Genomic DNA, 81,378 nt, shown 5'->3' with positions numbered 1-81,378 from the left:
GGGCGGGCCACCGCGACCGCGCGCTCCGTCCCGGCGGGCGTCCCGGCGGCGAACAGCGGGATCAGCCGGGGGCGGACGCGGCGGGTGCCCGGCTCGACCCAGGCCGCCAGCAGCCCCACCTCGTGGCGCGCGGGCAGCGCCGCGACCAGCTCGTCCAGCAGGTCGCGGACGGTCGCGCGCCCGGCGGGCACCACCTCGGCGGACGGGTGGCGCTTGCGCAGGATCCGGACCACGCGGTCCGGGACGGGCCAGCCGACCTCCCGGTTCACCAGCACGACCGCGTCGCCGCGCTCGCCCAGCCGCTGCGGGAGGCCGTCGCGCAGCGCCCGCCACAGCGTGTCCCGGTCGAGCTCGGCGATCCCGCCCGCGAGCTGGAACCGCCGCTCGCCCGGGTCGCGGGACAGCATCGGCAGCGCCGCGTCCCACCCGACGGTCTCAGATGTCTCGGATCCGCGCGGGACGCCCAGCTCGTCCAGCCGGACGCGGGTCACCGCGAGCGCGTGATCGGCGGAGGTCTCGGCGATGACGAGACCGCTGTCCGGGCCGAGCCCGTGCAGGGCCCGGGCGAGCACCGCCCGGAGCACGGCGTCCGTCACCGGAGGCGCGGCCACGGCCCGCCGCGCCAGCTCCCATTCCGCCGGGCTCGGCGTGCCGCCGCGCACGTACACGGCGTCGGCGAGCCCGGCGCGGACCACCGCGAGCAGGTCCCGGGCGCGGCGCGCGGCGGCGAGCTCCGCCTCGAACGCGCGCACCGCCTCCGGGCCGGGCGCGCCGAGCCGCCACTCGCCGTGCAGCGGCCACCGGCACTCGGCGCACCGCTCCTCCAGATGCGCGATCGGGCACCCGCACACCGGGCATCCCGGCCGCACCCTCCCGATCGGGGGCGCCCCCTGGGCCCGCTCGGCTCCGGCTTCGTCAACGACGGGCATCGGGCACGTCCTCGGGCAGGAAGGTGTCGACGTCGGCGTCCGGGCTGTCCGCCGTGCGGGCCGCGAGCCGCGTCTCCATCGCGGGCAGCAGCTGCTCCCGGACGGCCCGCGCGTTGCCGAAGTCGTCTGGACGGGCGCGCCGCTCGGCCGCCAGCCACGCCAGCGCCCGCGCCCGCGTCTCGGCCGGGACGCGGTAGCCCTCGGCCGCCGCCATCGCCTCCAGGATCTGCGCCAGCTCCTCCGGCGCGTAGCCGGGGAACTCCACCTGGACGGTGAACCGCGACCGCAGGCCGGTGTTCGCGTCCAGGAACGACCGCATCTCCTCCGGGTATCCGGCGGCGACGACCGTGAGGCGGCCCCGCAGGTTCTCCATCTCCTGCGTCAGCGTGTCGAGCGCCTCCCGCCCGAAGTCGCGCCCGTCGTCGCCGCGGGCCAGCGCGTACGCCTCGTCGACGAACAGCACCCCGTCCAGCGCCTCCCGGATCCTCTCCCGCGTCCGCGGCGCCGTCTGCCCGATGTACTCGCCGACCAGGTCGGCGCGGCCCACGTCCACCACATGGCCCTTCGCGAGCAGCCCGAGGTCGCGGAACACCCGGCCGATGATCCGGGCCACCGTCGTCTTGCCCGTCCCCGGCGGGCCGAGGAACAGCAGGTGCGGCGCGACGACCTCGCCGCGCCCGCGCCGCTGCTTCAGCCGGACCTGCGCCACCAGCGCCCGGATCGCCTCCTTCACCGGCGCGAGCCCGATCATCGCGTCCAGCTCCCCCAGCAGGACGGGCAGCTCCGGCACCCGCGGCCGCAGATGCGCGCGCAGCCGCTCGGGCAGGTCGTCCGGCTCCAGCGGACGGTCCACGGCGGCGCGCGTCCGCACCGCCCAGCGGCGCTTCACGTCGTCGGCGAGGTCGCGCATCGCCCCCGCGTTGCCGAACCCCGGGCCGCGGGTGCGGTGCATGCCCGCCACGACGCGCCGCAGCCCGTCCTCCAGCTCCGCCGTCCAGGTGAGGCCCTGCTCGCGGAGCCGTCCGAGCGCGATGCCCGCGAGGGTGCCCGCGTCGTAATCCGGGAACGCGATCACGTTGGCCTCGGGGAAGCGGCGGCGGAGCCCCGGATCGGCGTTCAGGAACGCCTCCATCCGGTCCGGATAGCCCGCGGCGATCACGACGAGCCGGTCCCGGTCGTTCTCCATCCGGGTCAGCAGCGTGCCGATCGCCTCGCCGCCGAACCCGTCCGGCCGGTCCGCGAGCGCGTGCGCCTCGTCGACGAACAGCACCCCGTCGAGCGCGCTGTCGACCACCGCCGACGTCTTCTGCGCGGTCTCGCCCACGTACTGCCCGACCAGCGTCGCCGCGGTCGCCTCCACCAGGTGCCCGCGGCGCAGCACGCCGAGCTCCCGGTACATCTCCCCGACGAGCCGCGCCACCGTCGTCTTGCCCGTGCCCGGATTGCCGGTGAACACCAGGTGGTGCGCGGCGGGCTCGGCGGCGCCGCGGCCCTCGGCCCGCATCCGCGCCTCCGCCTCGATCAGCAGCCGCACGCCCGCGAGGTGCTCCTTCACCGCGTCCAGCCCGGCCAGCCGGTCGAGCCGCCGCCACACGTCCTCCCGCCCGGCCGCCGCCGCGACCGCCCAGCCGCGCTCGCGGAGCACCGCCGCGTCGAGCGGCACGCCTTCCGCGGCCAGCCGCCGGAGCCGTTGCTCCCACGCCCGCGCGGGCTCCGCCGTCGCCGCCATCGCCCGGACCGCCCGCCACAGCCCCGCCCAGTCCCCGACCCGCAGCCGCGGCCGTCCCGTCAGCCGCAGGACGTGCACGAGCCGCTCCAGCTCCGCCTCGTCCGGCTCGCCCACCCGTCCGGGACGGCCCGGACGCCCGCTCAGCCGCCGCACCCACTCCTCCAGCGCCGGGAAGCCCCGCAGGTCGTGGACGAACTCGCGCACATCGGCCAGCGACGCCTTCCGCGACACCAGCACGCACGTGTTGCGGGCGCTGCCCCCGTAGGCGACCCACTCGGCGAACACCGTCGCGAGCGCCCGTCCCGCGACCGTGTGGCTGAGGACCTCCTCCGCGTGCGGGAGCACCACGGCCGTGCGCGTCCCGTCCTGCCGCATCAGGTGGTCGAGCGTCATCACGGCGTGCGCGTCGCTCATCCCGGACGCGGAGGCGCCCCGGGCGTCCGCCGGAGGCGGCGCGTCGAAGACGGCGGTCCCGGTCCCGGTCGCCGCGTTCATGACCACACGGTCACCGAGCGGGCCGGCGAAACCTGACCGCATCCGCCGCGCCTTCGCCTGGTGCTGCCCTGCCTCCGCGGGACGTGTCAGGCGGCGCGACTCGGCGTCCCGGAAGTACAGCTTGCGGTGCAGCGAGTAGAAGACGATGCGCTCGTACCCGGCCGCGTGCAGCGCCTCCCATAGCGCGGTCTCGATCCCGTATGTCCGGTAGCCGTCGTCCACGAACGCGTCGTCGGCGCCGGGTCCGTGCACGACCAGCACGGGATCGCCGTCCGCGGCCACCTGATGCAGCCCGGCGAGCCGCTCGGCGGGCGCCGGGGTCACCACCGGGGTCACCGCCGCTCGTCCGCCCCGTCGATCCCGGACGCAGGGTCTAGGCGAGGCGACGACCTGGCTGTCACTGCCTGGGCCTCGCGTGCGGTGGTGCGGAGCGAGTCGAAGTCGGCCAAGGCCGGATCCGGACCGGATGCGTCGGCCACCGGTTCGCCCACGGGCAGCCCCCGCTCGCGCAAGCCGGTGGTGATTTCCCGCGCGCGCTCTGCCAACTCCTCCTCCGACGCGGTGTCGCGGTCGTAGGAGAGGATGCGCACCGCGAGGGCCCCTGGCCCGTCCTCGCCGTCCTCGTGGGCGACCTCGATGACGATCTCGTTGTCGTTCAGGTGCCGCAGCTTGCTGTAGAACGCGGCGCGCTGGTCGCCGCCCTCGTACGCGTTCTCCGCCCAGGCGAAGCCGGTGGCGTCCTCCACCGCGTCCACGACCTGCTCGGCCACGTTCACCCGCGCCTGCGAGGCCAGCAGCGCGGCGGTCGCCCGCGTCACGGCGTCGTCCAGGCGCCGCTCCAGCTCGGGCGCGTCCCGCCGGACGACCTCGCGCAGCTCCTCGGTGCTCAGCGCGTCGCCGTCCCGGATCCGGCCCGTCCGGGACTCCAGGTCGGTGCGGAGTTCCGCCAGCGCGCCGCCGGACCAGTGGTCCACGTCGAAGGCCAGCCCGTCGATCGGCTCGCCGCGCTCGTCCGGCGCGGGCAGCTCCGCGGCGAACCGGACCCGCTCGGCGACCATGGTCAGCGCGTCCAGCGCCGCCACCCGGGCCGTCCGCCACTCCTGGTCGAGCAGCACCAGGTCGGCGCGCAGATCGGCGAGGTCGAGGAAGGTGTCCTGGAGCAGGCCGAGCGACTCGGCCGCCAGCCCGCCCGCGAGGTTCGCCTCGGCCGTCGCGAGCCGCCGCTCCAGCCGGTCGAGCCGCCCCGGGGCGAAGCGCTCGTGCGGCAGCTCGGCGGCGATCGCGTCCCGCAGCAGCCGCGCGTCGGCGAGGACCCGTTCCGCGGCGGACGCGGCGCGGTCCCGGCCCTCGCGCAGCCCGTCCAGATCGCGGGCGAGGACCTCCAGCTCGGCGCGCCGCTCGGCACGCTCCCGCTCCAGCGCCGCGCGGATCCGCTCGTCCTGCTCGGCGCCCGCCCTCTCCAGCGCCGAACCGAGCTGGCCGCGCAACCGGTCGGCCTGGTCGCGGAGCCGCTGCGCGGTCCGCAGCTCCGACCGCTTCGCCTCGTCGCTGAGCCCGGTGAGCATCCGCTCGAAGCGCCGCTGCCGCTCCTCCGCCTCGCCGAACGTCCGGTCCAGCTCCTCGCGCTGCTGCCGCCGCACGGCCTCCACCAGCGCGGGCACGTCCCGGCGGACGTCGCGGAGCCGCGCCGCGGCCGCCTGGGCCTCCTGCCACGCCCCGGCGTCCACCGTGATGCGCTTCGCACCGCTCACCGCGTGCTCCTCTCCGCCGCGCGACCGCCGGCCGGGCCGGCGCCCCCCGGTTGGACGTCCGGAACCGCGCCCGCGTTCGCCCCATCGCGCGCGGTGACCGGACCAACTTCAGTAGGCGGGAGCGCGGGTGGCGGGTAGGCGGCGGCGATGGCGCGGCTCGGGACGCCCACGAACAGCGCGGCACCGGCGTCCCGGACGCGGATCTCCACCTTGCGCGGACCGCCCGCGAGTTCCGCGTCGGCGTCGCGGAGCCGATCGGTCAGGTGGTGGACGCGCTGGTTGGAGCTGCCGCGCAGCCCCCGGTCGTCATCGCGCGCCGCGACGTACTGGCCGTCGATGAGGACGTCTACCTCGCCGAGCAGGGCGGCCACGCCGTCGCCGTCGCCACCGCCGCCCGGCGGACGCGAGCGCAGTCGCTCCAGCCGGTACCCGGTGAAGCAGATCAGCGTCAGGCCGGGACGGTCGCGGCGCGCCAGCCGGGCGGTCTCCGCGAGCCCGGCGGCCTGCTCCATCGGCTCGCCGCCGGAGAACGTCAGGCCCGTCACGGCGGGGTCGGCGAGCAGCTCGGCGGCCAGGACGGCCGGTTCGACCCGGCGGGCGGGACGGTCCGGTATCCATTCCGGCGCGAGGCAGCCCGGGCACCGGAAAGGGCAGCCCTGCACCCACACGGCCGACCGCCGGCCGGGTCCGAGGGCGCGGGTACCCACGCATGTTTCCGCCACGTTGAGCATTCGACCGTTCAAGGTGATTCGGAGGGTTTTTCAGGGGGATTTCGGGCGAGAGGGCAACCGTGTCGCACCTGCCGGTGGGCCGGATTGTACGGGAGTGCCCTTCTTCGACTCATGGCATGCGACACAAAGTTCCCGGCGAAAGTCGGGTATTTTCGACGCCTGTGACCGTATCCGGTCAGCTTCTTCGGGTGCCTCCATCGCGGCTCGGAGTTGCCCCGGTTCGCACGCTATCCTGCACCTCTCGGCCCCCGCAGCCGGTCAACACCGAGTTTCCTCATCGCCCCGTTCGTCCGAATGAACAGGAATGGCCACCGACATGGTCCCTGCCCATGAGGATCCTCTGCGCATGCCGCCACGGCCGCCGCGGGTCACCGACCTCCGCATTCCCGAAACCGCCCTCGACCGGGCCCCGCTCGTCCGCTACCGGCCGCTTCTCCGCGGCCTCCATTCCCGCGCGGACCGCCTCGCGTCCGGGCCGCTGTCGCGCCGACTGACGGCTCCGCGCACCCCGGCCGCGCCGCTCGTCCCGAGGCTGCGCTGGCAGATGCCCGCCGTCCCGTTCCTGCGGCTCCCCGGACTGCGCTCCACCAGGCGTCCCGCGTCCGCGCCCGGCCGCTTTCCGGTTCACATTTCCGGCCACGCCCATGCCCGCGCTTCCGCTCCCGGCTCCGCCTCCGTTCCCGCCCCCGGTCGAAAGCAGCGTCCATGACGAGCCCCATCGGCCGGATGGCCGGATTCCGTCCGCTGATCTGGCTGTCGGGAGCACGGCCCGACATCCTCGACCAGTGCCCGAGCGAGCGGGGCAAATACCAGGGCATCGGCGCCGCGGTGCTGATCACGGCCGGAATGGCCGCGATCTCGATGGCGTTCGCGCTGTCCATGGCGGTCAAGGCGCCGATCGCCTTCGCGGTCGTCTTCGCGGTCCTGTGGGGCCTCGCCATCATGATGCTGGACCGCTGGCTCGTCACCACGATCCAGCGCCAGGACCGCCGCCGCCACGCCTTCTACCTCGCCGCGCCGCGGCTGGCGTTCGCGCTGCTCATCGGCATCGTCATCTCCACCCCGCTCGTCCTGCAGATCTTCAAGCCGGAGATCGACGTGCAGCTCGAACGGATGAAGGCCGCCGCGGCCAACGAGAACGCGACCGACGCCCAGTCGGGGGCGCTCGGCCAGCGGATCGCCCGGCTGGACGCGGAGGCCAAGCGGCTCGAAGGCGTCATCGGCAGCAACGGCGACACCGGCGCCGACCTCAACGCCGACCCGACGATCGCCGGGCTGCGCAAGCAGGAGGGCGAGGCGCTCAAGCGCGTGTCGGACGCCCGGGAGAACCTCGTCTGCGAGCTCGGCGGCCAGCGCGGCAGGTGCAAGCCCGGCGACGGGCCGATCGCGCGGCAGCGCAAGCAGCAGCTCGACGACGCCGAGGCCGACCTGAAGCGGATCCGCGACCAGATCGCCGCCCGCCAGAAGGTCCTGCAGAGCGAGGGCGCCACCTCCCGGCAGCGCAACGTCGAGACCGCCCGGCAGCGGCTCCCGCGGGTCCGCGAGGACCTCGCGGCCGCCCAGCGGGAGCGCGCCCGCCTCGACGCGGGCTTCGCGTCCAGCAACGCCGACTCCGACGGCCTGCTGCTCCGCCTGAAGGCGCTGAACGAGCTCACGGGCGAGCAGAGCACCCTCTTCTGGGCGCACCTGCTGCTCATCCTGCTCTTCACGTCGATCGAATGCCTGCCGATCTTCGTGAAGCTGCTGCTCACCCTCGTCCCGAAGAAGAGCCTCTACGAGGAGATCCTGGAGATCGAGGAGCACCGGCGGCGGCGCGTCGCCGAGGAGCGCGCCCGGCGCGAGCAGAACGCCGAGATCCTGGAGGCCGAGGACATCATCACCCAGGCCCGGCTGCTCCGCGAGGCCCGCGACGCCGCCATCCCGCAGATGGTCGAGCGGACCGTCCGCGCCGAGATGGACATCGCCCAGGCCGTCCTGGACGAGTGGCGCGACCGCGAGCTGCGCGACGTCCCGCGCAACCTCGACCGCTACCTGTCCTCGGACGGCTACCCGCGCGTGGACCCGAACCCGTACCCGGCACCGTCCGGCCCCGCGCCCGCCGGGCGCCCCGCCGAACCGGCGCCCGCCGGGTACCCCGGCGGCAGGCCGGGCCCCGTCGCGGGCCCCGTCGCGGGGCCTGGCAGGGGACCGCTGCCGCCGTCCGCGCCGTCACCGAACGGCAACGGCGGGCCGCCCGCCCCGCCGCCGGGACCCAGTACGCCGTGGACGAGCCCGCCGCCCCCGCCGTTCTCCTGAGCAACCCCGCTTCAAGACGGCCGCGTCAGCGGAACGCGTCGAGCCCGGTGATCGCCTTGCCGAGCGTCAGCAGGTGCACCTCCTGGGTGCCCTCGTAGGTGAGGACGCTCTCCAGGTTGTTCATGTGCCGGATCACCGGATACTCCAGCGTGATCCCGTTGGCGCCGAGCACCGTCCGCGCCTCGCGGGCCACGTCCAGCGCGGCGCGGACGTTGGCGAGCTTGCCGAACGACACCTGCTGCGGCGTGACCTCGCCCGCGTCCTTCAGCCGGCCGATCCGGAGGGCCACCAGCCCGGCCTGGCCGAGGGCGACCTCCATCCAGGCGAGCTTCTCCTGCGTGAGCTGGAACGACCCGATCGGCTTGCCGAACTGCTCGCGCGTCTTCGCGTAGTCCACGGCCGCCTCATAGCAGGACCGTCCCGCACCGACGGCGCCCCACAGGATCCCGTAACGGGCCTCGGACAGGCAGCCGAGCGGCCCCTTCAAGCCCTGCACGCCGGGCAGGACGGCGTCCTCGGGGAGGCGCACGTCGTCCAGCACCAGCTCGGACGTGACGGACGCGCGCAGCGACAGCTTCTGATGGATGTCGCTCGCCGTGAAACCCGGGGTGCCCTTGGGGACGAGGAAGCCGCGGATGACGCCGTCCGCCTTCGCCCAGACGACCGCGACGTCCGCGACCGACCCGTTCGTGATCCACATCTTGGCGCCGTTCAGCACCCAGTCCGACCCGTCCCGCCGGGCACGGGTCAGCATGTCGCCGGGGTCGGAGCCGCGGTCGGGCTCGGTGAGGCCGAAGCAGCCGATCGCCTCGCCCGCCGCCATCCGCGGCAGCCACTCCCGCCTCTGCTCCTCCGACCCGTACTTGCGGATCGCCGCCATCGCCAGCGACCCCTGGACGGACACGAAGCTGCGCAGCCCCGAGTCGGCCGCCTCCAGCTCCCGGCACGCCACCCCGTACGCGACCGCGCTCGTCCCCGCGCAGCCGTACCCCTCCAGGTGCATCCCGAGCAGGCCCAGCTTCCCGAGCTCCGGCGCCAGCTCCCGCGCCGGGAACGTCCCCTCCTCGAACCATCCGGCCAGCCGGGGCGCGACCCGCTCGGCCACGAACGCCCGCACCGTGTCGCGGACCATCCGTTCCTCGTCGGTGAGCTGGTCGTCGACGCGCAGCACGTCCATGCGAGTCCTTCCTCCCGGGGCGCGGATGTCGACGTCAGGGTACGTCCAGCGCCGCACCCGACCCGGACAAGGGTCGCCTCAGGGACATGTCAGGGCGATTCCGGATGTCGGATCGCGCGCGCAGTGGGCATGCTCGGACCATGGACCTGAACAAGAACACCGGCACGACCAAGCAGCTCCGGCGCACCCGCGACGGCCGCATGATCGCCGGAGTGTGCTCCGGCGCGGCCGAGTTCCTCGGCGTGGACGCCAACATCGTCCGGCTCGGAATCGCCGTCTTCACCCTCTTCGGCGGCGCCGGCATCGCGCTCTACGCGATCGGCTGGCTGATCATCCCGGAGGAGGGCGCGGCCACGTCCGTCGGCGAGGACCTCTTCAAGAAGGCGAGCGACGACCCCCGCGTCCAGGACGCCGTCCAGCGGACCAAGGACGCCGTCAACAAGAACCGCACCCGCGCGTGACCGGCTAGGGCGCCGGCGCGGACCGGGGCACGCCCGCCGGCCGCTCGTCCCCCGGGTACGGGACGTCATCCTGATCCGGGACGTCGGCCTGATCCGGGGCCTCACCCTGCTCCGGGAGATCGGCCCGGCCCGGAACGTCGGTCGGCGCCGCCTCCGGCTGCGCGGCCTCGGCGGACTCCGCCGGCTCGTCGCCGCCGCGCGTCGCCGCGATCGCACCGCCGCGGATCTGGTTCCACACCAGCGTCAGCATCGCGGCGGCCGACAGCCCGAGGACGCCCGCGAGCGCCACGACCGTCTCCGGCCCGAGGACCTGCGCCGCGGCCCCGCCCGCGAGGATGCCGATCCCCTGCCCCGCGAGGATGCCCGACTGGGCGAGCCCGAACGCCTGGCCGCGGCCGGACGGCGGGACCGCCGCGACGAACGCCGCGTTCGCCGCGAGCTGGTAGGCGCTGCCCGCGCCCGACACCGCCCACAGCGCCACCACGCCCCACAGCGGCGGATGCGTCCCGGCCCCGATGAGCGGCAGGCACGCCAGCATCGACATCCAGCCCATGGCCCGCAGCCGGTTCGTCGGGCGGACGAACCGGCTGAACAGGAACGCCCCGGCGACCATCCCCGTCGGCATCGCCGACATCAGCAGCCCCACCGTGACCGCGCTGTCGTCGAACGTCGCCGCGTACGGCGCCGCCAGCCCCTCCGGGACGACGTAGAACGCGCACAGCCACGCGTACGAGACCAGCGACCGCAGCGCCGGATCGCCGAACACGAGCCGCGCGCCGTCCCGCGTGCCGCGCCACAGGCCGAGCGACTCGCGCTCCCGCCGCTTGGGCGCCGCCCGCGGCCGGAGCCCGCCGATCAGCACCAGGGCCGACAGCCCGAACGTCAGCGCGTCCACCGCCAGCGCCTCGTACGTGCCGACCACGGCGACCACCGCGCCGCCCGCGAGGAACCCGAGCATCTGCGCGCCCTGGTGCGTGATGTTGTTGATGGCCGACCCGGCGACGTACCTGTCCCCTTCCAGCACGTCCGGGAGGACGGCCGCGCGCGCCGCCGTGAACGGCGCGCCCAGCAGCACGGTCAGGAACACGAGCGCGCACAGCCCCCAGAACGGGAGCGCCGTGATCGCCATGACCGCCACCAGCGCCGCCCGCAGCACGTCGCAGACGACCATCACCGTCCGGCGCGGGAACAGGTCGGCCAGGCCCGACAGCACGGGCCCGCCCACGATCGGCGGGATGTAGGTCAGCGCGTACGTCAGCGCCGTCAGCAGCGCCGAACGCGTGTGCTCGAACACGAGGACGGCCAGCGCGACCTGCGCGAGCTGGTCGCCCACGAACGAGAGCGCCTGGGCCAGCCAGAGGGCACGGAACTCTCCCACCGCGAACACCTCGCGGTAGGTCGCCTGCTCCTCCGGCGGACGTCGATGCCGGCCGGTCTGCCTTCCCGCCACGCACGCTCCCTGGGTTGGGCGTCCCCTCATTAACTCACGCTGCGTGGCAGTTATGTGACCTACAGTGCCCGATTCGCGAAAGCCTTTTGCATACGGTTCGGTACCTTCTCCCGCGGACCCCGCGAAGGTCCGTGTCCCTCATAGCGGACGACTCCGAGACCCCATCCGGCACAACCGGAACCACCCTCACCCGCGGGTGACGGTCCCCCCGCCCGCGCGGCTCAGTATCCGAGCTCGTGCAGCCGGTCGTCATCGATCCCGAAATGGTGCGCGATCTCGTGCACCACGGTGATCCGGACCTCCGCGACCACGTCGTCGGGGGTGTCGCAGATCCGCAGGATCTCCCGGCGGTAGATCGAAATGTGATCGGGCAGGACCCCGCCGTACCAGTCGCCGCGTTCGGTGAGGGGTACGCCCTGATAGAGACCGAGCAGCCCCCGCTCGGGCGCGTCGTCCTCCACGACGATGACGACGTTGCGCATGCGGGCGGTCAGCTCGGGCGGGATGGTGTCGAGGGCCTCGCCGACCAGGTCCTCGAACGCCTCGCGCGACATGTCGATCACAACGCCATTCTGAAGGAGGCCACGTGCCGCGGACCACCGAGGCCCGCACCGCCCCCGCCGGCAGGCTCACCCCCCTGCGCCGCCGGCTCGCCCCCCTGGCCCGCCGCCTCGCCCCGGCGGCGCACCGGCTCACCGCCGCCCGCCGCGCCCTGGAACCGGCGGGCCGGCGCACCCGGGCCGTCCTCCGCAGCCGCTGGTCCCGGACGCTCCTCGTCGTCGCCGTCGGCCTCGCGGGCGGCTACGCCGGACTCCTCCTCGGCGGCCAGACGACCACCCCCGTCGGCCCCACCGACGTCCAGCTCGCCCTGCACCCGTCCTGGACGGGCGGCACCACCCTCCAGCTGCCGCCCGTCGGCGCCCTCCACCTCGACACCCACTGGGGACCGGTGTCCCTGGAGGCCCGCGTCATCGACCTCCGCCCGGACGAGGCCCGCAAGCTCATCGAGAACGACGCCGAGCTGGACCGCGTCACCGACCAGATCACCGGCCAGATCCGGCACGGCATGACGATCCTGCTCGTCCGCGCCACCCTCCTCGCCCTCGCCGTCGCCTTCGCCACGTCCCTCATCGTCTTCCGCTCGTGGCGCCGCGCCCTGGCCGGCCTCGGCGCCTCCGCGGGCGGCCTCGTCGCCGTCACCCTCGTCGCGCTCCTGACCTTCAACCCGCAGTCCGTCGCGGAACCCCGCTACACGGGCCTGCTCGCCAACGCCCCGCAGGTCGTCGGCGACGCCCGCAGCGTCGCCGCCCGCTTCTCGGTGTACCGCGCGCAGCTCGCCCACCTGGTCGGCAACGTCTCCAAGCTGTACTCCGCCGCGTCCACCCTCCCGACCTACGAACCCGACCCGTCCACGCTCCGCGTCCTGCACGTGTCCGACATCCACCTCAACCCCGCCGCCTGGAACGTCATCAAGTCCGTCGCCACCCAGTTCCAGGCCAACCTGATCATCGACAGCGGCGACCTCATGGACCACGGCAGCAAGGCCGAGGACAAGTTCGCCGACGAGATCTCCGGCCTCAAGGTCCCCTACGTCTACGTCCGCGGGAACCACGACTCCAAGGGCACCCAGCGCGCGGTCGCCCGCCAGAAGAACGCCACCGTCCTGGACGGCGTCACCCGCGAGATCGCCGGCCTGCGCGTCTACGGCGTCGGCGACCCCCGCTTCACCCCCGACAAGAGCACCCGCGACGACTACGTCGGCGCCGACCAGATGCGCGCCACCGGCCTCAACCTCGCCGCGAAGCTCCAGGCCACCGGCCCCGTCCCGGACCTCGTCATCGTCCACGACCCGAGCGAGGGCGAGGCCTTCTCCGGCCTGACGCCGCTCATCCTGTCCGGCCACGCCCACAGCCGCTCCACCAAGCTCCTCCCCACCGGCACGCGCCTGTTCGTCCAGGGCTCCACCGGCGGCGCCGGCCTCCGCGGCCTCGAACACGAGGAGCCGACCCCCATCGAGCTCTCCGTCCTCTACTTCAGCCGCGCCACCCACCGCCTTCAGGGCTGGGACGACCTCCGCCTCGGCGGCCTCGGCCTCACCTCCGCGCAGATCGAGCGCCACCTCGAACCGAAACCCGACCGGAAGATCGAACCGACGCCCCCGTCCACACCGCCGTCCCCGACGTCCCCCTTCCCGTCCCGATGGCCCTCGACCAGCGCGTCCCCCACCCGCACCCCCGAACGCCGGTAACCGTTTACCCGTGCCCGCCCGTTGTCCCCTACACTTGACCGGGTCGAGCGGCCGTCACCACGGCCACCATGGGCCCCCTTCGTCTAGCGGCCTAGGACGCCGCCCTTTCAAGGCGGTAGCGCCGGTTCGAATCCGGTAGGGGGTACATCTCAGGCGGGCGCGAGTCGCCGCCGGATGGGGATGACCAGCCCGGCGGTGGGCTCGGTTCACCGGCCCCGGTTCCCCGTTGAAGGCCCTGGATAAGGCCTGCTGAAGTCGCCATCACGACCAGGGGCGGGGGAAGTTCTCGCCGTCCAGGCGGTCGCCCGCGGCGAGTCCGAGAGCGTCGGTCACGACGTGCGGCGTACCGCTGTAGCGGGTCCGCGCGTCCATGTAGATGGTGACGTGGGCGAGGCGGGCCTGGTCGGTGCGGTTGGGCAGCGCCATGTGCCCGGTGTAGCCGCTGTGGAACGTGCAGTCGCCTGCTCGGAGCGGCACGGTGACCCGGGGGATCCAGCGCAGGGACGGGTCGGTCATGAACAGGTCCTCCTCGTGGTGGAGATCCTGCGGACGGAGGCCGGTGCGGTCCTGGGTGCCGGGCAGGAAGGTCATGCATCCGCGTTCCGGAGGGACGTCCACCAACGCGATCCATGCCGACAGCGGAAGCCGGTCGCCGGCATGCGGCCAGTACGGGCGGTCCTGATGGAACTGCGTGGCGGCGTTGTTGTGCGGCTCCTTGACCAGCATCTGGTCGTGCCAGAGCCGCAGCGGGAATCCGGCGAGTTGCTCGGCGATGCGGCCGAGGCGCCGGTCGAGGGTGAGGTCCCTGAGCGTCCGGTCGCGCTGCCAGACGTTGACCAGTTGGCTGAAGACAGCCTGACGCTCCAGGCTCTCCGCGCGATGCGCGGCCAGGAACGCTTCGGCGGCGGTCCGGAAGCGCTCGACCTGGCCGGGCGTGAGGACTCCTCGCACTCGGACGAAACCGGACTCGCGGTAGGCCGTCACGAGGTCGTCCGGCACCTGGCCGTCGGCGTCAACATCGCGGGCGGGCATGGTCGCATCCATTGATGGCCTCCGAAAGAGCTGAGGATCGGGCTACCGCAAGCTTCGTCGTGGCGGGATGCCGCGGGCTAGTCCGATCTCGTCGAGTGGTCGTACGATCCCGACATGTCTGCCACGCTCCACGAGGTCGCGGTCTTCCCATGGGGTCCGGTCTCGGGCGGCGTCCATCGCCTGGACGCCGACGGCGTCGAGCCGCATGCGCACGACTTCCTGGAGATCGCGGTGATCGGCGCCGGCCGCGGCAGGCACGTGACCAGCCAGGGCGAGCAGCCGCTGCGGCGCGGCCAGGTCATCGTGCTCCGCCCCGGCGCCTGGCACGGCTTCCGGGGGTGCGCGGGACTGACCGTCGCCAACTGCTGCCTGTCCGCGCAGGCGCTGCGGGGCGAACTGGCGGCGCTCCGCGACATCCCGATGCTGCGCCGGATGCTGTGGACCGAACCGGTGGCCTCCGGAACGCACGGCGTGGCGGTCACGACCGTCGATCCGGCCGCCGCCGAGGAGGCCATCGAGGAGATCGGCCTGCTCCAACGGGACCTGGAAACCGAGAAGCGCCGGCCGGGCCGCGTGCTGGGCCGGCTGGTCACCGTGCTCGGCGTCCTGGCCGACGGCCGCGAACCCGAACCGGAGGCACCCACGCTCCACCCGGCGGTCGCGGCCACCACCGCCAGGCTGGAGGCAGAACCCGCCCACCCATGGCGGCTCGATGAGCTCGCCGGCGCGGTCAACCTGGATCCCGCCTACCTCGGCAGGCTCTTCAAACAGCACGCCGGGGTGGGACCGCTGGGTTTCCTGGCCCGCCTCCGGGCCGAACGGGCGGCCACGTTGCTGGCGCACTCGGCGCTGCCGGTCGCTCGGGTCGGCGCCGCTGTCGGCTGGGACGATCCGACGTACTTCGCCCGCCGTTTCCGGACGCTGGTCGGGCTCACCCCCACCGATTACCGGCGACGCAGCCGATCAACCCAGTCGGCGGCCGATGAGAGAGCTCCACACGAAGCGGGTTGCGGGTGACGTGGCGGTAGGTCTTAGCGTCGCTTGCGTGGACGAGGACGCGCGGCGATGGCCTATCGGGGAACTGGCCCGCCGGACCGGGCTGAGCGTGCGGGCATTGCGGTACTTCGAGGAGATCGGGCTGCTGCGGCCGTCCGGACGATCGGACGCGGGGCACCGCTGGTACTCGGCGAGCGACGTGCGGCGGCTGTACCGGATCGTCGCGCTGCGCGAGCTGGAGATGCCGCTGGAGAAGATCGGCCAGGCCCTCGACGGGACCGGCGGCCTCCAGGACGTGGTCGCCGATCATCTGGCGCACGTGGAGGCACGGCTCGCCGCCTACCAGCGGTTGAGGCGACGGCTGGCCGGTCTGCTGGACGCCGCCGGGACGTCCGCGACCCCGTCCATCGACGAACTGATCGAGGTCATGGAGGCGACGGTGGCATCCGGATACTTCAGCGATGAGCAGCTCACCCGGATGAGGGGACGGCATCCCGCCGTCGAGGGATGGCAGGAGCGCTGGGCCGGACTCGCCGGCGAGGTGCGGCGGCTCATCGCGGCGGACGTCGATGCGGCCGACCCCGCCGCGCAGGACGTCGCGCGGCGGTGGAGCGCCTTCATGGACGAGCTGACCGGCGGCGACCGCGGCGTCCTGTCGGCCATGTACGCCAAGCTGGACGGCCAAGGCCCTGAGGCCGCCACCAAGGGCGTCATCGACACGGCCGTCTGGGAGTACATACGGCGCGCCTTCGCCCTCGCCGCGTGGCCCACCTCCCCCTGAGCCTCCCAGCCCTCACCGCCACTTCGCGGGTTGTATCAGCCCGACGCGAGTGGCGGGTGGTGGCGTCGTATGCACGCCCTGGCCGGGGCTATACAACGGTCACTGTTGGTGGGGGTGAGTAGCGGTCGGTGGGTTCGGCTGGGGTCGGGGACGGGGCCGGGGGTGTCCAGCGGGCGGCCTTGGAGGGGGGTACGTCGTATTCACTCTTCAGGTGTTCGGGGATCGCGTAGTGCATGACGCGGCCATGGGTCAGGGCCGTGAGTTCGAGGCGGGCTACCAGGGCGCCGATGCGGTCGGTGATCTGCTCCGTCCACGGGCCGGCGTCCTCCAGCCGTTCCAGGGCGTTCAGGGCGGCGGGCGCGAACTTGGCGATCGTGTCCCAGGGGGCGGACCGGGGGACCTCCAGCCAGTCGGCGCAGGTGTCGCCGATGAGCAGGCGGATCGTGGCGGCGACGACCGGGTCCAGCAGGCGGCCGGGGACGACCTCCTCGTACAGGGCGATGAGCTGCTGGGTGAGGCGCACCCCCTCGGGTGAGGGGCCCAGGCCGCGGACCATGTAGGAGTCCAGGTACGCGCGCGCCTCGGTCAGGTCGGCGGGGGCGCTGTCGACGTCGCAGCCGAGCATGGCGCCCACGACCCGCCAGGCGTAGTAGTAGGCCTCGGCGCCCCGGGTGGACATGTGGACGCCGAGCCGGTCCAGCGCGTCCAGGACGGCGAGCGAGAAGGTCACCTGGCCGCCGATCATGTCCTCCTGGCTGAGCGGGACGCCGTCGGCCACCTCGTCCCACCGGTCGCCGGCGCGGAGGTGGTGCCGGATGCCCGCGTGGAGCAGCCGGACCTTCTGCGCGGCGGGCACGAAACGGCCGCCGGCCTCGAACGCGTCGGGCTGCATGAGGTAGACGGTGAACTGGCCCGTCTCCGCCATGCGCCGCGACGGGTACTCCAGGGAGTGCGTCAGGGTCAGCAGGCGGGCGACGCGGGGGATCGCGTAGGACAGCGGCATCGAGGCGAAGGCCAGCGCGGTCGAGATGTGGACGTTGTTGTCGATGAAGAAGAGCCGCGCGTCCTCGATGGTCCCCCAGTCGACCCATTTCGGAGGCCTGGCGGTGGCCTCCAGGTAGTCGCGGGCGGCGGGCGGCAGGCCTTCCGGGAGCGCCTGCCCGGACTGCTGGAACCACCGCATCATGCCGTTGAAGCCCGCCATCTCCCCGCGTTCGAGGAGGGTGGCGACCGTCTCGTCCGCGAAGGGGTCGCCTTGCAGGCTCAGCCGGTCCATCACCGCGTCGGTGTAGCGCATCGGGATCCCTCCGGTCGTCATCCTTGGCGGCGGGCCGCCGCGACTGCCAGTTGCTCCAGCGCCCAGGTCGCGTCCCGGGGCAGGCGGACGCCGGCGAGGGCGTCGCGGGCCGCCGCCACGCGTTGTTCGATCATGGCTTCGACCCGGTCGCGCGCCCCCACCCGGCGGACGATCTCGCGGACGTCCCGGAGGCCGTCCTCGGTCAGGACGGGGTCCCCGACGAGCCGGTCGAGGCGCGCGAGGTCGGCGGGTCCGGCGGCGTCGCGGGCGGCGGCCATCAGCACGGTCGGCTTGGCGCCCCGGATGTCGTCCAGGCTGGACTTGCCCGTGTCGGCGGCGTCGCCGAAGAGGCCGAGGACGTCGTCGCGGAGCTGGTACGCCTCGCCGATCGGGACGCCGTAGCCGGTGAACGCGGCCATGACCTCGGGACGGGCCCCGGCGAGCACGCCGCCGATGTGCAGCGGACGCTCGACCGTGTACTTGGCCGTCTTCAGCCGGATGATCTGGAGCGATCCGTCGACCCGCGGCGGGCGCCCGGTGCTGAGGATCTCCAGGCACTCGCCGGCGATCAGCTCGCGCGCCAGCGTCGCCCAGAGGGCGGCCGCGCGGCCCAGGTAGGCGGCGGGCAGGCCGGACGAGGTGAACAGCCGCCCGGCCCAGGCCATCAGCATGTCGCCCACCAGGATGGCCAGCGCCCTGCCCTGGTCGACGGGGCCGGGCACCACCGGGCGCAGCGCGACGTGCGCGGCGGGCGCCCCGCGGCGGACCGCGCTCTCGTCGATGATGTCGTCGTGCACCATCGCCGCCGCGTGCACGAGTTCGAGCGCGCCGGCGGCGCGGATCATCGCGTCGTCGTCGGGCTGGCCGGTGGCCCGCCAGCCCCAGTAGCAGAAGGCGGCCCGCAGCCGCTTGCCGTTGGCGAGGGTGCCGCGGAGCTGGCGCACGACCGGAGCGAGGCCCTCGCTGATGCCGAGGAGGAGATCGGCCTCCTCGTCCACGAACGCGTCGAGGGCGCGGTCGACGCGGGCTCTGAACACCTCCTGCTCATGCATCACCGCCTCCCCGGCGCGCGATCGCCCGGCGGGCCAGCGACTCGATGTACGGCTCGGGCGGCTCGGTATGGCGGCGCAGCGCGAGCCGGCCGCGCGCGGCGAGCTCCGCGTAGCCGTCCCGCAGGAGCCCGGACCGGTCACCGCGGCGCAGCACGCTCCCGGTGCGCTGCAACGCCTCGCCGACCTGGCCGAGCAGGACGTCCGCCAGCCCGGCGACCGCGTAGACGGCCTCTTCCCGCCGGCCCGCGGCCGACCGGTCGCTGCTCTGGTCCATGACTGCCCTCGCCCTCGTCGCACCACCCCGACGAACGCAACGTAACATCTCGACCACGCAACGCAACCGAAACCACAAAAGGCTCATCCAAAGGACACCAAGAACTTCCGCCACGGCGGTACCGGTCCGCGCCCACTAGCGTGAGCGGGGTGAGCGAACCTCAGGCCATCGAGCCCAACACCTGGACGCCCCTCCTCGGCACCGACGTCGAGGTCCTGGTCGACGGGGTGGAGGGCCACGTGACCGTCGAGCCCGAGCACTACCGCAACCACCGGGGCGAGGAGCTCGTCCAGTTCCGGTGGACCATGCCGGCCGGCGGGCATGTCGCGATCAGGGCCCCGAAGGCCCCGATGGTCTGGTTCGACCCCGACGGCTCCTAACGGTCCGCGCGCACCCGCCGGGTCAGCCCCAGACCTCCTCGCTCGTCTCCACGATCAGGCGCAGCTTGGCGAACTGCTGCTCCGCGTCGAGCGCGTTGCCCTCCACGGTGGACGAGAAGCCGCACTGCGGAGACAGGCAGATCTGGTCCAGCGGGACGAACCGGGACGCCTCCTCGATGCGGCGCTTCAGGTCGTCCTTCGACTCCAGTTCGCCGCGCTTCGTCGTCACCAGGCCGAGCACGACCATCTTGCCGGGCGGGACGAACCGGAGCGGCTCGAAGCCCCCTGAGCGGGTGTCGTCGTACTCCAGGAAGAACCCGTCCACATCGAGTTCGCTGAAGAGCGCCTCGGCGACGAAGTCGTAGCCGCCCTCGGCCGTCCAGGACGAGCGGAAGTTGCCCCGGCACATGTGCGTGGTCACGGCGAGGCCGGCCGGACGTCCCGCCAGCGCGGCGTTGATCTGCCGGATGTAGCGCAGGTGCAGGTGGTCGGGGTCGTCACCGCGGTCGGCGATCATCGCCCGCTGCGCCGGGTCGTTCAGGTAGGCCAGGCTGGTGTCGTCCAGTTGCAGGTAGCGGCACCCGAGGCCAGCGATGGCCCGCACCTGCTCGGCGTAGGCGGCGGCGAGGTCGGACCAGAACTCCTCAACGTCCGGGTACACCTTCGGGTCGATCGACGCCGGGCCGCCCCGGTAGTGGACCATGTTCGGCGACGGGATCGTCAGCTTCGCCGTGGCGTCCCCCGCGACGTCCTGGAGGAACCGGAAGTGGTCGGCGAAGATCGTCTCTTGCAGGCGGATCCTGTCGTGGACCCGCAGCGCCGCCGTGCTGAACTCGATGTCGCCGGACTCGCTGTGGAACCGGACCTTGATCTTCTCGTCCGCGGGGCTGATGCCACCGAGCCGGTAGATGAAGTCCATGTGCCAGGACGTCCGGCGGAACTCCCCGTCGGTGACACCTCGCAGGCCCGCCCGCCGCTGCATCGCCACCACGTCGCGGATGGCGGCGTCCTCCACCGCGGCGAGGCCGGCGTCGTCCAGCCGGCCCTGGGCATGGTCGTCGCGCGCGGCCAGCAGGTCGGCCGGACGCAGCAGGCTGCCGACATGGTCGGCTCGGAACGGCGGCTCTGTTCGCGGAGACACGCTGGTCACCTCTCGCCGGGCACGGTCTGACCCCGCCAATCTAGGCACATCCCTGACCACGATCAAGATTCTGCCCAAACCAAACTCCGACCCAAGATCGCTCGGCACGTATCAGCGCTGGTCAAGCGGGGTACGCACCGGATCAGGCGGTGCGCTCGCACCGCCGCTCGGCCGTACTCGGGGGCGACATGGGCGAGGTTGTTGGGGGATTGCTGCCGCTTGCGGTGGGGTTGGCGCTGAGTCCCGTCCCGATCGTCGCGGTGGTCCTCATGCTGGCGGCGCGCCGGGGCCGCGACACCGGGCTCGCCTTCCTGGGCGGCTGGATCGCCGGGATCGTCGTCGCCACCGTCCTGCTGCTCCTGATCGCGGACGCGATCGGCATGACCGGGGTGACTGGCGAGCCGAAGACGTCGGTGTCGTGGATCAAGCTGCTGCTGGGGGTGCTTCTGCTGACGCTGGCCGCCAAGCAGTGGACGGCGCGTCCGGGAAGCATCGCCTCGGCCGAACTGCCGGGCTGGACGCGGGACATCGACGGCGTCCCTCCCGCCAGAGCGGCGACACTCGGCCTGATGTCGTCGGCGGCGAGCCCCAAGAACCTCATCCTGTGCGTCGCCACGGCGATCACCATCTCAGAAGGGGAGCTCAGCATCGGCGGCCAGATCGTCTCCGTGATCGTCTTCACCGTCATCGCCGCGTGCAGCGTCGCCGCCCCCGTGATCGCCCACCTGGCCGACGCCCGAACACACACTCCCCTGAGAGCCGTCAGGGCCTGGCTGGAGGCCAACAGCGCCCCGGTGACCTTCGCGGCACTCCTGCTCCTCGGCGCCCTCCTCCTAGGCCGAGGCCTATCCGGCCTCATCTGACCCGAGACGTCCCATAGAGCCGATTGACCGGTTCTGCTGTGCTGGGGATCGGTGGGGCGCCAGACTGGGGGCCGGAATGCCGGGCGTGAGCTGTCCGGCAGCCGGGAGGCAGGTGGTTGGTGTGACTCAGCCTGGGGTCGGGTCGGCTCAGGACGTGCGGGTGACCGAGAACTCGTGGTTGGGGCGAGGGGTGGCCTTGTTCACTCCGGTGTTCGCGGTGGCCGCCGGATGGCTTGCGGGTGTCGTCGCGTCGCATGTGCCGGGGGCGCATCTGGACGAGGCCCAGGTGACGGCGTTCATGGTCGCGACGATGACGTCGGTGCTGGGGGCCGCCTGGAAGTGGCTCCAGGGATGGCAGCAGCATGAGCGCCTGGTGGCCGAAGGGCAGGCCGCTCCCATCAAGGCGACCAGGAAGAAGAGAGGTCGATCGGCTTAAGGCTGGTCGGAAGCCGGATTCCTGAGCGTCCCGCGTCTCTCTATCCTTGGTCGCTGGTAGGGAGGTGGCGCGGTGCTTTCCACTGACGAGTTGCGGCGCTTGCCGGCCGCGGAGCGCGCGGCGATGCTGCGGACGCTCATCGCGCTGAGCGACGAGGACCCGCTGGACGAGCCGCGCAACCGGCGGCGGCGCGGTGTCGCGATCGCGGCGATGGTGGCCTGCTGCGTCTGGCTCGTGCCGTGGACGGTCGTGCTGGCGTTCACGCTGCCGGACAACTTCACGGCCGGACGGTGGGGCGCGGCCTGGATCGGGTTCGACATCGCGCTGACCGTCGCGATCGGGTTCACCGCGTTCGCGGTGTGGCGGCGGTTGCAGATCGCCATTCTCGGGCAGCTCGTCAGCGGGACGCTGCTGGTCTGCGACGCGTGGTTCGACGTCATGCTCTCGTGGGGGTCGGACGAGCGCTACATCAGCCTCGCCACGGCTTTTCTGGCCGAGCTCCCCTTGGCCGCCTTCTTCTTCGGGGGCGCCTATCGGCTGATTCGGATGACGATTCACGCATTGTGGGTACGTGAAGGGCGCACGGATCCGGAGCCACGCCTCTATCAGGTTCGCCTATTCACGATCGCTCCTGAGAAGCACACTAAGTGAAAGTAGGCCCGCTTCTTGGATGCGGGCAGGGCGCCGCCGGTTCCGGGTAGGCCTCATCAGGCCAGACGGGGCATCAGGTGGACGGGCTTCGTCTGCCGTTCACCTTCTGGTCGAATCCGGGCGATAGCTGTGGATCGTGAACAGCAGGCTCTCGATATTGATCGCCACGGCCGGTCTGGGAATGACGGGGTGTACCGCCGTGGCCACCGCGTCGGTCTCCGGCAAGGACACGATCGCGATCGGCGTGAAGGCCGACCAGCCCGGACTCGGGCTCAAGGGGCGGGACGGGACCTATAGCGGCTTCGAGGTCGATATGGGGAGGGACATCGCGCGCCGCGTGGGGGCTTCCCGGGTCAGATTCGTGACCGTGACCTCGGACAACCGTGAGCGGCTGCTGAACGACCATTCCGTGGACCTGGTCTTGGCGTCGTACTCGATCACGCCGGACCGCGCGAGGCTCGTCACGTTCGGCGGGCCTTACTACGTGACGCACCAGGACATCATGGTCCGCCGCGAGGAGAACGGGGTGAAGGGCGTCCGCAGCCTTGCGGGGCGGAGGATGTGCCAGGCGAGCGGGTCCGTTTCCACGGAGCGTGTGACGAAGGGGCTGGGGATCCCGGTGCGGCTCGTCCCGGCGCCGTCTTACAGCGCGTGCGTCCAGAAGCTCATCAACGGTGACGTCGACGTGGTCTCGACGGGCGACCTGGTGCTGGCCGGGTTCGCGGCGAAGTACGGGTCGCGGGTGAAGATCCTGAACGTTCCGTTCACGGACGAGCGGTACGGGGTCGGCCTGCGGCGGGGCGACATCGACGGCTGCGAGAACGTCAACCGGGCGCTGACCGCGATGTACCAGGACGGGACGGCCCAGCGGTTGCTGCGCAAGTGGTTCGGGTCCACGAGCGGGTTCACGCCTACGCTGTCCGTCCCGGAGTACGAGGGCTGCTCGTAGTGTCGGTGGGGGCGGTTAGCGTTGGGGGGTGGCTGAGGAGAGTGTGGTCTGGGGTGAGCTGCTGGCGGCGGGGTTCCTGCATGCGCTGCGGGAGGCGCACCGCGAGGCCACGCTGGCGGTCTTCGGCGGGCTGAGCAGGGCCGCCGGGTTCAAGGAGCGGTCGTTCGGGGTCGGGGCGTTCGACGTGCTGGAGTCGCAGCTCGACCGGGTCTTCGAGCGGGACGAGCACGTCGTCCGGGACGATCTGAACGGGTCGCCGGGGTGGCGGTACGGGCCGTACCGGGTGCTGACGAAGCGGCACGAGTTCGGGGCGGTGCGGGCGATCCGGTGGGACCGGGAACGTCCGACGAAGCAGGCCGTGGCGCGGCAGGGGTACATCGAGGATCCGCAGCTGTCGCTGGACCTGGGGGTCGGGCCGCGCGACACGCCCGGGGTCGTGACGCTGGTCCTGGCGCACAGCGCCAGCGAAGAGCCCCTGGAGATGGAGCTGTTCCTGGGCCGGCCCAGGTGGAACGCCGATGGAGGGACGGCGTGGCATTGGGTCAAGGAACTCACGGATGAGGCGCTCGGGCGTGATCCACGCCGTAAGCTCGTCGAGCGGACGATGCCGCTGTGGGGCGGGGACGAGGACGACGTCCCGATGCGGCTTCGCGAGGAGACGAGCACTGAAACGGCCTAGTGAACGATGATCGGACGGTCCGGCGGGCCGCCGAGGCGCTGCTGCTGTTCGACTGCGAGCGGCTGACGCTGGCCCGGCGGCTCCGGGGGCTGCGCAAGAACCAGCTCGCGCAGAGCGTGGGGACGACGCCGAAGGCGATCGGGCAGTTCGAGGCGGGGGTGCAGCGGCCCGCGGAGACGATGCTGGCGAAGCTCGCGTTCGCGCTGGGCGTGCCGGTGGAGTTCTTCCAGGGCGGGCGGAGCCCCGTGTCGATGGACGGGGCGCACTTCCGGTCGCTGCGGTCGACGTCGCAGATCGAGCGGGACCAGGCCCTCGCGTACGGGCGCATCGCGACGGACGTGGTCGCGGCGCTGGAGGACCTGGTCGACTTCCCGGCGGTCGATCTGCCGGAGTACTCGGTGCCGCCGGAGGAGATCGCGGGGAGCGGTCCGGTGGAGGCGGCGCGGCTGGCGAGGAAGGCCCTCGTGGGGAGGCCGGGGCCGGTGGCGCACGTGGTGCGGCTGCTGGAGGCGCGCGGCGTGATCGTCCTGGTGCTGCCGGCGGCGACGCGGCGGGTCGACGCGTTCAGCGTGGGCGTGCATCCGCGTCCGATGGTGCTGTTCAACCCGGCGAAGGGCGACTACTGGCGCAACCGGTTCGACGCGGCGCACGAGCTCGGGCATCTCGTGATGCACGCGGACGCCGAGCCGGGCGAGAAGATCGTCGAGGATCAGGCGCACCGGTTCGCGGCGGAATTCCTGATGCCGGAAGCGGATATCGCGGGAGAATTGCCGTCCACCGCGGATTGGGATCGCCTTTCCGCGCTGAAGGGCGTGTGGGGCGTCAGCATGGCGGCGCTGCTCTATCGCGCCCGCACCCTGAAGATCATGGACGAGGGCGTGTACCGGGCGGCGATGGGCACGCTGAGCGCGCGCGGGTGGCGGCGGCAGGAGCCGGGGCCGGCGCGGGCGCTGGAGCAGCCGACCATGCTGATCAAGGCGGTGGAGCTGGCGGGCATGGCCGGTATCGGCCGGGACCTGCTCGCCGAACGGGCGCGCGTCACGCGGGCCGATCTGGATCTGCTGGTCCCGCGGCGGTGAACGCCCGGCTGGAACGATCCTGAAAAGGCTTTCCCGGGGACCGAACGCCATTCGTGAAGTGAGTGGGAAGTTACATATCTCTGACCGGCGGTTCCCTGCGTCCCGCCAATGTTTGTGAGAGGCTGCGAGGCTGTCGGGACGGACGAGACCGGGGAGATCTTGTGCTGGACCATCGGCCGGCCGGGCCGACCGCGCTGCGCCTGCAGATCGGCGCGCGGCTGCGGCGGTTGCGCGAGGAGAAGGGCATCGGACGGGCGCAGGCCGGAGCGGCGATCCGCGGGTCGGCGTCCAAGATGAGCCGGCTCGAACTCGGCCGGCACGGGTTCAAGACCCGCGACGTCCGCGACCTGCTCGACCTCTACGGCGTGGACGACGCCAAGGAGCGCGAGACCCTGCTGAACCTCGTCCGGGACGCGAAGAAGCCGGGCTGGTGGCAGGCCTACGGCGACGTCGTCCCCGGCTGGTTCGAGCAGTACCTGGGCCTGGAGCAGTCCGCGACGTCGATCCGCTCGTACGAGGTGCAGTACATCCCGGGCTTACTCCAGACGCCCGACTATGCGCGAGCCGTCATCGCGCTGGAGCACGGCACGGGGGACGATCTCGACCGGCGGCTCGCGGTGCGGATGATCCGGCAGGAGCTGCTGGCCCGGCCGGTCGCCCCGGCGACGCTGTGGGCGGTGATCGACGAGGCGGCGGTGCGCCGCCCGATCGGCGGCCCGGTCACGATGCGCGGCCAGCTGGAGCACCTGATCGCGATGGCGACCGAGCGGGCGAACGTCAAGGTGCAGGTCCTGCCGTACGAGGAGGCCGCGCGGCTGCCGCTGAGCGGCCCGGTCACGATCGTCCGGCTCGCGGAGCACGACCTCGACGACGTGGTGTACCTGGAGCACCTCACCGGCGCCCGGTACGCGGAGAAGCGGGAGACCGCGCAGTACCAGCACATCATGGACCTGCTCGGCATCCGCGCGTACCAGCCGGCCCGCACGATCGACTTCCTCAAGGACCTTCTCGCCGAGTACTGACCCGGTCCCCGCCCTCCCGAACGGTCACCCCGCTTCGTGATGCGGCTGCTTCACACCCAAGGTTGCTGACACGGGCAGTGCCTCAAGAACCTCCGGCAGCGAAGTGACGCCCTCGGACGCGAGGAAGTGACCCGCTCCGCGGACGATCTGAGCGGAAGTCCCGAGCAACGTGGCGAGACGATCCGTGTGGCCGGTCGGGACGTAGGGGTCGGCGTCCGATCGGATGACCGTGAGCCGTCCGACATGGTCACCGAGCCGCTCCACGTCGCAGCCGTTACCGATGTAGGAGTCCAGCTCCGGCAGCGCGGGCAGGCGGTCGACGAACCCGGCGACCAGGACGAGCGCACCAAGGTGCCATGAATCCGGCAGCGAGCGCAGGTAGCGCAGGACGGTCAGGCACCCCAGACTGTGCGCGATGATCATCGAGTTCTCGTCGGGCGTTCCCACGGCGGCGCGCAGGGCGTCCGCCCACCGCGCGGGATCCGGATCCTGCGAGTCCGGGAGGGCCGGGACCGTGGCGTGGACGCCCTCCGCTTCGAGCCGTCCGGCCAGCCACCCGAACCAGTGATCCTGGGGAGAGGCGCCGTAGCCGTGGATGATCGAGGCCCGCCGCCGGGTCGTTTCAGTCGTCATGGCGTAGGAGGGTAAAGGTTCACACCGGTGTCAGAGTCAAGCGCCGGTTCGGGCGGGTCGCGGCGGTGGAAGCCGAGGGCGAGCGGGACGAGCAGGAACGCGGCGGCTCCGGTCAGGAGCGCGGCGGCGGCCGTCCCGCCGGCGAGGGCGGCGAGGGCCGGGACGGCGGGCTGGGCCACGCCCCAGGACGAGCCGTGGACCGCGAACCAGCGGGGACGGTCGGGTTCCGGCGCCAGCCCGGCGATCATCGCGGGCCAGCGTCCCTGGAGGACGCTGTCGACGGCGGCCCAGGTGAGGTAGGCCGCGATCGTCAGCGGGAGGGACCGGACGGCGTACATGGCGAAGGCCGATCCGCCGAGCACGACCGTCCCGACGGCGAGGATGCGGGTGTGGCCGAGGCCGTCCGGGATGCGGCGGCCGATGTGGCCGGTGAGCGGAGCGAGGAGCGCGGCGGCGGTCAGCGTGAGGCCAGGGAGCCACGGCGGCGCTCCGCGTTGCAGCAGGACGAGCGGGATGAACATCAGCACGGCCAGGGAGCCGTAGGCGAAGGCGGTCGCGGCCGCGGTGAGGCGGAGGAGCGTGCGTGGTGGCCGCCAGCGTCCGGGCGGGACGGGTCGGCGGGCCCGCGTTCCGTCCAGGAGCGTGATGGCCACGGCCGCCGCCAGGAAGCAGGTCAGCGCGTCGGCGACGATCAGCCCGCGGACGCCCAGCGGGAGAAGCACGGCGGCGAGCAGGCCGGCGAGGGCTCCGGCGGCTACCAGGGACGTTCCGAGCAGGTTGTAGACGCGGCCGTGGGCGGCGGAGGGAGTCGTGGCGGCCAGAGCCTCCTGCGTCGCGGGTTCGTAGATCTCGAAGGCCAACCCGACGAGCACGACGGCGCAGAGCAGCGGGACGGAGCCTTCGGCCGCGGACAGGAGGAGCAGGGACGTCCCCGTCGCCGCCAGGCCGAGGACGATCACGGTGCGGGGCGGGAGTCCGTCGAGGAGGAGGGCGCCCGCGAAGCGGGATGCGAGGGCCGCGAGGCCGAACGTCGCGAGCGTCAGAGGCACCTGGCCGGGCGGCGCGAGGACGGCTAGGAACGGCAGTGTGTAGGCGCCGAGCTGGTTGAGTGCGCGTACACAGATCAGAGCCTTGGCCTGACGCGGAAGGGCGTCCGTCATTGGGGAACGGTAGGGGGTGCCTCGGACGGTACGGTCGCGTCCATGCCTTCGAGAACCGTCCAGAAAGCTCCCAAGAAGCCGAGGCTGCCCGCCGATCTGGGGCCGGCCGAGCTGCCCGAGCACGACCTGGTCGATGACGCGATGTACCGCGAGTTGCGTTTCGGGGCGCTCGACCTTCAAGGGCGGGACGCGCAGGACGTCGACTTCGAGCGGTGCGTCCTCGACGGGACGCGGCTGGCCGCGGCGGCGCTGGAGCGGGCGGGCTTCGCCGACTGCGCCTTCAGCCGCTGCGACCTGGCGAATGTGAGGCTCGCCAACGGGCGGACGTTCACAACGACCTTCAGCGGGTCGCGCATGACCGGGGCCGCGTTCACCGACTGCGCGTTCCAGGACATGGTGTTCGAGGGGTGCCGAGCGGATCTGGCGGGGTTCCGGTTCAGCACGTTGAAGCGGGTCGTCTTCCGCGACTGCAATCTGGAGGGCGCGTCGTTCCAGAGCGCGGACCTGCGCGGCGTCCGGTTCGAGAACTGTCGGCTCAGCGGGGTGCAGTTCAGCGGGGCGGCAATGGAGGGGGCTCGGTTCTCTGGGTGCGATCTTCGAGGGGTGGGCGGGGTGCGGAGCCTTCGCGGTGTCATCGTGGCCGCCGGGGACGCGCCAGGTCTGTTGGCCAGTCTGGCTGCTGAGCTGGACATCACCATCGAGGAGCCATTTCGGGATTCGTGAGGTTCTCGTGACAGCGGGGCCCTAGGGTCGCCGTCGTGAACGAGGGACGAGGGTTCGGCGCGCTCGCGGTGGCCGGGTTCGTGGCGCTCGCGGTCGCGGGGTGCGGCGGCGACGGCGGGACGGGCGGCGGCGGCGACGGCGGTGGTTCGGGCAAGACCGTGGCGGCACCCGCCGGGGGCTGGCCGCAGCCCGAGAACGGCCGGCTGACGGAGAAGATGTGCGGTCTGCTCACCGAGGCCGACTACGCGGAGTTCGGCCACAACCGGATGTCCGCGTCGACGCTCAAGCGCGCCGACGACGGGAGCAACGCCGTTTCCTGCCTGTACACGCTCGGGGACGAGCTGGCGATGGACCTCCAGACGACGGCCGAGGCCGCGAAGATCGCTTTCGAGCGGGACGCCGAGGACCACAAGCGGCGGCTGGCGAGCGACGAGAAGCGGTCGGTGTTCACCGCCGACGTCGTCCAGGGGGCGGACGAGAGCTGGTTCGACTTCTCCACGATCGGGTCGGACGAGTCGGAGTTCGAGCTCCAGGCGCGGCGCGGGGCGCTGACGGTCAAGCTGGTGCTGAACCGGGGCGAGAAGGACAAGGATCCGCGGCAGATGCTGCCCGCCCTCGCCGGGCGCGTGTTCCAGCGCGTCGGGAACCTGGGCAAGGCCGATACCGGCATCACCCATCGGATCCGGTACGAGCTGACCGGGACGGGCAAGGCGCAGGGGTCCTACATCGACCCGGCGACGGTCAAGGCGGTGCAGTTCAAGGACGCGAAGCTGCCCTGGCACAAGGAGTTCCCGGTGCCCGCGCCCACGGGAAACCCGGTCCCGCTGACCCTGAACGCCTACACCAAGACGTTCGGCGCGCCGCTCGGGTGCCGGATCCTCGTGGACAACAAGCCGGTGGTCGAGAAGAACTCGACGGTCAGCGTCTTCTGCTCGGCGACCTACTCGCGGTGATCGAACACGTGTTTGACTCCGGCGGTACATTGGGGGCATGACTGGCGCGTTCCAAGGCTCGCTGCTCGACTTCGGCGACGGGACAGGTCCCCGTCCGCTCGACGCCGTGCGGCGGACGCGGCTGGCCCACGGCGCGTGGATCGACGTCCTGCCGGGCTGGCTTCCGGGGGCGGACGAGCTGTTCGAGCGGCTCCTCACCGCGGTGCCGTGGCGGGCGGAGAGCCGGCGCATGTACGACAGGGTCGTGGACGTGCCGCGCCTGCTGGCGTTCTACCGGGAGGGCGACGCGCTGCCCGACCCCGTCCTGGACGAGGCGAGGGCGGCGCTGAACGAGCACTACGCCGGGGAGCTGGGCGAGCCGTTCGTCACCGCCGGGCTGTGCCTGTACCGGGACGGCCGCGACAGCGTGGCGTGGCACGGCGACCGGATCGGGCGGGGCGCCACGGAGGACACGATGGTCGCGATCCTGTCCGTCGGGTCGCCGCGCTCGCTGCTCCTGCGGCCGAACGGCGGCGGGAGCGGCGAGACGATCCGGCACGAGCTCGGCCACGGCGATCTCATCGTGATGGGCGGGAGCTGCCAGCGGACCTGGGAGCACGCGATCCCGAAGAGCACCCGTGCGGCCGGTCCGCGCGTCAGCGTCCAGTTCCGGCCGCGGAACGTCCGGTAGCGTCCGCCGTCAGGTCGCGTCGCGGCCGTCCGCCGTCAGGTGGTGGCGGGCTCGCAGCGCGGGTCGGGCAGCAGCGTGCAGAGCAGGTCGCGGATCGCGGTGCGGTGGTCGCCGGCGCGCCACGCGAGCGCGAGGCGGCTCGGCGGCAGCCCGGTGACGGGGACGGCGGCGATGCCCGGACGCCGGTAGATGGCGGCGTTGCCCGAGGCCATCAGCACGATGCCGCTGCCGTTCTCCAGGGCGGCGAACGTCTCGTCGGCGTTCGCGACCGTGGCGCCGATGTTCACCGGGTGCCCGCCGCGCTGGTCCAGGGCGAGCCAGAAGTCGCGGAGCGGTCCGGCGGCCTCGGGGAGAGCGAGGAACGGCTCGTCCAGCAGCTCGCGGAACGCGACGGTCTCGCGTCCGGCGAGGGGGTGGTCGTCGCGGAGCGCCACGCTGCGCGGCTCCTCGGCGACGACCTGGACGGTGAACGCGTCCTGCCGCGGGATCGGCAGCCAGACGAAGGCGACGTCGACCGCGCGGTCGGCGAGCCCGGCGGTCGGGTCGTCCCAGTCGACCTGGCGGAACCGGATGCTCCAGGCGGGGCGGCGTTCGGCGAACCGGGCGCGCATGTCCGCGAGCAGCCCGCGCCCGACGCTCGTGGACAGGCCGACCGTCAGGACGGACGCCTCGGTCGCGGCGGCGTCGCTGACGGCGCGCTGCGCCTCGTCCCACGCGCAGAGGATCTCCCGGGCGGCGGGGAGCAGGGCCCGGCCCGCGGCGGTGAGCGCGACGGCGCGGCGGTCGCGGTCGACGAGGCGGACGCGGAGCTGCTCCTCCAGCTGCTTGAGCTGCTTGCTGAGCGCGGGCTGGGACACGAAGAGCCGCGCGGCGGCGCGGGTGAAGCTGAGCTCCTCGGCGATCGCGACGAAGTACCGCAGGTCCCGCAGATGTGCATCCACCTGGCGAAGCGTAACTTCTCCCCCGCCTTGTCAGCACCGGACAAAACGGGCGCGCTGCTTGCGCCGCGGAGCTCATTGGAATAAGTGTCTAATTACTTTAGGGTCGGGGAGCCGTCACCGGGACGGTACGGGGGACGACCGAAGGGTTTCCGGGCCGATGCACACCAGAGTCCGCCGGATCCTGCGCACCGCGCTGGCCTCCTGCCTCGGGGCCGCCATGACCGCGACCGCCCTGCAAGGGACCGCGCACGCCGCGCCGCAGGCCGCTCCGCACGCCGCCGCGCCTCCCGCCGAGGATCCGTTCTACACGCCGCCCTCGCCGCTCCCCGCGGGCAGCCCAGGGGACGTCATCCGGTCGCGGGAGGCGGTCTTCACCGTCGACCCGTTCAGCAAGGCGCCCTACGGCGGCGTCAAGTCGTGGCAGGTCCTCTACCGGTCGGAATCCGTCAAGGGCGCGCCGATCGCGGTGTCGGGCACGGTGCTCGTCCCGACCGCGGCGTGGACGGGCCCCGGCAGGCGGCCGCTCGTCTCCTACGCCGTCGGGACGCGCGGGCTCGGCGACTCGTGCGCCCCGTCCTACACGCTGACGCAGGGATACGACTACGAGGAGCTGTTCATCGCCGACGCGCTCAGCCGGGGCTGGGCCGTCACGATCACCGACATGGAGGGGCTCGGGACGCCGGGCCAGCACACCTACGAGGTCGGCAGGTCGCAGGGCAAGGCCGTCCTCGACATGGCACGGGCCGCGCAGCGGCTACCCGCCGCCGGGCTCGGCGACGGGCCGGTCGCGGTCTGGGGCTACTCGCAGGGCGGGACGTCGGCGGGCTGGGCGGCGGAGCTGGCGAAGTCCTACGCGCCCGAGCTCCAGCTCAAGGGCGCCGTCGCGGGCGGCGTCCCGGCGGACCTCCGCGCCGTCGCCGCCGGCCTGGACGGCTCGCCGTTCGTCGCGCTGATGTTCATGGCCGCGGTCGGCTACGACACCGCCTACCCGGAGCTGGACCTCGCCAAATACCTCAACGACCGGGGCCGCGAGCTGCTCAAGAAGGCGCAGAACGTCTGCCTGCTGAGCTTCGACGGCGTCTCAACGCTGATCGACACCGCGTTCAAGAGGATCGGCGACTACACGACGAGCAACCCGCTGGAGACGGCGGCGTGGCAGTCCGCGCTGGACGCCAACAAGCTCGGCTCCACGGCGCCGAGCGTCCCCGTGTTCCAGGGGCAGGGGCTGCTCGACGAGATCATCCCGTTCCAGCAGGCCGACGCCCTCCACAAGGCGTGGTGCGCCAAGGGCGCGAACGTGACCTGGAAGCAGTACACGCTCGCTGAACACGTCCTCGCCGCCTTGCAGAGCGAGCCGGACGCGGTCGCCTTCCTTACCGACCGGTTCGCCGGGAAGCCCGTCCAGGGAAACTGCGCCGCCTGAGCCATCCACCGCCTCCCGCACGATGACGGCGGCGTGTCGCCCTACTGGACCTCGTTTGAGGGCGACACGCCGCCGTTCGGCTTTTCCGCCGGAGGTGGGGCCGGTCATTAGCCGATAACGGGCGGCTATCACGGCCGGTATTGGACGGGCGCGGCGAGCGGGCGCGATCATTCTGGTGGCCGGGCGGAGGACGGGCTCCCCGTCCGGAGCGGGCGACGGGGAGGAGCGCGACGTGACGGTCACGCTGGTGACGGGGGCCAACCGGGGCATCGGGCTGGAGGTGTGCCGGCAGCTCGCGGCGCGCGGCCACGAGGTGCTCCTCGGCGCCCGCCGGCCGGAGGCCGCCGAGGAGGCGGCACGGCGCGTCGGCGCGCGGCCGGTCCGGCTGGACGTGACGTCCGAGGCGGACATCGAGCGCGCCGCCGCCGGCATCGAGCGGCTGGACGTCCTGGTCAACAACGCCGCGATCACCTACGACACCTGGCAGCGCGCGGTGACGGCGGACCTCGGCGTCGTCCGCGAGGCGGCCGAGACCAACCTCTACGGCGCGTGGCGCCTGACCCAGGCGCTGCTGCCCGCGCTCCGCCGCAGCGACCACCCCCGCGTCGTCAACGTCTCCAGCGAGGCCGCGTCGCTGACGAACCTGGGCGGCGGCACCCCCGCCTACACGGTCTCCAAGGTCGCGCTCAACGCGCTGACGCGGATGCTCGCCGCCGAGCTGCGCGCCGAGGGCGTCCTCGTCAACGCGGTCTGCCCCGGCTGGGTCGCGACCGACATGGGCGGTCCCGGCGGCCGTCCGGTGGCCGACGGCGCGGCCAGCGTGGTCTGGGCCGCGACCCTGCCCGACGACGGCCCGACCGGAGGATTCTTCCGGGACGGCCGCCCCCTCCCCTGGTAAGCCGCACGCCCCCTGCAAGCCCCCCGACTCGTCCGGAAGGACATCGCATGCTCCTGGTCACCGGCGCCACCGGCAACATCGGCTCAGAACTGGTCCGCATCCTGGCCACGGCGGACGAACCGGTGCGGGCCCTCGTCCGCAAGCCGCCCGCGACGGAGGTCCCGGGGGTCGAGTACGTGACCGGCGACCTGGACGATCCCGCGTCACTGGCCCCGGCGCTCGTGGGCGTCCGCGGGGTCTTCCTGCTGCCCGGCTACCGCGACATGCCGGGCGTCCTGGACGAGGCCCGGCGCGCGGGCGTGGAGCGCGTCGTCCAGGTCACGGGCGGGTCGGCGGGGAGCGGTGACCTCGGCAACGCGGTGAGCCGGTACATGATCCTCACCGAGCGCGCGGTCCACGACTCGGGGCTGCCCTGGACGATCCTGCGCCCCACCGCGTTCTTCTCCAACGCGCTGCGCTGGCTGCCGAAGCTCCGCGCCGGGAACACGCTGCGGCTGCCCTTCGCCGGCGTCCGCGCCGCGGCGGTCGACCCGTTCGACATCGCGGCCGTCGCGGCGGTGGCCCTGCGGGAGGACGACCACGAGGGCAAGGTGTACTACCCGACCGGGCCTGAGTCGCTGCTGCCCGCCGACCAGGTCCGCGTCCTCGGCGAGGTGCTGGGCCGCGACCTGCGCTTCGAGGTCCAGCCGGACGACGAGGCCCGCGCGGAGATGACCGCGTCCATGCCCGCCGAGTACGTCGACGCGTTCTTCGACTTCTACGTCGGCGGCTCGCTCGACGAGTCGGTCGTCCGCTCCACGGTGCGGGACGTGACCGGGCGCTCGCCTCGCACGTTCCGCGAATGGGCCGTGGCCCACGCCGACGAGTTCAGGACGTCCTGAATCTGCCGGAAGGGAAGGCCGATGTCCGGGCCCCGGTCCGGGCATCGGCCTTCCCCGCCGCCGCGCGGGGCGGGAACGGCGACCGGTCAGGTGGCGGGGCAGGTGGTGCCGCGCGCCGGGACTTCGAGCGAGATCAGGTAGGCGTCGATCGTGTCCCGCATGCAGGACCCGCTGTTGTAGGAGCCGTGGCCCGCGCCCGCGTAGGTGAGGAGCGTGCCCGTCCGGCCGAGCTGCCGGGCAACGCTGCGCGCCCACACGTACGGCGTGGCGGGGTCGTGCACCGAGTTCGCGAGCAGGATCGGCGCGCTGCCGCGCACGTCCAGCCGGTGCTGCGGGTTGCGGACGGGCCGCGGCCAGCCCAGGCACACGGACACGGCCATCAGCGGACGGGCGTGCGCCATGTCCGGCGCGATCCTCTCAAGGCGCCGCATGTGCGCGGCGAACTCCGCGTAGTTCCGCACCGGGAGGCTCCAGTCGGAGCAGAACTGCGCGGTGAAGTTGTCCTTGCCCGTGACTTCCGCCGGTGGGGTGGGCGTGACCGGTGCCGTCCGGGACGAGGTGCGCTTCAGCGGCTTGCTCGCCGCGAGGGCCGCGAGCTTCTGCGCGAGGCCCGCCCAGTCCGGGTCATAGAAGGCCTTGTAGGCCATCAGGACCAGGCCGAACTCCGGGATCGCCGCGCCGGGCGCGCTCGGGTCGGCCAGCTCGCCGCGGGCGGCGCGGGCGCGCAGGTCGCTCCAGACGGCGTGCACGTCCCTGCCGTGCAGGGCGCAGGACGCCGTGCGGTCGCACCAGGCCGCGAATTGCTCGAACGAGTCCTGCGCCGCGCCGATCTCGGTGTCGAGGAACCGCCCGGTCCGGCGGACGCTGTGGTCGGTGACGCTCTCCAGCACCATGGCGCGGATCCGCCTCGGGTACGTCTCGGCGTACATCTGGCCGAGCAGCGTGCCGTACGAGCTGCCGTGGAAGGTCAGCTTCGGCTCGCCGAGCGCGGCGCGGATCGCGTCCACGTCCCGGACGGTGCTGAGCGTGTCGGCGTGGTCGTAGACCGGGCCGGTGCGCGCGCGGCAGTCGTCCCGCAGCCGCGCGTTGTAGGCGAGGGTGGCGTCGAACTCCGCCGCGCTGGTGATCACCGGTGACGGGCGCGCGTCGAGCAGGGCCGCGGAGCACGTGACCGGGTTGCTCTCGCCGACCCCGCGCGGATCGAAGCTGACGATGTCGAAGCGCTGCCGGAGCCGGTCGCTGAACCGGTCGATGCCGCCCTTGAGCTCGGTCACCCGCTTCACACCCGAGTCGCCGGGGCCGCCGGGCCCGAACACGAGCGTGCCGACGCGGGCCTTGCGGTCGAGGGCCTTGCGGCGGGCGATGGCGAGCCCGAACGTCTCCCCCTCCGGATGCGCCCAGTCGACGGGGAGCCGCAGTGTGGCGCACTCGGCCTTGCGGTCCGGGCCGCAGGCCGTCCACGCGATCGGCCCGCGGGCGCCGACCGACATGGACGTTCGGCCGGACGCCGGGTCGGGCGCCGCCTCCGCGGATCCCGGAGTGGACGGGACGGCCACGGCACCGAGCGCGAGGCCCGCCGCGACGGTCGCGCCCCAGGCGGCCTGCCTGTGCTTTCGCAGCATGATGAGCTGTCCTTCCGGCGGAGGATCGTGATCATCACGCTAGGACGGCGATACATCCCGCGACAGGGTGATCAGGGATGGTTCAGGGTCCGCTCAGGGTCGGCTCAGGGTTCGTCCGCCCGCCCCGAACGGACCGCCACCGCGGTCGCGGCGCGTCAGGCCTTCGGGAGCGCCTTCCGGAGGACCTCCGCGAGGTGGAGGGCGCGGCGGCCGGTGCCCTGCGCGACCTGCGTCCGGCAGGAGAAGCCGTCGGCGAGGACCATCGCGCCGTCCGCCGCGCGCACCTTCGGGTACAGCTCGCGCTCGGCGCACGCCTGCGAGACGTCCCAGTGGCCGGGCTCGAAGCCGAAGTTCCCGGCGAGGCCGCAGCAGCCGGCGCCGACGACATCGGTGTCCACGCCGAGCCTGCGCAGGACGGCGAGATCGGGCGCGTAGGAGCCCTTGGCCTCCTGGTGGCAATGCACCTGCGCGACGGCGGCGGAGTCCAGCCGCTCGAACGGCCACGCGCCGTCGTGCCGGTCGACCAGCTCGGCGAGGGTGACGGTGGCGTCCGCGAGCCGCTTCGCGCGCGGATCGTCCGGGAGCAGCTCGGGCGCCTCGTCGCGCAGCATCACCGTGCAGGACGGTTCCAGCCCGACGACCGGCAGGCCCGCGTCGAGGGCCGGCGCGAGCACGCCGAGCGTGTGCTCCAGGACGCGCCGGGTGACACCGAGCTGGCCGGTGGAGTGCCAGGTCAGCCCGCAGCAGACGCGGCCCGGCGGGATCAGGACGCGGTAGCCGAGGGCCTCCAGCACCTCGACCGCCGCCCGCCCGGCCTCGGGCTCGTGGTGCTCGGTGAACGTGTCGGGCCAGAGCACCACCGTGCCCGCGGGCCCCGCCGCCTTCGGGCCGCCGTGCGCCGTCCGGAACCATCCGCGCAGCGTCTGCTCCGCGAACCGGACCATCGCGCGGCGCGGCTCGACGCCCGCCGCCCGCTTCACCGCCGCGGCGACCGGACGGCGGGCCAGCGCGGCGTTCACCAGGCGGGACGTCCCCGGCACGGCCGTCACGAGCCGCGACCACAGCGGCAGCCAGCCCATCGAGTAGTGCGCCATCGGACGGCGGCGCCCGGCGTAGTGGCGGTACAGGAACTCCGCCTTGTAGGTCGCCATGTCGACGTTCACCGGGCAGTCGCTCGCGCACGCCTTGCAGGACAGGCACAGGTCCAGCGCCTCCGCGGCCTCCCGCGAGCGCCAGCCGTCCGGGATCGACTCGCCGCGCAGCATCTCCGCCAGCACGCGGGCCCGGCCGCGGGTCGAGTGCACCTCGTCCCGCGTCACCTTGAACGACGGGCACATCGACCCGGTGTCCAGGTTGCGGCACGCGCCGACGCCGACGCAGCGGTGGACGGCCGCCGCGAACGACCCGCCGTCCCTGGTCAGCGCATGGACAGCCGTCACCGGCAGCGCGTCGCGGCCGGGCGTCGCGGGGCGGGCGCGACCGTCCGAGCGAAGCAGCGCGTGGCGGCCGGGGGTCGCGCGGCGGGCGCCACCGTCCGAGTGGAGGAGGGCGTCGCGGCCGGGCGTCGCGGGGCGGGCGCCGCCGTCCGAGCGGAGGAAGGCGTCGCGGCCGGGGGTCGCGGGTTGGGCGCCGCCGTCTGAGCGGAGCAGCGCGTCGCGGCCGGGGCCCGGGCGGAGATCGGCGTCCAGCGGGGCCGGGTCCACGATGACGCCGGGGTTGAGGCGGCGTTCCGGGTCGAACACGGCCTTGAACGCGGCGAACGCCCGCAGCAGCTCCGGCGAGTACATCGCGGCGAGCAGCTCCGAACGGGCGCGGCCGTCGCCGTGCTCGCCGGACACCGTCCCGCCGTGGGACACGACGAGGCGGGCGGCGTCCTCGACGAAGGCCCGGTACCCGGCGACGCCGCGCGGCTCGTCCAGCCCGAAGTCGAGGCGGAGGTGCAGGCAGCCCTCCCCGAAGTGCCCGTACGGGACGCCGCGCAGGCCGTGCTCGCGCATCAGCCCGTACAGCTCCCGCAGGTATCCGGCGAGCCGCGCGGGCGGGACCGCCGAGTCCTCCCAGCCCGCCCACGCCTCGCCGCCGTCGGGCAGCCGCGTGACGATGCCCGCGCCGGCCTCGCGGATCCACCACAGCGCCCGCGTCCGCGCCGGGTCGGCGACGACAACGGACGCCGTCCCCGGGACCCGCTCGCGGACGATCTCGGCGAGCGCGTGCGCCGCGCCGCGCGCCTCGGCGACGGTGTCCCCGCCGACCTCGCAGTACAGCCAGCCGCCGCCGGGCGGCAGATCGGCGCCCGCATCGGCCCGGCCCGGCTGGCTCCGCAGCGCGGTGAGCAGGTCGGACGCCATTCCCTCGACCGTCAGCGCACCCGCACGCGCGGCGAACGGCGCGACCTCCGCGGCGACGAAGACGTCCGGGAAGCCGAGCACGGCGAGCGCGCGCGCCTTCGGAACCGGGACGAGCCGGACGGTCGCCTCCGTGACGACGCCGCACGTCCCCTCCGCGCCGACGAGCGCCTTCGCCACGTCGAAACCGTTCTCGGGCAGCAGATGGTGCAGGCCGTAGCCCGACACCTGGCGGCTGAACCGGCCCAGCTCCGTCCGCAGCGGCGCCAGGTGCGCGTCGCGGAGCCTCGCCAGCTCGGCGTTGACGACCGCGTCGCCGGACGTCCCCGCGCGGGCGGCGAGCTCGCGGCCGCCGGGCAGCAGCAGCCGCAGGCCCTCGACGTTCGCGGACGTGATCCCCCAGGCCACGCTGTGCGACCCGCACGCGTTGTTGCCGATCATCCCGCCGAGGGTGCAGCGCGAGTGGCTGGACGGGTCGGGGCCGAACGTCAGGCCGTGCGGGGCCGCGGCGGCGCGCAGGTCGTCCAGCACCACGCCCGGCTCGACCACCGCGGTGCGCGCCACGGGATCGATCGAGCGGATGCGGTCCATGTGCCGCGAGGTGTCGACGACGATCCCGGCGCCGATCGAGTTGCCCGCGATGGACGTCCCGCCGCCGCGCATCGTGACCGGGAGGCCCTCCTCCCCCGCGACCTCCAGGATCCGCGCGACGTCCTCCGCCGAGCGCGGCTCCGCGACGGCGACCGGGACCTTCCGGTAGATGGAGGCGTCCGAGGAGTAGGCCGTCCGCGCGGTGAGGCCGGTGCGGAACATCCCGGGTAGCGCGGCGTCCAGCCGGCGAGCGTGATCGACCACGTCACCAGGCTAGGACGTGGGCCGGGATACCGCAGCGGGCACGGCCCCCCGACCACGCACGGGGCCTGGTGCAGGCCCGGTGCGGCCCGCCGCGGGCCGGCGGGGACCGCGGCGGGCTTGACGGGGCTCCTGTCGCGCCCTTGTCAGAAGTCGCCGGAAAATGCCGCCCACCACTGTGGCATTCGACAATTCCCGGACGGATGGGAAAGCTGAGCCGGAAGACTCAGCGGCCGTCCAGCTCGCCGTTCCGGATGGCGTTCACGAGCGTCCGCCATTGGACGCCGTCGAGGGCCAGCATGCCCCCCGACCTGTCGTGCGAGTCCCGGACCAGCACCGACGGGCCGGTCGCCGCGACCTCCACGCAGTCATCCCCCGGCTCGCTCGCACTTGCCTTGCGCCACTTCAGCGCGGACCCCCGATTCGACCGATGAACCATCCGGCAACCCTCCATCCATTGCCGGCGGGTGCCGTCTTGCCAGCCGATCGGGCAAGAACACCCGCCGGACGAGAGCCAAGCAGGGCACAACAAACCACGACCTTGTGGATGAATTCCCGATCACGAGTGTAAACGGTTCCAGCAATTCCGCCTACACGGGAACACAAGATCACGTTGCGTGCTATGAAGGCCACGCGCCTTAGGGATGCCCGATACGGCTGTCACCTCCGGTCGGATACGGGTTCGGGCGGGAGCCGGCACGGCTCCCGGGGACGACCCGCGGGCCCCGGGGCTCCCGCCCGGGGGAGCGGGTCAGGCCATCAGGTCCTCGGCGGCCTGCCGGATCAGCGCGAGCGACTCCTCCGCGGGCAGCGCCTCGTCCAGGAGGATCTCGAAGCTGTCGCGGTACTCGGCGGTCCGCTCGTCGTCACCGGTGATCAGGATGTTGGCGCCGGGACGTCCCTCCAGGTAGAGGACGTCGTTCAGGCCGCCCTCGAACTCCAGCACCGTGAACGGGCCGTGGATGCCGAGGTGCGCGCCCACGCTGAACGGGATGACGCGGACGGTCAGCGAGTCGCTCTGCTCGACGGTGTCGGCGATGTGCCGGAGCTGGTTGGGCATGATCGCCGGGTCGACCTTGATGCCCACGTGGCGGCGGACCACGGCCTCGTCGATGATGTAGTACTGGCGCGGCGGGTTCTCCCGCTTGGCGAGCTCCTTCTGCCGCTGGAGGCGGAGCTTCACCCCGAACGCCTGCTGCTGCGGCGACACCATGCCCGTGGACAGGACCTGCGCGTACTCGGCCGTCTGGAGGAGGCCTGGGACGACCGTCCCGTGGAAGTGGCGGATGAACGCGGCGCCCGCGGCGTACCCGACGAAGGTGAGGAACGAGTCGTCGAACTCGCCCCGGTAGGCGTTCCACCAGGCGGGCTCGCGCGCGCCCCTGGCCAGGGCCTGCAACCGCTCCTGCCGGCTCTCGGACGTGACGCCATAGATCGAGAGCAGCGCCTGGAGGTCGACGCGGGTGATCGAGTTCTTGCCGCCCTCCACCCGGATGAGCTTCGACGGCGACCATTCGAGCTTCCTGACCACCTGTTCCTGCGTCATCCCCTTCTCCTTGCGGAGGCGGACGAGCTCGGCGCGCAGCAGGGCGCTCTGGACGATGGGACCCTGGTCGTTCGTCATGACGATCGCTCACCCTGTGCGGTCGGTGCCATCAGCAGATCTGCCACCTGGCAGTCGGCGACCTGACGGGATACATGACGCCACTTCGTCATGCTTCTCGCGTCCCGGACCTCGGCCATCGGGCCGGACCCCCCGTCACGTCGCCGGAAATCACATCCAGAGCTGGCAGCGTGCTGCATGTCGGCAAACTATGTTGTAGCGTGCTTGGTAGCAGATTAGCAGGCTCCACGATGCAATAGGACGTCCTGCTAGCTCGTAAGCGAAAGTTCTCCGAACGGAGGGTGACCGGGGGAAGGCGAGCACCGCATCCGCCGCCTGCGAGGCACCGGCCGACGGGGAGCGCACGGGAGGGCACACCGCAGAAGGACGATTTCGGCAGTACCGAAAATGAAATAGAGTCGCCCCCACCTTCCGCCGGTCACCGGTTGCGAGCCATGCGGATCAGCGAAAAGCGGAGAGCGACTCCCAGAGGCCCGTGGGGCGCGCGCGCCAGGCTTTTCGTCGAACTCTCCTGCGAAAACGCAGAGAAACCGGGATTGACCTGGTGAAACGTACCCTGCGGACTCACCCAGTCTAACCGCGATCACGCGGTGCGGGCTATAGGTGATGCGGCTTTCGGCCGCCGGTGGACGCGGCCGTCGCGAAGGCGCGGCGGCCCGTCGCCGGGCATCCCGGAGCCGCGATCGGAAGCATGGGGTCCCGACATGATGCCAGCAGCGCAGTACCGTCCCCCGACCTTCGACGTCCACCCCGCGACCCCGGCCACCGCCGCCCTCGCCCTCCCGAGGGAGGTGCGGCGATGACCGACCGCGAGCACCGGCACGACCCTGACCTGCTCGTTCCGGCCGCACTGGCCTCCGGGAGCCCGGCGGCCCTCACGCCGGGCGCCTCCGGCGCGCTGTCCGAGCGGGGCTTCTGGCAGGCGCTCACCTCCGTCGAGCAGGACGCGCTCGTCGCGTCCGCCGACGAGGTCGAGTACCCCATCGGCGACGTGCTGTGGCGGGAGGGCCAGACCGCCGACCACGTCCTCGTCATCCTGTCCGGCTGGATCCGGGTCTGCGTCGAGCGGGACGGGTCCGAGCGGATCATCGCCTTCCGCGGTCCCGGCGACATCATCGGCGAGCGCGCCGCCCTGCTCCTGCGGCAGCGGTCGGCCACCATCGTCGCCATGGACACCGTCCGCGCGCTGCGGATGAGCACGCAGGAGTTCGCCGCCTACCTCTCCGACCAGCCGCGCGTCCTCGCCGTGCTCGAACGCGAGATGTACGACCGGCTGACCGAGCAGGCGAACGGCGCACCGCCCGCGCAGACCTACGGCGTGCCGTCCGCGCGGCTGTCCGGGCGGGCGTACGGCGCACCGCTGGCCGGGCAGGCGTACGGGGCTTCGTCCGCACCGCTGAGCGAGCAGGCGTACGGGGCTTCGTCCGCACCGCTGAGCGAGCAGGCGTACGGCGCACCGCTATCCGGGCAGGCGTACGGCTCTTCGTCCGCGCCGCTGAGCGAGCAGGCGTACGGCGTGCCGTCCGTGTCCGAAAACCCTCCGGGGCAGGCGCCCGTGGCTCCGGGGTTTCCGTCCCCCGCGGCACCGCCGCACACGCCGCCGGGCCAGTCGGCGACAGTACTGCCCGCGACGCCATACGAGCCTTCCCCGTATGTCATGCCTTCATATCCCGTGATGCACCCTTACGGGCCCGCCGCGCAGTACGGACCGCCGCAGCGGTACGCGGGCGCGCCCCCGCACACGACGAACCCGCACACGACGAACCCATACGCAACCAACCCGTACAACCCGTACACGGCTCAGCCGTACACATGGCACCCGTCCAACCCGTACGCCGGGCTTCCTCCCTACTCGACCGAGTTGTCCTCGGACGCGACCTGGCCTCCGCACCCGGCGGCGTCCCCGTACCACGCGGTCGTCCCGCAGCACACCGTCCCGATGGCGTCCGGAGCGGAGCCGTTCCAGCAGGACGGCACGATGCGGCACGGGTCCGCGGCCGTGGGCGCGGGGCCGTCCTGGGCGGGGCAGAACTGCTCGATCCTGTTCACCGACATCGCCGGGTTCAGCGACGCGGTGCACCGCGACGACACCGACCGCCTCGCGGTGCGCAGCGCCATGTACGGGTTCCTGCGCGACGCCTTCCGCGCGTCGCGGGTGCCGTGGGACGCCTGCCACCGCGAGGACCGCGGCGACGGCGCGCTCATCGTCGTCCCGCCCGGGGTGCCGACCGCCGCCGTCATCGACCCGATGATCGCGCGGCTCGCGGCGCTGCTGCGCCGCCACAACCGCCGCTCCAGCAGGGCCGTCCGCATCCAGCTGAGGGTCGCGCTGCACGTCGGCCCCGTCATGCCGGACGCCGAGGGCGTCGCCGGCTGGCCCGTCATCCACACCGCCCGGCTGCTGGAGGCCCGCCCCCTGAAGGAGCGGCTCGCCGCGACCGGCGCCGACCTCGGCTTCATCGCCTCGTCCTTCGTGTACGACTCCGTCATCGCCCACAGCCCCGGCTACGTCGACGCCGCCGACTACGAGCCGGTGCGCTGCCGGGTGAAGGAGTCCGACGTCCGCGGATGGATGCACCTGCTGGGCGCGCCCGTCCACCCCGCCTGCTGATCCCGGTCCACCAGGCACCACGGCCCGCTCCCCGCACGGGCCCGTGCGGGCCTCCGGCCCGCCGCCCCCACCCCGCGCGCTCGTCCACGCGGGGTTCTCCTTTTCCCCGGCCAGGCCGTCACCTCCGCTCGCGGGGGATGCGGAGGACGAAGCGGGCGCCCCGGTCGCTGTCCTCGATGGTCAGGTCACCGCCGTGCGCCTTGGCGATCTCCCGGGCGATCGGCAGCCCGAGCCCCGTCCCGCCGGCGTCCCGCGCCTGCGCGTCCCTGAGCCGGGCGAACCGCTGGAACACGACCTCCCGGTCGCCCACCGCGATGCCGCCGCCGTCGTCGAGCACCTCCAGGACGGCGTCGCCGCCCTCCTCCCGCACGGTCACGTCGATCCGCGACTCGGCGTGCCGCTCGGCGTTGTCCAGCAGGTTCGTCAGCAGCCGGATGAGGCGCAGCCGCTCGCCCCGCACCGTCACGGCCTCCCGGAGGTGCGTGACGATCCGCTTGCTCCGGGCCGACCTCGCCAGCTCGATCGTGACCAGCGCGGCGAGGTCGACGATCTCGGGCTCCTTCCACTTCCCGGCGTCCAGGCGGGCCAGCTCCAGCAGGTCGGTCACGATCGCCTGGAGCCGGTCGAGGCTCTGGAGGACCGCGCGGCCGGTGGCGGGCCAGTCCACCTCGTCCGGGTACATGAGCGCCTCCTCCAGGTGCGCCCGCGCGGCCGCGATCGGGCTGCGCAGGTCGTGGGAGGCGTCGGAGGTGAACGCCCGCTGCCGCTCCAGCGCCGCATCGAGGCGGTCGAGCGTCGCGTTCGCCGCCTCGGCGAGCAGCCGGATCTCGTCGCGCGTGTCCGGCACCGGGACGCGGTGCCCCGACCGGCGCTCGGTGATCTCCATCAGCTCGGCGCGAATCGCGTCCACCGGCGCGAGCGTCTGGTCCACCCGCCGCCACGTCCGCAGCGCCACGAGCATCACCACCAGCAGCGACAGGCTGACGAGGAACGTGCAGAGGCTGGCGCCGACGTACCAGGGGACGGCCTCGGCGGCGGCGTAGACCACCCTGTCGCCGCCCGGTTCGTACACCCGGAACGCGAGCACGTACATGCATCCGCGCAGCCCGGCGGGCGGACACAGCACCTTGCTCTCGTACACGCGGTGCGCGTCCGGGACGAACGAGGCGATCCGCGCCCGGTCCCGCACGCCGGGCGTCCCCGCGATCACGTCGCCCCGCGCGTCGAGGACCTGGAGCACGATCGAGTGCGGCGCGGTCAGCTCCCGCGGCGCCTGCCCGCTCAGCATCAGGTAGGCGAGGTGCAGCGCCGCCGAGACGGCCCGCTCGCGGCGCTGCTCGGCGGTCCGGCCGTGCACACCGGCGACGACCAGCACGGTCAGGACGGCACAGATCAGGGCGGTGACCGCCCCGGCTCTGACGGTCATCCGCACCCGTATCGACCATGCGCGCCGTCCGTACACCCGACCTCCCGCAGGCGAGGTAATCACCCGGCGCACCGCGCCCGGACATGGCAACGGGAACCGGCCGCCCAAGGAAGCCCAAAGGAATGGTGGAACGGCCGGTCCCCGCCCGCCGGCGCGGGCGTGGCCGACCGTGGCCGTCCCAGTCTTACCAGAAGTCGAAGCGCTGGAGGCCCGCGCTGTTAGCATCGGTCGTTATGGAGCTGCGCCAGCTTGAGTACTTCGTGGCGGTGACGGAGGAGGCCAGTTTCACCCGGGCCGCCGCCCGGCTGCACGTGGCCCAGCCCGGCGTCAGCGCGCAGATCCGGCAGCTCGAACGCGAGCTCGGCCAGCCCCTGCTCGACCGCTCCGGGCGGACCGTCCGGCTCACCGAGGTCGGCGCCGCCGTCCTGCCCTACGCGCGGGCGGCGCTCGCGGCCGTCCAGGGCGCGCGGCTCACCGTGGACGAGCTGACGGGGCTGCTGCGCGGGCGCGTCACGATCGGCACCATCGACTGGAGCCGCGCCCTGGACCTGCCCGGCATCCTGGCCGGGTTCCACCGCGACCACCCCAACGTGGAGATCACCGTCACCCAGGACGACTCCGCGTCCCTGGCGGCGTCGCTGCGCGCCGGCGCCATCGACCTCGCGTTCCTCAGCCTCGGCGGCGCCGAGCCCGAGGGGCTCGACACGCAGGTCGTCGTCGAGCACCCCCTGCACGCCGCCGTCGGACTGGACCACGAGCTGGCCGGGCGCCCGGCCGTCGCCCTCGCGTCGCTCGGCGGCCGCGACCTGATCAGCCTGCCGAGGGGCACCGGCCTGCGCACCGTCCTGGACGAGGCGTGCGCCGCCGCCGGCGTCCGCCCGCGCATCGCCTTCGAGGCGGGCGACCCGACCGTGCTGGCGCAGCTCGCCGCGCTCGGCCTCGGCGTGGCGATCCTGCCGGAGTCGGCGGCCGAGCCCTACGCGGACCGGCTGCACACGATGCCGGTCGTCCGGCCGAAGCTGTACGGCCGCATCGCGCTCGCCTGGCGCGCGGAAGGCCCCCGCAACCCGGCGGCGCGCGCGCTCATCACCCGCGCCCGCGACTGGCTACGGAACGCGCCGCCCGCCCCGGTTCCCTGAGGCGCGGCGCCCGGGTCCCCTGAGCGCGGCGCCCGGGTCCCGGCCGGTCGCCTCCGGCCGGGCCTGGGAGCTCACGCGTCCGACCTCGCAGGGTCAGACCGCCTCGCGCGACCTCACGACGCCGTACACGATGTCGGGCTTGTTGGAGATGATGCCGTCCACACCGAGCTTGACGGCCTTCTGCACGGAGGCCCGGTCGTTCAGCGTCCACGTGAGCACGTCCATGTGCGCCGCGTGGACCTTCTTCACATAGGACGCCGTCAGCCCCTTGTACGGCGGGTTGACCTGGTCTGCGTACTTGGCGACCTTGGGCAGGTCGGCGACCGCGGGAGTGCCGAGCACCGCGGTCGGCACCGCGGGCAGCAGCGCGTGGAACCGGTTGACCGACGTCCAGTCGAACGACTGCACGGCGAGCCGCCGCTCGTTCGGGTCGGCGCGCAGCCAGGACGGCGAGCGCTTCAGCTCGGCGGCGATCCGCCCCTCGATGCCGGGGTAGCTCGCCGGGTTCTTGATCTCCAGCAGCAGCCCGAGGCCGCTGCCGCGCATCGCGCTCAGCGTCTCGGCCAGCGTGGGCACGCGCTGGCCCTTGTACTTGGCGGAGTACCACGACCCCGCGTCGAGCTTCTTGACCTGGGCGAGCGTCAGGCTGGAGACCTTCCACGGCTTCTTGCCCGGGTAGACGGTCTCGACGTTGGTCGTCCTCGCCAGCGTGGAGTCGTGCAGGATGACGAGCTTGTGGTCCTTGGTCTCCTGCACGTCCAGCTCGAAAACGTCCGCGTGCTTGGTCTTCGCTAGGCGGAACGCGGCGAGCGTGTTCTCCGGCGCGTACGCCGACGCGCCGCGGTGCGCGACGGTGGCGACCTTGGCGTTCAGTGCGGCGGCGGCATGGGCAACGGTTCGGGGACGCGGTTCGGGAGCGCCGGGCGGCGACCAGACGACGGGGTGCGGGTCCGCGGCGGCGTCCGTCACGGATCCGGTGATCGTCGTCGTGGTCGCGACCGCGGCGAGCGCGAGACCGTACCGTCGTGGCATCTTCACCTCACGAGTGCTGGGCGGTGTCACTCCCACCATTGGTCGGTTCGATGACAGGGAAGTGACTAGCCGGTAGCAGGTTATGTACGCACAGTGACAATACGCACCCGTGATCGGCCGCGAAGGGAGAAACGCGGTATTGACGGCGGCTAGGTCGACTTTCCGGCGCCGCCGTCCGGTGGCGCGCACCCGCCCGGTGGACGCGCCGCCTTCGCGATCCGCGCCAGGATCAGCGCCCCCAGCAGCACCTTCCGCCCCAACCGGAACGCGGGATGGCGCGGCAACCTCCTACGCCGGACGGGCGGCACGTCCTGGCCCACCTCGGGCTCCGTCTGTTTGGCCGACTCCGCCTCCTCGGACGGCTTCGGAGCCACCAGACGCGTCGGACGGCTGCGCCCACGCAACGTCACCGACTTGCCGCGATCCCACGCGGCGGCCTCCGCCAGGTGGGCCGCGTCCAGGACGGCCGCGGACCCCAGCACCCGTCCGGGCGACAGCTTCGCCAGGTCACTGAGCCGCGCGGCCTCGTTCACCGGATCACCGACGACCGTGTACTCGAAACGCTCCTTCGCGCCGATGTACCCGGCGACGACCGGGCCCGCCGACACGCCGATCCCCGCGTCCAGCATCGGGACCTCCGCGCGCAGCCGCACCGCGAGCTCCCGCGCCGCGCCGAGCGCGCAGCCCGCCGCGTCGTCCAGCGCGGCCGGCGCACCGAAGATCGCGAGCGCCGCGTCCCCCTCGAACTTGTTGATCCAACCGCCGTGCCCGGCGACCACCGCCACCACGACGCCGAAGAACGTGTTGAGGAGCTCCACCACCTCGTCCGGGCTGCGCGTCTCCGCGAGCCGCGTGGACCCGGCGAGGTCGACGAACAGCACCGCCACCTCGCGCGTCTCACCGCCGAGCCTGATGTCGCCGCGCTCCAGCGCCAGCCCGGCGACCTCCTCCCCGACATGCCGTCCGAACAGATCGCGCAGCCGCTCGTGCTCCCGCAGGCCCGCGACCATGTGGTTGAACCCCGCCTGGAGCTGCCCGACCTCGCTCGCGTCGTACACGTCCACCTCGGCGAGCAGGTCGCCCCGCTCGACCCGCGCCATGCCCGTCCGCACCGACTTGATCGGATCGGCGATCGCCCGGGTCGCCATATAGGTGACATAGACGCCCACGACAAGCGCGGCTCCGCCCAACCCGAGGATCGTGACGGCGAGCTGGGTGGCGCCGATGTCCGGTGCGGCCAGCGCGGCCACGGCGACGCAGATCAGCCCGAACACGGGGATCGCCGTCCCGAGCGCCCACGCCAGCATGACCCGCGTCGTGACCCCCGGCAGCCGGAACCGGCGCGGCCGCTCCGCCGCCAGCACCAGCGCCGCCGCCGGCCGCAGCAGCCGCTCCGACAGCAGGTAGACGATCGTGCACGTGGTCGCCGCGCCGAGCAGGCACGTCAGCCCCGTCTTCACCGCGAGCCGTCCGGTGAACAGCACGAGGTCCAGCGCGGCCCATCCGACCGCGCCGAACCCCCACAGGGCGCCCACGAGCAGCGTCAACGTCAGCGGCCCGAGGAGCACAGCACGCCCCTGCCGCCGGTCGGGCACCCCGCCCTCCCGGACGAGACTGATCACCGGCCGCCACAGCCACAGCCCCGCCACCAGCGCCACCGGCCCGGCGACCACCGGATAGCTGAAGAACGCGACCGCGTTGACGAAATGCACGTGATCCCGGTCCCGCAACGGCGGATCGGGCACCACGAACGTCGCGAACAGCAGCACCACCAGCGCGCCGACCGCGTTCGCCACCCCGACCACGACCAGCAGCACCCAGCGGACCCGGACCTCCAGCATCGTGCGCGGCACGCCGGGCAGGAGGTTCCGGGTCACAGGCACCTCCAGGGTCGCGACCACCATCATCGCACCCTGTGGCGCCGGGCACTCAGGCGTTCGCGCTCTCCCCGGCCGGCACCGCCCGCGCGTCCGCGCTCTCACGCGACCGCCGCCGCACGACCGGCCAGCCCGCCACCAGCAGAACCAGCCACCCTGTCATGACGTACAGCGCGATCCGCGTGTCCGCCTCCCACGCGATGGTCACCGTGACGAACACGAAGAACGCCAGCACCAGCCAGTTCGTATACGGCGCCCACGGCATCCGGTAGGACGCCCGCGGCAGCGCCCCCGCCGCCGCCTTCCGCCGGTACACCATGTGCGCGACCAGGATGACCGTCCACACCAGGATGGCCCCGCCCGTCGACACCGACGTGATGTACTCGAACGCCTTGTCCGGCACCACCGCGTTGACCACCACGCCGATCCCCATGACCAGCGCCGAGATCACCACGGTCAGCACCGGGACACCGCGCCCGTTCAACCCGGCCAGCGCCCTCGGCCCGTCCCCGTTCACCCCGGCCGTCCGCAGCATCCGGGACGTCGAGTACAGCCCGCCCGCGTTGCACGACGACAGCGCCGCCGTCAGCACCACGACGTTGACGATGTCGCCCCCGCCCGGGATGCCGATCTCGTCGAAGGCCAGCACGAACGGGCTCGCGCCGCCCTTGAACGCCGTCCACGGCACCACGGACAGGATCACCAGCAGCGACCCCAGGTAGAACAGCGCGAACCGCAGTGGCAGCGCGTTGATCGCCCGCGGGATGTTCTTCTCCGGATCCTTCGCCTCGCTCGCCGTCACACCGACCAGCTCGACGCCCAGGTAGGCGAACATGACCATCTGCAGCGTCATCAGCGCCGGGCTGACCCCCTCAGGGAAGAACCCGCCATGCGACCACAGGTTCGACACCGCAGCGGTGTCGCCCGCGTCGCTGAACCCGAAGACCAGCACCCCGATCCCCACCAGGATCATCATCACGATCGCCGCGACCTTGATCATCGCGAACCAGAACTCCAGCTCGCCGAACAGCTTCACCGAGATCAGGTTCACCGCGAACAGGACCACCAGCGCCACCAGCGCCGTCTGCCACTGCTCGACCCCCGGCCACCACTTCTGCACGTACTTCCCGGCCGCGGTCAGCTCCGCCATGCCCGTCGTGACCCAGATGATCCAGTACGTCCACGTCGTCGCGTAGCCCCAGAACGGCCCGAGGAACTCCCGCGCGTACCCGGCGAACCCCCCTTCCGCCCGCCGGTACATGAGCAGCTCACCGAGCGCCCGCACCACGAAGAACACCATCAGCCCCGCGACCGCGTACGCCAGGATCAGGCTGGGCCCGGCCTTGGCGATGTTCTCCCCGGCCCCGAGGAACAACCCCGTACCGATCGTCCCGCCGATCGCCAGCATCTGGATCTGCCGGGTACCGAGCCCTCGCTGATACCCCTCCGCCTCCGCGCCCTGCTCCGGGAGCTTCGCGACCATGCGTTTCCGGCCTTTCACCTCTCGGCCGTCCCCCGAGGACGGCCCCGACCCCACCACATTAGGAACCCCGGCCACATGAGGCACAAAAACGGTCACCAACGGGCGACTTCCGGCGCCCCTCCGTCACCGCCCATCCTCCCCGTCCCCCCTGCCGCCAACCCCGCTTAACGAGTTGGCGCCGTCCACAGCCATCGCGTATGCTCTCGGACGTCGCCAAGAACCGGGCCGCCCGCCCGGGACGAGACACCCCTCCGAAGCCACTAAGCTCGGAGACGCAAGGTCCTGTGGAGCAGTTAGGAGTGCTCGCCACCCTGTCAAGGTGGAGGCCGCGGGTTCAAATCCCGTCAGGACCGCCAGACGCGCCGACGCGCGTCCTGGGCAGGTAGCTCAGTCGGTACGAGCGTCCGCCTGAAAAGCGGAAGGTCGGCGGTTCGACCCCGCCCCTGCCCACCTTGGTTCTCTGACCAGCGAAAACACCGGTAACGGATTGATCACTTCCGGTGTACACCGCTCGAACAGAGGAAAACTCTCACTCCAATGGGTACCGCGCGTACGCGGCGTCCGAAGGACCTCCGAGCAGGCGCCTTCCAACCCGCGATCAACTCGTTCACCCTGCATCTCAACGCCGAGGGGAAGTCCCCGAAGACCGTCCGCACCTACGCCGAAGCGGCGCAGTGGTTCGCGGCCGGACATCTTCGACGCAACACCACTCACACCGACTGGGACGACGTCACCGCCGACGACGTCCGCGCCTGGACGGTCTGGCTCCTCAACACCTACTCCGACAGCTACGCAAACAACCAATACCGGGCACTGCAGCAGTTCTTCAAGTGGTGGCCCACCGACGAAGAACTGCCCAACCCGATGGCGAAGCTCCGCCCACCCGCCGTCGGCGAAAAGGTCGTCCCCGTCTTCACCGACGACGAACTCGCCAAGCTCCTTAAGCACTGCGAAGGGAAAGCCTTCACCCAACGCCGCGATTTCGCCATCCTGGCGCTGTTCAAGGCGACCGGCCTGCGACTGTCCGAACTCGCCGGCATCACCTACGACGCCGACGACCCCGACCGCAGCGACCTGGACCTGATGCGCCGCGAACTCCTCGTCACAGGTAAGGGCAACAAGCAGCGCATCGTCCGCTTCGGGCACCCGTCCGCCCGAGCCATCGACCGCTACATCCGGGTCCGCGCCAAGCACACCCATGCCTCCAGCCGGCATCTTTGGCTGGGCACCAACAATCGTCCACCTATGACGGCCAACGGCATCTACCAGATGGGCGTCCGCCGCGGCGAGGAATGCGGCGTCGCCGTCCACCCGCACAAGTTCCGCCACCACTTCTCCCACACTTGGCTCGACAAGGGCGGCGCCGAAGGCGACCTCATGGAACTCAACGGCTGGTCATCACCCCAGATGCTCCGCCGCTACGGCCGCAGCGCCGCCAGCACCCGAGCCCGCCGCACCTATGACCGCATCATGGAGGACTGACCATCGGACGAAGCCCCGGCGCATCCCGCGCCGGGGCTTCGCTATAGGTCAGCCCTTCTTCCTCACCTGCGCCGACCGCTTGGCCAGCCGCAGCATGTAGGCCCGCTTGGCCAACTCGGCCCGCCGCCGTCGCTCCTCCACCGGAAGCACGCCTTCCGGGTCAACCTCTCGCTCGAACCGCGCCAGGAAGGCGTCCCGTCCCGGCTTCGTGCGCTGCTTCCGGTCCCCGGTCTTGCTCCAGGACACGAGCACAGCGATCCGCTTGTCGATCCCCGCCACAGTTCCCCTGTTCGACGTCGGATACTCAGATCGTTGCCCTCTCTGCCGAGTATCGTCTTCCTTCGCCAGCCAAGTGACATCTTTGTGCCGTTTCGAGCTAGTCTGACGATTATGTCGTCACTTTTAGGCGACCCTTTCGACGATGCATTGCACAGCAGCAATAGTCAACTGCTGTAGCGGCAAGGCGTGTCGCAGCGCCACGAATTGGCACCTATACGACATGCCTTCTATCGCGCCGTCTGCCTTGGCTTGGCGGGGGCACCCAGCAGACCCCTTCACACCTGGGATCGCGCTCGATCCCCACCTCGCAGCACTGGACCGCGCTCGGTCCAACTCCAGAAGTGAACGATATGCATTTCTTGCCCCGCGGCTCCGAGCCGCGGACGGACCCACAGCCGACATTCGAGTTGGGCCCTTGAGTTCAGCAGCGGGAACGCACGCTGATGTTGGTCGACGCTGGGCCGCCAAGGATTGCGGTCACCTCGTCGAGTTGGTCGTTCGGGAAGTGAATCTGAGCCCAAGCGGAGAGTTGGACGTCGGTATCACCCGCGAGCAGGTACACGTAGTTCTCCCAGGCGTCCGGGCGGGTCCAGCGATTGAAGCGCTCGCGGAAGCGGGGATGTTCGGCGAGGCGTGCGAGCATGATTCGTGTGTCTTCGACGGGCATCTTCAGCCACGCTTGGCCTCGGTAGTACTGACCGAAGCGCTCGCGCCCTGCTTCGTTCCCGGTAAAGGCCGAAGATTCGCCGAGGTCCTGGCAGCAACCCGCCGTACGCAGCCCCATCGCCCAGAGCGCCTGGACGAGCGGAACCATCTTCAGGTCGACGTCTGCAAAGCCTCCCTCGGGAAGAGCCAGACGAGCAGCCGGGTGAACGTTGGTCACTGCGTCAGGCATTGCGCTGCCTCCTTCAGGTGCCTCGCGACCGTCCGCTGAGTCGCCGCGTCGTTCGCGGGATCGGGCATCCAGCGGACGCATTGCTGGAGGTACCACTCGCAGATCCAGACGCGGTGCCAGCCGCCGGCCCACTCCTCAGCGGGCAGTCCCCCGCGCTCCGACGCAGCGTGCTCGTTCCCACCCGCCGCGATGTAGGCGCGGATCATCCGTGCCACGGCCTCAGTGTTGAGCGGCTTCGGGGTGTCCTCCCAGGACGCCAAGTCCAGCAGACCAGGCCCGTTGAAGGCTCTCGCCCAGTCGAGGATCTTCACGCCGGTTGCGCTGACGTGCAGTGAGGTGGGATGGAACTCGCTGTGGCACAGCCTGTACGGCGGGATATCCACACCCTGTGCACGACGTTCGCTGACTGCGTCGAGCCGCTCCAGGAGGTCCTCGATCTCGACGGTGTCCGTCCACCGTCCTTCCAAGCGCAGCGTTTCCAGCCAGCGCAGGGCACGGTGCGGTAGACCGGCCAGAGCGGCGGCGTCGAGTTCAGCAAGGCCACTCATGGGCGGACACTGGTGTACCTGGACGGCCATCTGCGCTCCGACACTCATTGGCGCGTCTTCGTCCGGCGCCGGCCCGAGGTCTTCGAGCAGCATGGCGAGATGCCCGTCAGCGGTATGAGTCGAGGCGAGCACCGCAGGCACAGGCACGCCGTGGACCTCCGCATACCGCAGCACCTCGGCCTCTTCGGTGAACGGCTCGCGCGCCGTCTTGCAGATGACCGAACTGCCGTCCGCAAGGTGGACCCGCTCCACGGCGGACATATCCCAGACATGCAATGGGTCCCGGCGAACCGGACGAGTCGGCAGACCCGCCGATGTGATCAGTGCGTGCAGGACCCCCGAGGGGGCGGACAGCGCGTCCGCCCCCTCGGGCCCGTAGTCGTCACCGGCCAAAGGACTCCACCCGCTCGATCCAGTCATCTCCGAACTGTGCCAGCTCCCGTTGGAACTCGGCGAGGTCCGCGCCGAACGGTACGACGCACCCGCCCCGCATGTCCTGCTGGGACTGGCACCCGTGGACGAGCTTGCCGCCCAGCGAGGCGTTGGCCTTGACCGCCTCGACGCGCCGGGCCTCGTCGAACCAGGTGCCGTGGTACAGCTCGTCGAGAAGTTGGGCGCCCTCCTGGTCCAGGTCGTAGACGACCTTGCAGGCGATGGGGAACATCCACGCCGGTCCGACGTTGGTGATCGTGCCGTCCTTCTCGACCCGGTTGAGGGCCATGAGCGTGCAGCACTCGCGCAGCATGCGCAGGTCCTCGCTGCGGACGCCGAGCGCCGCCAGGCCCCGGTCGTTCAGGTGCTCGTCGCGGAACTGCCAGGCGTTGACCTTCCACGCCACCTGGAGCACTTCGGCCGCGTCGTCGGTGAGCCTGCCGTGCGCCTTGACGTACTCCAGCGCGATCTGCTCGATGGTCGTGTCGTGCGTCTCGACCGCCGGGAGCAGCTCGGCCTCGACGCCGGCCCAGTCGCAGACGAGCCAGGTGGGGTTCTCGTACCGGAAGAAGTAGGTCGCCGGGTCGATGGTGAGGCGGGTGTCGTCCACGGTGATTCCGTCGATCTTGTTCCAGCCGGAGTGGAACGGCTCGGGCATCGTGACGTCGATGATCGGGACGGGTTGGGCCAGGATGGTGCTCACGACTTCTCCTTTGTGGCTAGTGGCACTGATGGCGAGCGAGGTCGGCCCGTGTCTGCTGGGAGCTTCTAGCAGTGCCCCGCCATCCGGGCCGCCGTTCGGCGGGGCACTGCTCCGCGTCAACACCGATGGGCGGACGCCCTGCGAGCGATGAACCACCTTCCTTCCTGCATGGCGAAGCCCAGGAGCGGCTGCAAAGCCGCGGGGGCTTGGTGATGAACCTCCGGGCGGAGTGCTTCCTCGGGGGCTGGGAGCTCCGCCCGGAGGAGATCGATTCGCCGGATGGTGGCGAGGCCGCGGGAGCCCCTAACCGCCGTCTGGAGGGTGTCGCCTCCGGCACCGCCGCTCGCCGTTGGGCAGTATCAGGAGGCGAGAGACTTGTTAGGGGTCACCCGGTGGGCTCTAGCATGGGGAGGGCCCTCTCCAGAAGACCTGCTGGAGTTGCTGCCTGGAGGTCATCATGAGGCGACCTCCAGCAGAGCCCATACGCGCTTCCAGCCGCATGTGTGGCTATAGCCCCATTTCGCAGACAATTGCGCCACGATGTTCAGCCCTCGCCCGCCTTCTTCGCCGATATCCGGCAGCCGCGGTCGCGGGATCTTGTCCGGCAGCTCGTCCCACACCTCAACGACGATTCGACCGCTGTCGGCGTAGAGCCTGAGCTTGATGCGGCTGGTTGTCAGGAAATCGCGCGCCAGGAAGATAAGCCGCTTCTCGGTCTCCACGATCGCATTGGTGACCAACTCGCTGACGATGACGCACGCGTCATCAACGAGACCCGCGTGTCCCAGATCGCACAAAGCCCTGGTGACAGCCTGCCTGGCTCGACTGCCCTCAGAGCGGTCCACGGTGAGGGCCAGCTCCAGGTAAGGCGGTCTGATCGCTGTCACGGTTGTCATCGCCTGTCCTCGTCACGCGTCGTTGCGTATTGGGTGTCCGGTTTGGTCGCGTGACAGCAAGAAACCACTGCACAAGGCTCACTTGCTAGGGAAGACTGTTTGACGTGGGCGGTCGCCGACGGACGTGAGCGGATGTCGCCCAGGTGAGGCGTTCGGGCAGAGTCAAACCGATGCGCGAGGATGAAGGTCAAATGGAACTGGCCGACAAGATCCGGTTGATCTCGGAACGGAAGATTTGGTCTCAGAACCACCTCGCAAAAGAGATGCGAGATCTCGCCTCACCCAAAGAACGCGCCCAACTTCCGGGCCTCGACTCGATGGCCCGCCGGATCCGCGCCCACCAGCGCGGCGAACCGGTCGGCCCCGTCTACGCCGAGCTGTACCGACGCCTCTTCGCTCGCCACGCCGACCTGTTCACCCCCACGACCGTCTCCATGTCTGAAGATCATGTTGACCCACTCGTACTCGCCTGGACAGTAGGAAGGCTCAACCAGCGCGTGGACCGCAGAACCCTGCTTCAGCTCGCCGCAGTCACCGCGGCAGGCACCTCCGCACTCGAACCAGCCGAGCGCCTACTGAGAGCGCTCACCGGCCAGAAGCGTCCCGATGACGAGACCGTCGAGCACCTCGAAGGCCGCACCAGAGGTCTTCACCGCCTCGAGGAACACTGGCCAGCACGCAAGCTCTACCCCGCTCTCCTGACCCACATCAGCGAGATCGGCTCACTCCTCGAGACCACCCGGTCCGACGACCTGCGCCACCGTCTCGCCGTCACCGCCGGCGAATCAGCAGTACTCGCAGCCTGGTTCGCGTGGGAACTCGGCGACCGTCAGCACGCCGAACGACAAGCCCGCCTCGCCGGAGTTGCCGCCAAACAGACCGACGACGTCGCAACCGCCGCCTGCATGAGCGGCTACCAGACCTACATGACCGGCGGAAACCACAGCGCAGCCGTCACACTCGCCACCAACGCCCTCCAACGCCTGGGCGACGCCGACCCCGCCACCCGTGCCTGGCTCCTCGGCCGCAAAGCCGAGGAATCGGCCCTCCTCGGCGATCACCAAACGGCCCTCGAAGCCATCCGCGAAGCCGAAGACGTCTACGCCACCGCCGACATCAACGCCCGCCCCTGGACCTGCTTTGTCGACCCGACCCGCTTCGCCTCTATGACGCTCTCGGTCTACTCGCGCATCGCGCAAGAAGACCGCGCCATGGGAGCAAGCCGTCAGGTCGCCGCTTCCGTCGGCCCGTCCACAGAGATCAAGAAGCTGTGCGTCGTCCAGGCCGACATGGCCTTGGCGCACTACCGCCTCGGAGACGTCACCGAGGCCGTCCGCTACGCCCGCTCATCTCTCGAAGCGACTACGGCCATGGCGGCCCCGCTCGGCTGGGACCGCCTCGACCAGGTCGTGGGCGAGCTCGCCGACTCCCGCGTCCCAGCAGCCGGCCAGTTCCGTACCGAGTACGCGGCTACCCGTCCGAAGACGGCGCCGCCGTCTCTTCTTTGATCCACGTCAGGTAGTCCCCGAGCCCCCCAACGATCGCCACCGCCACGATCTCCGGAGTCTCGTAGGAGTGCGCAGCCTTCACGCTGGCCACCAACGCGTCGAGCCGCTCCTCGGTCGTCTTCATCACGACCGAGTACTCCTCATCCCTCTCTAGCTTCCCCTTCCACCAGTACGCCGACGTCACCGGCCCACTGATCTGCGCACACGCCGCCAGCCGCCCCTCGACCGCCGCCTGCACGACCTTCTCCGCTTCCTCGCGACTGCCCGTCGTCACATGCACTTCAAGGTTCTGCGCCATACCCGGACCCTAACCATCCACCCCTACCATCACACCGCCTACTGCACATCCGGCCGCCTGTCCGCCACAGCCACGCCTCGAACCATCTCGCCGCTGCCCTGCAGTTCACAGGCACGCGGTCAAACCGCACGACGCAACAAGATGACCAGTCGCTCGTCCGAGGCGAGCACCAAAGCCCGGCCTCACTCAAGACACCACTACTGCCGCCAGCAGCCACCAAGGCGTGCCCCTGCCATCCATCAGGACCCGACCTTCAAGAGCCCGCGGCAAGCACACCTACACCTTTGGCTAATGAGACTCGAGCAAGCCGCCACGCGGCTAAGTGGCATATCGAGCGCAACTTGAAATTGCAAATTTAACCAATGGACAATCACATAACACTGCAGTTCCACTTCCTTGGTTAATGAGCGATTGTTGTGACTACTCAGTCCAGAGAAGATGATTGCATGCAGACATCGATGCGGCTGGCAACTCTGATCACCCAAGCGGGGACAGAACGGAAGTTCGCCAGCAAAAGAACTATTCTTCGACAGGGTGACGAACCCACTCACGTCGTACTCCTGCGCTACGGCCAGGTCAAGGTAAAGATCATCCGCCCTGAGGGGGCAGTTCTTCTAGCAGCAGTGAGAAGGCCTGTCGAAACCCTCGGCGCACTGGGCGTCATAACCGGAGCACTGCGCACGGCCACCGTCATCACGATGTCCCCATGCACGGCCACGGTGCTCAGCGCCGCCCGGTTCCGCGAGCTCCTGACCAAGAACCGGCTAGAGGCCGAGGTGTACCAGCAGACAACGTCCCGGTTCATCGAGGCGGAGCAGTGGCGGATCGAACAGGCGACTCTCCCCGCCCGAGCACAGCTCATCCATGCGCTGCTGCGGCTGTCGTTTGCCGGGCCCAGTGGTCGGTCAACCCTCGATCTCACCCAGCTCGAACTCAGCCAGTCGATCGGCCGGGACCTCAGTGTCATCTCCGCCGCACTGCGTGAACTGCGCGAGAGCGGGTTGATCACGACCGCGCACGGACTTGTAACGATCAGGGACGCGGCGTCGCTCCGCAAGCTCGTGCAGTGAAATTGGCGCGGTACCGGATTTCCGGTACCGCGCCTTCCTCACCCATCCCACAGTGGAACCGTTCGCTTCCGACCTCACAGGAGGTAGCAATGGAGTCCTACTGTGCCTTCGTCACCTATGACACCGAGCGATTTAGCGGCCACCCCGCGGCCCAGCTCCCCACCCTTCAGCGGACCCTGCACCAGGCGGTCGAAACTGCGTTCGCGCTTTCCGGCCTCACCAGCCTCTGGGCATCGGCGGCAAGGGAGGAAAGTGGTGATGGCGCCCTCGTGGTCATGTCCCACGAAGCGCTCCCCCGGCTCATCGACACTTTCCCGGCCCAGCTCCAGCGGATCCTCCACGACCTGGATCCGGATCTGCGAGCCCAGCGCGCCCAAATCCGGATCAGGGTGGCCATCGACGCGGGGCTGGTGGACGACGTCCACGCCACCTCCGCACCTAAGATCAACGTCAGTCGTCTGGTGGAGAGTGCCGCTCTTCGTGAGGCGCTGGCCCGAAGCCATCCGGATGTTACGTTCCTCGCGCTCCTGCTATCGGCTGAGGTCTTCACACACTATGTCGCCGGCGGTCGAACGAGGCTCCACTCAGCCCAGTTCACCCCCTGCCACGTCCGTGTGAAGACCTTCGAGCACACGGGCTATCTCCACGTGCCGGTTCCATCGCTGGCGAATACCGAGCATTGCGGCCGTGCCGGAATCTGACGGCCCAGGCCTGCAAGTTCCCATTCACTGCTGGCTCGCCCAGCCGTATCCGCCCGAGGTTCGATATGCACGAATGTCCGCAAGGTCCATCCATGGCCGTCGTACACGGCCACGGTTCCGCGGCCGACCACCGCGATGAACGAAGTCCCGAAGCCGTTCTCGTCATGCCGGGGCGCATGCGCGAGGCCCGCAGGAAGGCTAGGCGCGGCCTTGTCGTCCTCACGGGCGCCCACGGCATTCAGACCATGGCCGAACATCTGCTGGCAGAGACCTGCACGCCGGGCAGCACACCGATCCAGCTCCCCGACAGGTTCGACGTTCAGGGCTGGTTCCCTGACCATGACGGCAGCTATCTCCTGCGGGAAACGACCGCTCGACTCCTGGAGTTTCCGGCGTCGCTCTCGAGCCTGGCCGCTCGACTGCGAGAGGCTCAAGCCACCCTGGTGATCGTTGTTCCTTCCGGAGTACGGCTCACAGATCGAGCGACGACAGCGGCTGCCGATTATCTGGTCCAGTGCCTGTCGCCGGACTCGAGGCAGGTCTTCAGTATGAGGATCGAGACTGGGGCCAACGATCCTCGAGCCCTCCCGAGTAGCCTCCCGGACGGATTCCTCGCCCATTTCCTGCCTCCATGGTCTTCTCCGCAGGACGCCGTGGACGTCGCCGAGGCGCTCATACTCCACGAGAGTCCGACAGGCCTGACGAGGAAGGAAGCGCACAACGTCCGCGCGCACCTCGATCACCAGGCAGACCTGGAGATCAGCGAGTTCCTCCGGCATGTGAAAGACCTGGACGTCATGGACGTCCTGCTTTCGGCGGCCACATTCCGCGGGCGCCCCCTTCGGATCGTCCTCGAAGAGGCCGAGCGTTTGGCCTCGCTGTACGAAGTGTCCGGTGACAGGTGTTTCGACGGGGCACGCGCACTGACTGTAGCGGCGCAACTCGAAGGAATCCGGGTGGAGCCAGCGCATCACCGTCGATCGCGGATCGTCTTCTCGCGTGCCGGCTGGGCGGACGCGCTTCTGCGGTACGCCTGGTGCAGTCGCCCGGCGATGCTCCTCCCGCGATGGCTGGCCGGCGTTCCTGAATCAACGCTGGTCGAGCAGGCCGGTTGGGCGCTGGCACTCTCGGTCCCCATGCGTTCGCGTCCACTTCGTCTCAGCGAGGTCCAGGGCTGTGCGCTGCGGAAGGAGCCCTTGGCCATACAGGTCGCGGCGGCGGCACTTCGCGCGCTCATGAACGGAAGCTCTCATTCGGACGAGGCAGCCAAAATCATCGCTGGCTGGACCTGCGGCGACAGCGAACATCTCCACCACCTCGCGGCCCTGACCTGTGGCTCAGGTTCGGCGACCGCGCCGTTTAGACCTGCACTGACAATCATCCGTCGACTGGCCCGCCGCCTCGAGACCGACTACCACCCGCTAACGGACGGCGCCGCTCGCGAGGCCCTCCTCGCACACTTTCGCAGCGGAGACCGACGCATGTTCCTGAGCGAGCTGGTCGCGTGGACTTCGCATGGCGAAGCGGAGGCCGTCTACGCCACCAGGCTGTTCTCCGACCTTCTGAAAGTCGATCTCCGCTGGTTCCACGACTGCGTTCGACCCCGAAGCGAATGGGCGTCCACGGTCGTGCTCATCCAGCGCACGATCCGCCTCCATGGACCCAGCGGAAGGCTTCTGGACGCCTTGACGATCTGGCAACGTCTCGCCTCCCGGCACCCGGCCGACACCGAGAGCTTCGGTGATCTTCTGAAGGCAGTAAGCGCCGATGGAAACCCCCAGATCCGCCGATTCCTCCGTGACCTCCACCGCAGAAGCTGAGGAGAACCCATGTCCACTTCGTCCCACCACGTCCTATCACGCAAGCTCGAAGAGCACGTTGCCCCGGACCACCATCCCGGTCTCCAGGTCATCACCGATTCGGGACCTCTTCTGCTTACCGCGCACGAAGCGCGGAACGCGACCCGCGCGCACGACGGTGACATCGCCTTGCGCGCCGCCGTCTGGCAGGCCGCAGTCCGGGATGCCAGGAACGAGTACGCGAACGACCGCACGCGCCTGTTCGCGCTTTGGCTCGCCGACCCATGGCTGCGCAGGACCTTGACTCTGGTCCACGCCCTACTCGGCGTCACCCACGAGGACTTCGAAGCCGAATTCACTGCAGCATTCCTCGAAGCGCTGTCCGTGATCGATGAGGAGCTGCCCGACCTCGGTGACCGACTACTCAAGGCTGCCTCCGCTCCCGTCTGGCGCGCTGCCCGACGGCTGTCGAAGCGGATCGAGTTCCCCAGCGATCCGCTCCTCATCAACGACCTAGACGTTCCTTCAACCGACCTGTGGGAATTGGAGATCCAACCACCCATCGACGGAGACCATCTTTCCGCTCCACTTCGGATCGTGGGTCCGGCAACTGCGATCGAAGGCGCGCGGATCGGCGCGCTCGCCAGGCGCATCGGTCTGTCGGACTTCGTCCACAGAGCACGCAGACCCGCGGAAGGCGTGCGAGTGGGCACCCTGCGACTTCGCCCGGCCGGAGCCGCCCGATGATCAGCTCGCCACTGACGTTCCCCGAACTCTTCCGGCTGCCGCTGGTCCTCGACCTGCGGACCGCCGCCCAGGCCTTCGGCTTCTGCCAGGCCACCGCCTACCGGCTTATCCAGGACGAGAAGTTCCCCTGCCCGGTGCTCCGCGTCGGCCGCCACTACCGGGTCCCGACCGCCGGCGTCCTCAAAGCCCTGGGCATCGGAGAAATGCCCGTCTATACCGACGACATCACCCGAGGCATCGAATACACAGAGGAAAGGATCACGGACTGATGACCGTTACCACCCCGCCCTGCACCGGCGAGCCCGACGACGTACCCAGCCAGCCTTGGACCTGCTTTGCCATCGGCCCCCTCGGCGACGCACTGGCCGAACTCGGAACTCCGGACCGCGACATCTACGAAAGCAGTCTCTACGTCTACGCGAACATCACCCAGGCTGCCTGCCAGCCCTTCGGTATAACTCCATTCAGGGCCGACGATCTGCCCGGAACCGGAGAGATCTTCGATCAGATCTGCCAGCAGGTGAAGGATGCCGACCTGGTCATCGCCGACCTCAGCGGTCTCAACCCCAACGTGGTTTTCGAACTAGCGTTGCGGCAGGGCACCGGCAAGCCCACGATCCAACTGTCGGACGGCGGCGAACTGCCCTACTACCTCTCGAAGGTGCGGACGATCCGCTTCCAGCGCACCCCGAACGGCATGGTCCAGGCCCGCCAAGAACTTCAGCGAACCCTTGAGGCTGGCCTACGCGAAGGATTCGGCCTCCTCACCCCGGCTCGGATCCTCAACGGCGTCATCGTCGCAAAGCCAGGCGATCCGCCCGACAGTCCCGATGATGAGGACCGTCTCGGGCTCTTCGATGCCATGGTCCGTATCGAAGAGGAACTCGAGGCGATCCCCGAGGACACTGCAGAGATGGAGGCCGCGTTCGAAGCGTTCGGTTCCGTCAACGAGGCTTTCGGAGCGGACTTCGCCCGGATGGGGGATGGAGGCTCGGTCAAGGCTGGCAGGGCGGTGACCGTCCGCTATGCCGCCGCAATCAGCGGGCCGGCAGACTCCCTGGACGGGGCCGCGTCTCGCTTCCTCGAGCGGGTGCGAAGTCTGGACACAGGAATCCGGGGACTCCTGGACTTCGTAAGCTCTACTCCTCGCGCCGAGTGGCCGGACGAGTTCGAGAGCCTCCTGCGCCAGATCGCCTCCCTCGCCGTGACCTACGATGAACCACTTCCCGAACTCGGGGAGTTCGTCGCCTTCTTGAACTGGGCGGGAAACATCTCAACGGCAGTTCGCAAGCCGTTCAAGCGGATGTCCGACGCGATCACCAGGGTCGAGAAGGCGTTCCCCTTCCTCCAGGAGTGGGCCAAGCTCGCCCAGAACTTCTTGGATAGACCCGATTCGGATGAAGCGTCACCATGGACTCGTGTGGGGTCGAGCACGTCCGACATCGTCTGACCTCGGTGGACCGGGCAGCCGTGGGGTAGCTACTGCGAACCTCTGGGCCCCGACCGAGAGTCCTGGATAGTCGCCCAATGACGCAGCGTGATAGGTTGGCGGGGAACGCAATCCGCTTATTGGATTTTCGCTCGTGAGCGACCTGGGTTTTCGCAGGTCAGTACAGCGCTTGGACGCTGAGACCTGAAAAGCGGAAGGTCGGCGGTTCGACCCCGCCCCTGCCCACCTCAAAACCAGCCAGAAGGCCCGGAACTACACACGGTTCCGGGTCTTCTGATGGCAACCCTGACGGCAACGTCCTCAGCCGATGCCTCCCCCAGTTTCCGCAGCGCCGCGCGCTTGTCGTCGAGGGACGTGTGCGCGTAGATCGTCATGGTCACCTCAATGTCGCTGTGCCCGACGATGTTCCGGACGACGTGGGCGGGATGCCAGGTGCAGCAGCAGCGAGAACGCAGGTGTGGCGGCATCCGCCCGTTCTGCCGCCCGCCTCACCTTGTGCTCGCACAGGGGCGTGATGCAGATGGGTGACAAGCAATGGCACTCTCGACCCCGCTACCGGCGCAGGTCTGGCACTCGGCGCCATCCACTTCGCCGCCCTCTCCGTCACAGGTGCGGCAGCCGACGAGGGTCACGTCCTCCCAGCGGAGGCCGAGCAGTTCGCCGCGCCGTAGGCCGAGGCGGAGCGCCAGACGTACATGAAGACGTTCGTCGCGGGTCGCCTTCAGGACGTCGCGCGCCTGGTCGACTGTGAGGCCGCGGTTCACCTTGTGCTTCGGTGCACCTACCTTGTTAAGCTTGGCCACATTGCACGGGATGGCCTCTTCTCTGACGGCCACCTCCAGCACGTTGCACAGCACTGCGTGAATGGACTGCACCATGCGCACGGACGGATGCGACTTGCAACCTGGCCGGCCCTAAGGGCACAGCACCGGGGCATGTCGACACCGTACTTGCTGGCGGCCACCCGCCCCGGCGCGCCGGGCGTGTGGCCTTCTCCGTCCAGTCCCGCCGCGGGTCACCCGCCCGCCCGGTCTCATTGCGCACCGTCTGGCGGAGAGGGAGTTACGAGCTTGAGGTGACAGACTCTTCCGGCCGACCTATCAACTCCGCCATGCGGATCAAACGGCGAACGTGTTGCGCCCCCTCATCACGCAAGCGGGGAAGGATCTTTTGAAGGTCGCGGGCGCAGACCTGGAGGATGCGGGACCGCTTCGGATCGAGCCTCCCGCATCCCTGCAGATAGGCCGAGATGCATCCAGCTATCGCGCCATCAATTTCGACCACATCGCCGTTACGGTCATCCACCCGGTACAGCTCGTCAGGCCACGGCGCACCGAGGTGTTCGGCCCACAGCACCGTGACCTCGTCAAGGACTGCCTCATTCATTCGAATGAGGCTATGTGGTGGGCGGGAAGTGTCAGATGTAGGGGCTCAGGGGCCGGTTTGACTCAGTCGGTTTGACGTGCCCGAAGCGGGGGATTCGCGGCCCCCAGCCCTCAGGATGGCGGCCAGGTGCCGCGTCGGATCAATCGGTCGATGTGATCGATGAGCTTGGTCTCGCTGTTCAGCAGGCGCTCCTGGGCAGATTCGTCCAAGGGGGCCAGAGCATCGCGGAGATCCTCTTCACGGGGCACATAGACCATCATTCCGGAGTAGGTCCGACAGGCAGGGCACCAGGCCAGGCTGATGCAACGATCGCTGACTGGCTTGAACCGGTACACGTACCCGCGCAGTGGGACGCCGCAGGCCGCACAGTGAGGGAGGCCGTCGACCACCGTGTACCAGTCTGGAGCGGAGGTCTTCTTCCAGCGCCAGCGTTCAGCCTGTGCTCTTCAATCCGTCATGCCGTCCACTATCTCGCATAGCGGTTCATCGGAACCAGATGCCGAGGTGGGAGCTTGCAAGGGCGGGTTTGGACGGGCTGGACGAGGCGGAGCCCATCCGGGAGGGTGTCCCAGCAGCGGCTCAGTGTAAGTGCGATCGCTCACAGGGCGTTTAGTCCTGCGGAGTCTGGTTGAGCTGGAGGGTTAGGTGCCGCGCCAGTGGGGGTGGCAGCGTGACCATGGTTGGTTGCTCTGCGCTTGATCAATCGCTCTGGACGCACCCGGCAGTGACCGACGGTACGGCGCGACGGCTTGCGGAACCACACTGCTGGTGGAGGCGTCCCAGAGGTGACGCGGGAGGTCGCTGTGGACTGGTGGGTCCAACGAGCACGTACGAGTTATGGGCAGCGCAGTATGTGGGTTCCGAGCTTAGGCACGGTTGTGATCGCGGTGTTGACCGGGCTGGTGGTGGCCTTCGCGGTGTCGTCCACCCTCGATGCGGTCGAACGGGAACGCAAGAGCATCGAGGCGGACGGCACCGTCGTCAAACGATGGTTAGAACGCAAGACCTCGTACGCGGACGTGGTCTTCACGACTGCGGCAGGGGCACGGATCCAGACCTCGATCTCGCAGGGTGACTGGGCGTCGATGCCGAAGGTCGGAGACAAGGTCCGGCTCCGGTACCTCCCCGCCAAGCCCGCCGACGGTGTGGCCGATGCCAGGCAGAACCGCTTCGATCGCCACCGGATGCCGATCCTCTACTGGGCCATCGTTGCGGCCTTTGCAGTCGCGACCGGCTGGAGCCATCGCCAATCGATGGCGGCCCGACGCGGCAAATGACCTCGCCCGGCGCCGCACCTGCGATCAGATGCCGGTACGCACTCGTCACCCCAACAGGACTTAACAGGGCGTTGGTCCTGCGGAGTCTGGTTGAGGTGAGGGGTTAGGTGCCGCGCCAGGTGGGGGTGGATTGGCCGGTGAGGCGTCGGCTGAGCAGGTCGATCGAGGCGAGGTGGATCATAGCTTCGGAGCGGACGGGCAGGGCCTCGTAGTCACGGGCCAGGCGGCGGTGCAGCATCAGCCAGCCGAAGGTGCGCTCCACGACCCAGCGACGGGGCAGCGGAACAAAGCCGCGGGTGGCGGGGTCGCGGCTGACGGTCTGGATGCGGATTCCCAGGCTGGCGGCGTGGTCGATGAATCGGGCGCGATAGGCGCTATCGGTCCAGGCCGTGGCGATGGTCGGATGAGCTGCTGCGGTGCTGGTCAGCAGCTGCATGCCGGCCGGTGCGTCCTGAACGCTGGCGGCGGTGACCAGCACCGCCATCAGCAGCCCGAGGGTGTCGGTGATGATGCTGCGTTTGCGGCCGACGATCTTCTTAGCTGCGTCGATGCCTTGGGTGGTGGCGGGCACGGTGGTGGCGGTCTTGACACTCTGGGAGTCGATGATGCACGCGCTGGGCTCGGTATCGCGGCCCTGCTGGCGGACCAGGCGGCGTAGCAGGCCGTTGAGCTGGGTGAACACGCCGTCCTTTTGCCAGGCGGCGAAGTAGGAGTAGACGCTGGCCCAGGGCGGGTAGTCGTGCGGCAGGTAGCGCCAGGGGATGCCGGTGCGGTCCACGTACAAGATCGCGTCCATCAGGACGCGCAGGTCGTGTTCAGGCGGGCGGCCGATGTCCAGGGCATGCTGGCGGCGCGCGGCGCGCCAGTCGGTCAAGGTGGGTTCGATCAGCGCCCAGCGCTCATCGGACAGATCGCTGCGATAGCGCCGTGGTTGGCTCATGTCCTTGGCCTACGCCGACCACACCGGCATGCCCAGCGGCTCTTCTGAGAGCGGAGGGGCGGCGGTTTCGAGCTCGGTCCTGTCCGCCTTTTGGGCCGTGAGAGAGGCTCGAGCGATTCGTTGTTCGGGGTTTTGGTGGTAACGGCTTTGACCGGGTTCGGGCTTTCGGGTGAGTCATGGGGTGCTCCAGCCGTCTACGCATGCGAGCCAGGTTTCTCCGAGGCGGATCGGGTCTATGTGGTGCATCCCGGCTCGGTTCCAGGCGTGGCGGGCCGCTTGGCCGAACGGGTCGACCGGGATTGGTGCCTCGCAGTGGTGTTGTGGTGTGAGGGCGGTGACGGTGAAGGCCCGCACGCCCATCCCGTAGCCGCCGCGGCAGTCTTGGGCGTAGCGCACGAGCCGGTCGTTCCACACGACGGGTCTGCCGGCGGGGCGTGCCTTGCCGGGGTCGCCGGCGATGACCGGGCTGGCGGGATGTTCGACCCAGGGCCCCAAGAGTGTGTCGGCGTGGAAGAGGTGCAGGTGGTCGTGGTTGTGCGGGCCGCAGGCGTACATCCACCACCGGCCGTCATAGTGGATCGGTGTGGGGTCGGCGAGGGGCCGGTGGAGCAGTATCGCCGCCAGCCGCCAGCCGGTGGGAAAGGTGTCGGTCGTGTAGAGCCGCACCTGCCCGGTGCGCCTCGTCTCGGGAATCAGGTAGTACCGGCCGCCGTGGGTGAAGACGAATGGGTAGGACAGGTGGAAGTCCTCGGCGAGGACCACGGCGTTGTAGGTCCAGGTTCGGTGGTCGGCACTGTGCGCATGGCCGATCCGTCCCGTACCGGTGGTCCGGTCGTAGATCTCGAAGAACATGTGCGACCGGTCGCCGACCCGCAGCGTGAAGGGGTCGGCGACGAAGGCCGCGTCGAGGTCGTGGACGTCGGCGCGGGTGAGGACCGGGTTGCCGGCACCTTCGGCCGGTCCCAGACGCAGCGGGGAGGGTCCTTCGTAGATGCCGATCGACCAGTTCTGCACCATCGCCTTCTTCCTCAGCGCAACAGGTCGGCTCGGCCCATTGCGCGGGTCTTGGCCGCCACCAGGTCGGACAGGAGGTGTTCCCAGCGTTCACCTATGACGGTGATGTCGTAGTGCCGGGCGGTCTGGAGGGCGTTGCGGCCCATCCGCCGTCGCAGCCCGTCGTCGGTGATGAGCTCGGTCAGTGCGGCGCCGAGGGCGTCGACGTCGCCCGGCGGGACGAGCAGCCCGTCGCGTCCCGGGGTGATGATCTCCCGGGGGCCGCGGGGGCAGTCGAAGCTGACGACCGGCACGCCGCAGCCGAACGCTTCGATGATCGTCCTGCCGAAGCCCTCGTTGTCGGAGCTGACCGCCAGGATCGAGGCCTTGGCGAACTCGGCCTCGGTGTCGCGGGCGGGGCCCGGGAAACGCACGCTGTCGCCGAGCCCGAGCCGGTTCGTCTGGGCGCGAAGGTCTTCCTCTAGTGACCCGTAGCCGTAGATGCGCAAGATCCAGTCCGGGTGGGCGGCTCTCACCGCGGCGAAGGCGGAGATGAGGCGGTCGTAGCGCTTGACTTGGACGAACCGGCCGGCCGCCGCGATGATCCGCTGGTCCAGCGACGAGCGCAGCCGCCGGCCGGGGGGCAGTTCCCCCGGCAGTGTCACCACCGGCGCGGCCGCACCGAGGATCCGGGCGTAGTCGCGGCGGTCGCTTTCGGTGCGGGTCACCACCGCGTCCAGCCGCGGATACCAGCGGCCGATCTGCTTCAGCATGGCGTCATCGTGAAAAGTGAAGTTTCGGTGCTCTCGCCCCACGACCACCGTGCGGCGGGGCGCGAAGCGGGCGGCGAGCAGGTTCAGGCCGACGCGCGTGCTGATCAGTACGTCGGTCCGGAGCGTCCGCAACGCGCGCCACAGTCGCGGGTCACCGCGCAGCGGAACATCGCCGCGCCGCGGGTCGGCGCGGGGAACCAGCCGGCTCGGGTAGCGGTCCAGCCTGACCGCCCAGCCCGGCCGCGCGTTCTCGCGAACGTCGATAAGCGTGCGCAGTCGGACTCGGGGGTCGACCGGATAGAACGGCGACTCGCGTGTCCGCAACACCGTGACGATCTCCACCTGATGCCGCTCGGCCAGGTGATTGGCGAGAATGATGTTGGACCGGAAGGTGCCGCCCATCCCGTAAGCGCTGTGCAGCAGAAACGTGATCTTCACGCCGCCCTCCGGGTCGTCACATCCGTTCCTTCCCCCACTCCAAGAGCACGGCGTGTCAATGGCCAGGGGCGGTCACGCCCATCCATGTGCCGTATACACGAGTACGGACGAGGATCGATCGTTGTGCGGAGGAGCCAGGGGTGCGGATCCGAGTGCGCGCCTCTGAAGAAGACCTTGTCGACGTGTCCGGAGTCGACGGCGGGCGCGAGGTCCGGGTGGAAGTCGGCCCCTTTGCCGCCGGCGACGCAATGCACGGGGAACGAGTCCTTGGAGTCGGGGGTGTTGGAGGAATGGGAGCTGCTCGTACGGTCCCGGAGCGAGGTGAACCAGACACGCTTATGTCGCCGCCCGGTGCTGCAGGAGATGGTGCCACGAGCGCGGCGACAGCCGTCCGCAGTAGGAGTGCGGCGGGTTGCTGCTGCGAGCTCGGCCGGGGCGCGGTGCCCGTGCTTTGAGCCGGGGGTTTCTCGGGTCCCTGTATGCTCCGGGCATGTCGCCGGATCGTGGGTTTCCGCGTCGCGCTTTGGCGAGGTTTCTTGGTTCTCGGAGAGGCTTGCCGTGAGTGGCGTCGGATGCTTGGGGTTCTCATGATGAGAGTGCTCGATCCACATGACCGGATCGCGCTCGCCGATCTGGTCGCCAGGTACGCGCTCTACGCCGACCATGTCCGGTACACCGGTCTTGTGGGTCTGTTCACCGATGACGCGGTGCTGGTCATGCCGGACCCTCCGGAGCAGCTCGAGCCCGTCCATTCCTTTACGGGACGAGACGAGATCGCCAAGGCGCTGCGGTTCCTGGAGAGGTTCTCGCGCACGTCACACGAGATCGTGGGCCAGGTGTTCGATCCGGGACGCCAGAACGCGACGGCGACCGGGCAGGTCGCCTGCGTCGCGCACCATCTCAGCGAAGACGAGCCGGGGAAGCCCGTCGATTTCGCCTGGCACGTCCGCTACAGCGACGCCTACCGGCGCGAGGGCGGCTTCTGGCGGATCGAGCGCCGGACGGTGCAGGTCATCTTCATCGAGAAGAGACCGGTCTGGTGCTGGAGAGATTGAGCACCAGGGACCCACGACCTCATCTCCTTTGACAGGGTCCGCCTGTTCTATGTCTCGCTTCACCTGGGATTCGAGAGCCGAGCCAACAGGTCGGGAGCTCTTGCTGGTGACAGCGGCTCCTCAGCACGGTTGCCACGGGCCGAGCGGTCGGCCTCTCTCGACGTAGTCTCTGTACTCGTAACCGAGCATGCCGTGATTGACCCACCAGCGCGCGTCGGCGTTCAGTTCTCGTTCGGCCAGTGCGATAGCCGCCTCTGGCGTCGCGGCGGTGCCTATGGTCCGAGCGCCCTCCCTGTTCTCGTCCTCCGGGTAGAAGGCGTCGTCACTTGGATAGAGAAGGCCGCTGTACCGGTCGAGTTCCACCGTGTCTTCAACGGCCGTACACGTGACGTAGCAAACGCCGTCGGTCGCTGGCTGGATCCGGGCGTATCTCACTCCCCGGCGCCCGTCTTCCTCGAAGCCGCCGAGGAGTTGCTCTATTGCCCGTCCGCGACGCAGGGCCCCCAGCGCCAGGGACATCGGCAGGTGACGCATCAGGCACTTGTGCCTTCTGTCGGTGTTGAGCGGGTGTAGTGGGCGATTATCACGCCCTTGGGAGTCGTGATGCTGCCGGTGAGGTCGAACTTGGTCAGTGGGGCTGTGTCGTCGAACAGTCGCAGGCCGCGGCCTAGGGTCAGCGGGTGGATCAGCAGTGTGTAGTGGTCGATCAAACCGGCGGCGTGCAGGCTCCGGACCAGGGTGGCGCTGCCGTTGATCGAGAGGTCGTTGCCCGGCTGGGCCTTCAGGTCGGCCACCACTTCGGCCGCCTCGCCGCGTAGGAGGATCGAGTTCTCCCAGGCGTCGGCGTTCGGGAGCGTCTTGGACACCACGTACTTCTTGGCCGCGTTCATGTGCCTGGTGAAGGGGTTGCCGTCAGTGCGGTATCCCCATGCGGTGGTGAAGTCCTCCCAGGTTCGACGGCCGAAGAGCATGTCGCCGGGCTTGCTCATCCCCTTGGCCAGTTCGCGTCCCATGACCTCGTCGTTGTACTGCGGTCCCCACCCACCGTGGACGAAGCCGTTACGCGTGTCCTCGTCCGGGCGTCCCAGTCCCTGGACGACGCCATCGAGGGTGACGAACAAGGTGGCGGTGATCGGCCGCATTCTTCCCTCCTCACCCGGGCCGGCAGAGCGATCCGGTCATCTGCGGTTCCGCTGTTCGGACAACCGCTCTCTGCCAGGTAGACCGGGGAACGTTGCGAAACTCATCGTGATTCGTAGTGGGTGGCTTGGACGGTGAAGAGGTGGGCGTAGGCGCCGTTCAGTGCCATCAGTTCGGGATGGGTGCCGCGTTCGGTGATGCGGCCGTCGGCCAAGACGACGATGAGGTCGGCGTCGCGGACGGCACCGAGACGGTGGGAGATCAGGACGCTCGTGCGGCCGCGGCGGTGGCGGTGAGGTCGCCGATCATGATGTTCTCCGCGGCGGTGAGGTCGTACTCCATGAAGTCCTGGAAGACGACGCCGATGCGTTCGCGGAGGTCAGCGGGGTCGATGTCGCGCAGGTCCACTCCGTCCCAGGTGACGGAGCGCTTGTCGGGGTCGTAGAGGCGGCAGAGGAGTTTGATTGGAGCCCCGCTTCTTCCACTGCTGACCGGCCACAACGGCGTTCATTGCGTGGCGTTCAGGCCGGACGGCAAGACTTCTGGCCTCGGCCTCCTATGAGGGGATTCGGCTGTGGGATGCCGCCACCCACGAACAGCGGGGGTTCAGGGGGTGAAGGCCTGGGTTACGGAGAGGCTGTCTTCGTAGACATGGTGGCGGGTGATCAAGCCGTTCTCGACGGTGAGGTGCAGGGCGAAGCGGGCGCGGTAGGGGCGTCCAGTGGGGCGGGCCGTTTGCCTGATCTCTCCTAGGACTACCGCGTCGTCACCGTCCACCAGGATGCGCTCGACCTGGGTGTCCGCCTTTTCGGGGATGTGGTGCTCGGCTATCTGCCGGAAGTGCGCGGCGGCGTCGGCGCGGCTTGAGCGGTGCTGGATCCAGGGAGTCTCGGCGCGGCCGTGCTCGGCTTGCGGCCAGTCCAGTTTCCAGTCGCTGCGTTCCGCGTACAGCGCTGCGATCTGCTCCGGGTCGCCTTCGCCGATTCGGTGGAGCAGTTCCTCCACCACGGTGCGGGTGTTCGGGGATGTGGGGGCTTCAGGCATGGCCGTCCTTTTGGGGTCGGTGCGTGGGTCTTACGGGTCGACTTTTCAGTACTGCGGTCGTTGCGGCGATTACCTCTCACGTCATCGGCGGACGAGTGTGGCGTGGATCACTTCGGTGAGTGTCACATCGGCGGGGGGTGGGCCGTCTGGTCGGCATGGTGAGGACACTGGTGAGGGTGGCGCTGGCCGCTGCGGTGGGGGTCGGGCCGGTGGCTTCGGCTCGGGCGGACGTGGTGTGCGATGAGCGGTGCCAGGCGGCTTGGGCGCAGCAGCGTGCCAACGCAATGCCGCGTACCGCTTTCTATGACCCGCCGGTTCCGCTGCCGTGGGCGGCGGCCGGGACGGTGATCAGGCGGGAGGCCGCGGCTGGTTACAGTGTGCCTGCGCGTGTCACCCGGTTGTTGTACCACTCGCGGACGGGCACGGGGCGGGACGTGGCCGCGTCGGCCGTCGTGCTGGTGCCGTCCGGCCAACCGCCCCGGGGCGGTTGGCCGGTCGTCGTGGACGCTCACGGGACGAGTGGTGCGGCTCGTGAGTGCGCGCCGTCGCTGATGCGGGATCTCTACCACGGTGACCAGATGGCCCGGTTCCTCGGTCGCGGGTACGCCGTCATCGCGCCCGATTACGCCGGGTTGGGGACGGATGGGCGGCACGCGCTCGGGGACAAGGTCGCGGCTGCCGATGATGTCGTCAACTCTGTGCGGGCCGCCCGGCAGGGTGTGCCCGGGCTTTCGCGCAGGTGGGTGGTGTGGGGGCACTCGCAGGGTGGGGGTGCGGCGCTGGCTGTGGCCGAACGCCAGGTGCGGCGTCCTGTGGATGGTTATCGCGGTGCCGTGGTGACGTCGCCCGCCGCGCTTCTGAGGGAGACCGTCGGGTATGCCGCGTCCAGGCCGGGGTTGGGGGCGTTCGTGGCCTTGGTCGCGTCCGGTGCGCACGTCAGCGATCCGCGGATCGATCCCGCGCGGTTGCTCACCGCTGAGGCGGTCGGACGGCTGGGGAGTGTCCGGTCCGGCTGCCTGGGCGTGGTGAGCGCCGTGCTCGGTGACCTGAGCGGGCCGGGCCTGGTGCGTTCGCTGGACGAGCCGCGTTTCGTCCGGTTCCTCAAGGCCAACAGCGTCGGCACGGAGCGGGTGGCCGGTCCTGTGCTGCTGCTGCAAGGGCAGGCCGACAGCGTGATTCCCGTGTGGATGACCGACCGGGTGGCGCGTGCGCTGCGTGGCAACGGATCCGCCGTCGACTACCGCACCTATCCCGGGTTGGAGCACGACACCTATCCGGGGCGGGTCGTCGGTATCGATGACGGCGCGATGGGCGACATCCTCGCTTGGGTCGCCCGCCGGTTCGGTGGAAGGGGTGCCGGCCGGACATGAGCGCCGGTGACGGTGTGGAGGTCTTCGAGCGGTACCGGCGGTTGCTGCTGGGGCTCGGATACCGGCTGCTGGGCAGCATGTGGGACGCCGAGGACGTGGTGCAGGAGGCCTTCGTCCGGTGGATGGGCACCGACCGGGGGCGGGTTCGCGAGCCGCGCGCGTTCCTGGTGACGGTCGTGACCCGCCTGGCGCTGGACCAGCTCCGGTCGGCGCGTGCGGCCCGGGAGGTCCACACGGGGCCCTGGCTGCCCGAACCCGTTGACGGCGAGGCGTTCGGGCCGCTGGAGACCGCCGAGCTGCGCGACACGCTGTCGTACGCGACGCTGCACATGATGGAGCGGTTGTCGCCGCCCGAGCGCGCGGTGTTCGTGCTGCGCGAGGCCTTCGACATGCCGTACGACCGGATCGCCGGGATCCTGGACGAGCCCGTCGCGACCTGCCGGCAGTGGCACCGTCGGGCGGCCGGTCATCTGACCAGGGCTTCGGGGCGGTTCGCTCCCGCGTCCTCGGATCATGCTGAGCTGCTCACCCGGTTCCTCACCGCGGCGCGGAACGGTGACATGGCCGCGTTGACGGAGCTGCTGGCCGAGGACGCGGTCGCCTACAACGACGGCGGGGGGAAGGTCCGCGCCGCGTTGCGTCCGATCGTCGGGCGTGACGACGTGGTGGCGTTCGTGGCCGGGTTGATGTCGCGCTATCCGCTGGAGGACGCCCGCGTGGTGCAGGCGAACGGCGAGCCGGCGGTCTGGACGGTGATCGGCGGGCAGCGGCAGCTGGTCGCGTTCGACGTCCGCGGCGGGCGCATCCATGCCGTCTACGGCGTTCTCGATCCCGGCAAGCTCACCCGCGTGCCGGGAGGGCGTTGAGGTCACGAGCCGCGGTGGGGGTGGATCAGGGGGTGGCCTGTGCGGGGGTGGGGGAGCACTTCGATGTCGTGGTCGTAGACGCGGGTCAGCAGGGACGAGGTCAGGACGTCGGACGGGGGGCCGCACGCGGCGAGGCGGCCGTCGTGGAGGACGGCCACCCGGTCGGCGTGGGCGGCGGCCAGGCCCAGGTCGTGGACGACCGCGACCACGGCGGCGCCCGCGGCGGCCCGGCGGCGGACGGTGCCGAAGACGAGTTCCTGGTGGTGGAGGTCCAGGGCGGCGGTCGGCTCGTCCAGGAGGAGGACGGCGGTGCGCTGGGCGAGGACGCGGGCGAGGGAGACGCGGGCCTGCTCGCCTCCGGAGAGGTGCGGGTAGGGGCGGTCGGCGAAGGCCGCGACGTCGGTCTGGCGCATGGCTTCGGCGGTCGCGGCCTCGTCGTCGTCCGCGAGCGGGGTGCCGGTCCAGGGGGCGCGGCCCATCGCGACGACCTGCGCGACGGTGAAGGGGAACGCGAGGGTCTGGTGCTGGAGGAGGATCGCGCGGCGCATCGCGAGTCCGGTGCGGGTCCAGGAGGTGAGGGGCGCGCCGTCCACGGTGATGAGTCCGGTGGACGGGACGTCGCCGCTCACCGCGGAGAGGAGTGTGGACTTGCCCGCGCCGTTCGGGCCGACGAGGGCGAGCACCTCGCCGTAGGCGACGGTCAGGTCGATCCCGGCGAGGACGGTCCGGGCGCCGCGCGTGACGCCGAGGTCGCGCACCTCGATCGCCGGGGTGCCGGGGACGGGCGGGCGCGGTGGGGCGGGGCGGCGGATCATGCGAGCCGTCCGCGGGCGCGGCGGAGGAGCCAGAAGAAGAACGGTCCGCCGAGCAGGGCGGTGAGGACGCCGAGCGGGAGCTCCTGGTACGGGATCGCGGTGCGGGCGACCATGTCGGCGGCGACGAGGACGATCGCGCCGCCGAGGGCGCTGGCCGGGATGAGGGTCCGGTGGGCGGGGCCCGCGACGAGGCGGACGAGGTGCGGGACGACGAGGCCGACGAAGGAGATGACGCCCGCGAACGCCACGGCGGCGGACGTCATCAGCGCGATCACGACGACGCAGGTGAAGCGGAGGCGTTCGACGTCGACGCCGAGGTGGCGGGCGGTGCGCTCGCCGAGGGCGAGGAGGTCGAGGCGGCGGGCGCAGGCGAGGGCCGCGGCCAGGCCGGCGGCGGCGAACGGGGTGACGGCGGCGACGGCGTTCCAGGTGGCGCCGGACAGGCTGCCGAGGTTCCAGGTCGTGATGGCGCGCAGCGCGTCGTCGCCCGCGGCGAACATGAGCAGGCCGAGGAGGGCGCTCGCGACGGCGTTGACGGCGATGCCGGTCAGCAGCAGCGTGACGACGTCGGTGCGGCCGCCGGAGCGGGACACGGCGTAGACGAGCAGGGTGGTGGCCAGGCCGGAGAGGAACGCGGCGGTCACGATCGTCCAGTTGCCGAGGGCGGACAGGCCGAACACGATGACGGTGGCGGCGCCGACGGCGGAGCCCCAGGAGACGCCGATGACGGCGGGTTCGGCGAGCGGGTTGCCGAACACGCCCTGCATGACGGCGCCGGAGCAGCCGAGCGCCGCGCCGACGAGGACGGCGAGCGCGACGCGGGGGAACCGGACGATCCACAGGGCGTTGTCGCCCTGCGCGACGGTGGGGCGGGGGCCGATGTCCAGGCCCAGGTGGTGCAGCAGCGAGCCGAGGACCTGGTCGGGCGGGACGTCCACCTGGCCTACTCCCGCGGCGATGACGGACAGCACCGCCAGGATCAGCCCGAGGGCCGGCAGGAGCGTGCCGCGGGGCCATCTCGCCGGGGCGGGCTCGGGTGCGCTCATCCGCAGGTCCGGTGGACGGCGTTGGCGAGCGCGCTGATCGTCTCGGCGGTGCGGGAGCCGAAGGACAGCAGCGTGCCGTCGTCGGCGTCCACGACGCGGCGGTCCCGCCCGGCGGGGGTCTGCGCGACGCCGGGCAGCTTGAGCAGGCCGGACACGCCGCCGACGGACTTCAGGCCGCCGGTCATGACCAGGATGACCTCGGGCGCCGCGTTGATCATGCCCTCGCTGGTGAGGGGGCGGAAGCCGGACAGGCCGATGGCGGAGCCCGCGTCCACCGCGCCGGCCGCCTGGATCATGGCATCGGAGCCCGCGCCCTTGCCGCCGATGAGGTAGACGCCGGCGCTGCCCCGGACGTAGAGGAACGCGGTCTTCGGACGGTTCCCGGACGGCACGCGCGACGCGGCGGCCTCGATCTCGGTCCGGACGCGGGCGGCCAGCCTGCGGCCCGCGTCCGGGACGCCGAGCGCGGCGGCGACGGCGGTGATGTGCGGGCCGATCGCGTCGACGGTCTCGCGGTCGTCCACGAGGACGACGGGGATGCCGGCGCGGCGGAGCTGGTCGAGCACCTCGGGCGGGCCGACGCTCCGGTCGGCGAGCACGACCGACGGGTCCAGCCGCAGGACCGCCTCGGCGGACAGGTCGTGGCCCTGCGCGGTGACGAGCGGCAGCGCGCGGGCGGACGGGAAGGTGGTGGAGACGTCGCGCCCGACGAGCCGGTCGCCGAGGCCGAGGGCGTGGACGATCTCGGCGAGCGAGCCGTAGAGGTTGACCGCGAGGATCCGCCGCGCGTCGCGGACGGTGACGCTCGTCCCGTCGGCGGAGCGGACCGTGACCGGCAGCCTCGGTGTGCCGGGGCGGTCGATCGGCGTCGGATCGCCGGACGGCGCGGCGACCGTGGCCGGCCCGCAGCGCGAGGTGGCCGCGGACCCGGTGGCGCACGCGCCCAGCGGCAGCAGGCAGGTGAGCGCGACCGCTGCGGCGGCGAAGTTCGGGCGGGTCACGAGGTCCTCCGGCGGCGCAGCACGACGACGGCCGCGCCGGCGGCGACGAGCACGGCCGCTCCCGCGGCGCCCCACGTCCACATGGGCAGGCCGTCGCCGTCCTTCTCGAACGTGACGGGCACTCGCACGTCCTGCGAACGGTCGGACGTGCGGGTGTGGTCGGCGCGCGTGACCACGGCGCAGCGGGTCGTGAAGCAGTCCGCCGAGCCGGAGAGCGCGGGGCCGATCGTGAGCGTCACGTCGAAGGTGCCGCCGGGTCCGTAGGGGACGGCCAGGCCCTTGCCGTACGGGGGCGGGTTGGACGAGATCCATTGGGAGGCGCCCGTCCTCCCCGACGTGTCGGCGCCACCTCCGCAGGGCGACGGCGTCTTCCCGGGCCCGTTGTCCTTGCAGAGCGCGATGTAGATGCCCTTGCCCGTGTCGTACTTCGCGCCCTTGACGCGGACGGTCGCCCCCTTCTCGGGGAGGCCGTCCGCCTGCGAGACGGTGAGGGTCTGCCCGGACGGTCCGGACGCCGTCCCGGTTCCCGCGTGCGCGGCGGGGGCGAGCAGCGGGCCGCCGGCGGCCGCCAGGACGAGCGCCGCGATCGGTCGCGCGGCGGTACGGGTGCCATGCATGGGCCGTCCATTCCTCGGGGCCGTGGCCTCGCGGCCACCTGGGCGATCGACCGGGGACCAGGGCCTTTACCGGTGATCGCGGTTAGATTAGCTTAGGCTTACCTAACTTTTAAGAGGTAAGCCTTGCCTAACTCATCAGCCCCGCGCAGATCAGCGGCGGTCACGGTCGCCGGCGCGGCGGCGCTCGCCGGCGCGCTCGCCCTCGGCGCGCGGCCCGCGCACGCCGCCTCACTGCGGGTGTCCCCGGCGTCCGGCGTGAACCCGTCCGGGCAGACGGTGTCGGTGCGCGGCTCCGGCTTCGATCCCGCGCGCAACAACGGCTTCGGCGTCTACGTGGTGTTCGGGCCCCGCGGTGCCGACTGGACGACCAACGCCAACGCCTACCTGTCGGCGGTCTGGGTGCATCGCGGGGCCGCCGCGGGTGCGGGGCAGGCGCCGATGAGCGGCGCCGGCGGCTTCTCCGTGACCCTGTCCGTGAAGGCGAAGTACACCGACGGCGACGGCCGGAAGGTCGACTGCCTGAGGACGCAGTGCTACGTGATGACGATGGCCGCGCACGGCGTCCCGGACCGCGGCCAGGACACCGTCACCCCGATCCGCTTCCAGGGCGCCGGTTCCGGTCAGGGGTCGAGCGGCTCGTCCGGCGGGAGCCGGGGCGGCACGGGATCGGGTGGTGGCGCGGCGTCCGGCGGCGGGTCGTCGGCCGGTGCGGCGTCCGGCGGCGCAGCGTCCGGCGGCACGGCCTCTACGCCCGGTGCGACCGCCTCGCCGGCCGGGAGTGCGAGCCCCGGCGCGGGCGGGGCCGCCGACGCCTCCCCCGCGGCGGCTTTCGAGCAGACCGTCTCCGGTGGACGTGCCGGATCGCCCTGGCCGTTCTGGGCCGTCACCGGGGCCGCACTGCTGGCGGTACCCGCTGCCCGGTACGGGGTCCGGCGGCGGACGGCCCGCCGGAGGTCCTCGTGACTCCCGGTCGCTCGAACGCCGGCCTCTTGATCTGCGCCGTTTTCCCTGTACAGTTCCCAACTTAGGTAAGCCTTACCTAACTTACCGACGTTCTTCCGGAAGGGAACCGATGAAGAAGGCGTCCACACGACTCACGCGCGGCGCGGTCCTGCTCGCCGCCGCCGGACTGGTCACGGCCGGGCTCGGCGCCGCGCCCGCCCTGGCCGCGGGGCCCGGCACGACCGTCACCCCCGCGAGCGGTCTCGATCCCGGAGGGCAGGACCTGACCGTCCACGGCAGCGGGTTCAGCGCCACGGCCAACAACGGATTCGGCGTCTACGTCGTCTTCGGGCCGAAGAACGCCGACTACGCGACCAACGCCAACGCCTTCCAGGCGTCCAAGTGGGTGCACAAGGGCGCGACCCCGAGCGCCGGCCAGGACGTCATGAACGCGGACGGCACCTTCGACGTCACCCTCCCCGGCGTCAAGGCCCAGTACACCGACGGCGACGGCAACCGCGTCGACTGCCTCACCACGCAGTGCTACGTCATCACGATGGCCGCGCACGGCGTCCCCGACCGGAGCCAGGACAGCTTCACGCCCGTCACGTTCACCGGCGGGGAGAACCCGGGCGACCCGGGCGGCGAGGACCCCGGAACCGACCCCGGCACGCCCGCGGGGAGCGGGAAGCAGACCCTCTCCACCAAGGTGACCAACGGCGCGCTCACCCTCGCGCTGGACGGCGACACCGCCGAACTCGGCACCGTGACGCCCGGCGAGCACTCCACCGGCACGCTGCGGACGGCCAGGGTCACCGACGCGCGCGGCACCCAGGCGGGCTGGAGCCTCGTCGGCGAGGCCACCGACTTCAGCCGCGCGGCGGGCGGCACGATCCCGGCGGCGGGCCTCGCGTGGTCCCCGTCCGCGCGGGTGGTGGCGGACGGCTCGCAGGGCGCGGTGACCGCGGGCGCGGCGGGCTCCCTCGGGACGCCCCGCACGCTCGCGTCGTCGGCCGCCGGATCCAGCGGCGGCGCGTTCGAGGCGGGCGCGGGCCTGGACCTCAGCGTCCCGGCGGGGACCGCCCCCGGCGACTACACCGCCACCCTCACCCTGACTTTGTCCTGAGCCTGGCGGCAGGCGATCCCGTGAGACGGGCGGGGTGGGAATGGTCGAAGCATCCCCACCCCGCCCGCGCAGAGCACGATACGCGGAGTTCCCCCTCATGATGAGAATGCGCGGCGCGGCGGTCCTGGTCGCGGCCACCGCCCTCGCCGTGTCCCCGGCGCTGCTGCCGGCGCGGTCGGTCCCCGGCGCGTGGGGAGTCGTCCCCCCGCGCACGGCCGCGGCCTCCGCCGACGCCGCCACGCCCGTCGCCGCGCCCGTGCCCGGCGGTTTCTCGTGGTCGGTCAAGCCGGCCGGGGCCCGCGGGCAGTCGCGCCGCGACTTCTTCGTCTACGCGCTGACCCCCGGCCAGCGGGTCCGCGACAAGGTGGTCGTCACCAACACCGGCGACCGCCCCCTGACGTTCCGCGTGTACGCCACGGACGCGTTCAACACCGCGGACGGCTCGTTCGCGCTGTACGCCGCCGGACGGCCCGCCACCGACGTCGGCACCTGGATCGCGATCGCGGGCGCGCCGACCCGGACCGTGCGGCCGGGACGCTCGGCCGAGCTGCCGTTCACGCTGACCGTGCCGTCCGGTGCGACGCCCGGCGACCACGCCGGCGGGGTCATCGCCGCCGTGACCGAGCAGACGACCGGCGCGCAGGGGCAGCGCGTCAACATCGACCGGCGGATCGCCGCCCGCGTGTACGCGCGCGTGGACGGGGCGCTCACCTCGTCCCTCCAGGTGGAGGCGCTGGACGCGGCACCCGGGCGGCCGCCGCTCGGGCGCGGGGACGTGAACGTCACCTACCGGATACGCAACACCGGCAACGTCCGGCTGACCGCCGCCGCGCGGGTCGGTGTCACGGGCCCGTTCGGCGCGGGTCTCGGACGTCCCGTCACGCGGAGGGTGCCGGAGCTGCTGCCGGGCAACGCCTACACGTTCACCGACCGGGTCCGCGGCGTCTATCCCGCGGGCCCGCTCACCGCGACGCTGCGGCTGACACCGGCCGCTGCGGAGGACGATGCGGCCGCGGCCCGGCCGACGGTGCGGACCACCGGGTGGTGGGCGACACCCTGGGCGCCGGTGGCCGCGGCCGTCCTCGCCGCCGTCGCCATCGCCTACCTGGTCCGCCGCCGTCGCAAGGCACGCTCATGAGGACCCGGAGGCTCGGGAAGACGGTGGTACGGGCGCTTCTCGCCGCCGCGCCGGCGGTTCTGCCGATCGGCTTCGCGGTCGCTGCCGGGCCCGCCTCGGCCGCCGCGCCGGGGCCGTCCGTGGAGATCGACCGGACGGAGGCGAGGGTCGGCGACACCGTCACCGTGGATCTGAACGCGTGGCCGTCCGGGAACGTGCTGATCGAGCTGTGCGGCAACGGCGGGGCGCGCGGCTCGGCGGACTGCGCCGTCGCGGCGGCGGCCACGACGTTCGCGGACGCGCGGGGACGCGGGACGGCGATGGTCACGGTCGTGAAGCCGCCGATCGGCTGCCCCTGCGTGATCTCCGCGCGGCCCGTGGCCGGCGGGCGGGCGCGCACCGTCCCGCTGGCGGTGCGCGGCGTCCCGACCCT

The 81,378-nt window shown here is 71.2% G+C and carries 79 protein-coding genes, 3 tRNA genes and 1 pseudogene; 40 read left to right on the top strand and 43 right to left on the bottom strand.

Translation table 11 applies throughout. The annotated features are described in order from the left end of the window. The 4 genes from E1300_RS10860 to E1300_RS10845 form a co-directional block, all read right to left on the bottom strand. On the bottom strand, positions 1 to 929 hold a 929-nt coding region (locus tag E1300_RS10860), incomplete at its 3' end, for a hypothetical protein (RefSeq protein ID WP_370784692.1). Next, positions 916 to 3,489 (bottom strand): AAA family ATPase, encoded by a 2,574-nt coding sequence (locus E1300_RS10855; RefSeq protein ID WP_131756758.1) that lies wholly within the window; start codon positions 3,487 to 3,489, stop codon positions 916 to 918. The genes E1300_RS10860 and E1300_RS10855, both read right to left, overlap by 14 nt. Next, positions 3,486 to 4,904, bottom strand: a complete 1,419-nt coding sequence (locus E1300_RS10850; protein ID WP_131756757.1) for a hypothetical protein — start codon at positions 4,902 to 4,904, stop codon at positions 3,486 to 3,488. Before E1300_RS10850 ends, E1300_RS10855 begins: the two co-directional genes overlap by 4 nt. Next, entirely contained in the window at positions 4,901 to 5,611 is a 711-nt protein-coding gene (locus tag E1300_RS10845) for a 4Fe-4S single cluster domain-containing protein (protein ID WP_207399633.1), read from the bottom strand. The genes E1300_RS10850 and E1300_RS10845 overlap by 4 nt, the downstream gene beginning before the upstream one ends. A 729-nt stretch (positions 5,612 to 6,340) precedes the next feature. On the opposite strand from E1300_RS10845, the gene E1300_RS10840 reads away from it, so the two are divergent. Continuing rightward, a complete protein-coding gene (locus E1300_RS10840; protein WP_131756755.1) occupies positions 6,341 to 7,930 on the top strand; it encodes a DUF4407 domain-containing protein in 1,590 nt (529 codons plus the stop codon). Positions 7,931 to 7,955: 25 nt separating this feature from the next. Here the strand turns inward: E1300_RS10840 and E1300_RS10835 are convergent, their stop codons facing one another. Beyond that, positions 7,956 to 9,107 (bottom strand): acyl-CoA dehydrogenase family protein, encoded by a 1,152-nt coding sequence (locus E1300_RS10835; RefSeq protein WP_131756754.1) that lies wholly within the window; start codon positions 9,105 to 9,107, stop codon positions 7,956 to 7,958. A 140-nt stretch (positions 9,108 to 9,247) separates the two neighbouring features. On the opposite strand from E1300_RS10835, the gene E1300_RS10830 reads away from it, so the two are divergent. Beyond that, positions 9,248 to 9,568 (top strand): PspC domain-containing protein, encoded by a 321-nt coding sequence (locus E1300_RS10830; RefSeq protein ID WP_131756753.1) that lies wholly within the window; start codon positions 9,248 to 9,250, stop codon positions 9,566 to 9,568. Between the two features lie 4 nt (positions 9,569 to 9,572). Here E1300_RS10830 and E1300_RS10825 read toward each other — a convergent pair whose 3' ends face one another. Together E1300_RS10825 and E1300_RS10820 are read right to left on the bottom strand one after the other, a co-directional pair. Next, positions 9,573 to 11,018 (bottom strand): MFS transporter, encoded by a 1,446-nt coding sequence (locus E1300_RS10825; protein ID WP_242619070.1) that lies wholly within the window; start codon positions 11,016 to 11,018, stop codon positions 9,573 to 9,575. 221 nt (positions 11,019 to 11,239) lie between these two features. Beyond that, positions 11,240 to 11,572 carry a metallopeptidase family protein gene (locus tag E1300_RS10820; protein ID WP_370784693.1) on the bottom strand — a complete coding sequence of 111 codons (333 nt, stop codon included), beginning with the start codon at positions 11,570 to 11,572 and terminating at the stop codon, positions 11,240 to 11,242. A 32-nt stretch (positions 11,573 to 11,604) separates the two neighbouring features. On the opposite strand from E1300_RS10820, the gene E1300_RS10815 reads away from it, so the two are divergent. Together E1300_RS10815 and E1300_RS10810 are read left to right on the top strand one after the other, a co-directional pair. Then, complete coding sequence (locus tag E1300_RS10815) at positions 11,605 to 13,266, top strand: metallophosphoesterase family protein (RefSeq protein WP_242619069.1); 1,662 nt, start codon at positions 11,605 to 11,607, stop codon at positions 13,264 to 13,266. Positions 13,267 to 13,338: 72 nt separating this feature from the next. Next, a tRNA-Glu gene (locus tag E1300_RS10810) sits at positions 13,339 to 13,411 on the top strand. Positions 13,412 to 13,527: 116 nt separating this feature from the next. On the opposite strand, the gene E1300_RS10805 is transcribed toward E1300_RS10810, so the two are convergent. Continuing rightward, positions 13,528 to 14,298, bottom strand: coding sequence for a phytanoyl-CoA dioxygenase family protein (locus E1300_RS10805; protein ID WP_165502786.1), 771 nt, complete (start codon positions 14,296 to 14,298; stop codon positions 13,528 to 13,530). 114 nt (positions 14,299 to 14,412) lie between these two features. Here E1300_RS10805 and E1300_RS10800 point away from each other — a divergent pair, with 114 nt between their 5' ends. Together E1300_RS10800 and E1300_RS10795 are read left to right on the top strand one after the other, a co-directional pair. Next, the gene (locus E1300_RS10800; RefSeq protein WP_131756749.1) at positions 14,413 to 15,315 is read left to right on the top strand and encodes an AraC family transcriptional regulator; all 903 of its coding nucleotides are present in this window, start codon (positions 14,413 to 14,415) and stop codon (positions 15,313 to 15,315) included. Between the two features lie 28 nt (positions 15,316 to 15,343). Beyond that, entirely contained in the window at positions 15,344 to 16,075 is a 732-nt protein-coding gene (locus E1300_RS10795) for a MerR family transcriptional regulator (protein WP_165502785.1), read from the top strand. An 88-nt stretch (positions 16,076 to 16,163) separates the two neighbouring features. On the opposite strand, the gene E1300_RS10790 is transcribed toward E1300_RS10795, so the two are convergent. The 3 genes from E1300_RS10790 to E1300_RS10780 are packed head-to-tail and all read right to left on the bottom strand — an operon-like array spanning position 16,164 to position 18,698. Next, positions 16,164 to 17,372: an oxygenase MpaB family protein gene (locus E1300_RS10790; RefSeq protein ID WP_131756747.1), complete on the bottom strand. Its 1,209-nt coding sequence runs from the start codon at positions 17,370 to 17,372 to the stop codon at positions 16,164 to 16,166. A 17-nt stretch (positions 17,373 to 17,389) separates the two neighbouring features. After that, positions 17,390 to 18,424, bottom strand: coding sequence for a polyprenyl synthetase family protein (locus E1300_RS10785; protein ID WP_131756746.1), 1,035 nt, complete (start codon positions 18,422 to 18,424; stop codon positions 17,390 to 17,392). After that, positions 18,417 to 18,698, bottom strand: coding sequence for a polyprenyl synthetase (locus tag E1300_RS10780; RefSeq protein WP_131756745.1), 282 nt, complete (start codon positions 18,696 to 18,698; stop codon positions 18,417 to 18,419). Before E1300_RS10780 ends, E1300_RS10785 begins: the two co-directional genes overlap by 8 nt. Before the next feature lie 149 nt (positions 18,699 to 18,847). Here E1300_RS10780 and E1300_RS10775 point away from each other — a divergent pair, with 149 nt between their 5' ends. Further along, positions 18,848 to 19,078, top strand: a complete 231-nt coding sequence (locus E1300_RS10775) for a hypothetical protein (protein ID WP_131756744.1) — start codon at positions 18,848 to 18,850, stop codon at positions 19,076 to 19,078. Between the two features lie 22 nt (positions 19,079 to 19,100). Here the strand turns inward: E1300_RS10775 and E1300_RS10770 are convergent, their stop codons facing one another. After that, entirely contained in the window at positions 19,101 to 20,219 is a 1,119-nt protein-coding gene (locus tag E1300_RS10770; protein ID WP_131756743.1) for a 5-methyltetrahydropteroyltriglutamate--homocysteine S-methyltransferase, read from the bottom strand. 188 nt (positions 20,220 to 20,407) lie between these two features. On the opposite strand from E1300_RS10770, the gene E1300_RS10765 reads away from it, so the two are divergent. The 7 genes from E1300_RS10765 to E1300_RS10735 all read left to right on the top strand — a co-directional run bounded on the left by E1300_RS10765 (position 20,408) and on the right by E1300_RS10735 (position 25,898). Beyond that, the gene (locus E1300_RS10765; protein ID WP_131756742.1) at positions 20,408 to 21,082 is read left to right on the top strand and encodes a GAP family protein; all 675 of its coding nucleotides are present in this window, start codon (positions 20,408 to 20,410) and stop codon (positions 21,080 to 21,082) included. 160 nt (positions 21,083 to 21,242) lie between these two features. Next, the gene (locus E1300_RS10760; protein WP_131756741.1) at positions 21,243 to 21,518 is read left to right on the top strand and encodes a hypothetical protein; all 276 of its coding nucleotides are present in this window, start codon (positions 21,243 to 21,245) and stop codon (positions 21,516 to 21,518) included. A gap of 72 nt (positions 21,519 to 21,590) precedes the next feature. Continuing rightward, positions 21,591 to 22,169 (top strand): hypothetical protein, encoded by a 579-nt coding sequence (locus tag E1300_RS10755; RefSeq protein WP_131756740.1) that lies wholly within the window; start codon positions 21,591 to 21,593, stop codon positions 22,167 to 22,169. 181 nt (positions 22,170 to 22,350) lie between these two features. Beyond that, positions 22,351 to 23,118, top strand: coding sequence for a glutamate ABC transporter substrate-binding protein (locus E1300_RS10750; RefSeq protein ID WP_131756739.1), 768 nt, complete (start codon positions 22,351 to 22,353; stop codon positions 23,116 to 23,118). Between the two features lie 28 nt (positions 23,119 to 23,146). Beyond that, positions 23,147 to 23,797, top strand: a complete 651-nt coding sequence (locus E1300_RS10745) for a hypothetical protein (RefSeq protein WP_242619067.1) — start codon at positions 23,147 to 23,149, stop codon at positions 23,795 to 23,797. Beyond that, on the top strand, positions 23,797 to 24,876 hold the full coding sequence (locus E1300_RS10740) for an XRE family transcriptional regulator (protein ID WP_242619066.1): 1,080 nt from the start codon (positions 23,797 to 23,799) through the stop codon (positions 24,874 to 24,876). The genes E1300_RS10745 and E1300_RS10740 overlap by 1 nt, the downstream gene beginning before the upstream one ends. 161 nt (positions 24,877 to 25,037) lie before the next feature. Beyond that, positions 25,038 to 25,898: a helix-turn-helix domain-containing protein gene (locus E1300_RS10735; RefSeq protein ID WP_207399631.1), complete on the top strand. Its 861-nt coding sequence runs from the start codon at positions 25,038 to 25,040 to the stop codon at positions 25,896 to 25,898. A 24-nt stretch (positions 25,899 to 25,922) separates the two neighbouring features. Here the strand turns inward: E1300_RS10735 and E1300_RS10730 are convergent, their stop codons facing one another. Together E1300_RS10730 and E1300_RS10725 are read right to left on the bottom strand one after the other, a co-directional pair. Beyond that, on the bottom strand, positions 25,923 to 26,531 hold the full coding sequence (locus E1300_RS10730) for an RBBP9/YdeN family alpha/beta hydrolase (RefSeq protein ID WP_131756738.1): 609 nt from the start codon (positions 26,529 to 26,531) through the stop codon (positions 25,923 to 25,925). Then, positions 26,528 to 27,691: an MFS transporter gene (locus E1300_RS10725; RefSeq protein WP_131756737.1), complete on the bottom strand. Its 1,164-nt coding sequence runs from the start codon at positions 27,689 to 27,691 to the stop codon at positions 26,528 to 26,530. The genes E1300_RS10730 and E1300_RS10725 overlap by 4 nt, the downstream gene beginning before the upstream one ends. 42 nt (positions 27,692 to 27,733) lie before the next feature. On the opposite strand from E1300_RS10725, the gene E1300_RS10720 reads away from it, so the two are divergent. Genes E1300_RS10720 through E1300_RS10710 form a run of 3 tightly spaced genes read left to right on the top strand, consistent with a single transcriptional unit; the run spans position 27,734 to position 30,037 of the window. Next, positions 27,734 to 28,414: a pentapeptide repeat-containing protein gene (locus E1300_RS10720; protein ID WP_131756736.1), complete on the top strand. Its 681-nt coding sequence runs from the start codon at positions 27,734 to 27,736 to the stop codon at positions 28,412 to 28,414. 35 nt (positions 28,415 to 28,449) lie between these two features. Then, entirely contained in the window at positions 28,450 to 29,367 is a 918-nt protein-coding gene (locus E1300_RS10715; RefSeq protein WP_131756735.1) for a hypothetical protein, read from the top strand. 37 nt (positions 29,368 to 29,404) lie between these two features. Further along, positions 29,405 to 30,037: an alpha-ketoglutarate-dependent dioxygenase AlkB gene (locus E1300_RS10710; protein WP_131756734.1), complete on the top strand. Its 633-nt coding sequence runs from the start codon at positions 29,405 to 29,407 to the stop codon at positions 30,035 to 30,037. A gap of 35 nt (positions 30,038 to 30,072) precedes the next feature. Here E1300_RS10710 and E1300_RS10705 read toward each other — a convergent pair whose 3' ends face one another. Then, positions 30,073 to 30,978: a LysR family transcriptional regulator gene (locus tag E1300_RS10705; RefSeq protein ID WP_131756733.1), complete on the bottom strand. Its 906-nt coding sequence runs from the start codon at positions 30,976 to 30,978 to the stop codon at positions 30,073 to 30,075. A 157-nt stretch (positions 30,979 to 31,135) separates the two neighbouring features. Here E1300_RS10705 and E1300_RS10700 point away from each other — a divergent pair, with 157 nt between their 5' ends. The 3 genes from E1300_RS10700 to E1300_RS10690 all read left to right on the top strand — a co-directional run bounded on the left by E1300_RS10700 (position 31,136) and on the right by E1300_RS10690 (position 34,180). After that, positions 31,136 to 32,401 carry a lipase family protein gene (locus tag E1300_RS10700; protein ID WP_242619065.1) on the top strand — a complete coding sequence of 422 codons (1,266 nt, stop codon included), beginning with the start codon at positions 31,136 to 31,138 and terminating at the stop codon, positions 32,399 to 32,401. Between the two features lie 232 nt (positions 32,402 to 32,633). Continuing rightward, positions 32,634 to 33,299 carry an SDR family oxidoreductase gene (locus E1300_RS10695; protein ID WP_131756732.1) on the top strand — a complete coding sequence of 222 codons (666 nt, stop codon included), beginning with the start codon at positions 32,634 to 32,636 and terminating at the stop codon, positions 33,297 to 33,299. 47 nt (positions 33,300 to 33,346) lie between these two features. Next, positions 33,347 to 34,180 carry an NAD(P)H-binding protein gene (locus E1300_RS10690; protein ID WP_131756731.1) on the top strand — a complete coding sequence of 278 codons (834 nt, stop codon included), beginning with the start codon at positions 33,347 to 33,349 and terminating at the stop codon, positions 34,178 to 34,180. Positions 34,181 to 34,266: 86 nt separating this feature from the next. On the opposite strand, the gene E1300_RS10685 is transcribed toward E1300_RS10690, so the two are convergent. From E1300_RS10685 to E1300_RS10670, 4 genes are all read right to left on the bottom strand, one after another. Continuing rightward, a complete protein-coding gene (locus E1300_RS10685) occupies positions 34,267 to 35,802 on the bottom strand; it encodes an alpha/beta hydrolase (RefSeq protein WP_131756730.1) in 1,536 nt (511 codons plus the stop codon). A 155-nt stretch (positions 35,803 to 35,957) separates the two neighbouring features. Beyond that, the gene (locus E1300_RS51465) at positions 35,958 to 39,002 is read right to left on the bottom strand and encodes an FAD-binding and (Fe-S)-binding domain-containing protein (protein ID WP_207399630.1); all 3,045 of its coding nucleotides are present in this window, start codon (positions 39,000 to 39,002) and stop codon (positions 35,958 to 35,960) included. 223 nt (positions 39,003 to 39,225) lie between these two features. Then, positions 39,226 to 39,438 (bottom strand): DUF397 domain-containing protein, encoded by a 213-nt coding sequence (locus E1300_RS53385; protein ID WP_131756729.1) that lies wholly within the window; start codon positions 39,436 to 39,438, stop codon positions 39,226 to 39,228. A gap of 312 nt (positions 39,439 to 39,750) precedes the next feature. Beyond that, on the bottom strand, positions 39,751 to 40,623 hold the full coding sequence (locus tag E1300_RS10670) for a helix-turn-helix domain-containing protein (RefSeq protein ID WP_131756728.1): 873 nt from the start codon (positions 40,621 to 40,623) through the stop codon (positions 39,751 to 39,753). 799 nt (positions 40,624 to 41,422) lie between these two features. On the opposite strand from E1300_RS10670, the gene E1300_RS10665 reads away from it, so the two are divergent. Next, positions 41,423 to 43,234 (top strand): cyclic nucleotide-binding domain-containing protein, encoded by a 1,812-nt coding sequence (locus tag E1300_RS10665; RefSeq protein WP_165502784.1) that lies wholly within the window; start codon positions 41,423 to 41,425, stop codon positions 43,232 to 43,234. 118 nt (positions 43,235 to 43,352) lie between these two features. Here the strand turns inward: E1300_RS10665 and E1300_RS10660 are convergent, their stop codons facing one another. Beyond that, entirely contained in the window at positions 43,353 to 44,660 is a 1,308-nt protein-coding gene (locus E1300_RS10660; RefSeq protein WP_131756726.1) for a sensor histidine kinase, read from the bottom strand. Positions 44,661 to 44,893: 233 nt separating this feature from the next. On the opposite strand from E1300_RS10660, the gene E1300_RS10655 reads away from it, so the two are divergent. Next, a complete protein-coding gene (locus E1300_RS10655; protein WP_131756725.1) occupies positions 44,894 to 45,799 on the top strand; it encodes a LysR family transcriptional regulator in 906 nt (301 codons plus the stop codon). 93 nt (positions 45,800 to 45,892) lie between these two features. On the opposite strand, the gene E1300_RS10650 is transcribed toward E1300_RS10655, so the two are convergent. From E1300_RS10650 to E1300_RS10640, 3 genes are all read right to left on the bottom strand, one after another. After that, positions 45,893 to 46,831, bottom strand: coding sequence for a glycerophosphodiester phosphodiesterase (locus tag E1300_RS10650; RefSeq protein WP_165502783.1), 939 nt, complete (start codon positions 46,829 to 46,831; stop codon positions 45,893 to 45,895). A 149-nt stretch (positions 46,832 to 46,980) separates the two neighbouring features. Beyond that, positions 46,981 to 48,708 (bottom strand): adenylate/guanylate cyclase domain-containing protein, encoded by a 1,728-nt coding sequence (locus E1300_RS10645; protein WP_242619063.1) that lies wholly within the window; start codon positions 48,706 to 48,708, stop codon positions 46,981 to 46,983. 52 nt (positions 48,709 to 48,760) lie between these two features. Then, entirely contained in the window at positions 48,761 to 50,191 is a 1,431-nt protein-coding gene (locus E1300_RS10640) for an amino acid permease (RefSeq protein ID WP_131756722.1), read from the bottom strand. Between the two features lie 278 nt (positions 50,192 to 50,469). Here E1300_RS10640 and E1300_RS10635 point away from each other — a divergent pair. The 3 genes from E1300_RS10635 (at position 50,470) to E1300_RS10625 (ending at position 51,673) form a co-directional block, all read left to right on the top strand. Continuing rightward, positions 50,470 to 50,547, top strand: a tRNA-Asp gene (locus tag E1300_RS10635). A gap of 20 nt (positions 50,548 to 50,567) precedes the next feature. Continuing rightward, a tRNA-Phe gene (locus tag E1300_RS10630) sits at positions 50,568 to 50,641 on the top strand. 87 nt (positions 50,642 to 50,728) lie between these two features. Beyond that, positions 50,729 to 51,673 carry a tyrosine-type recombinase/integrase gene (locus E1300_RS10625; protein WP_131756721.1) on the top strand — a complete coding sequence of 315 codons (945 nt, stop codon included), beginning with the start codon at positions 50,729 to 50,731 and terminating at the stop codon, positions 51,671 to 51,673. 48 nt (positions 51,674 to 51,721) lie between these two features. On the opposite strand, the gene E1300_RS10620 is transcribed toward E1300_RS10625, so the two are convergent. From E1300_RS10620 to E1300_RS10600, 5 genes are all read right to left on the bottom strand, one after another. Continuing rightward, on the bottom strand, positions 51,722 to 51,952 hold the full coding sequence (locus E1300_RS10620) for a hypothetical protein (protein WP_131756720.1): 231 nt from the start codon (positions 51,950 to 51,952) through the stop codon (positions 51,722 to 51,724). 421 nt (positions 51,953 to 52,373) lie between these two features. Continuing rightward, positions 52,374 to 52,847, bottom strand: coding sequence for a hypothetical protein (locus E1300_RS10615; protein ID WP_131756719.1), 474 nt, complete (start codon positions 52,845 to 52,847; stop codon positions 52,374 to 52,376). Continuing rightward, positions 52,832 to 53,788: an aminoglycoside phosphotransferase/kinase family protein gene (locus E1300_RS10610; protein WP_207399629.1), complete on the bottom strand. Its 957-nt coding sequence runs from the start codon at positions 53,786 to 53,788 to the stop codon at positions 52,832 to 52,834. The genes E1300_RS10615 and E1300_RS10610 overlap by 16 nt, the downstream gene beginning before the upstream one ends. Further along, entirely contained in the window at positions 53,778 to 54,530 is a 753-nt protein-coding gene (locus E1300_RS10605; RefSeq protein WP_207399628.1) for a hypothetical protein, read from the bottom strand. The genes E1300_RS10610 and E1300_RS10605 overlap by 11 nt, the downstream gene beginning before the upstream one ends. 455 nt (positions 54,531 to 54,985) lie before the next feature. Further along, a complete protein-coding gene (locus E1300_RS10600) occupies positions 54,986 to 55,426 on the bottom strand; it encodes an ATP-binding protein (protein WP_131756717.1) in 441 nt (146 codons plus the stop codon). A 170-nt stretch (positions 55,427 to 55,596) separates the two neighbouring features. Here E1300_RS10600 and E1300_RS10595 point away from each other — a divergent pair, with 170 nt between their 5' ends. Beyond that, positions 55,597 to 56,934, top strand: coding sequence for an NsdA family TPR-like regulatory protein (locus E1300_RS10595; RefSeq protein WP_131756716.1), 1,338 nt, complete (start codon positions 55,597 to 55,599; stop codon positions 56,932 to 56,934). On the opposite strand, the gene cutA is transcribed toward E1300_RS10595, so the two are convergent. After that, positions 56,897 to 57,232, bottom strand: coding sequence for a divalent-cation tolerance protein CutA (gene cutA, locus E1300_RS10590; RefSeq protein ID WP_131756715.1), 336 nt, complete (start codon positions 57,230 to 57,232; stop codon positions 56,897 to 56,899). The two genes, E1300_RS10595 and cutA, sit on opposite strands and share 38 nt — an antisense overlap. Before the next feature lie 446 nt (positions 57,233 to 57,678). Here cutA and E1300_RS10585 point away from each other — a divergent pair, with 446 nt between their 5' ends. From E1300_RS10585 to E1300_RS10560, 6 genes are all read left to right on the top strand, one after another. Next, positions 57,679 to 58,302 carry a Crp/Fnr family transcriptional regulator gene (locus E1300_RS10585; RefSeq protein WP_131756714.1) on the top strand — a complete coding sequence of 208 codons (624 nt, stop codon included), beginning with the start codon at positions 57,679 to 57,681 and terminating at the stop codon, positions 58,300 to 58,302. A gap of 89 nt (positions 58,303 to 58,391) precedes the next feature. After that, positions 58,392 to 59,003 carry a hypothetical protein gene (locus tag E1300_RS10580; RefSeq protein WP_131756713.1) on the top strand — a complete coding sequence of 204 codons (612 nt, stop codon included), beginning with the start codon at positions 58,392 to 58,394 and terminating at the stop codon, positions 59,001 to 59,003. A 92-nt stretch (positions 59,004 to 59,095) separates the two neighbouring features. Further along, positions 59,096 to 60,823 carry a hypothetical protein gene (locus E1300_RS10575; protein WP_131756712.1) on the top strand — a complete coding sequence of 576 codons (1,728 nt, stop codon included), beginning with the start codon at positions 59,096 to 59,098 and terminating at the stop codon, positions 60,821 to 60,823. 9 nt (positions 60,824 to 60,832) lie between these two features. Next, positions 60,833 to 61,549 carry a hypothetical protein gene (locus E1300_RS10570; protein ID WP_131756711.1) on the top strand — a complete coding sequence of 239 codons (717 nt, stop codon included), beginning with the start codon at positions 60,833 to 60,835 and terminating at the stop codon, positions 61,547 to 61,549. After that, positions 61,546 to 61,818: a helix-turn-helix transcriptional regulator gene (locus tag E1300_RS10565; protein WP_131756710.1), complete on the top strand. Its 273-nt coding sequence runs from the start codon at positions 61,546 to 61,548 to the stop codon at positions 61,816 to 61,818. The genes E1300_RS10570 and E1300_RS10565 overlap by 4 nt, the downstream gene beginning before the upstream one ends. Beyond that, a complete protein-coding gene (locus E1300_RS10560) occupies positions 61,818 to 62,999 on the top strand; it encodes a hypothetical protein (RefSeq protein ID WP_131756709.1) in 1,182 nt (393 codons plus the stop codon). Before E1300_RS10565 ends, E1300_RS10560 begins: the two co-directional genes overlap by 1 nt. Positions 63,000 to 63,487: 488 nt before the next feature. On the opposite strand, the gene E1300_RS10550 is transcribed toward E1300_RS10560, so the two are convergent. From E1300_RS10550 to E1300_RS49945, 3 genes are all read right to left on the bottom strand, one after another. Continuing rightward, positions 63,488 to 63,883, bottom strand: coding sequence for a hypothetical protein (locus E1300_RS10550; protein ID WP_131756708.1), 396 nt, complete (start codon positions 63,881 to 63,883; stop codon positions 63,488 to 63,490). A 178-nt stretch (positions 63,884 to 64,061) separates the two neighbouring features. Next, positions 64,062 to 64,385, bottom strand: coding sequence for a hypothetical protein (locus E1300_RS10545; protein ID WP_131756707.1), 324 nt, complete (start codon positions 64,383 to 64,385; stop codon positions 64,062 to 64,064). A 110-nt stretch (positions 64,386 to 64,495) separates the two neighbouring features. Then, positions 64,496 to 64,645 carry a hypothetical protein gene (locus E1300_RS49945; RefSeq protein ID WP_165502778.1) on the bottom strand — a complete coding sequence of 50 codons (150 nt, stop codon included), beginning with the start codon at positions 64,643 to 64,645 and terminating at the stop codon, positions 64,496 to 64,498. 630 nt (positions 64,646 to 65,275) lie between these two features. Between E1300_RS49945 and E1300_RS10540 the strand changes: the two genes are divergently transcribed. Beyond that, entirely contained in the window at positions 65,276 to 65,662 is a 387-nt protein-coding gene (locus E1300_RS10540) for a DUF3592 domain-containing protein (protein WP_165502782.1), read from the top strand. Between the two features lie 103 nt (positions 65,663 to 65,765). Here E1300_RS10540 and E1300_RS10535 read toward each other — a convergent pair whose 3' ends face one another. The 3 genes from E1300_RS10535 to E1300_RS10525 all read right to left on the bottom strand — a co-directional run bounded on the left by E1300_RS10535 (position 65,766) and on the right by E1300_RS10525 (position 68,806). Next, positions 65,766 to 66,602, bottom strand: a complete 837-nt coding sequence (locus E1300_RS10535) for an IS5 family transposase (RefSeq protein ID WP_131756705.1) — start codon at positions 66,600 to 66,602, stop codon at positions 65,766 to 65,768. Between the two features lie 174 nt (positions 66,603 to 66,776). Further along, positions 66,777 to 67,619, bottom strand: a complete 843-nt coding sequence (locus E1300_RS10530) for a glucosamine inositolphosphorylceramide transferase family protein (protein WP_131756704.1) — start codon at positions 67,617 to 67,619, stop codon at positions 66,777 to 66,779. A gap of 11 nt (positions 67,620 to 67,630) precedes the next feature. Continuing rightward, positions 67,631 to 68,806, bottom strand: a complete 1,176-nt coding sequence (locus E1300_RS10525; RefSeq protein WP_131756703.1) for a glycosyltransferase family 4 protein — start codon at positions 68,804 to 68,806, stop codon at positions 67,631 to 67,633. A gap of 596 nt (positions 68,807 to 69,402) precedes the next feature. Between E1300_RS10525 and E1300_RS10515 the strand changes: the two genes are divergently transcribed. Then, positions 69,403 to 69,861, top strand: coding sequence for a nuclear transport factor 2 family protein (locus E1300_RS10515; RefSeq protein WP_165502781.1), 459 nt, complete (start codon positions 69,403 to 69,405; stop codon positions 69,859 to 69,861). Positions 69,862 to 69,981: 120 nt separating this feature from the next. Here E1300_RS10515 and E1300_RS10510 read toward each other — a convergent pair whose 3' ends face one another. The 4 genes from E1300_RS10510 to E1300_RS10495 all read right to left on the bottom strand — a co-directional run bounded on the left by E1300_RS10510 (position 69,982) and on the right by E1300_RS10495 (position 72,045). Next, positions 69,982 to 70,380: a hypothetical protein gene (locus E1300_RS10510; protein ID WP_131756701.1), complete on the bottom strand. Its 399-nt coding sequence runs from the start codon at positions 70,378 to 70,380 to the stop codon at positions 69,982 to 69,984. Between the two features lie 14 nt (positions 70,381 to 70,394). Then, positions 70,395 to 71,003, bottom strand: a complete 609-nt coding sequence (locus tag E1300_RS10505; RefSeq protein ID WP_131756700.1) for a dihydrofolate reductase family protein — start codon at positions 71,001 to 71,003, stop codon at positions 70,395 to 70,397. Between the two features lie 259 nt (positions 71,004 to 71,262). Beyond that, positions 71,263 to 71,409, bottom strand: coding sequence for a hypothetical protein (locus E1300_RS53910; RefSeq protein WP_370784684.1), 147 nt, complete (start codon positions 71,407 to 71,409; stop codon positions 71,263 to 71,265). Between the two features lie 198 nt (positions 71,410 to 71,607). Further along, positions 71,608 to 72,045, bottom strand: coding sequence for a nuclear transport factor 2 family protein (locus E1300_RS10495; RefSeq protein ID WP_131756699.1), 438 nt, complete (start codon positions 72,043 to 72,045; stop codon positions 71,608 to 71,610). Between the two features lie 176 nt (positions 72,046 to 72,221). Between E1300_RS10495 and E1300_RS10485 the strand changes: the two genes are divergently transcribed. Then, positions 72,222 to 73,415: an alpha/beta hydrolase family protein gene (locus tag E1300_RS10485; protein ID WP_165502780.1), complete on the top strand. Its 1,194-nt coding sequence runs from the start codon at positions 72,222 to 72,224 to the stop codon at positions 73,413 to 73,415. Continuing rightward, the gene (sigJ, locus tag E1300_RS10480) at positions 73,412 to 74,281 is read left to right on the top strand and encodes an RNA polymerase sigma factor SigJ (protein WP_131756697.1); all 870 of its coding nucleotides are present in this window, start codon (positions 73,412 to 73,414) and stop codon (positions 74,279 to 74,281) included. The genes E1300_RS10485 and sigJ overlap by 4 nt, the downstream gene beginning before the upstream one ends. A gap of 2 nt (positions 74,282 to 74,283) precedes the next feature. On the opposite strand, the gene E1300_RS10475 is transcribed toward sigJ, so the two are convergent. Genes E1300_RS10475 through E1300_RS51460 form a run of 4 tightly spaced genes read right to left on the bottom strand, consistent with a single transcriptional unit; the run spans position 74,284 to position 77,760 of the window. Continuing rightward, positions 74,284 to 75,096 (bottom strand): heme ABC transporter ATP-binding protein, encoded by an 813-nt coding sequence (locus tag E1300_RS10475; RefSeq protein WP_131756696.1) that lies wholly within the window; start codon positions 75,094 to 75,096, stop codon positions 74,284 to 74,286. Then, positions 75,093 to 76,142, bottom strand: a complete 1,050-nt coding sequence (locus tag E1300_RS10470; RefSeq protein ID WP_131756695.1) for a FecCD family ABC transporter permease — start codon at positions 76,140 to 76,142, stop codon at positions 75,093 to 75,095. The genes E1300_RS10475 and E1300_RS10470 overlap by 4 nt, the downstream gene beginning before the upstream one ends. After that, positions 76,139 to 77,143 carry a heme/hemin ABC transporter substrate-binding protein gene (locus E1300_RS10465; protein ID WP_207399627.1) on the bottom strand — a complete coding sequence of 335 codons (1,005 nt, stop codon included), beginning with the start codon at positions 77,141 to 77,143 and terminating at the stop codon, positions 76,139 to 76,141. The genes E1300_RS10470 and E1300_RS10465 overlap by 4 nt, the downstream gene beginning before the upstream one ends. Next, complete coding sequence (locus tag E1300_RS51460; RefSeq protein ID WP_242619062.1) at positions 77,140 to 77,760, bottom strand: hypothetical protein; 621 nt, start codon at positions 77,758 to 77,760, stop codon at positions 77,140 to 77,142. Before E1300_RS51460 ends, E1300_RS10465 begins: the two co-directional genes overlap by 4 nt. 123 nt (positions 77,761 to 77,883) lie before the next feature. On the opposite strand from E1300_RS51460, the gene E1300_RS10455 reads away from it, so the two are divergent. The 4 genes and pseudogenes from E1300_RS10455 to E1300_RS10440 all read left to right on the top strand — a co-directional run. Beyond that, positions 77,884 to 78,723 carry a hypothetical protein gene (locus tag E1300_RS10455; RefSeq protein ID WP_131756694.1) on the top strand — a complete coding sequence of 280 codons (840 nt, stop codon included), beginning with the start codon at positions 77,884 to 77,886 and terminating at the stop codon, positions 78,721 to 78,723. 109 nt (positions 78,724 to 78,832) lie between these two features. Further along, positions 78,833 to 79,828, top strand: a complete 996-nt coding sequence (locus tag E1300_RS10450; RefSeq protein WP_131756693.1) for a WxL domain-containing protein — start codon at positions 78,833 to 78,835, stop codon at positions 79,826 to 79,828. A 97-nt stretch (positions 79,829 to 79,925) separates the two neighbouring features. Further along, a complete protein-coding gene (locus E1300_RS10445; RefSeq protein WP_242619061.1) occupies positions 79,926 to 80,966 on the top strand; it encodes a WxL protein peptidoglycan domain-containing protein in 1,041 nt (346 codons plus the stop codon). After that, positions 80,963 to 81,378 (top strand): annotated as a pseudogene (locus E1300_RS10440) (hypothetical protein); the annotation flags it as partial. The gene E1300_RS10445 and the pseudogene E1300_RS10440, both read left to right, overlap by 4 nt.

This window comes from Actinomadura fibrosa (assembly GCF_900659615.1).
GTDB lineage: Bacteria > Actinomycetota > Actinomycetes > Streptosporangiales > Streptosporangiaceae > Spirillospora > Spirillospora fibrosa.
This window is presented reverse-complemented; position numbering and strand designations above follow the sequence as displayed.

Bases quoted from the DNA above. Each gene is read 5' to 3' on its own strand.
- E1300_RS10510 (WP_131756701.1), bottom strand. From the start codon at position 70,380: ATGTCCCTGGCGCTGGGGGCCCTGCGTCGCGGACGGGCAATAGAGCAA.
- E1300_RS10600 (WP_131756717.1), bottom strand. From the start codon at position 55,426: ATGACAACCGTGACAGCGATCAGACCGCCTTACCTGGAGCTGGCCCTC.
- E1300_RS10660 (WP_131756726.1), bottom strand. From the start codon at position 44,660: ATGACCGTCAGAGCCGGGGCGGTCACCGCCCTGATCTGTGCCGTCCTG.
- E1300_RS10790 (WP_131756747.1), bottom strand. From the start codon at position 17,372: ATGCGCTACACCGACGCGGTGATGGACCGGCTGAGCCTGCAAGGCGAC.
- E1300_RS10655 (WP_131756725.1), top strand. From the start codon at position 44,894: ATGGAGCTGCGCCAGCTTGAGTACTTCGTGGCGGTGACGGAGGAGGCC.
- E1300_RS10475 (WP_131756696.1), bottom strand. From the start codon at position 75,096: ATGATCCGCCGCCCCGCCCCACCGCGCCCGCCCGTCCCCGGCACCCCG.
- E1300_RS10650 (WP_165502783.1), bottom strand. From the start codon at position 46,831: ATGCCACGACGGTACGGTCTCGCGCTCGCCGCGGTCGCGACCACGACG.
- E1300_RS10445 (WP_242619061.1), top strand. From the start codon at position 79,926: ATGATGAGAATGCGCGGCGCGGCGGTCCTGGTCGCGGCCACCGCCCTC.
- E1300_RS51460 (WP_242619062.1), bottom strand. From the start codon at position 77,760: ATGCATGGCACCCGTACCGCCGCGCGACCGATCGCGGCGCTCGTCCTG.
- E1300_RS10585 (WP_131756714.1), top strand. From the start codon at position 57,679: ATGCAGACATCGATGCGGCTGGCAACTCTGATCACCCAAGCGGGGACA.
- cutA (WP_131756715.1), bottom strand. From the start codon at position 57,232: ATGGCGCAGAACCTTGAAGTGCATGTGACGACGGGCAGTCGCGAGGAA.
- E1300_RS10575 (WP_131756712.1), top strand. From the start codon at position 59,096: ATGGCCGTCGTACACGGCCACGGTTCCGCGGCCGACCACCGCGATGAA.
- E1300_RS10640 (WP_131756722.1), bottom strand. From the start codon at position 50,191: ATGGTCGCGAAGCTCCCGGAGCAGGGCGCGGAGGCGGAGGGGTATCAG.
- E1300_RS10535 (WP_131756705.1), bottom strand. From the start codon at position 66,602: ATGAGCCAACCACGGCGCTATCGCAGCGATCTGTCCGATGAGCGCTGG.
- E1300_RS10725 (WP_131756737.1), bottom strand. From the start codon at position 27,691: ATGACGGACGCCCTTCCGCGTCAGGCCAAGGCTCTGATCTGTGTACGC.
- E1300_RS10665 (WP_165502784.1), top strand. From the start codon at position 41,423: ATGACCGACCGCGAGCACCGGCACGACCCTGACCTGCTCGTTCCGGCC.
- E1300_RS10730 (WP_131756738.1), bottom strand. From the start codon at position 26,531: ATGACGACTGAAACGACCCGGCGGCGGGCCTCGATCATCCACGGCTAC.
- E1300_RS49945 (WP_165502778.1), bottom strand. From the start codon at position 64,645: ATGATGGTCTATGTGCCCCGTGAAGAGGATCTCCGCGATGCTCTGGCC.
- E1300_RS10545 (WP_131756707.1), bottom strand. From the start codon at position 64,385: ATGAATGAGGCAGTCCTTGACGAGGTCACGGTGCTGTGGGCCGAACAC.
- E1300_RS10570 (WP_131756711.1), top strand. From the start codon at position 60,833: ATGTCCACTTCGTCCCACCACGTCCTATCACGCAAGCTCGAAGAGCAC.
- sigJ (WP_131756697.1), top strand. From the start codon at position 73,412: ATGAGCGCCGGTGACGGTGTGGAGGTCTTCGAGCGGTACCGGCGGTTG.
- E1300_RS10765 (WP_131756742.1), top strand. From the start codon at position 20,408: ATGGGCGAGGTTGTTGGGGGATTGCTGCCGCTTGCGGTGGGGTTGGCG.
- E1300_RS10700 (WP_242619065.1), top strand. From the start codon at position 31,136: ATGCACACCAGAGTCCGCCGGATCCTGCGCACCGCGCTGGCCTCCTGC.
- E1300_RS10720 (WP_131756736.1), top strand. From the start codon at position 27,734: ATGCCTTCGAGAACCGTCCAGAAAGCTCCCAAGAAGCCGAGGCTGCCC.
- E1300_RS10615 (WP_131756719.1), bottom strand. From the start codon at position 52,847: ATGCCTGACGCAGTGACCAACGTTCACCCGGCTGCTCGTCTGGCTCTT.
- E1300_RS10505 (WP_131756700.1), bottom strand. From the start codon at position 71,003: ATGCGGCCGATCACCGCCACCTTGTTCGTCACCCTCGATGGCGTCGTC.
- E1300_RS10835 (WP_131756754.1), bottom strand. From the start codon at position 9,107: ATGGACGTGCTGCGCGTCGACGACCAGCTCACCGACGAGGAACGGATG.
- E1300_RS10820 (WP_370784693.1), bottom strand. From the start codon at position 11,572: ATGTCGCGCGAGGCGTTCGAGGACCTGGTCGGCGAGGCCCTCGACACC.
- E1300_RS10530 (WP_131756704.1), bottom strand. From the start codon at position 67,619: ATGGTGCAGAACTGGTCGATCGGCATCTACGAAGGACCCTCCCCGCTG.
- E1300_RS10690 (WP_131756731.1), top strand. From the start codon at position 33,347: ATGCTCCTGGTCACCGGCGCCACCGGCAACATCGGCTCAGAACTGGTC.
- E1300_RS10750 (WP_131756739.1), top strand. From the start codon at position 22,351: ATGACGGGGTGTACCGCCGTGGCCACCGCGTCGGTCTCCGGCAAGGAC.
- E1300_RS53385 (WP_131756729.1), bottom strand. From the start codon at position 39,438: ATGGTTCATCGGTCGAATCGGGGGTCCGCGCTGAAGTGGCGCAAGGCA.
- E1300_RS10670 (WP_131756728.1), bottom strand. From the start codon at position 40,623: ATGACGAACGACCAGGGTCCCATCGTCCAGAGCGCCCTGCTGCGCGCC.
- E1300_RS10595 (WP_131756716.1), top strand. From the start codon at position 55,597: ATGCGCGAGGATGAAGGTCAAATGGAACTGGCCGACAAGATCCGGTTG.
- E1300_RS10560 (WP_131756709.1), top strand. From the start codon at position 61,818: ATGACCGTTACCACCCCGCCCTGCACCGGCGAGCCCGACGACGTACCC.
- E1300_RS10495 (WP_131756699.1), bottom strand. From the start codon at position 72,045: ATGCCTGAAGCCCCCACATCCCCGAACACCCGCACCGTGGTGGAGGAA.
- E1300_RS10800 (WP_131756749.1), top strand. From the start codon at position 14,413: ATGTCTGCCACGCTCCACGAGGTCGCGGTCTTCCCATGGGGTCCGGTC.
- E1300_RS10565 (WP_131756710.1), top strand. From the start codon at position 61,546: ATGATCAGCTCGCCACTGACGTTCCCCGAACTCTTCCGGCTGCCGCTG.
- E1300_RS10785 (WP_131756746.1), bottom strand. From the start codon at position 18,424: ATGCATGAGCAGGAGGTGTTCAGAGCCCGCGTCGACCGCGCCCTCGAC.
- E1300_RS10710 (WP_131756734.1), top strand. From the start codon at position 29,405: ATGACTGGCGCGTTCCAAGGCTCGCTGCTCGACTTCGGCGACGGGACA.
- E1300_RS10830 (WP_131756753.1), top strand. From the start codon at position 9,248: ATGGACCTGAACAAGAACACCGGCACGACCAAGCAGCTCCGGCGCACC.
- E1300_RS10580 (WP_131756713.1), top strand. From the start codon at position 58,392: ATGGAGTCCTACTGTGCCTTCGTCACCTATGACACCGAGCGATTTAGC.
- E1300_RS10780 (WP_131756745.1), bottom strand. From the start codon at position 18,698: ATGGACCAGAGCAGCGACCGGTCGGCCGCGGGCCGGCGGGAAGAGGCC.
- E1300_RS10840 (WP_131756755.1), top strand. From the start codon at position 6,341: ATGACGAGCCCCATCGGCCGGATGGCCGGATTCCGTCCGCTGATCTGG.
- E1300_RS10685 (WP_131756730.1), bottom strand. From the start codon at position 35,802: ATGCTGCGAAAGCACAGGCAGGCCGCCTGGGGCGCGACCGTCGCGGCG.
- E1300_RS10805 (WP_165502786.1), bottom strand. From the start codon at position 14,298: ATGCCCGCCCGCGATGTTGACGCCGACGGCCAGGTGCCGGACGACCTC.
- E1300_RS10470 (WP_131756695.1), bottom strand. From the start codon at position 76,142: ATGAGCGCACCCGAGCCCGCCCCGGCGAGATGGCCCCGCGGCACGCTC.
- E1300_RS10450 (WP_131756693.1), top strand. From the start codon at position 78,833: ATGAAGAAGGCGTCCACACGACTCACGCGCGGCGCGGTCCTGCTCGCC.
- E1300_RS10625 (WP_131756721.1), top strand. From the start codon at position 50,729: ATGGGTACCGCGCGTACGCGGCGTCCGAAGGACCTCCGAGCAGGCGCC.